The organism is Mesorhizobium sp. PL10, assembly GCF_053714315.1.
Genome location: NZ_JBSKBR010000004.1, coordinates 167,515 through 282,857 on the forward strand (window position 1 = coordinate 167,515; position 115,343 = coordinate 282,857).

The following is a 115,343-nucleotide window of genomic DNA, read 5'->3' on the forward strand; positions in this document are numbered from 1 at the left end:
AGACGCGCTCGGCCAGCAGCAGTTTCAGCACCGCCTGCAGGCCGGGGTAGGAGATGTGCGAGGTGCAGATCTCGTCGGCGAGTTTTCTGTATTCCGGATCCTGGCGTTCGAGCAGCGCCTTCATGTCCTTGTAGGACAGAAGCTGCGGCAGGTTGTTGCGGATCACTTCGGAGAGATGGGTGAGCAGCACCGACATGTTGTCGGCAAAAGTGTAGTTCTCGCGCTTCAGATCCTCGGCGAAGGTTTCCAGCACCGAGAAGGCTCGCATGCCGAAGGCCGGCTCGCGGATTTCCTCGCCGGGTACGTCGGGCAGGTCACGGGTGCCGAGCAGCACCATGATCTCGCCGACGCGCATCTGATATTCGGCGACAACGGTGCCGTGGACCTTGATCTGGTAGCTCTTCGGCGGGATGCCGAAATCGTCGGCGACCCGCACCTCCGGCACGACGAAACCGTATTGGGTGGCAAACTTCTTGCGCATCTTGGCCATGCGGAACACCAGTTCCTGATGCGACACCAGCAGCCGCGTCGACAGCTGCTTGCCAATCAGCAGTTCGATCTCGGCGGTGGTGAGCGAAGCCTTGACCGAGTTCTTTTCCTCCTCGACCTTGTTCGCCTTTTCCTGGTCCTTGAGCGCTTCGACGGCGGCAGCCTCACGGTTGGCGCGCATCGGGATGACGTAGCCGAGACCGGCCATGCCTGCGGCCAGCGTGAAGAACGGGAAGAAGGGCAGGCCGGGCATCAGCCCGAGCAGCACGAGCAGCGAGGCCGCGACATAGAGTGCGCGCGGATGGGCGCCGAGCTGCCCGAATACCGCCTGGTTGGTCGAGCCGCGTGTGCCGCCCTTGGACACCAGAAGGCCGGCGGCCAGCGAGACGATGAGCGCCGGGATCTGGGTGACGAGACCGTCGCCAACCGACAGCTTGATGAAGACATCGGCGGCTTCGCCCATGCCCATGCCATGCCTGATGTAACCGATGGCGATGCCGCCGACGATGTTGATGGCGGTGATGATGAGGCCGGCAATCGCATCGCCCCGCACGAATTTCGAGGCGCCGTCCATGGAGCCGAAGAAGGAGGATTCTTCCTCTAGTTCCCGGCGGCGCAATTGCGCCGTCTTGTCGTCGATCATGCCGGCGGACAGATCGGCGTCGATCGACATCTGCTTGCCGGGGATGGCGTCGAGGGTGAAGCGGGCGCCGACTTCAGCGATACGGGTGGCGCCCTTGGTGATGACGATGAAGTTCACCACGATGAGAATGAGGAAGACGATCAGGCCGATGACGAAGTCGCTGGCCATCACCAGCCGGGAGAAGCCGGCGATGACATAGCCGGCGGCGTGCGTACCCTCATTGCCGTGCGACAGGATCATGCGCGTGGTGGCGATGTTGAGGGACAGACGCAGCATCGTGGCGATGAGCAGCACGGTCGGGAAGGACGAGAAATCGAGCGGCCGCTGGATCCACAGCGCCACCATCAGGATCAGCACCGACAGCGCGATCGAGAAGGCGAGGCCGATGTCGATGAGGAAGGCCGGGATCGGCAGGAACAGCACGGCCAGGATGATGACGATGCCGATGGCGAAGAAGACATCGCGGCCATTCTTGGCCACTGTTCCCGTCGCTAAGCTTTCGCTGATCGCCATATCGTCCCCGAGCCATGGACTGCCCGAACTTGAGGGCAGCCCTTCGAGCCTAACCGGCCAAGCTTGCGCGAGGGTGGGAGACTGGCTACTGCCGAAAGGACAGAAGCTTTGAGGAGAGATCATGCTGGTGATCATCGGCACTATCCGCCTGCCGGCGGAACGGCTCGACGAAGCAAGGCCGGCCATGCAGCGCATGATCTCCGGCAGCCGCGCCGAGCCTGGCTGCCTAGACTATTCCTATGCGCAGGACGTGCTCGACGCCGGGCTCATCCACGTGACGGAGGTGTGGAACGACAGGGAAGCACTCGACGCGCATTTCCGCTCGCCGCACATCGCCGACTGGCGGGCGAGCTGGGCAGCGCTCGGCATCGGCAAGCGCAACCTCAAGCTTTATGAGGCCGGCGAGCCCAATCCGACTTGACCAGCAGCGGCCATCGGGTCGGGACAGACAACGCCAAAATGACGCCACAAGCGGTCGGCATTGCGGTTGCCTCGCAATGCCGCCGGGCGTATCAGCCAAGGCAGCTTTCAACCCTCGCACATCGGCGAGCTGCCTCGTGTCCGCCATAAGTCACCGCCAAGTCTATGCCCGCCGGCTGCGCGCGGTGCTGATCCGATCGATCCCGATGCTCGAGGCGCGCGGAATCGTCATCGTCCTGCTGGCGGGTGCGGTCGGGGTGATGGCGGGCGGACTGGTCACCGGCATGAGCGCGCTGGTGCAGGGCCTGCACTTCCTGCTCTTCGACGTTCAGCCGGGCGGCCGGCTTTCGGGAATGTTTTCCCTTGCCAATCCGATGCAGGCGATGTTTCCGGCAATCGGTGGCTTGGTGCTCGGCCTGTCGGTGATCTGGCTGCGCAGGTGGAAATTCCGCACCCCCGTCGATCCTATCGAGGCGAACGCGCTCTATGGCGGACGCATGTCGCTCACCGATACCTTCATCATCGTCGTCCAGACGATGATATCGAGTGGCTTCGGCGCCTCCGTCGGATTGGAAGCCGGCTACACGCAGATCGGCTCCGGCGTTGCATCACGGCTGGCGCGTGCCTTGCGGCTGCGCCGCAACGATGTCCGCATCCTGGTCGGCTGCGGCGCCGCGGGAGCTATCGCCGCCGCCTTCGACGCGCCGTTGACCGGCGCCTTTTACGGCTTTGAACTGATCATCGGAATCTATTCGGTCGCCAACGTCGCGCCGGTGATGACGGCCGCGATCTGCGCTTCGCTGACCGCCGAGACGTTCGGCGGCGTGCCGTTCCCGCTGGAATTGTCCGGCCTGCCTGAACTGACCGCCAGCCAGTATTTGCCGTTCCTGTTGCTCGGGCTGCTCGGCGGCGGCGCCTCGGTCGCCATCATGTATCTGGTAAGCATGGTCGAGCGCGGCTTTGCGCAGCTGAGGATCGATGCCTCGATCCGTCCGTTCATCGGCGGCATCTTCGTCGGACTGCTCGGGTTGATCACGCCGCAGGTGCTGTCCTCAGGCCATGGCGCACTGCATCGCGAATTCGCGATGAATTACGGGCTCGCCGTCGTTGCCAGCGTCTTCGTGCTCAAGCTCGCGGCGTCGGCGATCTCGCTCGGCTCGGGCTTTCGCGGCGGTCTGTTCTTTGCCTCCCTGTTTCTTGGCGCGCTACTCGGCAAGGTTTTCGCCGGCGTCATGGCCATCATCTCGCCGGCAACCGGCATCGACCCTTCCGTCGCCGCCGTCGTCGGCATGACGTCGCTTGCCGTCGGTGTCGTCGGCGGACCGCTGACGATGACCTTCCTGGCACTGGAATCGACTCGCGACCTGACGCTTACCGGCGTCGTGCTGGCGGCCTCGCTGATGGCGGCGATCCTGGTGCGCGAGACCTTCGGCTACTCCTTCTCGACCTGGCGCTTCCATCTGCGCGGCGAGACGATCCGCAGCGCCCATGACGTCGGCTGGATGCGCAATCTGACGGTCGGAAAAATGATGCGCCAGGATGTCCGCACCGTCGATGCCGCAAAGACGCTTGCCGCGTTTCGCAAAGACGTGCCGCTGGGTTCGGCGCAGCGCGTCATCGCCGTCGACGAAGACCAGCATTATGTCGGCGTGCTGATCGTCGCCGAACTGCACAGCGACCCCTCGGACGGCGAGACGCCGGTGCTGGCGCTGGCCAAATTCATGGACGCGGTGCTGGTGCCGACCATGAACGTCCAGTCCGCCGCTGAAACTTTCCAGCGCGCCGGCGCCGAGGAACTGGCGGTGGTCGAGGATTTCGACAATCGGGCCGTTGTCGGGCTTCTGACCGAGGGCCATCTGATGCGGCGCTACGCCGAGGAACTCGACAAGGCGCGGCGCGATCTGTCGGGCGAGGGCTGAGGGCTAGAGCAATTCCAGGAAAAGTGTGAGTGGTTTTCCGTCCGGAATTGCGTCAAAACAAGAAGATTGAGCGGTTCTCCGTTTCCATGAACCGTGAAACGCTCTAATTGGCGGTCTTCCGGCTTTGCTTGGCGACAACATTGGCTTTCCGCAGCAGAGTTGGGGCCGGGGCGAAGGGACTCAGCCTGAACTTTTCGACATTTTTGGCGCGGCCTTGCCTTGCGATGAGGTAGTTTGTCATCAGTCTCTCCTCAACGGGCTCCGACATAAAGAACCCTTGAGCGCCGTGGCAGTGTTCGTGGATCAGAAAGTCGAGTTGAGCTTCGTTCTCCACCCCCTCCGCGACAACGGTCAGACCTAGCGAATTGGCCAGCGCGATGATCCCTCGAACCACATTCTGTTTCCTGGTGGAGGAAGCCAGATCGGCCAGGAACGAGCGATCGATTTTCAGTTGGTTCAAGTTGAAATCGGCAAGATATCCGAAGCTCGCATAGCCGGACCCAAAATCGTCGAGTGCCAGGCTGACTCCGATTTCTCGAATTTTCCCGATAGTCTCCAGGGCATTGCGGCTGTCCTGGATAAATATACCTTCCGTGATCTCCAATTGCAGGCGCGATGGCGGCAATCCGGTCTGCTGCAGCATCTCGGTGAGGTGCGTCAGATAGGCATAGGCTTGGAGGCTTTTTCCAGAGACGTTGACTGAACAGATGAACTCCTCGGCGGAAATGGGCATCCATTTGGCGGCTTGCACGCAAGCCTTGCCCAGAACCACCTTGTCGAGTTCCAATATCAAATCACTCCGCTCCGCGATTGGAATGAACGATGCCGGCGGACGAACCGCCCCCGAGACAGGATCGCGCCAGCGGACCAGTGCCTCGGCGCCGGTCATGCGGCCGGTCGCCAGCTCGAACTGGGGTTGCCAAACCAGGAAGAACTCGTCGCAATTAAGCGCCCGTTTGATGGCTGCTTCTTCACCAAGCTGCATGTCGATCTGACTTAGGATTGAGGGCGAAAACGTCACGAAACCGGACCGCCCTTCGGCCTTCGCCTTGTAGAGAGCACTGTCTGCGTTGTGCAGCAACATGGAGATGTCGGAACCATGTTGGGGGAAACACGCCATGCCGATGCTGGCGCCAATGCGCACCTGGTGGCCCTCCAACTCGGCAAACCTGTTCAACTGCTCGCGCAGACGTTCTCCTAAATCGTCACCAACGTTCCACTCGGCAACAGCCATGATCGCAAATTCGTCTCCGCCCAATCGCACGGCGGCTATGTCGTCGGCCTGCTCGACCGACTCAAGGACTTCGGCAACCGCTTTCAGCAGCAGATCTCCGACGTGATGACCGAAGGTGTCGTTCACGCTCTTGAAGTGGTCGAGATCGATCAGCAGCAACTGAAGCTGTTTGCCGGTCTCCCTCGCCCGGTCCAGCATGGCGTCCCTGTTGGCTGCCATCCAGGCACGATTCTTCAACCCCGTCGTCGCGTCGCGCCAGGCAAGAAATTCCAGCTGCTTTATGGTTTCCCGGCGCCCGATGAACAGAACGGCCGTCCCTATCGCCAGCAGCGACAGGATCGTCAAGGCAAAGGCTATCTGATAGTTGAACCTCTTCAAGCTGACTTCCGATGAATAGAGATCGGCGTTAACTTCCTCACCGTATTTGTAGTACTCGTCGTTCATCCTGCCGACGATCTGCTCAAGCTCCAAACCCAGTTCCGTCAGCCTTTTTTGATCGAGCGGCAGCCCCGCCGCAATCACGGCATCAAGTCGCTTCACTGCATCGTCGACGCGCGGCACGATACCTGCATAAGCTGGAATTGCGCTGATCGTCTCTCTGCCGTCGATCCGATCGAAGCGAATGTAAACCAGGTCGTTTGCCGCCGACAGTTGATCGAGGCTCACTTGGGAATTGGGAGCGCCTTCGGCGAGTGAAATCATATCCCTCAGGTGGGTCACGTCGCGTATCGCGATGTGGAATTCGCGGATGGCGAAGAACCCGAACCTAGGCAGCGATGACTCGATCTTGCTGATACTGATAAACAGCATGACGATGAGGATCGCGGAACCGATCGCCGCCAGCCCTATGGCGCTGCCGTAGGTAAGCGGAATTTGCCAGCCTCTCAGTCGAGAACCTACCATTGAGGCCTACAGCCGATCAGTTGCCGGACTCGATCGTCTTGATCAGCCAGATCCATCGCGGCTTGCAGATCGGCGTGTCGAAGGCGGGGTGGTCCTTGAGAGGGTAGATCAGGCGGGTCGGTCCTTGCGTCCGTCGGGTGAGCAACTCCCCGTCCTGGCGGGTTGCGAGAAGCAGAGGCCCTTCCGTCCAATCTTCGTGCGGGATTACCTGCACGTATTCGTCCACTGCCCGTAGGGTAACCGAATCCCTATCTTCCAACCCCACGGATTTAAGCACGTCTCGGAACAGAACGCCTTGAAAGGTCAGTTGCCCGTTCTCGAAAGGACTTGTGGTGACGACCTTGTAGAGGCCGAGCTTTTCCAACTGCCGCAGCGTGATCGGGATCGACTTGCCGTCCTTCTGAACGTTGAAAGCCACAGTCTCCGGTGGCTCGGGAAAACTGGCCGGTTCTAGCGCCCAAACGGGCAACGCGCCGATCGCCAGGACAGCCAGCATCAGCAGGCTGCGCATAAGCATAAACTGGCCCTTCTTCAGCAAGGACAACATATCACTATCCTTCCCGCCGAGCGGAGCCGCTACGGATCTTGGCCGCAGGCTCTCGCTGGCTAACAGTCGATACTGCCGTTGAAAGCTTAATTTTTTGGTCGGTTTCGTTTCGAAACTGGCGGCGATCGCCGACACAGGCCACTAGAGCCATGTGTAGCCCGGCTCAGAAGAAATCAGTGCTCGATCGGGCCTTTCGCCATCACCAGCGCGGTGCCGGCGGTCGTCGGGCGCTCGATCAGGCGGCGCACGCGCGGTGGTTCGTCGCCGCTGTGCAGCGCCCGTATGCGCTCGCCGACGACGGCATCGGCATGGGTGGCGCGCCGGTTGTGGCGGATGTATTCCAGCCAGGTCGGCGTGTGGTAGTGCTCGATCCAGACGGATGGATTTTCAAGGTCGCGCGCGAGCGTCCAGTTGCGGGCGCCGTCGCGGCGGCGGATGCGCCCGCGCTCGGCCATGGTGGCGAGGAATTCGGGCACGTCCTCGTCGCGGATGACATACTCGATCATGATCGCGATCGGGCCGCTGCGCGGCTTGAGGTCGAGGCCGAGATGCGGCTCCTTGAAGCGGTTGAGCGGATCGAGGTTGAGCGCGGCCTGTTGCGGCAAGGGCAGGAGCAGGCCGATGGCGCCGCCGACAAGCATGGCGATGGCGGCCGCAATCAGCGCTGTTTCAGCGCCATGCGCGTCGGCAACCACGCCCCACACCCAGCTGCCCAGCGCAATGCCGCCGAAAGTCGCCGTCTGGTAGACCGAAAGCACCCGGCCGACGACCCAGCGCGGCGTCGACATCTGCACGGTGACGTTGAAGTGCGACAGCGCAATTACCCAGCAGGCGCCGCCGATGAGCAGGCCCGCCGCGGTCTGCCCGGCATTGTGGCTGATTGCGGCGTTGAAGGCGCAGACGGCGAAGCCGGCGAAGGCCATGCGCACCATCGTCTCGCTGGACAGCAATTGTCTGAGACGCACGCTGATCAGCGCGCCGCCGACGGCGCCGATGCCGAAGGCGCCGAGCATGATGCCGTAGGTCAAGGCATCGCCCTTGACGACGTCGCGCGCCACCAGCGGCAACAGCGCCAGCACCGCGCCGGCGCTGAAGCCGAAGGCCGAGCCCCTGACCAGCACCTTGCCGATGTTGGGCGACATGGCGACATAGCGCAGGCCGGCGCCCATGGCCGCACCCAGCGTCTCGCGCGGCAGCGTCGAGACCGGCAGCTCCGGCTTCCAGCGGAAGAGCACGATGATGAGGCCGATATAGCTCAGCGCATTGGCGGCAAAGGCAGCGGCCGCACCGGCGGCGGCAACTATGATGCCGCCGATCGCCGGGCCGACGCTGCGCGTCAGGTTGAAGCCGAGGGAATTCAGCGCAACGGCCGCCGGCAGCTTGTTGCGGGGCACCATGTCGCCGACCGACGCCTGCCAGGACGGGTTGTTGAGCGCCGTGCCGCTGTCGATCAGGAAGGTGAAGGCAAGCAGCGTCCACGGGGTCATCCAGCCGTTCCAGGTGAACAGCGTCAGAAGTGCGGAGATGACCAGCATGAAGACCTGGGCGATCAGCATCACCTTGCGCCGGTTAAAGCTGTCGGCGATGGCGCCGGCGACGAGTGCAAACAGCATGATCGGCAGAGTGGTCGAGGCCTGGACCAGCGCCACCTGATAGGGCGAGGTGGCGATGGTGGTCATCATCCAGGCGGCGCCGACGCCCTGGATCAGGCCACCGAAATTCGACACCAGGCTGGCCGACCAGACGGCGCGAAAAATACCATGCCGGAACGGCGCCAGCGCCGAGACGCGTTCGCTGTCCGGCTCGTCATCGATCATCAGACCTGTCCCACCTTCATGCGCTGGTTTCGTCCGCCGGGACGGCAATCATGGCATCCGTTTGAAATAGAGCACGACATCCAAAAGGGCGAACGCCTCTTTGAAAAAGATCATGGTCCAACAAGAGGGTAGCAAGGCGAAAATACGTCAGCCGGCAAGGGTTCGCTACCCAGGGCGATGTTCTCGTTGGTCCACCGCGCGGGGGTATCGGACGGGGGCAAAGTCAGCTTCTGTCGCGGGCGGCGGCATGCAGGGCCTCGGTCAACGTGCCGGTCGTCTCGCCGCCGGCGTGAAGGCGTAGGAAAAGCTCCATGCCGACAAGCCGCAGCCTGGACGGTTCCTCGCGCCGCGCGAGCTGGATCATGTCCTCCACGCTCGCGGCGGGCCACTTCATGGCATCGCGCAGGAAGCCGCCGCGCAGCAAAGTCTCGGTGCCGGCCGAGAATTCGGACGATATCTCGAAGCCGATCTTGCGCGCCTGGACGTTCTGACGCGGAATATGCTTTTCAGCGACCTTCCGCAAAAGCCATTTTCCTGTTTTGTCGCGGTATTTATGCCGCCTCGGCAAATGGATCGCGAAGTCGATCAGCCGGTTCTCCAGGAACGGAACCCTGAGTTCCACGGACGCCGCCATGCTCAGCCGGTCGTGCCGGTTGAGGATGTCCTGCAGATGCGAATAGAGGTCATAGAGGCAATGTCCGAGGAAGGCACGATCGGCAGGCGGAGCTACCGGCTGCAGGCGGTCGAAAATCTCGGTCTGGAGGAAATTCAGCTCGGGTGACAGGGCACGCAGGACCATGCCGCGCTCCATTTGCGAGTGGCTGCCAGCCGAGACCTTGTAGGGGCCACGGCGCTGCTGTTCGAATTTCCGGTCGAGCGAGCGCTTCGAATGCAACAGACGCCGGGGCCACGACCAGGAACGCCATTTCCTCATGCTCAAGGCCTGCAGGGGGTAACCGCCAAACAATTCGTCGGCGCCTTCCCCGGTGAGCAGCACCTTGATGCCATCGGCCCGGCATTGTTCGGCAAGCGCCAGCAGCCCGACATGGCTGGCGTGCCAGCCATCGCTTTCAATATGCCAGATTACCCTTGGCCAAAGTTCGAAAAACCGATCCCTGTCGACCGGCACACGGCGCAAGGGCACGCCGACATGGCGGCCGGTGCGTTCGGCGTCTTCGGCCTCGCTGCGGCCGAGCTGCGGGTCGACGACATAACCATGGACCTCCGGTCTGAACCGCTTCGCCAGTGCGGTGATCAGACCGGAATCGACGCCGCTGCTGCAGGCCGTAGCAACGCCGGTATCGGCGACGCAATGAAGCCCGACGCTGTCCTTCAGCAATGCCTCCAGCGTCGCCATGTGCTCCGCATCGGAGGATACGTCGCCGGTGATACGCGCGGTCTGCAGCACGTCCAGCACATGCCAGAAGCAGCGCTTCTCGATACCGCCATCGGTGATCTTCCACAGGCCGGCGGGCGGCAGCCGCTCGATGCGGTCGAACAGGCTGTAGCTGGAATCACGGCTCTGCCAGGCCAGCCGCAAGGTCATCTCGCGTCTGTCGATATCGCGCGGGAAACCGTCGCAGGCGAGGAGTGCCTTGTCCTCCGAGGCAAACGCGATCCGCTCCGGCATCTCCGCCACCGACATCGGCTTGATGCCGAGACGATCGCGGGCAAGCCACAGCGCACCGTTGCGGGCGTCGAAATAGGCGAAGGAAAACATGCCGTCGAACAGCGGCACGGCCTTTTCGGGACCCCAGTGATGCAAGGCTTCGAGCACCACTTCGGCATCGCAGATCGTTCGAAAGACGACGCCTTGCGCCTGCAGCGTCTCGCGCAGCGAGCGGTAATTGTAGACCTCGCCATTGTAGACGAGGACGCCCTGGCCGGATGCGGTCAGCATCGGTTCGCGGGCGGCGGATGAGGGGTCGATGATGGTCAGCCGGCGGTGCCCGAGGGCCAGCCGGTTGTCGCTCCAGCTGTCGTGATCGTCGGGGCCGCGATGCACCAGCGCCTGCATCATGCTGGCGACATCCGACAGGTCGTTGGCGTCGATCGGGTTTCGTTTGCGCCAGACGCCGGCTATTCCGCACATGGCCTGCCGGTGAGTTCTGCCTGAGTCATGGCCTGCAATCTAGCCGGAACAGGGCCGCCTGCAAGCGGTGCCTAGAACCCGTTTTCGATGCGCTCGAAGATGACGTTGGTGAAGGCCGAGATCTGGCTGCCGATGAACGGACCGGTCAGCGCCACGACCAGCATGATGGCGACGATCTTGGGCACGAAGGTCAGGGTGATTTCCTGGATCTGGGTCAGGGCCTGGATCAGCGCGATGCCGATGCCGACCGCCATGGCGACCAGCACCACCGGCGCGGAAGCGGTGAGCACCGTCCACACCGCGTACTGGACGATGTCGAGTGCGTCGGCCTCGTTCATGTGAGTGCGCCTCTGCGGAACCGGCCTAGCTGGCCGGCTTGATCGAAACGCCCGCGCCAACCGGCACTTCGGTGCCGTTCTGCAGTACCGCGATCAGGCCGTTGCTGGCAAGCTTGACGGAGGCCACGACGCCCGTCGTCTTGCCGTCGGCGGAAGTGATCGAACGGCCGATCAGGGCGTCCGCCTGCGACAGCGCCGAGGACTGCATGATCTGCTCGAGCTTGGTGTTGGTCTGCACCGATTGCTCGACCTGCGAGAAGGTGGCGAGCTGGGCGACATACTGCGTCGAATCCATCGGTTTCGTCGGATCCTGGTTCTTCATCTCGGCGACCAGCAGCTTCAGGAACGACTGGTAGTCGACCGCTGTCTTCGAAGTTTGCTGGGTGCCCTGGTTGGCGCCCGTCGGGATCGTCGTCGTCATGTCTACATTCATCAGTATCGTGCTCCCACGGCCTGCGGGCGCTGCGCACCCTGAACATCGTCATTGCCGCCAAGCGCGCGGCGTTCGAGCGGATAAAGCGCGCGGATCGCCTTAAGCGCTTCATAAATGTGGTCTTCACCGACCATGCGGTCGATCTGCTTCAGCGCGCTGTTGATCTGCTCGTCCTCGAAGCTTGCCAGCAGCAGGGGGAGTGAGCGGCGAAACATGGCGCGCGCCTCGACGGCGCCGGCCGGGTTCATCAGCATGACCTGCAGGATGAAGTAGAGCTGCTTCAGCGGTGTCGAGGCCTCGTCGGCCTGGATGACATGGTTCTCGAGCAAAAACTGCACATCGTTCATCAGCTCGACGGTGACCTTGCGGTCGACGCGAATGACGGCGCCGTTGATGTAGATCTTCTCGTTCGGCTTCAGCGATATCTTCAACGTGTTGGTCATTGAATGCCGTCCCGGATGATCTGGGACACTTCGATCAGGCCTTCGAAATTGTCGGTGCGGCCCTGGCGGATGTCCTCGGCCTCGCGCAGCAGCCACAGGCCGATGGAGATGAGGTTGGCGCGCAGTTCCTTGGGCAGGACATTGTCGCTGGAGCCGAGATCCTCGACGAAGGTGGTCCAGACCCGGTTGGTGAAGTGCAGCGCCTCGACCGCCTCCATCGAAGTGTGACCGACAGCCGCCGCTGCTGCCAGCATCTCGATCGAGCGGGTCAAAAGCTGCCGCTCGCGATCCTTCGCATCGGCAACGGAGTCGGTCTGAACGTCGGCGTAGGAGAATTGGTACATCGTTTGGCTCTACCGTTGCGGTTGAGATTGTCAGGTCAGGTAGTTCAGCAGGCTCATCTGCTGCAGGCGCGCGGTCAGCGCGAAGGACGTCTCGATATGCTGTGTCAGATCCGCGACGCGGGTGGCTGCCTCGGCCGGATCGACGTGTTCCAGATCGAGGATATGTCGTTCGAACAAGTCGACCTGCGTCTTCATCCGGTCGCTGGCGTCGGACACACGCTTCTCGGCAAGGCCGGTCTCGGCCTGTAGCTGGCCGAGTCCGCCCAGCGCCTCGCCGACCATCGCCTGGGCGCGGCCGACAACGGCGGTCTTCGCCGCCTGGCTGATGTTGCCGGAGAGCAGGCCGGTGACCATGGCGGAAGCCATCGCAAGTTTGCGGGTGCTGTCGTTATTGGCGCTGGCCGATGTCTGGGTGGTTTCGCCGAGCGAAATGCGGCTGACAATCTGCTGGTCGGTGGCGTTCGACCAGTTGGCCTGCCAGCCCGCGCCCATGAACTGCGGCACGACATTGCTGGTGATGAAGCTGTCCATCTGGGCGGCGGTGATGTTGGCGGCGAGCGGGTCGTTCTGCGTGAAGCCGAAATAAGATGAGAAGGAAGCGTCGAATGCCGCCTTGGCGGGTGAGCCGGTGGCGGTGAAATCGTCGATCGGCTTGACGTCGGTATTGGTGCCGGCAAAAAGGTATTCGCCGTTGACGCTGGCGTTGAGGATCGAGGTCATCTGCTGCACGGCGGCCTTGCCGGCTTGCTGTGTGATGGTGCTCGAGGAATTGCCGGCGGCGGTCAGCGCGGTCAGCAAATTCTGCGCCGTGTCGGAAAGCTGCCCAAGCGCATCCTGGGTCGAAGACAGCCGGGCGGTGACCAGCGAATTGGAATCGATGATGACGTTCAACCGGTCGAGATCGCGCGAGAAGGTCACCGCCTGCGAGGTGCGCGCGCCGAGCGCCAGGCCGACATCGGCGACGGTGCCGGTCGTCGATTCCTTGGTGGCTTTGACCAGTTCGGCCTGCATGCGCATCTGCTGGTAGCGCGCGGCGTTGGAAAGGGCGGCTGAAGAGACGGATGTGGCTTTCATGGCTTATCCCACGGCATCGAGCAGGGACGACAGCATGTCGTCGACGGTTTTCATCATGCGCGCCGAGGCCTGATAGGTGTGTTCGAGGTCGAGCAGCAGCGACATCTCCTGATCGACATTGACGCCGGTGTCGTTGGACAGCGCCTCGGCGGTGCGCGAGGCCAGCGCTTCCTTGGCGTCGGCATTGGTCGAGGCCTGCTGGCGCTGGCCTTCGAACCAGCCAATGGCGTTGGCGGCGTAGTCGGAGACGCTGGAGGTGACGGTGATGCCGGCCGAAGCGTCGAAAGGCATCGGCTTGTCGAGCTTGTCGCCATAGCCGATCAGCAACTGCGAATAGGAGGCGTTGGCGCCGGTGTTGGCGATATAGGCGGCGCCATTGGCACCGCCGTCACGCAGCAGAACCGGATTGCCACCGACGCTCGGATCCATCGCGGCGTTGACTTTGATCGAGCCGGCAAGGCCGTCGATCAGCGTACCTGCGGCCGGAATGGCGGGTGCGCCCGACCAGGTGAACAGGCCTGTCCGATCGGGCTGCGCAGGTGCGGTTTCGGCAAAGGCAGTGATCAGGCCACGCGCGACTTCGTCGAGCTGGCTCTGCATGGTCGCAGCGACGCCGTCGCGCAAGGTGATCAGTCCGGCGAGTTTGCCGTCGGCGCTGGTGTTGCCGCCGGTGCCGGCGCGGACCGGCACATTGTCGATATAGATGGTGTTGCCCGGCGTGCCGGCGGTGTAACCCGCCGACGGCGTGAAACTGACCGAGCGCGGAATGGTTTCGAACAGCGTCGTGCCGTCCTTGGTGGTGATGACCATGTCGTTGTCGCCGCGCGTGAAGGTCGATACCGGAACATAGTCCGCAATCTTCTTCAGCAGGGAGTCGCGCTGGTCGAGCGCGTCGGATGCGTCCGTACCCGAGCGGGTTGCGGAGATGACCGCCTTGTTGGCGTCCTGGAACTGGCTGAGCAGCGAGTTGAGATCGTCGACGGCCGTTGATATCTCGCCATCAGCCTGGGTGCGGAAATCCTGGATCGCGTTGGTGCCGTCGTTCAGCGCGCGCACCACCTGCTGTGCCGCGTCGATGACGCTGGAGCCGAGGTTCTGGTTGGATGGCGTGGCGGCGTAAAGCTGCAGCGCGTTCTGCAGATTGCCGATCGCGGTGGAAGCAGAGGAGGAATTGTCGACGCCGTTGACGGCAACGGCGAGGCGGTCAATGCCGCTGTAGAGCGTGCTCTGGCCGCTCCAGGCCGATTGCGCGCTGAGGTTCTGGCGAAACAGCAGGGCATTGGCCGCGCGCTGGATCTCCACCGAGCGGGCGCCCGGCGCGCTGCTGACGACGACCGCCGTGCGGCGGGCGTAGTCGGGATTGCTAGCGTCGGCAATGTTGCGGGAAAGGACGCTGGTCTGCTTCGACGTGGTCTGAAGCGACTGTTGGGCTATGGTCAATGCGGAAGTCAGCGACATGCGGGTCTTTCACGAGGCCAGTGGGAAGAGGATGACGTTTCTGCCCTGTCGTCGATGTCAGCGCTCGGAAACCTCCGATCCCAGACCACACCAGCCGGTTTGCCGGTGTAGCCTTGAATTCGAACTCCGCGCACCGCGCCGCTCTGGTTTGGGTTCATCCCACTAGCGCCCGTCATTTATCTCTTCAGGTTGACAAGGACATCCATGAGGTCGGAACCGGTTTGGAATACTTTCGAATTTGCGGTGTAGCTGCGCTGCGCAGCAATCATGTTGGTTAATTCCTCGGCGATATCGACGTTGGAATTTTCCAACGCGCCGGAGATGATGCTGCCGAGCTTGCCTTCATTGGCAAAGCCGATGCGCACGGTGCCGGAGTCGGTGCTCTGTGCATAGACGTTGCCGGGCAGCGCGGTGAGGTTGTCGGCGCTCTGGACGTCGGCCAGCGGAATCTTGAACAGCGGCTTGGTCGAACCGTCCTGATATTGAGCGTAGATGACGCCATCCTCACCGATCTGGATCTTTTCGATGGTGCTGGGGGCGTTGCCGTTGACCTTGGCCTCGGAGACGGTGAAGCCGGTGCCGAGCTGGGTCAACTTGGACAGATCGAGATCGAGCGACGCACCGCCCGGTACGGGGATCGTAATTGAGTCGACGGCGCCGGTGAGCTTACCGGTGGTGGTGTCGAATGTCAGGTTGGCCGAGGCCAGCGCACCGCCGGTATAGGGGAAGGACGTGCCGGGCGTCGCCTTGGACTGGTCGAACACCGAAACCGACCAGGTGCCGGTGCCGGTGTTGGTAAAGTAGACGTCGAGCAGCTTCTTGTTGCCGAGATTGTCGTAGGTGACCATCGAGGATTTCGACGTGTACTCTGCCGTCGCGCTGTTGGTGGACGGCAGCGGACCGGCGGGCGGGGTGGCGCCCGCGGGCAGATTGGCGTTGAAGTTTCCTGAGGTGCTGGGTGTCGCCGTCATTTCCTGGTCGGAGATCTCGACGGGCACCAGGCCTTCGAAGCCGTTGGCGGTGGCAGCAGGCGTGCCGTTGGCGTAGCTGTAGGCCATCAGCTGGTAGCCGGCGGCGTTGACCAGCCTGCCCTGGGCGTCGGGAACGAAAGCGCCGGCGCGGGTGAGGAAAGGCGTTCCGCTGGGGTCCTGGACGACGAAGAAACCGTTGCCGTTGACCGCAAGGTCGGAAACCGAGGTTGTGTACTGAAGCACGCCCTGGGCGCTGATCGCCGAGCGGATGGTGGTGTTGACGCCGCCGGAATTGTAGGCGCCGCCGACCTGCGGCATGATCAGCGTCGAAAACTCGGCGGAGGATCGCTTGTAGCCGGTGGTGTCGGAATTGGCGATGTTGTCGGCTGTCGCCGACAGGCGATTAGCCTGTGCATTCATGCCGGAAACGCCGGTCCGCATCATTCCGTAAAGGCTCATCGAAACGTCTCCCCAATGCCCATGTCTGTGGTCGCGAGGGTATGATCTCTGTCTTGCGCGAGGCTGGCGCAGACCGCCATCAGAACACCAGCCGGTAGCCGAGGAAGCGCTTGGAATCGATCGGGTCCTTGCCAAGCTTTTCGCGCAGCTTCTTGCGCAATTTGGAGATGTGGCTCTCGACCACGTTCTCCTCGACCTCTTCGTCGAAGATGCCGTAGATGGCGTTGAAGACCTGGGTCTTGGTGACGCGGCGTCCGCGGTTGCTCGCCAGATATTCGAGGATGCGGCGCTCGCGGCGCGGCAGAGGCAGCGGCTGGCCATCGATCTCGGGATCGCGGCCGTCCATGAAGATGCGCATGGCGCCGATCTCGGTGTAGCTGACGTCCTCATGGGCGCGGCGGCGGATGGCGGTGATGCGGGCCAGGATCTCTCTGATGTGGACCGGCTTGCGGATGACGTCGTCGACGCCGCTCTCGAACAGCCGCAGTGTATTCTCGAGCGAGTGCTGTTCGCTGAGCGCGATGACAGGAGCGCCGGTGCGATCCCGGATCTGGCGTGGCGAGATGGCGCCTTCGCGGCAATCGCCGATGAGGAAGGCGCGGACCGACTTCAAATCGGTGTCGGCAGCCGATGTCACCCACTCGCCGAATTCGCCTGGTGCGAAGCCCGCACAGGCGACGCCCTCACGATCGAAAAGTGAATTATACCCCTCAGTTACGAGCTCACGCTCGTCAACGACTACAATCATCGGCCCGCCCTTCCGAATCAGATCATCTGCCCCGTGGCAAAAGGCGTAACCGGTGCCGTGAATCCTGAAAAACCATCATTTCTTGTAACTATTTTCTTGGGAGTTATTTCGTGATCCGCAATAAAGCCGGCCGGTTGGTTGTATCGATGGCTGCGGATGCGGGGTGACGTGCCACGTCACTTTCCTTAGAAGGGCTCGTGGCCCCGCAAATGGCGCATGCAACTATGGGATGCAGAAGGCGCGGGCGTTCGGCGTCCATTTGCCGAAGCCGGTGGCGACCATGTTGGAGATGACGCGGCAGACATAAAACTTCTGCGCGGGATCGTTGTCGGGGCCGGCGTGATAGCGGGCGACGGCCATCGACCAGCTGACATGACGGGCATGCAGACTGGCCAGGAAGCGCGCCGCATAGTCGACATTCTGGCGCGGATCGAGCATATCATCGACGCTGCGGAAATGGGCGGCGTGATAGTGATGATTGATCTGCATGCAGCCGAGGTCGATGAGCGTCTTGCCCTCGCGCCGGGCTGCTTCGAAGGTAGCCAAGGCCTCGCTTCGGCTTCTCGGAAATACCGCCTTTCCCTCTATATTCAATGCATTAGGCTGTAGGCTACCCCTCTTGCCAGTTTCGGCAAGGCCGACTGCATAGAGGATCCCGGCCGGCACGCCATAGCGATCGGCGGCGCGCAGGATCTCGGGCTCGCAAGAGTTGGTGGCGGCGTTGGCGGGGCTGGCCGCGAGGCTAGATAAACATATCGTCGCCAGCGCGCTCGCGAGCAGGCGCACCGGGGCGGCCGAATTCCTGAGCATGGTCATTGCGGTTTCTTCCCGACTGCTGGCCGCCCGAACCCGAATTGTTGCCGCTCGAGTTTCCGGGTTGAAAAGCGGACTGGTCGCGGCCTTGCGGCATTGGCTGGGAGTTGCCTGCATCGCTGCGTGCCGGGGCGCGTGCTGCTATCGAGGGTTGCAGGATGGTGACCTTGTCCACATCGAAGCCGAGCCCGCGCAACGACTTCACGATGGCGTCGCTGTCGGTGGCGAGACGGCGATAGGCCTCATGGGTTTCGGGCTTCAATTCTATCGAAAGTTGTTCTCCGGCGAGCCTGAGACTGGCAGTGACCATACCCAGTTCGGCGGGGTGAAGCTCGATCTTCAGTATATGTGTCGGAACGGCAACAGAACCGGCCGTCTGGGCGGTCGTCGACGGCGTCGAAACCGCTTGCCGCAGGCCGTTGTCCGAGGCGAGTGCGTCGATCAAAGCTGAGGTCGTCTGATTTATCGGGCTTTGCGCTGGTGCCGGGAAACTTTGCTCGGCGACAATGTCGACGCGCCCGGCGGACGGTGCCTGTTTTCCGGATGCGGACGATGCGGTGGACTGCGCGGCTTCGACGCCCTTTGTCGACAAAGCTGACCGCTTTGCGGCGGGCGCGGAACTCTCGCTTGCCGGCTCGCCCGCCTGCAGAGCTGGGGTCGCGCCATCCGGGTTAGGCAGTTTGCTGGCCTCGGGTCCTATTGCGGCCAGCTTTTGCCCCTGATGCTGCCCGGAAACGTCAGCGCCGGCCCTGGCCCGTTCGGGCCGCGGCTCCGTGTCCAGGCTGTTGTCGGGGCCGGATGTCGCGCGGAATTTCTTCAACGACAGAGGCGGCGTCTGCGCAGAAACGGTCTCGCCGTCGCGCGACGGTTGTTCAGTCTGTTCATTCGTAGCGGCGGCGTTCCCGCTCGCCCTGGCCGCCGAGAAACGGCTGATGTCATGCAGCGCTATCAGCAAAGGCAACTGGTCCTGAAGTGGCGATGTGCCTGTGCCTTGTCCGGCCGCCTCGGCGTCGGCGGACCCTTTGTCCTGATCGCCGTCGACAGGGTCTTTTCTGGCTTTCCCGGCAACCGGTTTGGAGGCCGTCTTGCCCGTCTCTGCGTGTGCAGTCTCGCCCCTGGCGGGACCGGCTGCGCCGCGTCGGGTCCAGCGTGGCTCGTGCGGCGCGGCCTCGATTGCTCCCTGGCCTTTCTGCGTCGGCGGATTGTCCTCGCCGCGCACCAATTCACCGAAGCTTTTGTCGTCGCCCTTGGCGTTCGGCGCCGGCTGCTTCGATCCAGCGTGCACGGGCGCAAATCCCGGCAGGGCCTGGCCAAGATTGGTGGTCATTTCGGGGCTGCTCCAAGCATCTGGTCGATCAAATCGAGCTGGCGGCGCGTCTTGGCCATGGCGGCGTCGGTGGGATCGGCGGGTTCGGCGCCGGCTGCAGGTGCCGATGCCGGCACGATAGCGGCCGCATCACCCGGGGTGGCGACTGCAGGCGCTTCCGGCGCCTTTGTCCGAGGCGTGCTCAGTGCCTGCGCGGCTGGTTCGCCTGGCGCTTTCGGCCCGTCGGTTGCGGCCGGTCCGCCCGAAGCTGCAGCAGCTGGCTGTTCCGGCAGTGCGCCTTCGACCGGCGGCAGCTCGGGCTCATCGGGGTTTGTCGTTGCCGCGGTCTTGACCGGCTTCTGTTCGGCCGCCGCAGGCGCGGGCTTGCCGGCAGGCAGCGGCGCCGGCGGCGCGATCACTTCGCCGGCCACGGCCTGCGCGGCATCGAGCAAGTCGCGATCGCTTTGCGAAAGCTGGCTGCGATCGATCTTGTCCAGCTTGGCGCGGACCTCGTCGATGGTGCCAGACGTCACCGTGGACAGGCTGGAATAGAGTTGCGCACGCGGGTCGTCCTGATTGTGGATGCCGTCGCGACCCTGCTCGGCCCTGGCCGACGCAAAAGCGGAGAGATCGGCGAGGCCGTCGATCGCGGCACGGCGGGCAATGCGCAGGTAGATTACTTTCTCGCGCTCGGGATCCATCATTGTGGTGATGTCGGCGAGCTTGTCCTGGCTGATCGCCATATGCAGCGTGATGACGCCGGAGACGAAGGCGTCGGCAAACTGGCTGGCATAGGGCGAATAGAGATAGTCCTCGACATATTGGGTCGAGGCGAGCGCGAAGCGCGCGCCGTCGCCTTGCGCGGCGGCGATGCCGACCGAGCGGCGCAGCGCCGCTTCCTCGACCAGTGTGCCGGGGCTGAGCAGGCGCGCATCGTCGAGCAACGCCAGCGCGGCGACCGGCTCTTCGGTGGCAAGCAATGAGCCTTTGACCAACGCCAGGAAAGCACCGAGATCCGCGGGCAGTGTCATCGGATCGATCGGCTTCAGCGCTTCGATCGCGGCCGCCGGGCGGCCGTTCAGATAATCGACAATACCCTTGGCGATGGCCAGGCTTTGCTGGTCGGTCTTGGCGCGCGACACCGCCGCCTCGACGGTGACGGGATTGCCGCCGCTCATGCCATAGACCAGCAAGGCGCGAAAATTCTTCGGGTCGCTGAAATCGTCCGCGTCCGCCGCGCGCAACCTTGTGTCGGCCATTTCGAGCAGCTTGGCCTGCATCGGCAGCGCGGCATGGTCGCCGGCGGCGATGCGGTCCTGCACCAGCTGCAGCGAGCGCACCAGCTGATAGGGCTGCAGGCCGTCCTCGGCAAAAGCTGCCGGCGAGTGGACAGTGCTCAGCAGCAGCAGGCCGATGGCGCGGCCGATGATGGCGGAGCGCCTCATCCGTCGGTCGCCATCAGGATCTCGATGCGTCGATTGGCGGCGGCCATCGGATCGGCTGCAACCTTCGGCTCGCGGTCGGCGAAGCCGGCGACTTCGGTGATGCGGCGCTCGTCGACGCCGCCGCGCACCAGCATGTAGTAGGCGGAATGGGCGCGCGCCGTGGACAGCCGCCAATTGTCATAGGTGTCGCTGCGGAACGGTCGCGCATCGGTGTGGCCGTTGATGCTGATCGCGCCTTTCTGCTCATTGACGATGCGGCCGATCTTCTCCATTGCCAGCACTAGTTCACGCCGCGGCACCGCAGATCCGATCTCGAACATGCCGAAATCGAACTGGTCGGTAATCGAGATGACGACGCCCTTGTCGGTGGCCTCGACGGAGACGCCGTCGTGCAATTTGTCGCCTGGCTTGAAGGCCTCGGCCAGTTCCTGCTTGACCTGCGCCGCGGCCTTAATGGCGGCGGCGCTCGGCGCCTGTTCCGTTGCTTCGGGCTTGGGTGCGGGTTGTGCTTCGGCGGCTTCGGCCTTTGCAATTTCCGCCTTTTTCGCTTCGGCCTTTGCCTCTTCGACCTTTGCCGCTTCAGCCTTGGCCGCTGCCTTTGCTTCAGCCTTGGTCAGCGGCTTGTCGGATGCGGATTTCGCCAGCGGCTCGACCGGCGCTTCCGTCACGGGCGGAGCGGGCGGCACGGCCTTTACTTCCGCCACTTGCGTCTGTGCCGCCTTGTCGCCGGGCTTGAGCGGATCGCCTTCGATCTTGCTGCGTTCGGCGGTGGCTTCGGCGCCGGGTGCCGCCACCTGCTGCGACCAGAAATCCGGCGCGAAGGGGTCGCGGTAGGATTGGCCGCCCGATGCGCCGGTGGCCGGGCCGGACGCCTGCGCGCCGCCATCGCCCTTTTCGCTGACATTCTGCATGACGCCGGTGTCGGTGGCGATTTCCGACAGCACCGCATAGGGATCGGCAAACAGATGCTCGTCGGAAAGATCGGTCTTCGGCGCTGATTCCTTCGGCTGTTTCTTGTCGGAAGTGCCGGCGCCGCCGATGCCGTCCTGTCCGGCCTTCCTGGTCTTGTCCTTCGGGTCGTCAGCCGTCAGCCCGACCTTGCTCGGGCCATCGCCGAGGTCTTCGAGGCCCTTGCGGCTGGCGTTGCGGTCGACCAGCTTGACCGGGTTGAAATAGCTTGCGACGGCGGCCTTGGTCTGCTCGTTGGCGGCATTGATCAGCCACATGACGAGGAAGAAGCACATCATGGCGGTCATGAAATCGGCAAAGGCGATCTTCCAGACGCCGCCATGATGGGCGTCGTCGTGGTCGTCGTGGTTGCGCCGCACGATGATGATTTCGTGCCTGGGTTCTGCAGCGTCGGCAACGCTCATGACAAGTCCCCGTTCATGAGAGGGCCTCGGACAATGCAGAAGACCATTCGGCAATGCGGGTTTCGAATACCGCCTCGTCAATGGCGACGGTAAGGTCGAAGCCAGGCGCCTCGACGAAATCGAGATTGGCCGCGCGTGGGCCAAGCGAAACCTTCAGCGTCTCGAATAGCGACAGCGGCCCGCGCACGGCGATGCGCACCGCCTCGCTGTCGCCGACGGCTTCGCGGATCGTGCCGGCAAGGGCTTCCAGCGAGCGCTTCTGCAGATCGTTGCTGACGATGCCGCCAATGATGCGGGCAACGGTGGCGCCGACCAGCTCGCAGACCTTCGCCTCCATGGTGTCGATACGGGCAGTGACAGCTGCGCCAAGGTCACCGCCGAAGCCTTCCAGGAAGACCCTCGCTTCATCGGCGCTGGCCTGACGCTCTGCTTCGAGCGCTGCCTGGTGGGCGATGGCAAGGCGGGCTTCAACGGCGGCTTCAGCATCGATGACCGCTTCGGCGATCAGCGCGCCGATGTCGGCCTGTGGCGCCGGCGTCTCCGGCCTTGGCTCGGCCTTGGTCGCGAGCGGTGGCTGGCCGGCGCGCTGGGTGCGTGCGCCGAAATCCGGCAAAAGGTCGAAAAGCGCTGCCGAGGCCATGGTCTACACCGTTGCTTCCTGGGCGGCCCATTTGCGCAGGATCTGCGCGGTGCGCTCCTCGTTGAGATCGACCATGCGGGCAAGCCGTTCCTGCGGCGCGGGCCTGATCTTCTGGCGAAGATCGTCGAGCGGGGTCGGGCCAGGGCGGCTGTTGGGCAAGGCAGCGGGCGGGGGCTCTGCAGCGGCGGTGGTCTCGGGTGTCGGAAGCGAACGCTGGACGTCGTCGAAACTCGGTCCAGCCAGTGCCGGTGTCGGCCGTGCGGTCAGCGCGGTGGCCATTGGCCTCAGCCCGAAGAAGGCGACCAGGAACACCACGACGATGAAGGCGCCGGCATTGATCAGCGTGCCAGTATACGTGCCGATCGATGCCAGTATGCCCGGCTGCTCGATCGGCTCGCCGTCGAGCCCGTCGATGAACTCGACCGCCGAGACATCGATGACGTCGCCGCGCTTGTCGTCGAAGCCGGTGGCCGAAACCACCATCTTCTGGATGTCGGCAACCCGCTTGGCGATCTGCTCGGGCGTGGCGTCCTTGCCGAGGATGGTCATCAACCGCTGCTGGTTGACGACGACGGCGATCGACATTTTGGTGACGGAATAGCCGTTTGAGACGGTGGCGATCTTCTTGGAATTGATCTCGTAATTGGTGATCTCTTCCTTGCGATCGTTCGCCGACGATGTCTGCGGGCCGTCGGTGCTGGTCGCCTGGGTCTCCGGCAGGTTCTGCTCGACGCTGGCCGGTGTCGAGGCCTGCCTCTGGTTGCTGTTTTCGTTGGCGCGCACCGACTGCACCGAACGCTCGACGCGCGACTCCGGATCGAAGATCGTCTCCTCGGTCTGGCGGCTGTCGGTGTTGACATCGGCCTTGACCGACGCGCGGAAATTGTCGGGGCCGAGATAGGGGGTCAGCGCCCGGCGGATGTTGTCGCCGATCTGCGCCTCGACGGTCTGTTCGACGCCGAGCGTGCGGGCGGCACTTGTGTTGGAGGGGTCATCGCCGGCGGCGAGAAGGTTGCCGTTTGAATCGAGCACGGTGACCTTATCGGCCGACAGGCCGGGGACCGCGGCGGAAACGAGATGGCGGATCGACATGGCGCTCTTTTCGGCGTCGATGCCGGAATAGCGGATGACCACCGAGGCCGAGGGCTGCTGTTCGTCGCGGCGGAAGTTGGCGCGTTCCGACATGACGATGTGAACGCGCGCCGCCTTGATGCCTGATATCGACTGGATGGTGCGGGCGATCTCACCTTCCAGCGCGCGCACGCGGGTAATCTGCTGCATGAAGGATGTCAGGCCGAGCGAGCCGACATTGTCGAACAGTTCGTAGCCCGCATTGGCGCTGGTCGGCAGGCCCTTTTCGGCAAGCAGCATGCGCGCCTGTGCGGTGGTGCCGGCCGGCACCAGCACGGAAGTACCGTCGGAGCCGACGTCGAAGCCAATGCCGGCCTCGCCGAGCACCAGGCCGATCTGGTTCACGTCGGAACGATCGAGCCCGACATAGAGCGTCTCATAGGCGGGGCGGTTGAGATAGACCGAGCCGATGCCGATGACGGCCATGACCAGCGCGGCAATGCCGGCCAGCATAGCAAGGCGCCTGACGCCAAATGCCGTGAGATTCGAGATGATGCTCTGGATCTGTTGCGGCACGATTCAAGCGCTCCCAGCATGATATTCCGTGGGAACACTAGACCGCGAAGCTTGTGCGAAGATGATAATGCATGTCGCCCGGAAGTGTGCACGGGTCCAGGGGTCAACGACATGGATCAAAAAAGCAGCCACAAAGCGAAAGGGCCGCGCTGTTGGCGCGGCCCTTCAATTCGAAGGAAGAGAAAGCCGGGGCCGGTCTATTGCTTGAACAGCGCCAGGATCGACTGCGAGTTGCCGTTGGCAATCGAGAGCGACTGGATGCCGAGCTGCTGCTGGACCTGGAGGGCCTGCAAACGGGTCGATTCCTTGTTCATGTCGGCGTCGACCAGAGCGCCGACGCCCTTGTCAATGGAGTCCGACAGGTTCGACAGGAAGCTCTTCTGGGTGTCGATGCGCGACTTGGCGGCGCCGAGATAGGCGGCGCCCGTGGACAGTTTGGCAAGCGCCGTTTCAACGGCGCCGAGTGCGGTGTCGATGGCGGCAGCGGTAACCGCCGTGGTGCTAGGATCGAAGAAGGTCGTAGCAAGCAAACCGCCGGCAATGCCGCCCGTGCCGGCAATGTCCAGCACTTGGGTATCAGCAGCCTTGACGTCGATGGTGTCGATGGCGACCGTCGTGCCGGTGCGGTTGTAAGAGGCAACGATCTTCAAGTCGGAGGTCGCGGCGGCGTCATTCTGCAGCAGGTTCGACCCGGCATAGGAGGCGTTGGTGACCGATGACTTGATCTGGTCCTGAATTGCCTTGATTTCCGTCGCGATCTTTTGCTGGTTGTCCTGGCTCGCACCGCGGGCAGTCACCAGCTTGGCCTTGATCTGGTCGACCTGGTCCTTGATATCGGTGATGGCGGTGTAGGCGGTGTCGACCTTGCCGGCGCCGAGGCCGAGCGCGTCCTGGACGGCCGAAAGCGCCTTGTTGTCGGATTTCATCGTGGTCGCGATCGACCAGTAGGCGGCGTTGTCGGAAGCGGTGGCGACGCGGTAGCCGGTCGAAATGCGCGACTGCGTGGTTTCGAGCTGCTTGTTGGTGTTGTTCAGGCTCTGCAGCGCGGTCAGCGCCGAGGCGTTCGTCATGATGCTTGCCAAGATATTTACCCCTTCTCAAAAACTGGCGCGTCCTGCACACGCCGGGTCAACTTCATCAGGGGGTAGGCATAAGCCCATCGACCGTCTGGTCTGCCCGCCATGGTATGGTTAATCATGACTAGCGAGATATGGTTAATGGCCTGTTAAAACAGGCCAATCCGGGCACCGGCCAACAGCAAAAAATCGACCGCCATTCAAAGAGAAAATCAACAGCCACAAAAGAAATCGGGCCGCGCTGTTGGCGCGGCCCGATGGGATCTTGTTAGTCGTAAAGTCGAGAGATCAGCCGCGGAAGAGCGACAGGATCGACTGCGAGTTGCCGTTAGCGATCGACAGCGCCTGGATGCCGAGCTGCTGCTGGACCTGGAGGGCCTGCAGACGGGTCGATTCCTTGTTCATGTCGGCGTCGACGAGGGCGCCGACGCCCTTGTCGATGGAGTCCGACAGGTTCGACAGGAAGCTCTTCTGGGTGTCGATGCGCGACTTGGCTGCGCCGAGCGAGGCAGCGCCGGTCGACAGCTTGGCAAGCGCCGTTTCAACGGTGCCGAGCGCGGTATCGATAGCCGAGGCGGCAACCGCCGTGGTGCTCGGATCGAAGAAGGCCGTAGCCAGCAGGCCGCCGACGATGCCGCCCGTGCCGGCAATGTCGAGAACCTGCGTGTCGGCAGCCTTGACGTCGATGGTGTCGATGGTCACGGTCGCGCCGGTACGGTTGTAGGAAGCGACGATCTTCAGGTCGGAGGTGGCGGCGGCATCGTTCTGCAGCAGGTTCGAGCCGGCGAAGTTGGCGTTGGTTACCGACGACTTGATCTGCGCCTGGATGGCGGTGATTTCGGTCGCGATCTTCTGCTGGTCTTCCTTCGAGGCGCCGCGAGCGGTGACGAGCTTGGACTTGATCAGGTCGACCTGGTCCTTGATGTCGTTGATGGCGGTGTAGGCGGTGTCGACCTTGCCGGCGCCAAGGCCGAGCGAATCCTGAACCGACGAAAGCGCCTTGTTGTCGGACTTCATCGAGGTCGCGATCGACCAGTAGGCGGCGTTGTCGCTGGCGGTGGCGACGCGATAGCCCGTGGAAATACGGGCCTGAGTCATTTCGAGCTGCTTGTTGGTGCTGTTGAGGCTCTGCAGCGCGGTCAGCGCCGCGGCGTTGGTCATGATACTGGACATGGCTACTCGTACCTTGTTTTTTTACATGGTGTTTTTTGACATACCGGCTTTTCCGGTATGACGGAGCGGCATCATGCCAATGATCGTGAGACCCGATCACCCGCCATCTGCGAGCAATATGCGGGCGAGTCCCTACCAAAGGGCTAAACGGGACGGTTAACCGGAAATATATTGCATGGAATTTTGGCCACGCGCAGGTCGCGGGCGATCAGGTGAAGGATCGCACCAGGCTGCCGACAAGCAGGTTCCAGCCGTCGATGAGGACGAAGAACAGGATCTTGAAGGGCAGCGACACGACGGTCGGCGGCAGCATCATCATGCCCATGGCCATGGTGATGGTGGCGACGATCAGATCGATGACGAGGAACGGCAGCACGATCAGGAAACCGATCTCGAAGCCGCGGCGGATTTCGGAGATCATGAAGGCCGGCACCAGGATACGCAGGTCGACGGTTTCCTTGGCAACCACCTGGCCGCGCTCGCGGGCGAGGTCGGCGAACAGGTCGAAATCCTTGTCGCGGACATTGTGCAGCATGAAGGTGCGGAACGGGTCCGAGATCTTCTCGAACGCCTCGGTCTGGCTGATCTGGTTGTCCATCAGCGGCTTGACGCCGGTGTTCCAGGCCTGGTCGAAGGTCGGCGCCATGACATAGAAGGTCATGAACAGCGACAATGAGATCAGGATCAGATTGGCCGGCGTCGACTGCAGGCCGATGCCGGCGCGCAGGATCGAGAAGGCGATGACGAAGCGGGTGAAGCTCGTCACCATGATCAACAGGCCCGGCGCCACGGACAGCACCGTGAGCAGGCCGAACATCTGGATGATATAGCCGACTGTGGCGCCGTCGGCCTTGCCGATGCCACCGAGGTCGAGCTGCTGGGCAGCGGCGACAGAAGTGGCGGCGACGACGATCGCGGCGGCGAGAAGCAGTTTTCTCATTCGAGCAGCAATGTCCTGATCAGAATCTGTTTGGCATGGCCACCGCTGCGGATCGCGGCGCGCTCCTCGAGGTCGGCTTTCAAATGCTGGTAGCCGCTGGCGCCTTCGATCTGATGCATCTTCAGGGTCCGGACCATGGCCAGCAGGTCCTGGTGAATGCTCTCGGTGAGCTCCGGCGGCTGCGGCGCATCGTAGACCACCGAGGCTTCCAGCCTTATCCAGATATCGGCCGGCGCGGCCAGATTGGTGGTGATCGGCGCCAGCTGCACGAGCGTCGGCCCAGTGCCCGGCGCATGTTCGGTTGCCGTGCTCGGCTGCTCGGCATTGGACTGGTTCTCGGGTGCGGCCGGCACCGGCACCGGTCCGCCGACACCCTTCAGATAACCGCCGGAGATCCAGCCCATGCCGATCGCAGCGCCCGTCACCGCCAAAAGCATGGCGAGCTGGATGACAAGCGACGGACCCTTCTTGGGCTGGACCTGTTCGACATTTGCCACGGCGCCGTTCTCCTGATCCTAGAAGGGGAGGACTTGGTCGAGGATCTGCTGGCCGTAGGCAGGTTGCTGGATCTCTGCAATCCGGCCGCGGCCGCCATAGGAGATGCGCGCCTCGGCGATGCGTTCGTAGGAAATGGTGTTTTCGGCGCCGATATCTGAGGGACGCACCATGCCGGCAATGGTCAGCACCCTGAGCTCGTAGTTGACGCGCACTTCCTGCGAGCCGCGGATCATCAGATTGCCGTTGGGCAGGACTTCGGTGACGACAGCGGCGACGTTGAGCTCGAGGTTTTCCGAGCGCTTGATTTCGCCGTCCGCATTGGTTTCGGTGCTGGAGCTCAAGCCGGCGTCGCCCTTGCCGGTGGTGCTGGCATCCTCCCATCCGAGCTTGACGTCATAGCCGAGCTTGCGCGCGGCGGTGCGGCTGCGGTCGTTCTGGTTCTTGAAGTTGGCCTTGTCGTTGAGCTTGATCCTGACGGTCAGGATATCGCCATCGCGCAGCGCACGCGGATCGGTGAACAATCGGCTCTGGCGATCGTCCCACAGCGAGAATTTCTTCACCGGCGCCCGCGGCTCTTCCGGGTATGAGTAGGGCGCGTCGACGCTGCCGGTGATGCCGGTGCCGACCGGCGACAGCGCCGGCTCCCTGCCGATCTCCTTCGGGTCGACTGCGCAGCCGGACAGTGCTGCGGCGGCGACCAGGGTGAGCAACTGCAACTTCATGACGGATCTACCCTTCGGGCCGCGCTGGCCATGATGCCGGTGAGCGTGGCCGCCGCCGTCTGGTCCATTTCATTGAGAATGACGCCGGCCTTGCGCGAATCGAGTTTCATCAGGATGGCGGCGGCGAGATCAGGGGTGACCATGGCCAGGCGCTCGGCCGCGGCATCCGGTTTCATGCCGGCATAAATCTTGACGACGCCGTCCTCGGCGCGGGCCAGAAAAACTTCGCGCCGCTTCAGCCATTGCTCGTATTCGGCTCGCTTCTCGTCCAGCGCCTTCATACGCTGGTCGATGCCGGCCTGCAGCTGCTTCAGTTCCTCGGCCTGCAGCGCGTAGCGGCGGTCGCGGGCGGCGTCGGCGATGTTGGAGCAGAAGCGCTGGATTTCGCTTTCATCCGGCGCTTTCTCGCGAACCAGCTGCTGGGGTGCAGCGGGCGCCTGTGCGCCGGGCAAAACCTGCCGCACGGCTTCTTCGCCGCGAACCGGAATGACGGAGACGAGCGTGGCGATGGCGCAGGCCATCAGTGCTGCATTGCGGTGGTGCTTGTGGGAAAGACGAGCGATCATCGGCATGGCCTATTGGAGAACCAGATCGGCCTGCAAAGCCCCGGCCGACTTGATGCCTTGCAGGATGGCAATGATGCCGTCCGGCTTGACGCCGAGACGGTTGAGGCCCGACACCAGCGTTTCGAGGTTGGGTCCGTCGAGCACGGCGACACGCGCATCGGGCCGGGTTGCCTCGATGGTGGTGAAGGGTTCCTCAGCCGTCACGCCCTTGGAGAAGGGTTCGGGCTGGACGATCTTCGGCTGTTCGGTGATGCGCACGGTGAGCGTGCCGTGGCTGATCGCCACCCGCGAGATCTTGACCTCATTGCCGATGACGATGGTGCCGGTGCGCTCGTCGATGACGACGCGCGCCGGCGTGTCGGATTCGACGACAAGGTTTTCGATCTCGGCGTAGAAGCGCGCCGCCGAAACATTCTTCGGCCGTCTGATCTGCACGGTGCGCGCATCGCGCTCGGCCGCCACGCGCATGCCGAAGCGCTGCGAGGTGTAGCCGTTGATGGCGTCGGCGATGCGAACGGCGGTCGAGAAATCGGGATTGCGCAGCTGCAAGGTGAGCAGCGACTGGTCCTCGAACTCGGCGCGCACCGTGCGCTCGACAATGGCGCCGTTGGGCACGCGGCCGGCCGTCGGCACGCCTTGCGTCAGCTTTTCCGCGTCGCCCTGGGCGGTGAAGCCGGAAACGATCACCGAACCTTGTCCGACAGCATAGATTTCGCCGTCGGCCGCCTTCAGCGGCGTCATCACCAGCGTGCCGCCGGCAAGCGAGGTGGCGTCGCCCATGGAGGAGACGTCGATGTCGATGCGGGCGCCCGACTGGACATAGGGCGGCATGTTGGCGGTGACGATGACGGCGGCGACGTTCTTGGCCCGCGCGCTGCCGCCTTCGGTGGCGATGCCGAGATTTTCGAGCATGGCGCGGATCGACTGCTCGGTGAAGGGCGAATTGCGCAGGCTGTCGCCCGATCCGGCGAGGCCGATGACAAGGCCATAGCCGACGAGCTGGTTGTCGCGCGAGGCCTGCAGTTGCGCGATGTCCTTGATGCGCGACGCGACCTGGCCGGGCGGCAGCGAGCTTGGGCCGTTGGACACCCTGAACATGCGGCTGGTGGTGGCCGGGTCATATTCGGGATCGACGAAGACGCCGCCATTCTGGCCGGCAAGATCGCGCTTTTGCTTCGGTGTAAGACCATCGGCCAGCGCCGGCTGCAGGCCGAGAATGGCCGCAAGCAGAAGGGTAGGTACGCGCCTCATGAAGCGCTGACCCGGATGGTGCCGTCGGCCATCACCGTGCCGGAAAAGATCTTGCCGCTGTCGGCGTTCCGGACCTTGATCAGATCGCCCGCGGCCCCCGGCTGCAACGACACGGCCGTGGCCGAAATGGTGAGGTCGCCGGCGATGAAATAGACCTGTACGGCGGCACCCTGTTCGACCAGCCAGGCATCGCGGATGGCGGCGACCGGAATGTAGCGGCCGGGCAGCAGCGTGCGCTTGGCGACCTTGCCCTGGAGTTCCTCGGCCTGCGTGGCGACCGCGTCCGGCTTGTGCTTGCCGGGGAGCAGCGTCACCGGTTTCAAGGCGCCGGTGTCGATCATCTCGCCGGGGTAAATAACCCGATTGGGGATCAAAACGACTTCGCTGGCCGCCTGGTTGCTGGCGACCTGCGTGGTGGTTTGCTCCTGCGCAAAAGCCGGCACGCCGCCGGCCACCAGCGCGAGGATCAGCGCGGTGCGGCAAAGCGCGGAGCGGGAGGCCGGAGAGACCATCAAACCTTACCTGATGTTCTTGGACACGACCGAGGCCATGTCGTCGGCGGCCTGGATGACCTTGGAGTTCATCTCATAGGCGCGCTGCGCCGAGATCAACTCGGTGATTTCCTTGACCGGATCGACGTTGGACGCCTCGAGATAACCTTGCTCGACCGTGGCAAAGCCGGGATCGCCGGGCACGCCGACATTGGCCGGTCCGGAGGCCGGCGTTTCCTGGAACAAATTGTCGCCGAGCGGCGCCAGGCCGGCTTCGTTGGCGAAGTTGGCGAGCTGCAGCTGGCCGAGCAGCTGGAGATCGGTCTGGCCGTCGATGCGGGCAAAGACCTGGCCGGTCTTGTTGACGACGACTTCGATGGCATCGACCGGCACGGTGATGGCCGGGATGACATTGGCGCCGTCGACGGTCACCAGCTGGCCGGTGGCGTTGGTGTTGAAGGCGCCGGCGCGGCTGTAGAGCGTGCCGCCGTCGGCGCCCTCGATCTGGAACCAGCCGCGACCGGTCAGCGCCATGTCGAAACTGTTGCCAGTTGAGGTCAGTTCGCCCTGCGTGTGGACGTTGCGCACCGCGGTCGTCTTGACGCCGAGGCCGATCGAGACGCCTTCCGGCACCAGCGAGGAATTGGACCGGTTGGGCACGCCTTGCGTGCGGTCGACCTGGTAGAGCAGGTCGGAGAATTCGGCGCGCGCGCGCTTGTAGCCGGTGGTGTTGATGTTGGCGATGTTGTTGGCGATGACTTCCAGATTGGTCTGCTGGGCGTTCATGCCGGTCGCGGCAATGGCGAGTGCTTTCACGGCAAGTCTCCTCAGATGCCCATACGGCTGATTTCGAGATAGGCGGAGACGACCTTGTCGCGGATGGCGATCGTGGTCTGCAGGGCCTGTTGGGCGCTCATGACCGCGTCGACGACCTGGCGGGTATCGGCGTCGCCCTTGAGCGCCTGGATCGAAACCTGTTCGGCGTTCTGCAAGGTATTGACGGTCTTTGAAGCAGCCTGGCTCAGCGCCTCGGCGAAGGTGCCGGCGATTTCGCCGCCGGCCATTGGCGCCGTGGTGCCCTGAAACAGGTCGGTCGCGGCGTCGGCGCCGCCGATCTCCGGCTTGAGTGGAAGCGATCCGATACCGCCAATGCCGCTGATCATTACTGGTTCCTCATCAGGTCGATGGTCATGGAGATCAGATCACGCGCCTGCTTGATGACCTGAAGGTTGGCTTCGTAGGAGCGGTTGGCTTCGCTCATGTCGGCCATCTCGACCAGCACGTTGACGTTGGGCATCTTGACGTAGCCCTTGTCGTCGGCGGCCTCGTTGCCGGGCTGGAACTCGACGGGAAAGTCGCTGGGGTCGCGGTCGATGGAGTTGACCTCCACCATGGTGCCGCCCGAGGCACGGTCGAGCTCGGAAACGAAACTGATGGTCTTGCGGCGATAGGGTTCGGCGCCCGGCGTGTTGCCGGTCGACTGCGAGTTGGCGAGGTTTTCCGAGACGACGCGCAAGCGGTCCGACTGGGCGCCGAGGCCGGATGCGGCGATCTTGAGGGCTGCGGTGAGCGCGTCCATGGTCAGGTCTTGACCGCCATCATCATCATCGAATGGAAGGCCTTGACGATCGCCGTGTTGAGCTCGAAGGAGCGGCGGACTTCGCCGGCCTTCATCAGCTCGTTCTCGACCACCACGGTGTTCTTCGACGGCATGATGGCGCCGGTCGTTTCTTCGGGCTTGACCGTGAAGCCGGCATTGGTGGCGGCGGTGCCAAGATGCCCGGCCTGGGTCGCGGTCAACGACACTGCGGTGCGGTCGAGTACCTTCTCGAACGGCTCGACATCGCCGGCGGTGTAGCCCGGCGTGTTGACGTTGGCGATGTTGCCGGCAATGGCGGACTGACGCACGGACAGCCATTGCGACTGCTTGGCTGCAAGATCGAAAAGGTTGACGGGCTCCATGGGGATCTCCAGGCTGGTACGAACCAGACTAGGCCGCCAGTCTTGCGTGGACCTTACGCGGAGCCGGGGGTAAGCCCGCGTGTTCCGCTATTTGGAGAGTTCGATCACCTGGTCGGCGCTGGTGACCATCACCCATTTGCCGCCGCGCTGCTCGATCGACGAGACGGTGCTGGAGTCGGGCAGCTTCGAGCCGCGCTGGACGATCCACAGGCCGGCGTCGTCCTCGATCATGGCGCGGCCGTTGGCGACATGGACCATGCGGAATTTGGCATCGCCCGGAAAGGGCTGCTCGTCGGCGCCGGGAGGCTGGGACTTGTCCTCCGGATCCTGCAGCGTACCGGTGGCGAACAGGTCGACATCGGGAACATCGTTCGCGGTCAGCGGTTGGCCGGAATTTTCCATCTGCGAGCCGCCGCTGACGCGCCCGGCATTGGTGCCGCTGCCGCCGAACTTGATTGCCTGGACGCCGAACTGATCCTGATTGAAGAAGATATACCAGGGGAACAGCGCGCAGATCAGGCCGAGCGTGATGCCCAGCGCGGCAAAGACGATATCGCTGCGGCGGTCATCGTTCTTTTTCACCCTGGGAAACTGCGCCCTTGGCGGCTGCGGCCAGTCGACGTCGGGAAAGAGCCCATCGAGAAGCGAGTCACGGCTGGCCGCGATCGCCTCGTTGAGTTCGGCATGCGGAGCCTTGGGCTGTGGGGGCTTGGCGAAAGTCGGGGGCGCAGGTCTGGCCACCTGGGGGAAGGCAGGCTTGCTGACATCGCGCTGCGCAGTTTCGACTGTCCTGAGCGATGCGGGCACGGTGTCGCTGGTTGGAGCAGGCTTGGCCATTTTGCGCGAGGCGGACTTGGCCGCTTTGCGCGCCGCCAGCCTGGCTGCTTTGCGCGACGCGGCCTTGGACGCGTTGCTCGATATGAGTTTCACGCTTCGCGATGCAAGCTTGGACACGCCGCGCAAGGCAGCCTTGGGCGCACCGACCAAGGCACGCCTGAAGGCGCTGGGCGTGGATGGCTCACCCATGCCGGGCAAGGCCAGGTTGGTCACGCTCGGCAAGGCAGGCTCAGACGAGCCGAGCAAGGCCGGTTCGCGCACGCTGCGCAGCGCAGGCTGGACCAGTCTCGGCAAGGGTGGCTTGGCCGCCCTGGCCAATGCGGCCGCGGTTTTGGCTGCCTTGGCGCGATCAGCTTTCGCCTTGGCAACCCTTGCTTCGTCAGCCCTGGCTTCCTCGGCGGCGCTAGCCTCGGCCAGCATCTCGCGCAGGAGCCGCTCGGTGTATTGGCGCTCAGTCTCCGGCATCGACACTTTGCTTGCCTTTCAGATGACGGGCGAGGTCGGAGAATGCGTCGCTCGAGGCGCGGTCCTTCGGCGACTGCGTCAGCGCTTCATAGATCAGCGGCACCTGGCGCACCGCAATGTCGAGTTCGGCATCGGCTCCGCCCTGGTAGGCGCCGAGCAGGCGGATATCGCGCGTGTCCTCGAAGCGCGAGATCATCGACTTCAGCCTGGTCACCAGCATGCGCTGCTCGGGGCTCCATGCCTTGTCGGCGAGGCGCGAGATCGACGACAGCGGGTTGACGGGCGGATAACGGCCCTGTTCGGCTATGGCGCGGTCGAGCACGACGTGGCCGTCGAGAATACCGCGCACCGAGTCGGCGACCGGGTCGTTGTGGTCGTCGCCGTCGACCAGCACCGAGATGATGGCGGTGATCGACCCTTTTCCTTCAGCACCCGGCCCCGCGCGCTCAAGCAGTTTGGGCAGGTCGGTGAAAACCGAAGCGGGATAGCCGCGGGCGACCGGTGGTTCGCCGGTGCCGGTCGCCACTTCGCGCAACGCGTGGGCAAAGCGGGTGATCGAATCCAGCACCAGGAGCACACGGTGACCCTGGTCGCGAAAATGCTCGGCAACGCGCATGGCGGTATCGGGCGCGCGACGGCGCATCATGGCGCTCTCGTCGCTGGTGGCGACGACAGCGACGGTCTTGGCCATGCTTTGCGCGCCGATCGTGTCTTCGAGGAATTCGCGTACCTCGCGGCCGCGTTCGCCGATCAGCGCCACAACCACGGTGTCGAAGGCGTCGGCGCCGGCCAACATGGCGAGCAGCGTCGACTTGCCGACGCCGGATCCGGCAAAGACGCCGAGGCGCTGGCCGAAGCAGAGCGGCGTGAAGATGTCGATGACCTTGACCCCGGTCGTGAAGGCGGTGCCGACGCGCTGCCGCGACATGGCGCCGGGCGTAGCGCCGTCGCCGCTTGCCGCTTCGCCGTTCCTGATCAGCGGCGGCCCGCCGTCGATGGCGCGAGTCAGCGCGTCGATGGCGCGCCCGCGCCACGAGGCGTGCGGCGTCACCACCAGCGGACCACGCCGAAACACGGCGTCGCCGATTCCGGCATCTGCGCTGCGCTCGAAGGGCGCGATGACGACCTCGTCGCGGCCGATCCTTACGATCTCGCCGCGGCGCGTGCCGGCTTTGCCGCGCTGCTCGACGAGGTCACCCAGCCTGGCGATTTCGGACAGGCCGCGCACCTTGTAGTGCGTCGGCGAAACCTCGACGACGCGGCCGCCGCGCCGCAGCAGCGTTTCGGTATCGTCGAACCGACGCCAGATCCGTTCCAGCGCAGCCAGCCGGTTTTCCGGCGCTGCTTCCGGCTGCCGTTCAAGCGCACGTATCGATGATCGGCTGCTCGACATGCCGCTACGTCTTGGAGCCGAGCGTCTTGATGGCGTCGCCGGTCGAGGCGTCGGTCTGGCGCATCAGCGCCGCCGTGTTCTCGAAGGCACGCTGGACCATGATCAGGCGCGTCATCTCCAGCACCGGATTGACGTTGGATTCCTCGACAAAGCCTTGCGCGACACCCAGATCGGCGCGGTCGGTGACCGGCTCCGGCGTGCGCGAGGGAACGATGCCCGAATTGCCGTAGCGGACGAAGTTCGGGCCCGGGTCGAAATTGAACAGGCCGATGGCGCCGACAAGCTTGTCGCCCTGGCGCAGCGAGCCGTCGGCGCCGGCCTTGGGCGGGCCGTCGCGCGGGTCGAGCTGGATCGGCGCGCCGCCGGCATCGAGCACCGGATGGCCCTCGAGCGACATCAGCTCACCGTTCTCGTTCATCGAAAACCGCCCGTCACGCGTCATCACGGTGCCGGCCGGCGTATCGATGCCGAACCAGGCATCGCCCTGGACGGCGAAGTCGAACGGGTTGCCGGTCTCCGTCATCGCGCCGTGCGCGCCGGAAAGATAGGTCTTGCCCGAAGAGGCGAACGACACTGATTTGGGACCGCTGCCGGAGACCACATCCTCGAACTTCACGCCGGTGGCGCGAAAGCCGATGGTCGAGGCATTGGCGACATTGTCGGCGATGGTGTCGAGTCGGCGCTCGAGCGCGATCTGCGAGGAAAGGGCGACGTAGAGGCTGTCCTGCATGGGTGCTCTCAGAATTTCAGTTTCTGCATGGCCATCATCAGATCGGTCGAGATGCCAACGGTGGTCGGTTGGGCAAACAGCACACCAACCGAGGTCTGGGCTGTCGAGGTCGGGTGGTTGATTTCCCACAGGCTGGTGAAGCGGGTCAGGAATTTGTCGAGCTTGGCGGGGTCGGTGAAATCGGTGAGGTCGAGCTTTGCCTCGAAGGCCTGCGCCTGCTTGTCGATGTCGGCGGTGGCGAAAGAATCGGGCAGGCCGATCGCGGTGCGTACCACGCTGGCCAGGGCCGTATCGGCCAGCACGTCGTACCAGTTGGTGATCGTCGGCGCCTTTCGTTCGAAATAGAGCGCCAGCCGCACACCTTCATTGGTCTTGCCGGCATCTTCTTCCAGCGTCTGACGCATGTATTTGTCGACGACCGGCTGCTGTGAGGCGCTGCGGGTGGTCGCCGCTTCGCCATAAGCCTCGAAATTCAACGAGGTGGCGAGCCTGGCGAAGGCCTTGTTGTTGGCCTTGTTGGCGACGCTGTCCGGGTCACGGACGCCGCCTTCCAGCACCCTGCGGATCAGGTCCTTGCTGACGCTTGCCGGATCGATCCCGCTGGCCGACATCGCATAATTGTAGAGCCGGCTGTCGGCCATCAGATCGTCGATCGACTTCACCTTGGTGATGTTGGCGAGGTAGTAGCTGGTCTCGGCCTGGACAGCATCCGCATTCGGCTTGATGAGACCAAGACTGGACTCGGTCGTGTAAAGCTTCGGCGTGGTCTTCAGCACGGCGTCGCGCGTGGTCGTCTGATCGCCATATTGGGCAAAGTCGAAGGCGGCGACGAAGTTGGCGTAGCTCTTGTCGGTCAACAGGTTGGCGGGGCTGAACGGATCGGTGACGCCGCCGTTGACCATCGTGCGAATCTGCTTCGCCGTCTGGGTCGATGCGTCCAGCCCATAGGCAGCCATGGCCAAGGTCAGCAGGCGCTTGTCCTTCAGAAGGTCTTCGATCGACTTCACCTTGGAGATGTTTGCCGCGTAGTAGTCGGACTCGCCCTTGATGTATTGCGCGGTCGGCTTGACCAGCACCAGCCCGGTTCCGGCCATGATCGCCTTTGGAACCGCCTGCTGGACGGCGTCGCGTGCTGTCGCCTGGTCGCCATACTGGACGAAGTCGAAGGCGGCGACGAAAGCTGCATAGCCCTTGTTGGTCGACGTGTTCGCCGGGCTGTTCGGGTCGGTGACGCCGCCTTCCAGCATCGCCCGGACGGTCGCCGGCGCTTCGGCGTCGGCGTCGAGGCCGAAGGCGGCCATCGCATAGGTGAGCAGGCGGTCGTTGCCCATCAAATCGTCGATCGATTTGACGTTGGAGATGTTGCTAATGAAGTAGGACGTCTCGCCCTTGTAGTAGTCGAACCCGTTCTGCAAGGCGCCAAGCCCAATTTGGGCCGCATAGTTCTTGGTCACGCCCTGCTGCGCGGGATTGTAGCTGGTGGCATCCGCGCCCAACGCTGCGAAATTGAAGGCCGAGACGAACTCGGCATAGCGCTTGTCGGTCAATTTGTTGGCGAAGCTGTCGGGGTCGGAGACGCCCTCCCTCAGGGCTTTGACCATGAAGGCCTTGGCGTAGGCCATGTCGCCAAGGCCGAAGGCCTTCATGGCATAAGTGAACAGCCGGGTGTTCTTGACGAAATCGTCGATCGATTTCACGCTGCCGATGTTGGCCAGATAGTAGTCGGTGTCGCGCTTGGTGACCGGGTCCGCCTCGATGCGGTCGATCGCCTTGGGAATATCCCTGGCGATGAGCTGGTAGCTGGTAAAAGTGCTCAACACGACATGCCTCCGGTCGCAGCTTCAGAGTCAGAGTATGCGGACTTGCTTGCGCGAGGCTGAATCGGCCATGCGTGATTCAAGCCTCACACAAGGCACGGGGGCTATCGATTAGGCCTGACGTGATGTGGAAGGATCTGGCGTGGGCATTCTGATCGGACTGGTGGTGACGCTCGGCTGTGTTCTCGGCGGCTTCATGGCCATGGGCGGCCATCTGCATGTGCTGATGCAGCCCTGGGAAGCGGTGGTCATCTGCGGCGCCGCGCTCGGCACCTTCCTCGTCGCCAACCCGATGAAGACGGTCAAGGACACCGGCAAGGGCATTCTCGAAGCCTTCAAGCAGGCGGTGCCGAAGGAGCGCGACTATCTGGAGACGCTGGGCGTCCTGCACAGCCTGATGCGCGAACTGCGCTCAAAGTCCCGCAGCGAGGTCGAAGCGCATATCGACAACCCCGAGGAATCGGCGATCTTCCAGGCGTTCCCGACCGTGCTCAAGAACCACGATCTGACGCATTTCATCTGCGACTATTGCCGCATCATCATCATCGGCAATGCGCGCTCGCATGAGATCGAGGCGCTGATGGACGAGGAAATCCAGACCATCAAGACCGACAAGATGAAGGCCTATCACGCGCTGGTGGCGGTGGGCGACGGTTTGCCGGCGCTCGGCATCGTTGCCGCAGTGCTCGGCGTCGTCAAGGCGATGGGCGCGCTCGACCAGTCCCCGGAAATCCTCGGCGGCCTGATCGGCGCCGCCCTTGTCGGAACCTTTCTCGGCATCTTCCTGTCCTACGCCGTGGTCGGACCGGTCGCCACCAAGATCAAGACGGTGCGCGAGAAGAAGAACCGCCTCTACATCATCGTCAAGCAGACGCTGCTCGCCTACATGAACGGCGCCTTGCCGCAGGTGGCGATCGAGTTCGGCCGCAAGACCATCTCGTCCTATGAGCGGCCGACGATCGATGCCGTCGAGCAGAGCACGATGAACACCGCCTCCGCCGAGAAGAAAGCGGCCTGAGCCATGCATGACGACAGACAGGACCGCACGCCGTCATGACAAGTCCTGGCAGCCCCTCGCAAGCCCGCTCGCTGATCATCGAGCGTCTGGTCGGTGACAGCGGCGAGGCCGGTCATGTCATCGGCACCGGGCGATCGATGGGCGAGCGCGCCCTGCCGCTGCTGCAGAAGAGCCTGGCCGGCGGACTCGGCGCCCAAGTTACCGTCGACCTGCGCGCGGTCGAGGTCAGCCGCGTGCCTGATGCGCGCGTGCATGCCGGCGACAGCTTTGCCATGACCATCATTGCATCGCCGACTTCTTCCGATGCTATGACGCTGGTGATCGATGCGCCGGCCATCGCGGTGATGGTCTGCGCGCTGTTCGGCGGCGATCCGGATCAGCCCGTTGCGCCGATCGAGCGGGAGCTGTCGCAGATCGAGACGGATGTCGCGACGACGGTCTTCCAGGAGGTTGCGCAGGCGCTGAACGGATCGGGCCGCCGCTCGCTCGAGTTGCGGCTGCCTGTGCCGCGGGCGCTTTCGGGCAGCGAAGCCAGACGCCGGGTGCTGCGCGACGGCGCGGCGGTGCGCATCGTGTTCGGCATTTCGACGCCGACCGACAGCGGCACGGTCACGGTGATGATCCCGCAGCGCATCCTCTTGGCGACGCGCGGTATCGCCGATGTCCAGGACGGCGAAGGCACGACCTCCGACTGGCGGGCACGCTTTTCGGAAGAGGTGATGCGCTCGACGGTGACGCTCGAAGCGACCATGCCGCTGGCGCGCCTGACGCTCGGCGACCTCGCCGGCTTCGAGCCTGGCCAGGTGATCGAATTCGAGGAAACGGCGCAGTCGCACGCCAGGCTGAGCGCGCGCGACAAGACGCTGTTTGTGTGCGAGTTCGGTAAACTCGGGCAGAATTACACCGTCCGGATCAGGCATCCTTACGATGCCGGTCAGGATTTTATCGATGGGCTCATGCCGGGCTGACGCCGGGCAAACCCAAGCATTTGGAGACGACTTATGGCCAAGACCAAGGTGGAAGCCAATATCGACCAGCCGGACGAACAGCTCGACCGCGCCATCGAGGAATTGCGCGGCGTCCTCCAGGAGGAGGAAAAGCGGCCCGACGCTGCGTTGCGTGCCGCCATGTCCGGCACCAATTCGAACGTCATCATGAGCATCCCGGTCGACGTGCAGATCATCCTCGGCAGCACCGAAATGCCGGTGTCGGACCTGATGGCGCTGCAGAAGGGCTCGACGGTGGCGCTGAACCGGCGCATCGGTGAGCCGGTCGATGTCGTGGTCAATGGTCGCAAGATCGCGCGTGGCGAGATCACCGTGCTGGAAAGCGATCCGTCGCGCTTCGGCATCAGGCTGACCGAAATCATCGCTGCCACCAAGAGCGCCTGAGGGACAGACGACATGCGGTCTCAGCCACGATCGGAGCGGATGCCATGACGACGCAGGTGACGCTCACGCGCCCGCAAAAGGCTGCCGCCATCCTGGTAGCGATGGGCAAGCCATCGGCCAGCCGCCTTCTGAAGTTTTTCAAGCAGGAAGAACTGAAGGCGTTGATCGAGGGGGCGCGTCTGCTGCGCACCATTCCGCAGAGCGATCTCGAACGTATCGTCGCCGAATTCGAGGCCGAATTCACCGAAGGTGCCGGCCTGCTCGATTCCGCCGACCGGATGGACACCATCCTCAATGAATCGCTGTCGCCCGAAGAGATGAGCGCCATCATGGGCGACAAGCGCTTCGAGGTCGCGCCGGAAGGACCGCCGCCGATCTGGCCGGAGCTGGAAAAGCTCGAACCGACGCGTCTCGGTACATTCCTTGCCACCGAGCATCCGCAGACCGCAGCCATGGTGCTGTCGAAGCTTGCGCCGCAGGCCGCCGCCAACATCCTGCTGACCTTGGAAAAGCCGATGCGCAGCGAGATCATCAAGCGCATGGTGACGATGGCGACGATCCCCGACGCCGCCGCCAGGATCATCGAAAACCAGCTGCGCGCCAGCGTGCTGGCGCAGACCGCGACCAAGGACATATCGGCCGGACAGGCGCGCGTTGCCAGCGTGCTCAACGAAATGGACAAGCCGCAGCTGGAAGAGGTCATGCAGGACCTGGAAGAGGCCGGCACGCCGGATCTCGGCGGCGTCCGCTCCAGGCTGTTTGCCTTCGACGATCTGCCGCTTCTGACCCAGAAGGCGAGGGTGCTTCTGTTCGACGGGCTGTCGACTGAACTGATCACGCTGGCGCTGCGCGGTGCGGCGCCCGCATTGACAGAGTCGGTGCTGTCGGCAATCGGCGCCCGGTCGCGGCGCATGATCGAGTCCGAGCTCGGACAGGGTTCGGAAGGCATCCAGCTTGCCGACATCATGGCGGCGCGCAAGAACGTTGCGGTGGCGACGATCCGGCTTTCGCGCGAGGGGGCCTTCGAACTCCCCTCGTCGCAGCAGAGCGAGGCGGCGTAGAGCCGAGCGCTGACCCCAAATGGCTGAGGCGGCTGACAAAGACTCCAAAACCGAAGACGCGACAGAAAAGAAGATCCGCGACACCATCGAACAGGGCAAGCTGCCCCATTCGCGGGAAGCCGCACTCCTGGCGTCCTTCATTGCCATATTGGTGTTCACCGTCTTCTACGCCAAGGACGCGGTGGTCGATCTCGGCATGTTCCTGTCCATGTTCCTGGAGAAGCCGGAGGCGTGGCCGATGGACACCGAGACCGACGTCATCGCGCTCTACAAGACCGTGATGATGGAGATCGGCCGTGCCGTCTTCAGCCTGCTGGTGCTGCTGGTGGTGGCCGGCATCGGCGCTTCGGTGCTGCAGAACATGCCGCAATTCGTCGGCGAGCGGATCCGACCGCAACTGTCGCGAATCTCGATCAGCAAGGGATGGACCCGGCTGTTCGGCGTGGAGGGTTTCGTCGAATTCCTGAAGTCGCTTGGCAAGCTTGGCTTTGCCAGCATCGTGCTCTACTTCACGCTGTCGCAGGATTACCGCCAGCTCCTGGCCGGCATGATCACCAACCCGGTCGCTTTCGGCCTCGTTATCAAAAGCATCGCCGTCGACATTTTGGTGGCGACCGTCTTCGTCATGGGGCTGATCGCGTCTGTCGACATCGTCTGGTCGCGCTTCCACTGGAAGCAGGATCTGCGCATGACCAAGCAGGAGGTCAAGGACGAGTTCAAACAGTCCGAAGGCGACCCGATCATCAAGTCGCGGCTGCGCTCGCTGGCACGCGACCGGGCGCGTAAGCGGATGATGACGGCGGTGCCGCGCGCGACGCTGATCATCGCCAATCCGACGCACTTTTCCATCGCGCTCAAATATGTCCGCGACGAAGATTCAGCACCCATGGTGCTGGCCAAGGGACAGGACCTGGTGGCGCTCAAGATTCGCGAGATCGCCAAGGAGCACAACATCCCGATCTTCGAGGACGTTGCGCTCGCCCGCTCCATGTACAAGCAAGTTTCGGTTGATAGCGTGATCCCGTCGCAATTCTACCAGGCCGTCGCCGAACTGGTGCGGATCGTCTACTCGAAAAAGGCTGAGCGGAGACAAATTCAATGAACCGCCAACCGCACGCAAAATCCCGCGAACTCATCGTCGCCAAGGCCATCGAGCAGGTGGTGGATGAGTTGCGCCTGATCGATGTCGCCGACTACATCGCCTTCATCCGGCTCGAGCATTTCGCTTGCCTGTCGGACCTCGTGGATTCGGCTGTGGAACTGTTCTTCCTGCCCGGCACGCTGCGGCTCGGCCACGGCGGCGAAGCGCATGTCGACTGGAGCGGCAGCCCGCGGATTGTGCTCGATCTCGAGCTCAGGCCGCCCGGCGTGACCGTCTATTTCCAGCTGACGCTGAGCGAGGAGAGGTCTTCGGTCGCCGTCAACTATGTCTCGTTCGAGAAACCCGGCGAGGATCCCGAGCACAACACGGCCTTGCTGGAGACGGTGATCGAAGAGGCGCGCATCCGCAGAACCGAGCCGCTCGCCTATCGCTGATTTTTTTGCCCGCTATCTCAATCGTCTGAGTACGCCGGCCTGAAGGCAGGCAGGCGTTACTCGATCAACCCCAGCCGCAACGCCTTGGCCACCGCCTGGTTGCGGTTGACCGCGTTGAGCTTCTGGGTGGACTGGGTGAGATACTGGTTGGCGGTGTGGACCGACAGCTTCAACAGCCTGGCGATCTCTTCGCTGGTGTTGCCGTTGGCGGTCAGCTTCAGGCACTCCAGCTCCCGCTTGGAGATCGATCGCATCCGGCTGGAATCGTTGGGACGAATGCGGGCGACGGCGGCGAACAGCGAGAAACAGCGGGCGTGGATTTCGTAGAGCGTGTCTTCCGGCAGAGCGATCGTCGAGCCCAGGAACACCACCAGCCCGCAATGACCGCGATCGGCATGAACGGGAAAGGCGATGCCGTTGGTGCCCGGCGCCAGCGGCGCCGTGCGCTCCGTCCAGGCGAGGTTCTTGAAGACGGCATCCGAGCCGGCGATGCCGTCATCGGCCCACCAGCGCGGCGCCGTGGAAGTGCCGCTGTGGCGCACCATCTCCTCGCCATTGGCGCCGGCGATGAACTTGGTCGCGACAGCGGTAGCGGGATAGTCGGAATCGAAGCTCGGCACCAGGCGCGCGCGTTCCGGCGAAGGGCTGACGAAGTAGAGGCCGAAGGCTGACGCGTTGATGTCGACGGCGATCCAGCGGCAGCGCCGCACGGCGTCCGGGATGGTGACGGCGTTGTGCGTTTCGGAACCGATGGAGAAGGCGCCGAACGGATTGCGCTGCTCGTTGAAGAGGGCTTCGGCCGCCGCCTTGATGTCAGCGTGTTTCAAATGATGCCGCTCCTGATCGCCGTGGCGATGGCCATCGCGCGGTTCGAGGCCGCGAATTTCTGGATGGCGTGGGTGATGTAGCTGTTGACGGTGTTGGAGGAGACCCCGAGGATCACCGCGACCTCATCGGTGGTCTTGCCTTCCGACACCCAGAACAAGCATTCGCGCTCGCGGTCGGACAGCGGGTCCTGCATGGCGGCGGCGGCGACCAATTGCGGAATGGCGGAGAGCGCATAGCAGCACTTCAACTGCGCCTTCATCAGCGCCGGCTGGTCGATCTTGCCGGCCTCGGCCGCCGAGAACAAGGCAAACAGCCGCTGGCGGCCGACATTGAGCCGCAGCGAATAGACTTCGGCATGGCCAAGCACGTCGAGCAGGCGCGCTTCCTCGCCGGTGAGCAGCCTGCCGGCGTCGGGCGCTTCGGCGGCCACCAACGGCTTCGGGCGGATGCCCGGTGCCACGGTCAGCGGCCCCTGGGCAAGGCCGGCGATCAGCCGCTTGCCGATGAGTTCGATGGCGTCGAAGATCCAGTTGGAGGAGACGATGCGGGCGTCGTTGCGGTCCTGGTCGTGGACAATGGCGACGAGCATGTAGCTGTCGGCGCCGATCTCGGCGGCAAGCTGCATGAAGAACGAGGTGAGATCGCCGCGGGACGCGAGGCGCGAACCTGATGTGTCGGATTGCAGAAGCGCGGCGGAGCTGCTCATTGGATGCTTTGGTTGTATGTCATGGCCGGAATCTTTTCTTGAGCCCGGAGCCGGGGTCACCAGCGGCCGAACTTGAAGACGCATCACGTTTACGAAGCACTCACACGGCGCGGTGTCGCGCAGATCACCGAATCCATCAGGGAACGCGAAGCCGTCCGCGTCTGGTGCCGGTCAGAGGCCGGTACTTGAGACTTTGGGTGGTCGCCGCGCCCCCCAAGGACCGGCTGATTCGGGTCTAATCTACCCGCAGATGAATCCGACATCAAACGCGATTTGACAAAATCGATTTTTCTGGACTCAGGCGACTCGGGGGCGCCTTCCGTGGTTTTTTCCTGCCTCGAGCGACCTGAAACGCCGACACGAAAAAGCCAGAGGGTGTTGCGACACTGCCGTATCGAGGAACGATCGATTCCGATAGGTTCTCGGCGACCGGCAGGGGTGGGCATCCCTTCGGTCTTAAAAGGCGGATTTGGCGGCGCTTGCTTCGCAGCCATCAGCATTCGGGGGTAATGATGAAGCGGGTTTTCCTGGCGTTCACGGTGGTGCTTGCCGTTCTTGCCGGTGTGGTAGCTGGCAAGGCGGAGCCGATCGTCACCTATGCGCTCGACAACGGGCTGCAGGTGGTGCTGGTGCCGGACCATCGTGCGCCGAAGGTGGTGATGAACCTGCGCTATCGCGTCGGGTCGATGAATGAGCCCGCGGGACGCTCAGGCTTCGCGCATCTGTTCGAACATCTGATGTTTTCCGGCACGCCGGCCTGGCCGAACGTGTTCGGTGCACACGCCGCGCTCGGCAACGAGATCAATGCATGGACCACCGAAGACGGCACGGTCTATTACGTCGACGGGCTGTCGTCGTCGCTGCCGATGATCCTGTCGCTGGAAGCCGACCGCATGGCCAATCTCGGCCGGTCGGTAACGCAGGCCAAGCTCGATTTGCAGCGTTCGGTGGTCAAGAACGAAATGCGCCAGAACGTGCTTGACAAGGCCGGCGCGTCCGGTTGGGAAGCTTTCTGGTCCGGCCTGTTCCCGAAGCCGCATCCCTATAGCCGCATGGTCATCGGCTCGGTCGCTGACCTCGACGCGGCGACGCTCGACGATGTCAGAGGGTTCTTCAACAGCTACTATCTGCCCAACAATGCGGTGCTGGTGCTGGTCGGCGACCTCAAGGTCGACGACACCAAAGCGCTGATTGCCGATACGTTCGGCCGGGTGGCGCGCGGCTCCGACGTGGCGCGACCCGCCGTGCCGGAACCGGCGCAGGCCCGGCTGAAGCTGGTGCTGGAGGATCGTGTGCCGAGCCCCGTTGTCGTGGTCGGCTTCAGCGGCCCGGTGGCGCAGTCGCCGGACAATGGCGCGCTCAGCATTGGAGCCGAACTGCTCGGCAATGGCGAGTATGGATTTCTGCGCAACCGGCTGGTTTCGCAATTGGGCATTGCCACCTATGCCAGCGCGAACTGGACCGGCGGCCTGCTCGGCGGTCGCTTCACCTTCGAGGCGGGTGCGGCCGAAGGCGTAGCGCCGGAGGCGCTGGAAAGCGCGATGAAATCGGCGTTCGCCGATTTCCTCAAGACGCCGCTCGATCCGGCCGATGTCGAGCGCGCGCGCACCGGCCTGTTGCAGGCCGCGCGGCTCGGCAATGAAGGGCTGAAGGACCGCGCCGGCACTGTCTCCTACAATGCCGACGTGCTTGGCGATGCGCAAAGCGCGCTGGTCGACGATCCGCGCGTCAAGAACGCCAGCGCGGCGGACGTCGAAGCGACGATGAAGCGGCTGTTGAAATCGGAAGACGCCAGCGTGCTGGTGCTGAAGCCCGGCCCGCGCGGCAGCTATCCCGATGCGCTGATCGGTTCGTCCGGTACGCCGCTGCCGTTCACCGCGCCGGAGCGAGCAGCTATCGACATTCCGAAGCATGCGGCCGGGCAAGCGCCTTCGGCGACATTGCCGGCAAAAGAAACGGCGACGCTGTCCAATGGCATCAAGCTCGTCCACTACACCATGCCGGAAGCGCCGATGGTCTATGTGGCGGCCAGTGCCGCAGGCGGCTGGAACAGCGTGCCGGAAGGCAAGGAAGGGCTTCTGGAACTTGCTGCAAGCATGGCAACGCGCGGCGCGGGGACACGCGGCTCGGCCGACTTCGCCAAGGCGGCGAGCGACATCGGCGCCGGTGTCGGCTACCAGGCCGGCGCACTGACCACGACGATGACGCTTGGCGTGCCACCGGAAAAACTGGGCCAGGGTCTTGGCCTGCTTGCCGACGTGGTGCTGAAGCCGCGTTTCGACAAGACCGAATGGACGGTGCTGATGGCGCAGACGACCGACTGGCTGAACGGCCGCGAGGCGGACCTGCCGGGCGTTGCCGGCCGCGCGGCAAAGGCAGCCCTTATCCCGCAGGTGCCGGGCAAGGCGGCGGTCGACTGGTCGGCGACGGCGCTGGCCTCGATCTCGCTCGACGAAGCGCGGGATGCCTTCAAGACGGAGTTCACGCCGAAGGCCGTGACCTTCTACAGCGTCGGCCCGATGCCGGTCGCGACTGTTGCAGCCGGCCTCGAGAAAGCATTCGGCGCGTGGACAAGCGACGCCGCCGGCTATGCCGTCGAGCAAGCGCCGGCGGCGCATTTCGGTGGCGGCCAAAAGGTGCTGCTGGTGCCAGAACCCGGCGCCAGCCAGTCGGCGCTGTTCGTCGCGCGGCCGGCGCCCGGCACCGACGAAAGCGAGCGCGCCGAATCGACCGCGGTCTCCAATCTGCTCGGCGCCGATTTCTCCAGCCGGCTGAATTCGGTGATCCGCGAGGAAAAGGGCTATTCCTATGGCGTGTCGAGCTATCTCATGAGCCCGATGAAGGCCGGCTCGGGACTGGTCGTGGCAACAACCGTCGAGCGCGCCAACACCGGACCGGCGATCACCGAAATTCTCAAAGGGTTTGCCGGCCTGACCACCTTGCCGGTGGCGCAAGACGAGGTCGACCGCACGGTGACCGTCTATCGCCGGGCGCTCGCCGGATCGGCCGAGACCTCGGCCGGCCTGTTCTCCTCGCTGATTGGCGCGGTTGGCAGCGGTTCGACGCTTGAGGACCAGCAAGGCCGGATGACGGCGCGCACAAAGCTGACCCTCGATGCTGTGCAGAAACAGGCGCTGGCGCTATCGTCGCTCGATCCGTCACTGCTAGTGGTTGCGGGCGATCCTGACGTGGTGATGCCGCAGCTCGCCGCGATCGGCCTTAGAGATGTGCAGGTCGTCAACCGGGACGAGACGGAGGAGCAGACCGCGATGCGGGCGCTTGACCTTCTCGGCAACAAGAGGCAAGCGCCTCTGTCCGCATCGCCATGGCGGGTGGGTGATGGTGGCACGACGCGGGCGGTGCACGCCTGCGCCGGTGACAGGGATTGCGGCGCGCAGATTCACGCAGACTGATCAGTTCGACGCGCGGCCGCCGGCCGCGTTGAAATCTTGGGCAACTCTGTTTCGGGGGAAACGATGAGCGATTCATTTCGGGAAGTAACGTCCGTCTCGTGGTTCGGGCGGATCAAGCGCGCGGTCGGCGGGGTCATCTTCGGTCTCATCCTGATCGTGCTGATGGTGATCGGGCTGTTCTGGAACGAGGGCTGCGCCGTGCAGACGGCACGCTCGCTGGCCGAGGGGTCCGGAGCGGTCGTTTCGGTCGGCGCCGACAGCGTCGATGCAGCCAATGACGGCAAGCTGGTCCATGTGAGCGGCCCGGTGACGGCCGATAGCGGCCTGGCGGATCCGGATTTCGGCATTGCCGCGCAGGGGTTGCGGCTGTCGCGCAGCGTCGAGATGTATCAATGGAAGGAAGAGTCCAAGTCGGAGACGACGAAAAAGCTCGGCGGCGGCGAAGAGACGGTGACGACCTACAGCTATTCCAGAGTGTGGGACGACAGCCAGATCGACTCGTCCGATTTCAAGAAGCCGGACGGCCATCAGAATCCGTCAATGGCAATCCACAGCCGCACATTCCAGATCCCACAGGGCAAGCTTGTCGCCTTCGATCTGGATACGCCGGTGCTGGACCGCATCGAGGGAGACAAGGACTATTCGCTATCGGCCGATCAGTCGGCGGCGATAAAGGCCGCTTATACCGGGACGAAGCCGCTCAGCATCGTCGATGGCAAGATCTATCTCGGCGACGACAACACGACGCCTGCTTTGGGCGACTACCGCATCGGCTACGAACTGGCGCCGCTGGGCGTGGTCAGCATCGTCGCGCGCCAGGCCGGCAACCGGGTCGAACCCTACCAGACGCAAGCGGGCGATGCGCTGCTGATGGTCGATACCGGCAACGTGCCGGCCGAAAAGATGTTCGCCGACGCGGTCAGCGCCAACACGCTGATCACCTGGCTGTTGCGCGGCGCCGGCCTGTTTTTGCTGACCATCGGCTTTGCACTGTTCCTCAGCCCCATCGGTGTGATCCTCGATGTGATACCGTTCCTCGGCAGCATCGCGCGGATGGGCACTGGCATCATCGCCTTCGTCCTGGCGATCCTGGTTGGCACGACGACAATCGCGATTGCCTGGTTCTGGTACCGGCCAGTGCTGGCGGTCGCCATCCTGGCGGCAGGGGTGATCGCGGCGGTGGCGGTCTACTATATCGGCCGTTCACGCAAGGCAGCAGCACCGATGACCACACCAAGCACCGGCGCACCGGCCTAGGTCGCGGACCGATAGATTGGAAATGACCGAGATTGGCGGAGGTTTCTATCGGGTATGAACGATCAGGTCACACGAGCGTTGGCGCATCTGCGCGGAGGCCGCGAGCAAGGCGTAGGGGACGAATTCTATCCAGTCACGCTGAACTTTCATCCGGATATCGCAGTTGACGGCAATTTGGTTATCGATCTCCTCGCCCGGCACAGAACCTATCGTTCTCAATTCGAGACAGGCACAAGCAGTGGAGGTCGTTCAGCTCATCCGGGCGGTGATCGATGGAATTGGGAGAGCCGGATATTCGGGGGCGCGTATGACGTGGGTCACCCATCGCTCCGACCGAAATATGGAGCTCTGAACTATCGCCTTGATCCTGTTGGCGGATCACGTCGCTTTGGATCATGTCACCTTCGCCTGGCGCCGCACGTCCGTTCCCGCACTTCATTTTGCTACCCCGACAGCCATTTGGAGCCGTGCCATTTCGCAGTTGACGATGTCCGTCCGCTTGTCACACTTGCCTCGGAAAATGAACTCGCTCTCGACCCTTGGCTCGACAACTATATCGAAGCGCATATTCATGGCCCGCTGAGCACGGTGGACGATGTCGACGCTGTCGTTCTCGACCCGTCGTTTCGTGACACTTCCATAGAGAAAGCCGCTGGTTCACTCGGTTGCCGGGTGGAATGGCACGACGGTTTCCGGTTGCCGGAGGAGCGGATTGCCGATTACGAAATATACCGGGGTGCGGCCGCGGCGAGCGCGATCAGTAGGATTGCTGAGGACAAGGTGGTAACGCCCGCCATCCTCGGACATGCTCGCGATCGGCTGCTCGACTATCAGACGGCGAAATGGGTCTGGCACTGCATCGCCCGGTTTGGTCACGAGTAAGGAATCGGCAGCATTCGGAAACATCAAACAAGGCCCGAGCGTCTTAGAAGAGGTCGTTTGCCGACTGGCGGCTTCTATCTCCCGCCGGATCCTGATTCGGGCTAAACACGAGCCATTGTGGTATGGCCTAACGGACTTCGAATGCCGACACCGCCAACAAGCCGCGAGGCGTGCCGCGTGTCGAACGAGAGGGCGCGCCTGCAAACCGCCCCATATGTTTCCTACCGATCCTCGAATCCGGTCAGTACCCCGACGGCGTTGATGCCGATCTCCTCGACGGCATAGCCGCCTTCCATGACGAACAGCGTCGGCAGGCCGAGCCTGGCGATGCGATGGCCGATCTTCGGATAGTCCGGGCTTTTCAGCTTGAACTGGCTGATCGGATCCTTCTCGAATGTGTCGACGCCGAGCGAGACGATAACGATATCGGGCGCGTAGGCGGCGAGCCTGGCGCAGGCGTCTTCCAGTGAGGCGCTCCAGGCGTCCCAGTCGGTGCCGAAGGGCATGGGATAGTTGATGTTGAAGCCTTCGCCTTCGCCTTCGCCGCGCTCATCGGCATGGCCGAGGAAGAATGGGTACTCGACCATCGGATCGCCATGCAAATTGAGAACCTGCACGTCGGCGCGGTCATAGAAGATCTCCTGCGTGCCGTTGCCATGGTGGTAGTCGACGTCGAGGATCGAGACACGGCTAGCGCCCTGGTCGAGGAACCATTGGGCGGCAACGGCGGCGTTGTTGATGAAGCAATAGCCGCCCATGAAGCCAGCGCCGGCGTGATGGCCGGGCGGGCGGCAGAGCGCGAAGGCGGACCGCTCGCCGCCCTTGACCAAAACGGCTGCCGTCAGCGCCACGTCATAGGACGATTTGATCGCAGTCCAGGTGCCCTCGACGAAGGTGGCGCCGGCGTCGAACGAGTAATAACCGAGCAAGGCATCGACGCGCTGCGGCGGCACGTCGCCGCGCAGGCCGCGCGTCGGCCAGGTGAAGGGCATCGCCGTGCCCTTGTGGCCCTCAGCCGTCCAGCGCGGCCAGACCGTCGGCAGGAAGTCGATGTAGTCGGTCTTGTGAATGCGCTTGGCCGCAGCGAGATCATGCTCGACGGGTCCGATGATCGGCCCGAGCTTCTCGCTCTCGACCCGCGCCTTGATAAACTCGGCCCGCGACGGCTTTTCGAAACCCGGCACGATGGCTGATGTAACCAGCTCCATCTGGCCTGAATGGCCGGCATGGAACGGCGAATAGACAGTCTTCATGAAATTCCTCTCGAAGTGTGAAATCAGTCAAGATTGAGATAGGGGGTTACCAGAGCCAGCCACATTCTTTCCACATCGTCCTCGATGAGGTCGTATGTCTTGCGATCCCGTTTCAAACCTACGAGCCGGCAAGCGTGCCCGACATCCATCATCAGCACGCCGAGCCGGCTGGCGATCTTGTCTTCAAGCGCCGGGTTCACATGCTGCAGCCATGCGGCGTACAGCGCGATGATCTGCTCGTCATATTCGTCCTGGATGGGTCTCAGATCGGCATTGCCGGAGATGGCTTCGATCACCGGCATCAGGGTGGCGTTTTCGAGATAAATCCTGGAGGTATCGATGAATAGCTTGCGCACTTCCTGTCGGAACTCGTCGCGGTTGGTGGGCGGGGGGACCTCGATGCGCCTGGCGATCACCTCGGGAAAGGAGGACAGCCAGCGCCGGGCGAGGTCGAGAAGAATGGCTTCCTTGTTGGGGAAGTACTGGTAGAGCGACCCGACCGACAGGCCAGCGCGCCGCGCAATGGCGAGCGTCGTCGGAGTCTTGGTTCCTTGCTCCCGCGTCAGGGTCAGCGCCGCGTCGAGAATCCGGTCGACCACCTTGCTCGACCGCTCCTGCCGCGGCTGCTTGCGCGGTTCGAGCGCCATCCTGGTTTCGCGGCTGAGACTGCGCTTCACGGCTGATGTCCTCGTCGCCCGCTGGGTCTCAACACTGGCGCTGGGTGTTGTCCAAAATACATTCGAAATTCGGCACGTTGACAAACGCGAATAATTAGTCGCATTCTTTTATCCACGCTGTTTTCGGAGATCACAAGGGGAATTTCAAAACAGCGCACTGGCATCAGTTTTCGCCCGATAGCGCCGCGCCAGCGGAGTGAAGGTTGTCGGACAAGAGGGTTGCCGGTCTCAGTCAGTCGTCAAAAGCGCGGAGTCGCGATGTCTGTCACGGGTGCGGGTGCTGATCTGATCGTCATCAATGGTCGCGTACAGACCATGGACGATGACAATCCCGCCGCCGAGGCCATTGCCGTCAAGGACGGCGCCATCATCGCCATCGGCAGCCGCGCTGCAATCGAAGAACTCAAGGGACCAGCCACAAAGACCATCGACGCCATGGGCGGCTCGGTGATCCCAGGCTTCATCGAAGCCCACATGCATCTGTTTTCGGGTGGGGCCGAGCTCGCGCATCTTCAGCTTGGCGGCATCCACGGCTTCGAGGCGCTGCAGAAGGCGATCCGCGACTATGCGTCGACGCGGCCCGAGGCGAAGATGCTGGTCGGGCAGGGCGTCGATTATACCGTGCTCGGCGCCGAGCGAGTGACGCGCCATCATCTCGACGCCATTCTGCCGGACCGCCCTTTCTGCATGGCAGCGCCCGACCATCACACGATGTGGGCCAACACCAAAGCGCTGGAGATGGCCGGCATTCTGCAGGGGCGTACGCTCGGTCCGGGCAATGAGATCGTCATGGGCGAGGATGGCCTGGCCGCTGGTGAATTGCGCGAGGGGGAGGCGTTCGGTCCGGTGCTCGACCTGGCCGGCGAGAGCCGGGTGCGGCTGGGGCTGTCGACCGGCGGTGAGCCCGATCCGATGCCGTCGGCCGTCGAGCGCGCCGCCGACCGCGACATCATGCGGCGCGGGCTTGCCTGGTGCGCGCGCCAAGGCATCACCTCGATCCAGAACATGGACGGCAATCTCTACCAGCTCGAATTGCTTTCCGAGATCGAGGCCGAGGAAGGCTTGCCCTGCCGCGTCAAAATCCCGTTCCACTACAAGAATTTCATGACGCTCGACATGCTCGACAAGGCCTCCGTGATGGCTGAGCGCTACGACAGCGAGTGGCTGTCATCGGGCATGGTCAAAGTGTTTTATGACGGGGTGCTCGACTCCTGGACCGCGGTGATGGTCGAGCCCTATGCGGACCGTCCCGACTGGGTCGGCGAGCCGCTGTTCACGCCGCAGCAATTCATCGATCTCGCCGTGGCCGTCGACAAACGCGGGCTGCAGATCGCCGTGCACTCGATCGGCGATGGCGCGGTGCGCGCGGTGCTCGACGGTTACCAGGCGGCGCAGAAGGCCAACGGCAAACGCGACAGCCGGCACCGGGTCGAGCATATCGAGGTCACCACCGCCGCCGATGTGCCGCGTTTCGCCGAACTCGGCGTCATCGCCTCGATGCAGCCGCCGCATCCGCCCGGCGCCATGGATTTTCCGCTGGAGCCGACCGTATCGCGCATCGGGCCGGCCCGCTGGCCGCTGAGCTATGCCTGGCGCACGCTGAAGGATGCGGGCGCGCATGTCGTGTTCGCGTCGGACTGGCCGGTGGCGGTGATCGACCCGATCCTGGGCATCCAGGCGGCAATGCTGCGCAAACCGTGGGCAGAAACCGATCCGGACCAGAGCTTCTCGCTGCAGGAGGCGCTTGCCGCCTATACGGTCGAGGGCGCCTATGCTGAATTCGCCGAACACCGCAAAGGCGGGCTGAAGCCGGGCTATATGGCGGATCTGGTCGTTCTTTCGGCCGATATCGAGAAGACGGCGCCGGCGGACCTGCACAAGGTACGGCCGGTGACGACGGTCTGTGGAGGCAAGGTTACCTACCAGGCCTGAGAATGGCATGCGGCTTGCGAAGCTTGCAGCTTGCAGGGCGAATTGACTGACTGAACTGTGGTTCAAGGCCGGACTTGCCAACCTACCGGCCGTGTGGTCACATCGAACAGGGGAAAAACCCCGCCGAAAAGAGCGGGGTCAACAGTGAGGCGTATCGTGCCGGACAAACCGGATCGGAATGCAATTGAAGTCGTAAACGTCAGCAAAATTTTCGGATCAGGAGAAGGGCAGGTCGCTGCCCTCGACACGGTCTCGGTATCCATCCGCGAGAACGAGTTCTTCACTCTGCTGGGACCATCCGGCTGCGGCAAGACCACGTTGCTGAGGCTGATTGCCGGCTTCGACTTTCCAACCGCCGGCGAAATCCTGCTTTACGGCCAGGACATTGCGCCACTGCCGCCGTTCAAGCGGCCGGTCAACACCGTCTTCCAGTCCTACGCGCTGTTCCCGCACATGACCGTCGCCGACAATATCGGCTTTGGCCTCGAAATGCTGGGCAAGCCGAAGGCCGAGATCACGGCACGCGTCGGCGAGATGCTCAAGCTGGTGAAGATGGAGGCGCTGGCGGGTCGCCGCACCAGCCAGATCTCCGGCGGCCAGCAGCAGCGCGTGGCACTCGCCCGGGCGCTGGCGCCACAGCCCAAGGTGCTGTTGCTCGACGAGCCGCTCTCGGCGCTCGACTACAAGCTGCGCAAGGAAATGCAGATCGAGTTGAAGCGGCTGCAGCACGAGACCGGCATCACCTTCATCTTCGTCACCCATGACCAGGAAGAAGCGCTGACCATGTCGGACCGCATCGCCGTGATGTCGTCTGGCAAGATCCTGCAGGTCGGCTCGCCGCGCGACATCTACGACCGGCCGGCCGAGCGCTTCGTCGCCGATTTCATCGGTGAGTCGAATTTCCTCAAGGCGGACGTGGTCGGCGCGACTGGTGGCCGGGCGACGGTGAAGCTGTCCTCTGGCGTGGAAATCCCGGCCTCGCTGCCGGAAGGTTTCAGCCCCAGCGGTAAGGTCACGATCGTCGTGCGTCCCGAGCATGCGCAACTGGGGGCAGCCAGCCCGAGCGCTTCGCTGTCCGGCACTGTCGAGAACATCGTCTATCTCGGCACCGACACGCACTTTCACTTGCGCCTTGCCGGTGGCGAACCGTTCATCGTGCGGCGTCAGAACAGCCGCGGCGCCGGCGACGGCATCGTGCAGGGCGGCCACGTCGGCATCGCGATCGGCAACGACGCCGCGCAAGTACTGAAGGACTGATCATGGCGACCGCGGAAGAAGTCGCCAAGGCAGTGGAGCGGCGCGATGTGCGCGACCGCTGGCTGCTGTCAGCGCCGGCATTGCTGGTGATTTTTCTCGCCGCGACCGGCCCCTTGCTGATCGTGCTGGTCTACTCGTTCCTGACACCCGGCTCCTATGGCGATGTGAAGTGGCAGTTTTCGCCCGATGCATGGCTGTCGGTGTTCATGGAACGCGACATTTTCGACGACACGCTTTCGCTTGCGGCGGCGCATGTCACCATTTTCTGGCGTTCGATCAAGCTGGCGGTGGTGACGACCATCGCCACTTTGGCGCTCGGGTTTCCCACCGCCTATTTCATGGCGACGCGCAGTGAGAAGACCAGGGATCTCTGGCTGTTCCTGATCACCATTCCGTTCTGGACCAACCTTCTGATCCGCACCTTCGCCGTGCTGCAGATCATCCGCAACGAAGGCATCATCAACACCATCCTGCTCAAGCTCGGCATCGTCTCGGCCCCGGTGCAGATCCTCTACACCGACACCGCGATCCTGATCGGCATGGCCTATGTCTACCTGCCGCTGATGGTGCTGCCGATCTATGCCAGCATGGAGAAGCTCGATTTCCGGCTGGTCGAGGCGGGCTACGATCTCTACGCGACACGCTTCAAGGTGCTGCGCAAGATCATCTTCCCGCTGGTCAAACCCGGCGTCATCGCCGGTTCCATCCTGGTCTTCATTCCGGCGCTCGGCGCTTATGTGACGCCCAGCGTGCTTGGCGGCGGCAAGAACATGATGCTGTCCAACCTGATCGAATTGCAGTTCGGCCAAGGCCGCAACTGGCCGCTTGGCTCGGCATTGTCGATCACGGTGATGATCATCGTCATGGTGGCGCTGCTTGCCTATGTGCGCAATGCCGGCAAGTCGGGGGTGCGGCATGGCTAAGAACTTTTCCATCAAGCACCAGACCGGCTTCACGGCGATCGCCGCGACCTGTTTCATCGTGCTCTATCTGCCGATCATCGTGCTGGTCGCCTACGCCTTCAATGCGTCGAACTCGACATCCGAATGGGGCGGGTTCTCGATGAGGTGGTTCCTGTCGGCCTACCAGAATTCGCAAGTGATCGACGCCACCTTGCGCTCATTCCAGATCGGCGCCGTCGCAGCAGTGCTGTCGACGATCTTTGCCACCATGGCGGCACTGGCCACCACGCGCACGGCGCCTTATCCCGGCCTGACCTTCAAATATGCGGCGATCAACCAGCCGCTGATGGTGCCCGAGATCGTCACCGGCGTGGCGTTGCTGATCTTCTTCTCGCGCATCAAGATCTTCACCGGCTATTCCGGCCTCGGCTATCTGATCGCCGCGCACACGGCGTTCTGCATTCCCTTCGCCTATCTGCCGATCCGGGCGCGGCTTGAGAACATGGACCTGACGCTTGAGCGCGCCGCGGCCGATCTCTACGCCACGCCATGGAAGACCTTCCGCCGCATCACGCTGCCGCTTTTGTGGCCCGGCATCCTGGCCGGGCTGATGCTGGCCTTCGTTATCTCGCTCGACGACGTCGTCATCACCGAGTTCGTCAAGTCGGGCGGCCAGGACACGCTGCCCACCTACATGCTCGGGCAGATCCGCCGCGGCATCACACCCGAGATCAACGCGATATCGACCGCCTTCCTGCTGCTTTCGGTCGCGATCGTCACGTTGTTTTTCTTTGTCAGCAGGAAACAAGACTGAACCTACAATGGGAGTTAAAACCATGAACTGGAAAACAACGACAGCCGCCATGGGGTTGGCGCTGCTCGCAACGACGGGCCTCGCCCGCGCTGATGGCGAGCTGAACATCTACAATTGGGGCAACTACACCAGCCCCGACGTGATCAAGAAGTTCGAAGCCAAATACAACGTCAAGGTCACCATCACCGATTACGATTCCAACGACACCGCTTTGGCCAAGGTTCGCCAGGGCGGCACCGGTTTCGACATCGCCGTGCCGTCGCAGACCTACGTGCCGATCTGGATCAAGGAAGGCCTCGTCCAGGAGACCGATCCGGGCAAGATGGAGAACTTCAAGAACGTCGCGCCCGAATGGGCCAATCCCGACTTCGATCCCGGCCGCAAATATTCGGTGCCGTGGGCGCTGGGCACCGTCGGTGTCGTTGTCAACACCGACGTCTACAAGGGGCCGGCTGACTCGTGGGGCATCATCTTCAACACGCCGGACGAGCTCAAGGGCAAGACCAATGTCGTTCCCGAGATGAATGACGTCATTTTCGCGGCGATCAAATATGTCGGCGGCCAGCAATGCACCGACGACAAGGCGGTGCTGAAGAAGGTGCGCGATACGCTTGTCGCGGCCAAGCCGAACTGGATCGCAATGGAATACAACACCATCGAAAAGATGGGCGCCGGCGACTTCAAGGCAACCAGTGACTGGAACGGCTCGGCGCTGCGCCAGCGGCTGGCCAACCCGGCCATCCACTACAATTATCCGAAGGAAGGCTATGGCCTGTGGAGCGACAACGTCGTCGTTCTCAAGGAAGCCAAGAACGTCGAGAACGCAAAACTGTTCCAGAACTTCATCATGGATCCGGAAAACGCGGCCGGCCTCTCGGCTTTCCACCGCTACGCCAACGCTATCACCGGCTCGGACAAGTACATGCCGGCCGATATGAAGGACGCGCCGGAAGTCGTCATTCCGGAGGCCGCGAAGGCACAGGGCGAATTCCAGAAGATGTGCGCGCCGGAGATCCAGGACATCTACACCAAGATCTGGACCGAACTGCAGAAGTAACGGCAGTCTGACAGGCCCGGCGGCAGAGGCCGTCGGGCTTTTTCTTTGGAATGGCTTTCATGGACTCCTATCGCAACAGCGATCCGCGGCCACTGATCATGCAGGGCTCGCCGCCGCAATTGGTGCCGCCGAGGTTGGATTGGGACCGGCCGCCCTGGAACCGCTGGGCCTTCCAGCACATCCGCGAATTCCTTCCGACCATCGAGGTCTGGCGCGGCAATGGCCATCGCCACCGTTTCGAGCGCGCAGAGAGAGATCTCGACGCGCTGTCGGTGGAGGACAGCGAGGGCCGCCCGACAACGCTTGCCGGTCTGCTCGACGAAACCTATGCGGACGGCTTTCTCGTCCTGAAGAACGGCAAGGTCGCCTATGAGCGCTATTTCAACGGCATGGACGAGCGCACGCTGCACCTGTCGCAGTCGATGGCGAAGTCGATAACCGGCACAGTGTTCGGCATACTGGTAGGGCGTGGGCTGATCGATCCGGCCAAACCGGTGACCGCCTATCTGCCGGAGCTCGCCGAGACCGGCTGGGCCGGCGCCGGCGTGCAGCATGTGCTCGACATGACCACCGGTGTGTGCTTTTCCGAGGAATATACCGATCGCTATTCGGATATCGGCCAGGTCGATGTCGCCACCGGCTGGAAGCCGGTGCCGCCGGACAGCGATCCGGATTTCCAGTGGCCGTCGCATCTGTTCGAACTGATCCTGCGGCTGAAGGACAAGGTGCGGCCGCATGGCGCAGCGTTCGAGTACCGCTCGATCGAGACCGATGTGCTCGCCTTCATCATGGAACGGGCGACCGGCAAACGGCTGGCTCAGCTGGTGTCCGAGGAGCTGTGGCAGAAGCTCGGTGCCGACGAAAGCGCCTGCTTTACGGTCGACAGCGCCGGCTATGCGCTGGCCGATGGCGGCTTCAACGCGACGCTGCGCGACTACGCCCGCTTCGGCCAGCTGATCCTCGACAATGGCCGCGGCATCGTGCCGGCCGGGTGGATCGAGGCGACGCGCAATGGCAGGCATGGGCCGGATTTCAATCCGAGCCTGCCGGAAGGCAGCTACCGCAACCAGTTCTGGATAGAGGATCCGCGCTCGCGCGCGCTGATGTGCCGGGGCGTGTTCGGGCAGATGATCCATATCGACTGGGACACCAGCATGGTCGTGGTCAAGCTTTCGACCTATCCGGATTTCAGCAATGTTGCCTACTCCGTGGCGACGCTGAAGGCGGTGCACGCCATAGCCGAGGCGCTGGGCTGATCCCAAACAAACCATCCCTTGAGGAAACGTCCATGACCGGCAAGACCGCGTTCGAGACCCGCTACGGCTTTCGCCGCAACGAGGTGCTGCTTTCCAACTGGCGCGAAAATCCGTTCAACCGGTGGTCATTCCAGAACCTCGGCGAGATGGTGCCGATCGCCCCCATGGCGGCGACACCGGGAAGCGTCGAGGCACCGGCGCGGGATCTCGGCGAGCTGCTCGGTGAAAAGGTTTCGATTGCCGGCGCGCCGGAGACGGTGACCGAATTCCTGGCGCGTTCGAGCAGCGACGCGCTGACGGTGATGAAGGGCGGCAAGATCATCGGCGACTGGTTCGCGTCCAATATGGATTTCGGCGCCCGCCACATCGTCTTTTCAATCAGCAAGTCGATCACCGCCATCATCGCCGGCATACTGGAAGGCGAGGGCGTGTTCGATCCGCAAGCGCCGGTGACCCAGTATATCAAGGAAGCTGCCGGCTCGGCCTATGCCGATGCGAGCTGCCGGCATGTGCTCGACATGAGCGTCAGCCTCGATTTCGAGGAGGCCTATCTCGATCCCGAAAGCGCCTTTGCCCGTTATCGCCGGGCGACGCTGTGGAATCCGGGCGGCGGCACGGAAAGCCTGCGCGAATTCATCCTGACCTTGCAGCGGCTGGCCGAACCGCATGGCGAAACCTTCCGCTATCGCTCGCCCAATTCCGATCTCCTCGGCATCCTGCTCGAGCGCGCTTCGGGACAGCGTTTCCCCGACCTGATGCGCGAGAAACTGTGGCTGCCGCTCGGCGCCGTCAGCGAGGCCTCGATCGGCGTCGACATGGAAGGCACAGCACGCACCGCCGGCGGTATTTCGGTGACGCCGCGCGATCTCGCGCGGATCGGCGAGATGATGCGGCAGGGCGGAACGGCCAATGGCCGGCGCATCGTGCCGGAGGACTGGGTGCGCGACACAACTGTCACCGGCGGCAGTGCCAAGGCCTGGAAGCGCGGCACAATGGTGCCGTTGTTCCCGAAGGGACGTTACCGCAACAAATGGTACCAGACGGGTCACGAAAACGGCGCCTTCTGCGGCATCGGCATCCATGGCCAATGGCTCTACGTCAATCCGAAGGCGGAAGTGGTGATTGCAAAAATGGGGTCGCAGCCGGTGCCCGAGGACCAGGCACTCGAACGCGAGATCGTTGCCTTCTTTGAAGCGCTGAGCCGTATGGTCTGACCCGACGAAAGCATGGCGCTTTCCTGTGGACCTCGTTGACGCTTGAGAACGCTGCGGTTGGCGCGGCTGATATCAGCGCCTATGGTCGTCGCTCTTTTCGACAAGAGTGGTTGACGCAATTCCCGACCGAAAACCGTTTCACACTTTTCCTGGAATTGCCTGGAGCAGGAACGACATGGCATCAGACATCAAGCGCATCGCAGCCATCATCGCTGCCGAGATCGGCGCGCGGCCCGAACAGGCGGCTGCGGCGATCGGCCTGCTCGATGAGGGCGCGACCGTGCCGTTCGTGGCGCGTTACCGCAAGGAGGTCACCGGCGGGCTCGACGACACGCAATTGCGCGATCTTGCCGAGCGGCTGGCCTATCTGCGCGAGCTCGATGCGCGTCGCGACACCATCCTCGGTTCCATCCGCGACCAGGGCAAGCTGACCGAAGAGCTTGAAGCCAAGATCGTCGCCGCAACCACCAAGGCGGAGCTGGAAGACATCTATCTGCCCTATAAGCCCAAGCGCCGCACCAAGGCCGAGATCGCCCGGGAGCGCGGGCTGGGGCCGCTGGCCGAGGCGATCCTTGCCGACCGTTCGCTGGTGCCTGCCGAGGCGGCGCTTGCCTATGTCACCGAAGAGGTGGCCGACGCAAAGGCGGCACTCGACGGCGCGCGCGACATCCTGTCGGAACAGTTCGCCGAGAATGCCGATCTGGTCGGCAAGCTGCGCAGCTACATGAAGGAACGCGCCTTCATGCGCGCCCGCGTCGTCGACGGCAAGCAGGAAGCCGGCGCGAAATTCTCCGACTATTTCGACCATGTCGAGCGCTGGGCCAATGTGCCGAGTCATCGCGCGCTGGCGATGTTGCGCGGCCGCAACGAAGAGGTGCTCTCGCTCGACATCGAGGTCGACGCCGACGATCCGTCGCCGGTGAAGCCGGTCGAGCGGATGATCGCCAATGCCTATGCCATCGGAGGCAGCCTGCCGGGCGATCGCTGGCTGATGGAGGTTGCAGGCTGGACCTGGCGCATAAAACTGTCGCTGCACCTGACGCTCGATCTGATGCGCGACCTGCGCGAACGGGCGGAGGAAGAGGCAATCCACGTCTTTGCCCGCAATCTCAAGGACTTGCTGCTGGCAGCACCCGCCGGATCGCGGCCAACCATGGGGCTCGACCCGGGCATCCGCACCGGCGTCAAGGTCGCGGTGGTCGACGGCACCGGCAAGGTGCTGACGACGACGACGGTGTATCCGTTTCCGCCGAGGAACGATGTGCGCGGCACGCAGGCGGAACTGGCCAAGCTCATCCGCCTGCACAAGATCGAGCTGATCTCGATCGGCAACGGCACCGGCAGCCGCGAGACCGAGAAACTGGTCGCCGACATGCTGTCCGACATGCCTTCGGATGGCGGGCCGAAGCCGCTCAAGGTGATTGTCAGCGAAGCCGGCGCTTCGGTCTATTCGGCCTCGGCCACCGCGGCAGCGGAATTCCCGGGCCTCGACGTGTCGCTGCGCGGCGCGGTGTCGATCGCAAGGCGCCTGCAGGATCCACTCGCCGAACTGGTCAAGATCGAACCGAAGTCGATCGGCGTCGGCCAATACCAGCACGATGTCGACCAATACCGGCTGGGCCGCTCGCTGGAAGCGGTGGTCGAGGACGCTGTCAATGCGGTTGGCGTCGATCTCAACACCGCTTCGGCGCCGCTCTTGGCGCGCGTATCCGGCCTTGGCGCATCGCTCGCCGACGCCATCGTCGCGCATCGCGATGCGACCGGGCCGTTTGCCAGCCGCAAGGAGCTGCTCAAAGTGGCGCGGCTCGGACCGCGCGCGTTCGAACAATCCGCCGGCTTCCTGCGCATCGCCAATGGCAGCGAGCCGCTCGATGCCTCGTCGGTGCATCCGGAAGCCTATGGCGTGGCCAAGAAGATCGTCGCCGCTTGCGGCCGCGATGTGCGCGCGCTGATGGGCGACAGCGCCGCGCTCAAGGCACTCGACCCACGCGTCTTCGTCGATGAGCGTTTCGGTCCGCCGACGGTGCGCGACATCATTGCCGAGCTGGAAAAGCCCGGCCGCGATCCGCGTCCCGGTTTCAAGACGGCCACCTTCGCCGACGGCGTCGATGACATCAAGGATCTTAAGCCCGGCATGCTGCTCGAAGGCACCGTCACCAACGTCGCCGCCTTCGGCGCTTTCGTCGATATCGGCGTCCACCAGGACGGGCTGGTGCACGTCTCGCAACTGGCCGACCGTTTCGTCAAGGACGCGCATGAGGTGGTGAAGGCCGGCGACGTCGTGAAGGTGCGCGTCGTCGATGTCGACATCAAGCGCAAGCGCATTGCGCTGTCCATGCGCAAGGACGGCGGCGAGGGCGGTGCACCGAAAGGGCCGCGCGACAATGGCGGCGGCAGGCCGGCGGCACGTTCGCCGGCGCCGCAGCGTCAGCCGGAACGGCCGGCCCAGCAAGGCGCGTTCGGAGCAGCACTGGCCGATGCGCTGAAGCGGAAGTAGCTACCAGGCCAGAACAGCCGGCTCCTTCTCCACCTGGCCCAGCAGCCAGTCGCGAAAGCTGGCGACCGGCGGGTGACCGCGCTTGTCGTGCGGGACGACGAGATAGTAGGCGCTGCGGCTTTGCATCGGCTGTCCCGGTGTCGGCACGAGCTGACCGCGCTGCAGCTCGCCGGCAATGAGAACCTGCGGCAGCAGCGCGACGCCAAGCCCGGCCATGCAGGCCTGGGCGACGGTGGCGAATTGCTCGAACTGCATGCCGGGCCCGCTCGGCGCGCTGAGGCCTTGCGCTTCGAACCATTCGCTCCAGGCGCCGGGACGCGTCGTCATGTGCAGCAGCGGCAGGCGGCTGATATCGGCCGGCGTGGCGATGTCGCGGCTGGCCAGGAACTCGGGGGAAACCACGGGCATGACGGTTTCGCGCATCAGCAGCGTGGAGTCGGCGTCTGGCCAATCGGGCAGGCCGTGGTGGATGGCGGCGTCGAGGCGCTCGCGGGCGAAATCGAAACGGCCGATGCGGGTGACGAAATTGATGGTGATGTCTGGGTTTTCGGCGACGAAATCGGGGATCAGCGGCATCAGCCAGCGCGTGCCGAAGGTTGGCAGTATGGCAAGGTTCAGCATGCCGCTATGCCGATTGCTCATCAATCCAAGTGCGGCATCGCGCAATTGGCCGAGGGCCGAACGCACCGCTTCGGCATAGGTTTCGCCCGCAGGCGACAGCCTGACATTTCGGCTATCGCGTTCGAACAGCTTTCGGCCGAACTGCTCTTCCAGAAGCGCAATCTGCCTGCTGACCGCGCCCTGGGTCAAGTCGAGTTCCTGGGCGGCGGCGGTGAAGGAGCCGAGTCGGCCCACCGCCTCGAAGGCGGCAAGGGCGCTGGTGCTTGGCAAAAGGCGACGTTGGACGTTCATGATCCATTACTATCTCTCATTGATCGGGGATGCAATTTCGTTTGATTTTTTCGAGAGGGAGGCGGATAAGCCCGGGCGATCAAGATTTTTCTTTGCGCATGTCGTTGTCCCAAAACCGCTGAACACTTTTGGGCGACATGCATTTGGGAGAGACCGAGCCATGGCCGCCGACAAGAACGCGTTTGTCTGGGAAGACCCTTTCCTGATCGAGAACGAGCTCTCCGAGGATGAGCGCATGGTGCGGGATGGCGCGGCGGCGTTCGCCGCTGACAAGCTCGCACCGCGCATCGAGGAGGCTTATCTCGAGGAAAAGACCGATGCCGGCATTTTTCGCGAGATGGGCGAGGCGGGTCTGCTCGGCGTCACCATCCCGGAGGAATATGGCGGGCTCGGCGCCAACTACGTCACTTACGGTCTGGTGGCGCGCGAGGTCGAGCGGGTCGATTCGGGCTATCGCTCGATGATGTCGGTGCAATCGTCGCTGGTTATGTATCCGATCCATGCCTATGGCTCGGAGGCGCAGCGCAAGAAGTATCTGCCGAAACTGGCGTCGGGCGAATGGATCGGCTGCTTCGGCCTGACCGAGCCGGATGCCGGCTCCGATCCCGGCGGCATGAAGACGCGGGCCGAGAAGACCGCGAACGGCTACAAGATTTCCGGCTCGAAAATGTGGATTTCCAACGCCCCGATCGCCGATGTGTTCGTCGTCTGGGCGAAGTTGAAGGGCGAGAACGGCAAGGATGAAATCCGCGGCTTCGTGCTGGAAAAGGGCATGAAGGGGCTCTCGGCGCCGAAGATCGGCGGCAAGCTCAGCCTCAGAGCCTCGATCACCGGCGAGGTGGTGATGGAAGGCGTCGAGATTGGCGAAGACGCTTTGCTGCCCAATGCCAGGGGCCTCGGCGGTCCGTTCGGCTGCCTCAACCGCGCCCGCTACGGCATTTCCTGGGGCGCGATGGGCGCGGCCGAGGATTGCTGGCACCGGGCGCGTCAATATGGACTCGACCGCAAGCAGTTCGGGAGGCCGCTCGCCGGCACGCAGCTCTTCCAGAAGAAGCTCGCCGATATGCAGACCGAGATCGCGCTCGGCCTCCAGGGCTCGCTGCGCGTTGGCCGGCTGATGGACGAGGGCAAGATGGCGCCGGAGATGATCTCGATCGTCAAGCGCAACAATTGCGGCAAGGCGCTCGACATCGCCCGCCAGGCCCGCGACATGCATGGCGGCAATGGCATCCAGATCGGCTACCACGTCATGCGCCACGCGCAGAATCTGGAGACGGTCAACACCTATGAAGGCACGCATGACGTGCACGCACTGATCCTTGGACGGGCGCAGACGGGGATACAAGCCTTCTTCTGAGCCGGCTTCCGCTGCTTAAATTAGGTGCACCGCAACATCTGTGCTTGGAGATTGGCCAGCAGATGTGTCAGGGTTCGGCTGCTAAAACACCGAACTTCGAGGCCCCATGGCAATCCTGGCAGCCGTCTACCATCTGACACACTACAAATATGACCGGCCGGTGGTTCTCGGCCCACAGGTCATCAGGCTGCAGCCGGCGCCGCATTCCCGCACCAAGGTGCTGAGCCATTCGCTCAAGGTCGGACCAGCCAACCACTTCGTCAATCTGCAGCAGGATCCCTACGGGAATTTCCTCGCCCGCTTCGTCTTCCCGGAGCCGGTGACGGAATTGAAGATCGAGGTCGACCTCGTCGCCGACATGACGGTCTACAATCCGTTCGATTTCTTCGTCGAGCCGTCGGCCGAGGCATTCCCTTTCGAGTACCCCGAAGAAATCCGCGACGATCTCGCCATCTACAGGACGCCTGAACCGGCCGGGCCGCTGCTGTCGGCCTTCCTGGCAACCATCGACCGCAGTGCGCCCAACACCGTCAATTTCCTCGTCGATCTCAACGCGCAGCTGCAGCGCGAGATCGGCTATATCGTGCGCATGGAGACCGGCGTGTTCTCGCCGGAGGAGACGCTGGCCGCGAAAAAAGGCTCGTGCCGGGATTCGAGCTGGCTGCTGGTGCAAATCCTGAGGAACCTAGGCATCGCCGCGCGCTTCGTCTCCGGCTACCTGATCCAGCTGAAGCCCGATCTGGTGGCGCTCGATGGCCCGGCCGGGACTGCTGTCGACTTCACCGACCTACATGCGTGGTGCGAGGTCTATCTGCCAGGCGCCGGCTGGATCGGCTTCGACCCGACCTCGGGCCTGCTCACTGGCGAAAGCCATGTGCCGCTGGCGGCGACGCCGCATTTCCGCAATGCGGCTCCCATCTCGGGCATGGCGAGCTTTGCCAATGTCGAGTTCGGCTTCGACATGCGGGTCGACCGCATCGCCGAGCATCCGCGCATCACCAAGCCGTTCTCCGACGAGAGCTGGCAGGCGCTGGATGCGCTGGGCAACAAGGTCGACGCCGCGCTGCAGGCCGGCGACGTCAGGTTGACCATGGGTGGCGAACCGACCTTCGTGTCCATCGACGACTTCGAATCGGCGGAATGGAACACCGCCGCCGTCGGCCCGACCAAGCGCGAAAAGGCCGATGCGCTGATCCGAAAGCTGCGCGAGCGTTTCGCACCGGGCGGCTTCCTCCATTACGGCCAAGGCAAATGGTATCCGGGCGAAAGCCTGCCGCGCTGGACCTTCTCCCTCTACTGGCGCACCGACGGCCAGCCGGTGTGGAGCGATCCGTCGCTGATCGCGCGCGAGAAGAGCGACGCGAAGGTCGGACCGCAGCAGGCCGAAAGCCTGCTGACGGCAATCGCCGGCGAACTCGGCATCGATAAAGGCATGGTCAGCGAAGCCTATGAAGACCCGGCCGAATGGCTGCTCAAGGAGGGCAAGCTCCCCGACAATGTCGACCCGTCCAATTCCAAGCTGGAAGACCCGGAAGAGCGCAGCCGCATGACGAAAGTGTTCGAGCGCGGGCTGACCAAGCCGTCGGGCTATGTGCTGCCGGTGCAGCGCTGGAACAGCCAGGCTTCGGCTTCAGAGCCGCGTTGGCGTTCGGAGAAATGGAAGACAAGGCGCGGCCGGCTGTTCCTGGTGCCCGGCGATTCACCGGTTGGCTACCGCTTGCCGCTGGGCACGCTGCCCTATGTGCCGCCGGCGCAGTTCCCCTACATTGTGCCGGTCGATCCGTCACTGCCGCGCGGACCGCTGCCGGCGCGTGAAGCCATACTGCCAGAAACGGCTCCGGCAGAACTGGAAGGCGCCGACGAAATGGCGCGCCGCCAGCAGGCGATTTCGTTCACCGCGACGACCGGCCAGCAGGACCGGGTCGAGCAGGAGATCACCGAGATCGGCGGCGCGGTGCGCACCGCACTTTCGGTCGAGCCACGCGACGGGCGGCTCTGCGTGTTCATGCCGCCGGTCGAGGCGCTGGAAGATTATCTCGAACTGGTGGCAGCCGCCGAGAACGCGGCCAAGGCAATCGGCTTGCCCGTGCATATCGAAGGCTATGGGCCGCCGCACGATCCGCGCCTCAACGTCATCCGCGTGGCGCCCGATCCCGGTGTCATCGAGGTCAACATCCATCCGGCTTCGAATTGGCAAGACTGTGTGGCGACGACGACGGCGATCTACGAAGAGGCGCGGCAGACGCGGCTTGGCGCCGACAAGTTCATGATCGACGGTCGCCACACCGGCACCGGCGGCGGCAACCATGTCGTCGTCGGTGGCGCGACACCGAATGACAGCCCGTTCCTGCGCCGGCCCGATCTGCTGAAGAGCCTGGTGCTGCAATGGCAGCGGCGGCCGTCGCTGTCCTATTTGTTCTCCGGCCTGTTCATCGGCCCGACCAGCCAGGCGCCGCGCTTCGACGAGGCCCGCCACGACTCGCTCTACGAGCTCGAGATTGCGATGGCGCAGGTGCCGCACCCCGACCAGGGCAATGCACCCTTGCCATGGCTGGTCGACCGGCTGTTCCGCAATCTGCTCACCGACGTCACCGGGAATACCCACCGCTCGGAAATCTGCATCGACAAGCTTTTTTCGCCGGATGGCCCGACCGGCCGGCTCGGCCTGGTCGAGTTCCGCGGCTTCGAGATGCCGCCCAATGCGCGCATGTCGCTGGCGCAGCAGCTTCTGGTCCGCGCCATCATCGCCCGCGCGTGGAAGAACCCGCTCGACGGACGCTTCGTGCGCTGGGGGACCTCGCTGCATGACCGCTTCATGCTGCCGCATTATGTCTGGGCGGATTTCCTCGACGTGCTCGACGACCTCAAGCTCAACGGCTTCGAGTTCCGCCCCGAATGGTTCGACGCGCAGCTGGAATTCCGCTTTCCGTTCTGCGGCGAGGTGCAGCATGCCGGCATCAAGCTGGAACTGCGGCAGGCGCTGGAGCCGTGGCACGTGATGGGCGAGCAGGGCGCCATCGGCGGCACCGTGCGGTTCGTCGATTCCTCGGTCGAACGGCTGCAGGTCAGGACCGAAGGCCTAAACCCGGAACGTCATGCCATCGTCTGCAACGGCCGCGTCGTACCGATGAAGGTGACGGACAATCGCGAGGTCGCGGTGGCGGGCGTGCGCTTCAAGGCCTGGCAGCCGGCGTCGGGCCTGCATCCGGCGCTGCCGGTCAACACGCCGCTGGTCTTCGACATCTATGACCGCTGGTCGGGGCGGGCCGTAGGCGGCTGCGTCTACCATGTCGCGCATCCCGGCGGGCGCAGCTACGACACTTTCCCGGTCAACGGCAACGAGGCCGAGGCGCGGCGGCTCGCGCGCTTCGAGCCGCGCGGGCACACGCCGTCGGCCTATGTGCTGCGTAACGAAGAAGCCTCTGAAGACTTCCCGATGACCCTTGACCTCAGGCGGCCACCCAGACTCTGATCAGCGATGGCAAAGGGGAATCAGAAAAAGATACGCGGCAAGCCGCTGAGGCACAGTCTGCTGGAGCACTACCAGCCGATTGACGGTGTCGTTGACGAGATGGTCGATGCGTCGGGTCATCCGCGTCCAGCCTGGGCCGCTTTCATCGAGGCGCTGGAGGAACTGGGCCCGGAAAAGCTCGGCCAGCGCTTCGCCCGCGCCGACCAGTATCTGCGCGACGCCGGCGTCTATTACCGCGTCTACGACAAGGCCGGCGCCAATGAGCGCGAATGGCCGCTGGCGCATATTCCGCTGCTGATCGAAGACAGGGAATGGGCCGAGATCAGCGCCGGCCTCGTGCAGCGGGCCGATCTGTTCGAAGAGATCGTCGCCGACATTTACGGGCCGAACCGGCTTATCGAGAAGGGTATCCTGCCGGCCGGCCTGATTGCGGCGAGCCCTGAATATTTGCGGCCGATCGCCGGCACCCGGCCGGCCAGCGGGCATTTCCTGCATTTTTGCGCCTTCGAGCTCGGCCGCGGGCCGGATGGACGCTGGTGGGTTCTGGGCGACCGTACGCAGGCACCGTCGGGCGCCGGCTTTGCGCTGGAAAACCGCGTCGCCACCACGCGTGCGCTGTCGGACATCTATGGCGAGATGCATGTGCATCGCCTGGCCGGCTTCTTCCGCCGTTTTCGCGATGCGCTGATCGGCATGGCCAAGGAGAATGACGGCCGCGTCGCCATACTGACGCCGGGGCCGCTCAACGAGACTTATTACGAGCACGCCTATATCGCCCGCTATCTTGGCATCATGCTGCTTGAGGGCGAGGACCTGACCGTCTCCGGCGGCAAGTTGATGGTGCGCACGGTGTCCGGGCTGATGCCGATCAGCGTGCTGTGGCGACGACTCGATGCCGCCTTCGCCGATCCGCTGGAACTCAGGCCCGACTCGCAGATCGGCACGCCTGGGCTGGTCGAGGCGATCCGCCGCGGTGCCGTTTCGACCGTCAACGCGCTGGGCTCCGGCTTGATGGAGACGCGGGCGCTGCTCGCCTTCCTGCCGGAGATCTCGCGCGCATTGCGCGGCGAAGAGCTTTTGTTGCCGAGCGTCGCCACCTGGTGGTGCGGGCAGGACAGCGAACGCCGGCATGTGATTGCCAATCTCGACCGCATGGTGGTCGGCCCGGCGCTGTCGTCGCGGCTTGCCTTCGAGGACGATGATCAGACCAGGCTCGGTTCGGCGCTGACGCCTGAGGAACGCACTGCGCTGATTGGGCGGATCGAGAGCGACGGCGGCGGTTTCGTTGGCCAGGAAGCGGTGACGCTGTCGACGACGCCGGTCTGTGTCGGCGGCAGGCTGGAGCCTCGGCCGGCCAGCCTGCGCGTCTATCTGGCGCGCACGCCGGAGGGCTGGACCGTGATGCCGGGTGGTTTCGCCCGCGTTGGCCTCTCGCTCGACCCGACGGCCATCGCCATGCAGCGCGGCGGCCAGGCGGCCGACGTCTGGGTGGTCAGCGACAAGCCGGTCGAGCGCGAGACGCTGCTGCCGCAAGAGCATGACAGTTTTGCCCGCACCATGCCGGGCAGCCTGCCCAGCCGTGCGGCCGAAAACCTGACCTGGCTCGGCCGCTACATCGAGCGCTCGGAAGATACGGTGCGCATCCTGCGCGCCTATCATGTGCGGCTGGCCGAAACGTCCGATCCGGACATGCCGCTGCTCGCCGATGTCAGGGACTATCTCGAACCGTTCGGCATCGATCTCGAAGCGGCTATTCCGCCCGGATTGATCGGCACGCTGGACAGCGCCGTCTACAGCGCCGGACAGATTCGCGACCGGTTTTCGCCCGACGGCTGGCTGGCATTGAAGGACCTGTCGAAGACGATCCACCAATTCGCAACGACAGTGGCGCCGGGCGACGATGCGACGCGGGCGATGACGGTCATGCTGCGCAAGCTCGCCGGCTTTTCCGGCCTGCTGCATGAGAACATGTACCGTTTCACCGGCTGGCGTTTCCTCGAGATCGGTCGGCGCATCGAGCGCGGCATCCAGATCGCCCGCACGCTTGCCTGTCTCACCCGAGCCAGTGCGCCGGACGGCTCGCTCGACATGATGCTGGAGATCGGCGACAGCGTCATGACCCACCGCCGGCAGTATCCGGTGCGGGCCGGACGGCGCACGGTGATCGACCTGCTCGCGCTCGACCCGCTCAACCCACGCTCGATCCTATTCCAGCTTGAACGGCTGAAGACGGAAATCGGCCTCTTGCCGTCAGTCGGCCCGGAGGGGCATATGTCGGTGGCGGCCAAGGAAATCCTGCAGCTCAACACGGCAATTGCCGTCATGGAGCCATCGGAGATGTCGGCGGAGGTGCTGGACGATCTCGCCACCGAGATCGGCAACCTCTACAACAGCCTCGCCAAAGCGTATTTCGGCTAAGCAGGCTCCGCAAAAGTGTCGCGCGGTTTTGCGAGAAGAGCCTGCGCCAAACAAGAAAAGTAGGCATGCTGTACGACATCAGGCTTCATCTCAGCTACGACTATGACGCCGCGGCCGGCGGCAGCCGACATCAGGTGCGCGTGTTGCCGCCGACCATTGCGGGCGTGCAGCGTGTGGTCGCCGCCTCGCTTTCGTTTGTGCCGACCCCGTCGGAGCGCGCTGATTTTTCCGATTTCTTCGGCAACAATGTCACCGCCATCGCCTTTCGCGATGTCCATGACGGGCTTGACATCAGGATGAGTGCGCGCGTCTCGGTGTCGCGTGCGGAGCCCGGGCTCGACGTGTCGCCCGACTTGCAGCGCCTGAGGGAAGAACTCGGCGCGGTGCGGTCACTGGCGCCCGACGCACCGCATCACTTTCTCACGGCCAGCGATCATGCCGGCATCGATGCGGCGATCACCGCCTATGCACGCGGCAGCGCCAGCGGCTCGACGGTGGGCACGGCCATCGATCTGTGCAACCGCATCCATCGCGACTTCACCTATGACGGCAAGGCGACCACCGTGCATACCAGGGCAAGCGACGCCTTCCGCCTGAAGCGCGGCGTGTGCCAGGATTTCTCGCACATCATGATCGCCGGCTTGCGTGGCTTGGGCATCCCCGCCGGCTATGTGAGCGGCTTCCTGCGAACCATTCCGCCGAAGGGCAAGCCGCGGCTCGAAGGCGCCGATGCCATGCATGCCTGGGTCAAGGTGTGGTGCGGGCGCGATGCCGGCTGGCAGGAATTCGACCCGACCAACGGCATGCGGGCAAGCAACGACCATATCACCGTCGGCTACGGCCGCGACTATTCCGACGTGGCGCCGATCGTCGGCGTCTTGAAAACCACCGGTGGACAGGTCGGCGACCAGGCTGTCGACGTCATTCCGGTTGCGCTGGAGAAGGCCTGATTGCCTCAATTTGCCAGCCGCTTCGCCGCCGGCGATGCTGGTAAATACCACTTCTCAAACCGCATTGCCGCAGTTAGCTTGGTCCTGTTTTCAAGACGTTTTTTGTCGCCTGATCGCGAGATTTGCAATTGCGGGGTCTACCGTTGACACGGGTGAGCGTCGTCATTCCCGCCCACAATGCGGCGGAAACAATTCTGGAGACGCTGGCCTCGCTCAGCACGGAAGCCGCGATCATCGGCGAGATACTCATGGTCGATGATGCATCGACTGACGATACGGCGGGGGCGGCGCAGCGGATCGCGGCAAAACTTGCTCTCCCGTTGCGCGTGTTAGCCGCTAATTGCCGCGATGCTGGGGCTGCCCGAAATGTTGCCCTTGAGCAGGTGGCGTGCCCCTGGGTTTATCTGATCGACGCCGATGATCTGCATCTTGAAGGCGGTTTGCGCGCTTTGCTCCGTCGGGCGACAGGCCAGCCAAAGGCGGACATGGTCGCGGGCGCCTACAAACGTCTTGTCAACGGCCAGGACCGATCGTTCAAGGTGCCTGAAGGCTACAAGGCAGACTGTCTGGCCAACGCTGCCGCCTATCTGAAAGGCGATCTGCGGTCGGCGGCCGTGGGCAGCGTGCTGGCTTCACGCGAGCTGATAGGGGAGACGCGTTTTGCGGTCAGCCTTGCCTATGACGAGGATACGCTTTTCTGGGGGCGGCTGATGAGCCGCGCGGCAATGGCCATCATCCCCGACCCTGTTATGATCTACAAAGTTTCAAGCGAGCGGTCCGACGATCGCTTCGCGAGCAATCCGGTGCGGCGGTTCCTGGACTGGCGCAGGGAACTGCGCAAGCTCGCCGATTGCCACATCCCGCTCTCGGCGCTCAAGACCCGTGAGGGGCTTGTAAGCCTCAAGATCGCCCGTGTTCACTATGCTCGCGGCGACCTCGACAAAGCGTCGCGCTTTCTGGATGTGGCCGCAGCAGCGCCGAAGCGGTGGACGGACGCCTGGCGCGTCGTTCGCTACAGGGTCAAGATTGCTTCCAGGCGCATCTCGGCGTCGACGTCGCGAATGCAAAGCGCCGCATGACAGCCTCGCCGAGCCTGGCCGTCATCGTGATTGGGTTGCGGGCACCAGCAAAGCTGGTGGACGCTGTCAGGTCTCTGACGAGGCAGGATACGCCTTTGGAAATCGTGGTGGTCAATTCCGGCGGCGGTGACGCCAAGGCCTTGCTTTCGGGTGCTGGGCTCGATGTGCCGGTCATCGAGCTTTCTCATCAGGTGTTCGTTGGAGCCGCGCGCAACATTGGAATTGCGGCCACGAAAGCACCGTTCGTCGCTTTCCTTGCCGACGATTGTCTGGCTTGCCCCGGTTGGGCCGATGCTCGGATTCGCCATCACACCGCCGGTGCCGCAACCGTTGCCAGCGCAATTTCGAACAGTCATCCTGAAAGCCTGGTGGCCTGTGCGGCGTATCTGGCACTTTTTGCACGGCGGCTTCCTGGCCTTCCCGCCGAATTGGCGCTTCGATACGGCGTGTCATTCGACCGCAGTCTGTTCGACAGGTTCGGGCTCTTCGACGAAAACATCGCGTCGGCAGAGGACACGGATTTTCTCGGCAGACTGCCTTCAGAACTTACACCGGTCTGGGACTCGGCGATCAAAACCATCCATAGCAATGAAACGCGATTGGTCCGCCTGGTTGTCGACCAGTTCAAGCGAGGTTATCGCGGCGGAGCGTATCGCGCCACGACGACGACAACTCCACCGCTTCGATTGGCTCGTGGCACCTTCAGCGATCGACGGCAGATCAGGAAATTGGCACGCATAGGTCTTCACGGACCTGAACTGGACCTTGTAATTCGTTCCATGCCGCTAATGGTCCTGGCCGTTTTCGCCAAATCCGTCGGCGTCTATTTCGGTGCCCGGCATCACTGGAAGAAGGCTCGCCTGACCCGCAATGATCACTAGTCAACTGAAACCAGCACGTTGGCGACGTGGCCGAGTATTTTGGACCCGTCAAAGGACGATTGCAGTCTTCAGCTATCGATATGATGCGCATCTGGTTCCCGCCCTGCTTGCCAATCTGGATCCGATCGTCGACGGCTGGATAGGTTTCGATGACCGACAGGCCGAAGGCATTTTCAGCAGTGAAATCCAACGTCGCCAGCTATTGCTGAAGGCAGCTTATGATGCGCGCGCGGACTGGATCCTCGCAATAGATCCCGATGAAAGGTTGGAACACGGCGCTGCAGGGCAGATTGGAAGGCTGATAAGTCGCCGAGGGCGTGTAGCCTGGGGGTTTCATCTCCGGGAGATGTACTCGCCAAAAGATTACCGCATAGACGGAGTCTGGGGCTCGAAAATGCAACATCGGCTTTTTCGCGCCTATGATCCCTCGCGGTATCATTCAAAGGATTTGCATGGGCCATGGTATCCTCCCGACCTTGGCTTTCGGGAGAAAAACAGCGGTCTCAATCTCTATCACTTGAAAATGATCGAGCCGCGTCGTCGGTCTGGCCGTAGGGCACTCTACCAGCACCTCGATCCCAAAAACGCCATGCAGGACACGGGCTACGACTATCTGGCCGATGAGACTGGCGCCCGTTTTGAGACAATCGCACCCGGTCGCGACTACCATCCGCCCCATATCGACGATGGCGGGATCTGGATGGCCAGCCCGGGCGCCAACGGCAAAAACTGGCTTCCAGACGTTTGACCGGAACCCATTCGCCGCCTGACGCTTATCTCCTGGATCATCGATGGAGCAGGCATGCTGGGCAGGTGGGGTGAACTTTCGGTTGATGCTGCCGAGGGCAGCGGGAAAGGGCAGGCGCGCGGCCAAGTTTCCGCCGAACAGGCTTCGTTGACCTATGTCAGCGACAGCGAGCCCGGTATCCGCCGCCTGAAGGCGGGCGAGGGATTTTCCTACAGGAGCTCAAAAGGGCAGAAGGTCGGCGCGGCGGCAATCGCTCGCATCAAGGCGCTGGCCATTCCGCCGGCCTGGACGGATGTGTGGATTTCGCCCGATCCCGCCGGCCATATCCAGGCGACCGGCCGCGACCAGCGCGGGCGCAAGCAGTATCGTTACCATCCGCTATGGGCCGCCGAGCGTGACGGCGCCAAATATTCGAGCCTTGTCGCCTTTGCCGAAAGCCTGCCGGAATTGCGTCGCCGCATCGATGCCGATCTGCGCCGCCGCGGCCTGCCGGCCGAGCGCGTCGTGGCGGCAATCGTCTGGCTGCTCGACAACACGATGATCCGGGTCGGCAATGCCGCCTATGCGCGCGACAACAAGAGTTTTGGGCTGACCACGCTGCGCGACCGCCACGTCGACATCCAGGGGTCAAGCCTGCGCTTTGCCTTCAAGGGCAAATCCGGCAAGGAATGGAAACTGAAGCTTGTCGACCGCCGCATCGCGAAGGTTGTGCGCGGCGCGCAGGACATACCGGGGCAAAAGCTGTTCCAGTATCTGGGTGAGGACGGCGCCCGGCATCCGGTTCGCTCCGACGACGTCAACCGCTACATCCGCGACGCTGTACGAGAAGATTTCAGCTCCAAGCATTTCCGCACCTGGGGCGGCACGATCCATGCCGCGTCGCTGTTTGCGCAGACGGAGCTTCCCGAAAGCCAGGCCGGGGTGAAGCGGGTGATGAATATCGTCATCGACAAGGTGGCCGAGCGGCTGGGTAACACGCGAGCCGTCTGCCGCAAATGCTATATCCATCCGCAGGTGTTCGAAGCGTGGGCGCAAGGACGGCTGCTCAGCGAAATGACCGAGGCCAACAAGCGCAAGCGATCGATAGACGGTCTCGACGACGAGGAGGCGCTGGTGCTTAGGTGGCTGAAGGTTCGGGAAGGCTGACCAAATCGCCATAAATTTTTTGTCGACGCCGTGTCGGCATCGGTCCTACTGTTTCGTCCTTTGACAGAGAAAGGACTTGCCATGCTCTACGCTATCCTCTGCTACGCCTCCGAAGACGTCGTCTGCTCTTGGAGCAAGGAACAGGACGACGAGGTCATGACCAATCTTCTGGCAGTGCAGGAAAAGTATGCCGTGGCCGGCCGGCTTGGCCCGGTGGCGCGGCTGTTGCCGACCACCGCCGCGACGACGCTGCGCAAGGTCAAGGGCGAGCCCGTCGTCATCGACGGCCCGTTTGCAGAGACCAAGGAACAGTTCCTCGGCTTCTATACGCTCGAATGCGCCGATCTCGACGAGGCCGTCGATTTCGCGCGCGAGCTTTCCGAGGTCAATCCGAGCGGCGGTTCCTACGAGATACGTCCGGTTTCCATCTTCAATCCCGCCAGAGTGCCCGCATGACCGAACTTGCCTGGATCAGCAACGCGATCAGCACCGCCCGTCCGCAGGTGATGGGCGCGCTGCTGCGCTATTTCCGCGACCTCGACGCCGCGGAAGAGGCTTTCCAGGACGCGTGCCTCAGGGCGCTGAAGAACTGGCCGCAGAACGGGCCACCGCGCGATCCGGCGGCCTGGCTGATCTTTGTCGGCCGCAACAGCGGCATCGATGCGGTGCGCAAGCGCGCCAAGCAGGCGCCGATGCCGGAAGAGGACCAGATATCGGACCTCGAAGACGCCGAGAGCGATATCGCCGAGCGGCTGGACGGCGCGCATTACCGCGACGATATCCTGCGGCTCCTATTCATCTGCTGCCATCCGGACCTGCCGGCGACGCAGCAGATCGCGGTCGCCTTGCGCATCGTCTCCGGTCTCACCGTCAAGCAGATCGCGCGCGCCTTCCTGGTCGGCGAAAGCGCCATGGAGCAGCGCATCACCCGCGCCAAGGCGCGCATTGCCGACGCCGGCGTGCCCTTCGAGACACCGGGCGCGGTCGAACGGTCGGAGCGGCTCGCCGCGGTCGCCGCCATGGTCTACCTGATCTTCAACGAGGGCTATTCGACCAACAGCGGCGAAGCGCCGGCGCGTGCGCCGCTTTGCGAAGAGGCAATCCGGCTGGCGCGGCTATTGCTCAGGCTGTTCCAGACCGAGCCGGAGATCATGGGGCTGACAGCGCTGCTGTTGCTGCAGCATGCCCGTGCGCCGGCCCGTTTCGACGGCAATGGCGAGATCGTGCTGCTCGACGACCAGGATCGTTCACTGTGGAGCCGCAAGATGATCGACGAGGGCCTGGCGCTTGTCGACAAGGCGCTGCGCCACCAGAAGCCCGGACCCTATCAGGTGCAGGCGGCGATCGCCGCACTGCATGCGCGGGCGGCAACGCCCGAGGATACCGACTGGACCGAGATCGACCTGCTCTACAGCCTGCTGGAAGTGATGCAGCCATCGCCGGTGGTGACACTGAACCGCGCGGTCGCGGTCGCCAAGGTGCGCGGCCCGGAAGCCGCCCTTGCCATGATCGAACCGCTCGGCGAAAGGCTGTCCGGCTATTTCCACTTCTTCGGCCTCAAAGGCGGCCTGTTGATGCAGCTCGACCGCGGCGAGGAGGCGCGTGTCGCCTTCGACCGTGCCATTGCACTCGCCAATACGGCGGCAGAAGCCGCCCATATCCGCATGCATATCGATCGGCTGATGAGGGATGGCGCCGCAAAGGCCCCCGCGAAGACAGCTCACTGAAGCCTGTTCCCTTCTGGCTCAATCGTGCAATCCCGGCTTGGACCATGCCGGGGTGGCGATTTTCCCCTGAAACGAGTAATGCCACGCCATGACAGCGCCTGAGGTGCCTGCGGAACGCCGGCGACGTGGCGCGAAGGCTCGACCGCCGCCACATGATGGCGAGCGGATCTGAAAGGGATAAAAATGACGATAGCGAAGGAAACGGCTGAACTTCTGGCGAAACTGGGCGTGGCCAAGGATGCGCTTGCCGGCGGCGATCTCATCGTGCGCAGCCCGGTGACGGGCGAACAGATCGCGGCGCTGAAGACGATTTCACTGGCTGAGGCCGCCAGGACCATCGACGCCGCGCACACGGCGTTCCAGGCCTGGCGGATAGTACCGGGTCCCCGGCGCGGCGAACTGGTGCGGCTGCTCGGCGAGGAGCTGCGCGCGCACAAAGCCGAGCTGGGCCGTCTGGTGTCGATCGAGGTCGGCAAGATCCCGTCCGAAGGCCTCGGCGAAGTGCAGGAAATGATCGACATCTGCGATTTCGCGGTCGGGCTTTCCCGCCAGCTCTACGGCCTGACCATCGCCACCGAACGTCCGGGCCATCGGATGATGGAAACCTGGCATCCGCTCGGCGTCGTCGGTGTCATCTCGGCCTTCAACTTCCCGGTTGCGGTGTGGTCCTGGAATGCGGCACTCGCGCTGGTCTGCGGCGACGCAGTGGTGTGGAAGCCGTCGGAAAAGACGCCGCTGACGGCGCTCGCCTGCGAGGCGATTTTTGCCCGCGTGGTCAAGCGCTTCGGCGCTGACGCGCCGCAGGGGCTGGCGCCGGTGCTGATCGGTGATCGCACCGTCGGCGAGATCCTGGTCGACCATCCCAAGGTGCCGCTGGTCTCGGCCACTGGCTCGACGCGCATGGGCCGGGATGTCGGCCCAAGGCTGGCCAAGCGCTTTGCCCGCGCCGTGCTGGAACTCGGCGGCAATAATGCCGGCATCGTCTGCCCGTCCGCCGATCTCGACATGGCGCTGCGCGCCATTGCCTTCGGCGCCATGGGCACTGCCGGCCAGCGCTGCACGACGCTGCGGCGCCTGTTCGTGCATGACAGCGTCTATGATGCGCTGCTGCCCCGGTTGAAGAAAGCCTATGAGAGTGTTTCGGTGGGCAATCCGCTGGAGACTTCCTCGCTGGTCGGGCCGCTGATCGACAAGACGGCTTTCGACGCCATGCAGAAGGCGCTGAAGGAAGCCGGCGCCCATGGCGGCAAGGTGACCGGCGGCACGCGGGTCGAGAATGGCCATCCCGACGCCTACTACGTGCATCCGGCGCTGGTCGAAATGCCGAAGCAGGTTGCGCCGGTGACGGAAGAAACTTTCGCGCCGATCCTCTATGTAATGAAATATTCCGACTTCGACGCCGTGCTTGACGAGCACAATGCGGTCGGCGCCGGGCTGTCATCGTCGATCTTCACGCGTGACCTGCAGGAATCCGAGCGCTTCCTCGGCGTCGACGGCTCGGATTGCGGCATCGCCAACGTCAATATCGGCACATCGGGCGCCGAGATCGGTGGCGCGTTCGGCGGCGAGAAGGAAACCGGCGGCGGCCGCGAAAGCGGCTCGGATGCCTGGAAGGCCTATATGCGCCGCGCCACCAACACGGTGAACTATTCCAAGGCGTTGCCGCTGGCGCAGGGCGTTTCGTTCGACATCGATTGAGGTGGTGCGCCGGCTTCCCTGACCAGTTGATCCATCCCGATTCAGTCGGGATGGATCGCTATCGTTCTGCCTGGATCGTTCCGCTTGCCGGCAATGGAAACGATGCCGCGAAAGCGGCATCGATGACCGCAAGCTTGGCGGCCTGAACGGTCATGTATTCCTGGTAGAAGCTGTTCGAGACCCACATTACCGAATGCCCGCGCCGGCCCATCCAGCCGACGCTGCCGAGCTTTTCGGCCTCGCGCAATTTGCGCGCCAGATGAGTGCGGGAGAGTTTTAACCAACTAGCGAATTCGCCGATCGAAACCACGCTGGTCGGGATCTGGTCGAGGCCGGCATGATCAGGGTCGATGCCCGACATCAGCCGATCCATGACGATGCCGCCATTGTTGAGCCAGATGAACAGCGAGAAGGTCTGCTTTGGCTCGCGCACCGGGTTGGAGGAAAGCAGGCCTTCCGCCACCATCGGCTGCAACCTGGCGATCATGCCGTGATGCTCGAGAAACAGGGTGAGGCGGTTGCCGCCGTCGAGACCGTCGAGCGTGCGCAGATGCGCGATCACCCAGCCGTCGAATTCCTTCAGCGTCGCCGCCGTCACCTGAAAGGGGTGGGCCCGTCCGTCGCCGGTGTGCGGCAGGTATTCGATGATGTGATAGTGCAGCATCTCCTTGATGAAGGCCTCGGCCGTGTTGCGGCTGGCGACGGAATAGCGAAGCACGGCATCGATGAAGCGGGCGAGGGTAAGTTCCGTGCGGGGATCGCGCCGGTCGCGGGCGAAATGCAGGGCAAGGCCGGTGTGAGCCAGCAGCCAACGCTGTTGCGTGGCGAACACGGCGGCCAGGCGCGGGCTCGTTTCATAGATGTGCAGCAGCGCCTTCGACTGCGCCTGGACATAACGATGCAGCGCCGGATGGCCGGCAATATATTCGAAATTCAGCGCCATCCTCCTCGTCCTCCGGCCAGCCCCCGGCAGCGAAGACGCAATCACATTTCCAGCCTTAGACGCCCGTGTCCAGCCATGCCAACCCGGACAAAAGGCCTAGAGCCGTCAATCGTTCCACAGACACGTTGAAATCGCTCCATCTCTTTGATTTTGCGGCAATTGCGATGGCGAAGGCGCCACGCGCTTTTTCTGTTCTGCCTTGGGGATCCGACGGTGGTCGACCGGCAAACGTGGCATCCAATACCTGCTTCCGCAAGCCAACAATGCCGTCCGCGAATCCAGGCTTTGTTCGACCTACGTCGGGAGGACCGCGGTCCTCTTTGACCGGAGATCAGTCTGATCGGCTTGGTCACGTCTGACAAAACTGCGCCAGCCACCGTAGATGGAGATATCGGACGCGCCTGCGAGGCCGGCGGTTTCGACCAGGAACCCTTTGGCCGCGCTGCCATCCTCGAGTTCGATCGTTCCTACACCGAGCGGCGACGGGATGGCAGCGACGAAGCGCCCGAAGGCGTCTGGATCAAGCCGCCAGACTTCAACGTCTATCCGCACACCATCCTTGGAGACCCGGACGAGACCGGGCTTTGGCACGGATTGTCCGGCAAGTGCATAGAGCCGGTAAGCGGGCGATGTCCTCACTGCCTTCGAGAACCTGGCGCCGAGATCCCGCAGCTGACCGTTGAGCGGCATTCCCGAAAGGTGCGCGCCTACGACCACCAGATCTATCATCCCGTCCTGCGCATATTCGCCGAACGGCCCCTGGTCCGGCTGTGCCCAGCCGGTGGCGCCGAGTGGAAGCGCACTCGCGGCATGGAGTTCGCGGGCGAGTGCCGCCGTCAACCAGTCGTTGCCTGCGGCGGCCAGCAAGGTCACGCTCATCGGCAGCCCGTCGTCGCGCTTGCCGGTTGGCACGGCAATGCCGCACATGTCGAGCAGGTTGACGAAATTGGTGTAGGTGCCGAGCCGGCTGTTGGTGCCGATCGGATCGGCGAGCACGGCATCAAGCGTATAGTGGGTCGGGGCCGTCGGCACGCAGAACAGGTCGACGGAAGCGATGACCGGCGCAAGCTTTGCCTTGTAAGCCTGAAGCGAATACAGGCCCTTGAAGGCGTCGGCGGCCGAAAGGTTGCGCGCGCCGCCGATGATCTTGCGCGTCACCGGATGGATGGCCGCTTCGTTGGCGTCCATGAAGTCGCGGATGGCCGCGTAGCGTTCGGCCACCCAGGCACCTTCGTAGAGAAGGTTGGCGGTGGCGTAGAAATCACTGAACGGAATTTCGACCAGCCGGCAGCCGAGCATTTCCAGACAACCAAGAGCCGCCTCGAAGCCCGCCTGCATCGAAGTGTCGCCGAAGAATTCGAGATCCGCCTTCGCCGGGACACCGACACTCAGCACAGGCGGGCGCACGGCAAGGGCCGGCACTTTGATGGCCCGCGAATAGGCATCGGCCGGGTCCTTGGCGGCGGCCACGCCGAACACCGCATAGGCGTCGTCGACGGTCAACGCGAATACGGAGATGCAATCAAGCGTGCGGCAGGCAGGCACGACGCCGGCGGCCGAGAGCGCGCCGACCGTGGGTTTCAACCCGACGATGTTGTTGAGGCCGGCGGGAACACGGCCGGATCCTGCCGTGTCGGTGCCAAGCGCGAAAGAGACGATGCCGCGTGCCGTCGCCACGGCGGACCCCGACGAAGAGCCGCCCGGCACGAGGCGCGCATCGATGGCGTTCCTCGGGATCGGATACGGCGTGCGCACGCCGACAAGACCGGTCGCGAACTGGTCGAGATTGGTCTTGCCCACCACAAGCGCTCCGGCGGCCTTGAGCCGCGCCACCACTGTGGCGTCCATCTCCGGCGTATAGGCATATTCGGCGCAGGCCGCCGTGGTCGGCATGCCTTCGACGTCGATGTTGTCCTTGACGGCGAACGGGATGCCCCACAGCGGTTTCATCACCGGATCGAACGGCCCGAGCGCTTGAGCCTCGGCAAGCATCCGCGCCTTGCTGGCGACATGGATGAAGATGCCCGGATCGTCAGCAGCCGCGATGCGGGCGTGAACGGCATCGATCATGGCGGCAACGCTGAGGCCGTCCGCGTAGGCCTTGTGCAGACCGCCGATGTCGAAGCGGATATCGCTCATGTTGCCTCCCCCAGAATGATCACCGGCAGGTCCCATTGAATCAGCACGGTACAGCCGTCCTTCGTCCACACCGAATGCTCGGTTCCGACCGGATTCAGGACCACGCTGCCGGCCGGATAATCGCCATTCTCGTCGCTCTGCGTGCCATCGAGCACGACGATGGTTTCCAGCCCGACATGGCGGTGACGCGGCACGTCGGCGCCGGGCCGATAGTAGAGGATCGCGACCGATGGCTCGACCGGTCCGCCCTTGAGCAGCCAGTGGACCGTGATGCCCTCGCGAAAATGCTCGTATGTCAGATCGCGCCAGCCGCCGGCGGCGAGACCGGCAAAAGCCAGATTAGCCATTGGCAAGTCCCTGCAGCACCTGGTCGGTCGTCGCGGTCCAGCCGACGATCGCGCCCTGCGCGCGGATCATGGCGAGCGCTGCCGCCTTGAATTCGGGGAAATAGCTTTCGGTCGCATCCTCGGCCAGCAGGCACTCATAGCCCCGGTCATTGGCTTCGCGCATCGTCGTCTGCACGCAGACCTCGGTGGTAACGCCGGCAAAGACGAGTTGCTGCGCGCCGAGCCACTTGAGGTCGTTACCGAAGCTGGTCGCATAGAAGGCGCCCTTGCCCGGCTTCTCAATGACGATCTCGCCGGGCAGGGGGGCCAACTCATCGAGGATCGCCGTGCCCGGTTCGCCTGATATCAGCACGCGGCCCATCGGACCGATGTCGCCGATGCGGATCGACGGATTGCCACGGTTGCGCTTGGCCGGCGGCAGGTCGGAAAGGTCGGCTTTGTGGCACTCCATCGTATGGATCACCGGCAGGCCCGCGGCACGAAAGCCCTCGATCAGTTTCCTCACCGTCGGCACGATGGCCGTGACACGGCTGACATCGTTGCCGAGGCTGGCGCCGAAGCCGCCGGGCTCGGCGAAGTCGCGCTGCATGTCGATGACGATCAGTGCCATGGATTCCGGCTTGAAGACGAAGGGAAACGGCAGCGCATCGATTTCAGCCATCAGTGATGTCCCGCCATATGCTCGCCGATGGTCTGGACGCTCGCCTGCGCGATCGGCGTTTCATAGACCAGCGCGCCGTCCGACATGACGAAGATGCGATCGGACAGTTCCAGCAGTTCGTCGAGGTCTTCCGACATCAGAAGCACCGCTGCACCGGCATTGCGCGCCTTCATGATGCGGGCACGGATTTCGGCGACCGCCGAGAAATCGAGGCCGAAACACGGGTTGGAGACGATCAGCAGGTCGACCTCGCCAGTCAGTTCGCGGGCTAGTACGGCGCGCTGCACATTGCCGCCAGACAGCGAGGCGATGGGCGAGGACAGCGACGCGGTCTTGACCCTGAACTGCTCGACCAGCCTGGCGCTGAAGGCACGAATGGCACTGGTGCTGATCCAGTTCACAGGTCTGCCGTTGCCGTCGATGTCAAAGGTGCGGAAGGAGATGTTCTCGGCCACCGTCATTTTCGGCGCGCAGGCGTTCTTCAATGGCTCCTCGGGGATGAGACGGACTTTGAGCGCGCGGGCCTCGGCGCGGGTCGCCGCATAGGTGGTGCCGCGCACCAAGACCTCGCCCGCCTCGCGTGGGCGCTGACCGGCCAGCACTTCCAGAAACTCCTTCTGGCCATTGCCGGAAATGCCGGCGATGCCGACGATCTCGCCCGAGCGTACGCCGAGATCCTCGATGCGGATCGACTTCAGCCCGGTTCTGTCAGGCGCCTTCAGCGACCTGACCTTCAGCACCGTTTCGGCATCGGGTTTCGGCGCGGCGCGGCTGTCGAGGGCTGCGATCGGCTGGTCTCCGATCATCATCGCCGCCATCGCCTTGTGGTCGAGATCGGCGACGCGGCCGGTTCCGGTGAGCTTGCCCTTGCGCAGCACGCTGACATCGTCGGCGAAGGCCGTCACCTCGTGGAATTTGTGCGAGATCATCAGCACAGTGAGGTCGCCCGCCTTGGTCATGGCGCGCACCAGCCCCAGCACCTCCTGCGCCTCGCCGGGCGTCAGCACCGAGGTCGGCTCGTCGAGCACCAGGAAGGAGCGGCCGAGATAGAGCTGCTTGATGATTTCGAGCTTCTGTTTCTCGCCGGCCGCAAGCTCGGCGACCTTGACGTCGAGCGGCAGTTTGAACGGCATGCGTTCCATGAAGTCGGCGAGGTCGGCCCGTTCCTGATGCCAATCGATGATCCCTGGCACTTTCTCGCGCGAAATGACCAGGTTTTCGGCGCCGGTCAGCGACGGCACCAGCGTGAAATGCTGGTAGACCATGCCGAGCCCGAGTGCGGAAGCATCCCTGGGACCGGCAATGCTGACCTCGCGGCCGTCGACAAGGATGTCGCCTGCGGTCGGGTGGTAAAAACCCATCATGCATTTGACCAGCGTCGACTTGCCGGCGCCGTTCTCGCCCAGCAGCGCGTGGAACGACCCTGCCGGCGCCTTCACGGAAACGCTGTCCAGCGCCGTGAAGCCGCCGAAGCGCATGGTCATGCCGATGGTTTCGACGCCGACGGCCTTTCTGACACTGTCGCTCATCACGGCTCTCTTACGGCAGCTGCGCGACAAGCGCCGTCGAATTCGACACCGTGCCGAAGACGCCGCCCTGCATCTTGATCATCTTGATCGCCGCCAGATGATTGCCGTGGTCGGTCGCCCCGCAGCAATCCTCCAGCATCATGCATTCATAGCCGCGGTCATTGGCCTCGCGCATGGTGGTGTGCACGCAGACATCGGTGGTGATGCCGGTCAGCACGATGTTCTGGATGCCGCGCTGGTTGAGGATCAGCTCAAGGTCGGTGGCGCAGAACGACCCCTTGCCGGGTTTGTCGATGATCGGCTCGCCTTCGATTGGATAAAGGTCGGGGATGATGTCCCAGCCAGGCTCGCCGCGCACCAGGATGCGCCCGCACGGGCCGGCATCGCCAATGCCGGCATTGATGCGGCGCGAACGCCAGCGCTTGTTGGCCGGCAGGTCGGCGAGATCGGGCCGGTGCCCCTCTCGCGTATGGATGATGGTGTAGCCCTTGGCCCGCATTGCCGACAGCACCCACTTGATCGGCTCGATCGGCGCGCGCACCAGCGAAAGATCATAACCCATATGGTCGACATAGCCGCCAGGCCCGCAGAAATCTGTCTGCATGTCGATGATGATGAGCGCCGTGTTGTCGGGCCTGAGGTCGCCATTATAGGGCCATGGATACGGATCGGCGTCGATCGTACGCTGGATGATTTCGGCTCTGGCGTTCATCGGCAAGAAACTCCAGTCATTTGGTGCCAAGTCTCATTTGGTGATCGACAGTTCACCCGGCGCGCCTGTAAGCGAGCGCGTCGGCGACGAGGTAGCAATCATGATGATGAGGGTGAGGATGTAGGGAGCGGCATAGAACAGATAATAGCCCTGCGTGACGCCGACCGATTGCAGGGCGGGGCCGAGCGCGCCTGCCCCGCCGAACAGAAGGGCGGCGGCAAAGCAGCCGAGCGGATTCCAGCGCGCGAAGATGACCAGCGCCACCGCCATCAGGCCCTGGCCCGACGAAATGCGTTCGGTCCAGCTGCCGGGATAGTAGAGTGACAGGTAGGCGCCGCCGACGCCGGCCAGCGCGCCGCCGACGCCAGTGGCGAGTAGCCGCACCGTATCGGGGTTAAGGCCCATGGCGCGTGCGGCATCGGAGCTGTCGCCGACGACGCGCACGATCAGGCCGGCGCGGGTGTTGCGGAATGCCCACCACAGAACGACCGAAAGCACGGCTCCGATGAGGAACAGGACGTTGACGTCGAGCGCGGCCTGCACCTGTGGAATGTCGGACCAACCGCCGAAAGGAATGGCGGGCAAATTGGGCGCCTTCGGCTTGATGAACGGCTTGCCGAAGAAGAAGGCGAGGCCCGACCCGAACAGCATCAGGGCGATGCCGATGGCGATGTCATTGACCTTGGGGAATTTGCAGATCCAGCCGTGGAAGAGACCGAAACAGATGCCGGCAACGGCAGCGGCGAGCAGGCCAATCCAGGGCGAGTTGGTCATCACCGCAACCGCATAGGCGGTCATGGCGCCGAAGACGAGTGTGCCTTCCAGCCCAAGGTTGATGCGGCCGGAACGCTCGGTGATCGCCTCGCCCAGCGAGACGAAGATGAAGGGTGTGGAGACGCGAATGGCGCCCCCCAGAATGGCCAGTGGTACGCCCCAGAGGCCGATCTCGGTCCCGTCCATCAGGCGGCTCCCTTCCAGAGATCGGGGTTGAAGGCCTTGAGGCGGCCGTAGAAGGTTTCGCTGAACAGGATGACGATGAAGATCATGCCCTGCAACACCATCACGGTGGCGTCGGGCAGGTCCATGCGGCGCTGGATCAGCCCGCCCGAGGCGTCGATGCCGCCGAGCAGGACGGCGACCGGGATGATGGCCAGCGGGTTGTGGCGGGCAAGGAAGGCGACGAGTATGCCGGTGTAGCCATAGCCGGCGGCGAGCGAGGCATTCGCGCTGCCCTGAACTGCGGCGACTTCCAGCATGCCGGCAAGCCCGGCGAAGCCGCCGGCCAGCGCGGTAAAGCCAACGATGAGCGGCCCGACGGCCAGCCCCTGGACCTGCGCTGCCCGCACATTGCCCCCGGCGATGCGTGCGGCAAACCCCCAGCGGGTCTTTTCGATGAGCAACCAGGATATGATGCAGGCGACGACGCCGACGAGCAGCCCCCAATGCACGTCCATGCCGGGGATGTTGCCGATGCGGTAGATGTCCGCCAACGGCTGGGTCGAGGGCTTGTTGAGCGAGGCCGGATCGCGCAGCGGTCCTTCCACCAGCTGGTTCATCAGCGCGATGGCGATATAGGCCATCAGCAGGCTGGAGATGGTCTCGTTGACGGCGCGGTAATGGCGGAGCGCGCCGACGGCGCCTATCCAGATGCCGCCGGCGGCCATGCCCGCCACGCCCATGACGAGTATGACAATGAAGGAAGGCGTGCCGCTGAGCGTCACGCCGATGGCCGCAGCGGCAACGCCGCCGAGCACGATGGCACCCTCGCCACCGATGACGACGAGGCCAAGCCGCGCCGGCAGCGCCACGCACAGCGCCGCGAAGAGCAGCGGCGCGGCCCGCGACAGCGAGTTCTGGATCGAGAACCAGGAGCCGAAGCCACCCCGCCACATGGTCTCGTAGAGCAGGATCGGCGATTTGCCGACCAGCGCGATGAACAGGCTGAACAGCGCCATGCCGACAATCAGCGCCAACAAGGGAATGACGAAGGCTTCCGCCCGCCGTGCGACCCATTCCAGCGCCAGCGGATATCCCCTGGCGCCGAACAGCGCGGGCATTCCGGCTTCTGTCACCGTGTCCACCATCGCCCCGCTCCCTCGCTCAGGCGGTCGAGCCGACGACTCCGTCGACCAGATAGTCCATGCTTTCGAGCTCGATCGCCGTCTCCGGGAACGCCTGGCCCTCGGTGGCGACGACGGCGCCCTTGTTGTTCTTCAACGGTCCCTTGATGACGGCGAAGCCGCCCTTCATCATTTCGGCCAGCGTGGCGTCGAACTGTTTGCGCGCAGGCTCGCCGACGGCGGGACCAAGCGGGCTCATCTTGACGAAGCCGTCGGCCAGGCCGCCGCGCGTGAAGTTGGGCAGCGGCGTGCCCCCTGTCAGGTCGTCGACGAACATCTTGTAGACCTTGGCCCAGTTCCATTCGGCGCCGGTCAGGTATTTTTCCGGCGCCAGCGGGCTCTGGTTGGCGTGATAGCCGCAGACGAAGGCGCCGCGCCCGGCTGCCGTCTCGACGACAACTTTCGGGCTGTCGACATGGCAAGTGACGACATCGATGCCTTGGTCGACCAGCGCATTGGTGGCCTCCGCCTCCTTGACCGCCAGCGACCACTCGCCAGTGAAGATCACCTGGCAGGTGATGGTCGGGTCGACCGAGCGCGCGCCGAGCAGGAAGGAGTTGATGTTGAGCAGGACCTGCGGGATCGGCTTGGCGGCAACGAAGCCGAGCTTTTTCGACTTGCTGGTGTGGCCGGCGACGACGCCGTTCAGGTACTGGCCCATGCCGATATAGCCGAAATAGGAGCCGGCGTTCATCGGGTGCTTGTCCTTGTTCCACATGCCGCCGCAGTGGCGGAACTGGACGTCGGGGAATTTCGCGCACATGGCCAGCATGTGGGGGTCGAAATAGCCGAACGAGGTCGGGAAGATCAGTGAGGCACCGTCGAGATTGATCATGGACTCCATCGTCTTCTGGACATCGACCGTCTCAGGCACGTTCTCCTCCTCGACGACGGTGATACCCTCGATGCCCTTCAACGTCGCCGCACCTTCGGCATGCGCCTGGTTGTAGCCATAGTCGTCCTTTGGCCCGACATAGATGAAGCCGACCGTGGCGGTGGCGGCAAAGGCCCTCGAAATGGGAAAGGACGCCGAGGCAAAGCCGAGTGTCGCCCCGGCGGCGGTGGTCTTGAGCAACTGGCGGCGGCTAAGCATGAAACGGTCGGTCATGTTAATGCTCCTCTTTCAGGGCCCCTCAGGAAGCCGGTTAACGCCTCGATAACAAAGTGCATGCAATCACCGTGCCAGTTCAAAAATTCAAATTTATGCAATATAATCAGAGGCACAGCTTTCTCCTCCTGCACAATGCGGCGGCAACTGCATACACTTTTTGCCTTCAGAATGGACAATTTGACATGCAGATTAAAATATAGGCATAGAAGGTAACGGTGTGAGTCGTGACAGCGTGTTCGCTGCTCGATTTCATGGCCTGAAGAAGCGGGAGACGAGGCAGACGTGTCGGGAAAGCGCAGCTTGATCCGGTCCGGTACGACCGTCGATCAGATGGTGAGGGCGATCGGCGACCGCATCGTCACCGGCGTGCTGCGCCCCGGTGAAAAACTCGACGAGGCTTCGCTTGCCGCCCGCTTCGACGTGTCACGCACGCCGGTGCGCGAAGCCCTTGGCCAGCTCAGCGCCATGGGTCTTGTCGAAAGACGGCCCAATCGGGGCGCGATCGTCGCGGTGGTCACTCAGGAACATCTGGCTTCCATGTTCGAAAGCATGGCGGAGCTGGAGGGAATTTGCGCGCGCTTCTGCGCCGAGCGCATGACCGGGGGCGAGCGCCGCGCGCTGGAGATCGAGCACCAGGCCTCGGCGCGGCTGGTGCGGCTCGGCGCTGAGGAGGACTACGAACATTTCAACACCGAATTCCACAGCCGGCTCTATCGCGGCGCCCACAGCACGCACATTTACGAACTGACAGCAACGACGCGCAGCCGGCTGGCCCCCTTCCGCCGCGCGCAGTTCAGGCTTGCCGGCCGTCTGGCCAAATCCTGGCAGGAACATGACGCCATCGTCACCGCGATCCTGCGCGGCGATGGCGTCGCCGCAGGCGCCGCCGCAAAGGATCATGTTTCAATCGTAAGCGTGGCAAGCGCTGTCTTTGCCCTCGGCGAACGGCCGAAGGGCGCAAGTACGGCGCTGCCGGTCACCGCCAGCTGACAAAACAGAAGCACGCCTGGGACCGAACGACCGCCATCGCCATTCGAACCCCAGAAGCTGTCAGTCCGCTTCGGCCCAATCCAGACATTCGCCACGTATTGCCGGTTGCACCGACCGCAGCCAGCGCCAGGCCGCCGAGCATGACACCCTTCGTGATAAAACCGTCGGCAATCCCCCATGCCTTAAGCCTGACGGGCCATAGTTGAAAATATTTTGCCTCAAAGTGGAAAATGATGTGATTAGCCGAACGCAGACTGTCCGGTTTTGGAGTCTGATCGTGGGAAACTGCCGTTCTGGCAGACGATATCTTCATTCTCGTCGTGTTCTCACGGCCGAACCCGGATGATCGTCTTCCCCGCGCGTCGAAAGCTGCTCGGCAGAGAGCAGCTTCAGCCGTCCCCCGAAGGCTGATGACGGATAATGTTCGGGGCGCCTCACCTCGGCGGCGACGGGCTCGATGTCATACCGCGGGCTATTGACGCGGCGGGCGCCAACGGCCGTACGCGACTCTAAGTTCCCTTCACGATTCTCGGCTTGGGCGGTCGGCGGGATTGAGCCGCGCTTTCGAGGGTTAAGGCCAACCGCTTCTCGTCTTCTATGGCGCGATCGACAGCCTCAATTTCCTCTTGAAGCGCCTTCAGCTGGACTCCATAGCTAGAGCCATCGCTGTCTCCGATCTGAAAACCACTTGCCCGCATTGCGTCGCGAGTATGATGGACGTTGCGAACTCCTTCGCGTCGAGTCGCGACCAGGATTTCCCTGAACTCTCCAAGACGTTCAACGTGACTGCGACTCATTTGCGTTCTCCTATTTTGTCGTCATCGTCGCCGGAGGGGATTCAAAACCGGCTAAAACTTACGGCGCAGAAGGATTGAAAGACTATAGGAGATAACTCTCGACAAAGCATGAGTGCAGAAGCTCAAATTTGAACCTCTTGCTTAGGATCCAATCTATCGAGTGCTCGTCTTTTCGCCCAGCGCGCCTGCTGTTCGGCGCTCGTGCTGGTCCATATAGCTGTCGATCCAGGATCGTGAGGGTTCGTTTCTGAGTGCTCAGCGATGCTGGCCTCAATGATAGACATGCGGTCCAGAGCGGGTCGGCCTCCTATGGTAAGGAGCCCGGTGACACACCCGTGCCGGCGGACCATGTCTGCCGACTGCTGTTCCCATCTCCGATGACGTCGTCTCGACAAACCGGTCCTTATGGGGCTTCGTATAGTTCCAGCGGCAACCCATCTGGGTCGCTGAAAAACGCAAAACGTTGATCTGTATATGGGTCGATCCGGATTGGCTCAACGGCGACACCGGCGGCTTCCAGGCGGATAATTACCGGATCAAGATTCGCCACGGCAAACGCCAGATGTCTCAGGCCCGTCGCCTCTGGATGGGACGGCCGCATCACCGGCGCAGGGAAGGAGAACAATTCAACTTGGACAGACCCGATCCGCAGATCCGCCTTCCATGACTGCCGCTCCTTCCGATAGACCTCCCGGATTAGATCGAGGCCGAGGAGTTCGACGTAGAACCGTCGCGACCGGTCGTAGTCGGTGCAGATGAGCGCGACGTGGTGAATAGCATCCAGCATTCTACGAACTCTAGCCAAGCTGGGATTGGAGGCCAAGGCCACCAATCGGGTACGCGGCACTTTGTTGATGTTGCCGTTCGCGAGGGGCGCCTCGCCCTTGAGGATTTTGCCTTGCGCACGATGTTGCCGGCAGAGCGCAACCAAATCGGCATATCGGCTCTGGCCTCGCGATAGGTAGAGGCCGGCATCGGAGCTGCCCCCCGACTAAAATCTCAATACCCAGGCTTCCACTTTTCCCTTGCCTTTGACTTCGATAGCGCCGCGCGGCTCGAAGATGAATTGGTCCTTGAGCTGTTCGTAGACGGGGCGCGTCACCTGAACAGAGTCGGGAACTCCACCCGACTCCATGCGGCTCGCCAGGTTCACTGTGTCACCCCATAAATCATAGATGTACTTGCTCTTCCCGATGACGCCGGCGACCACTGGCCCGCTGTTGACGCCGACCCTGAGCTTCATCGAGACGTTGTGTTCCATCGCGTGCTCGCGGGTAATGTGGACCATGCGGATGGCCATGCGGACCATGCGCTCGGCGTGGTTGGCCACCGGCACGGGCAGGCCGCACACGGCCATATAGGAGTCGCCCACCGTCTTGATCTTCTCAATGCCGAGATCATTGGCGGCACCGTCGAAGCGCGTGAAGAGTCCGTTGAGAAACATCACGACATCGTGCGGCGGCATTTCCGATGTCAGTGCCGTGAACCCGACCAGGTCAGCGAAGGCAACGGTGACCTCGGCGAAGCCGTCGGCGATCCTCTCCTCGCCGGCGCGCAGCCGATTGGCGATCGGTGCCGGCAGGACGTTGAGCAGCAGCTGCTCGTTCTCGCGGTTCTTGTTCTCGATCACGACATTCTTCTGGCGCAGGTCCTCAACCATGCCATTGAAGGCCGAGCAGAGCTCGCCAATCTCGTCGCGCGTGCGGACCGGCACGCTGGTCGCATAGTCGCCGGCAGAGAAGCGTTTGACCCCGGCAGTGAGATCGCGGAGCGGTCCAAGCAGCGCGCGCGAAAGCCAGGCGGCGGTGGCGGCGACCACGGCCATCGCCAGTCCTCCGACGAGCAACAGATCCCGGCGGAGTTCGGCGATCGGTGCGAAGGCCTCGGCGCTGTCGATCTTGGCGACGAGAGCCCACTTGAGATCGGAAATCGCAAGCGGTCCCCATGAAGCGAGCGTCGGGACGCCACGGTATCCGATGATCTCGCCCGTGCCCTCGACACCGGCGAGCGCGGCACGGGAGGCCTCGGTGTCGATGCGCTGATGCAACACTGGTGTCCCGTAACGCTGAATGACCGCGATCTCCTCGTCCGAAGTGCCCACGGATTTTAGGTCGGCGAAGAAGTTGTCGCGGTTCTCGTAGAACGCCCGAGGGCCAGAGCGCACCAGATAATCAGGTCCGACGAGATAGGCCCCACCCGTGTCGCCGAACCCTTCCTGCCGCCAGCGGCGGTTACCGGTGACGACGTTGTCGATCTCGTCATTCGACAATTGGGCGACCAGCACGCCGATGACGACGCCTTGGGCAATCACAGGTGCTGCCATGAAGGCGATCGGTGCGCCGCCCGATGGCGCATAAGAGGCGAAATCTACGAGGCAGATGGCTGACGGGTCTGCGATTTGCGAGCAGCGGGCGACGGCGGCCGCGACGTTGGTGCGGCGGTACGGACCCAACTGAAGAGATGTGGTGAAATCCACCTGCTTCTCGACCGTATAGATCAGGCGACCCGACTTGGGGTCGGCAATCATGAAATCGAAAAAGCCGACCGTGGTAGCCGCAGCGCGCATCAATGGATGATATATGGCATGCAGCCTGGAGTATTCGCTTCCGTCGCCGGCGTCGTCGAGAAGCTTGCGCCGCTCCGCCGGGTTGGGATTTTCCACAATGTAGTGATACTGCAGATAGTAGGGGGCACCATCGACCGGCAGGTAGTCCGACAGGGCTGGTTCCCTCCCCAGGGTGCGCGTCATTCCGGGGATGAAGTTCTCGGCGTACCAATCGCCGACCCTCTGTCGTAGTTCAGGCGGAGCGCCTGCCCGGTCGAGTTGGTCGACCGCGGTCCGGAACTCGCGTGTAGCATCGACCACCATCTTGGACGTTGCAAGCAGGCGCAGTTCCGCCTCGATCGTGCGAAAGTAGGTTTCGACCTGGCGCGTCTTGGTCTGACGGGCGGCCGTGAGTTGGTCGAAGACTGCCTTTTCGAGAGCGTCGCGGGCGCGGAAGTAACCGAGCGCCCCGGTGACCATGACCGCGATCGCGCCAAGAAGGACGAGGGTTGTAAACAGCTTTGCAGCCAATCCCCAGCCCGCTGGGCTGGATGAGCCGGTCACATCTGAAGAAGACATGAGATCTTACTTTGCTTTGCATCAGGTCTTCGGAAACAGGAGCGTCGGCGTCGCATCGGACGCAAGCCAAGATTGTGTTTCATCTGCTACCCCTCCCCTCGCATATGCATACCAAATTTACTGCGAGACGTGTGCGGGAATGTGTTGTGGATTCGACATGCTGGATGCCATGTCGCCGGATCCCGACAGGAAACCCTTGGGAATCAACGGTAGCCAGTTGCTACATGACGTGACATACAAAGCAAGGAATGCGGCCACTTTGGCCCCACTCAAGCTTTTGATTTTGCTTATGAAAGCGATGGTAGCGGGAGAGCGCTACCGCCTTTCCCCCCACTCGGAAACCCTAAGATATTTCCTACGGTGCTGGGCATGACAGCGCCGATCTCAGGGCGACATGTCACTGGCCCGTTAAGTTACGTTCCGCTGTTGGGCTGCTCCGTTATTCTGTGGTGACCTGAGAAGCCGGACCCGCGCCGAATCAGCCGCGACAGACGGCCGTTATTCAACCGAGTTATGTTGCTGCCCCTAAATTCTGAATTGGACGGGTTTAGCCATCTCGGGAAGGGTACGCACGCAAAAGCAACGGCCGCAGTCTGCACACGTCCTACGGCAACGAGGCGCAAGGCGGAAGGACTTAAGTCCATTTGCAGTGGTCGACAGAACGCAAACAGAGGTCCGAAAATGATCACTCCCCGAAAAACGCTTGATCGCTTGTTCGGTGATACTGAAGGCTCTGCCCAGCGGCTGACCAGCAGCGACGCCGTCATTACTACCCGTCGCGCTTTTCTGGCCGCTGGCTGTTTTTGCCTGGCCTGCAGTTTCGCGACGCCTCTGTTCGCCGATGCGCCCATCGTGAAAAGCCAGGCGCCGGGGTTCTATCGCCTTGCAGTCGGTGATTTTGAGATAACTGCGCTATCCGATGGCACCAAGATGCTTCCTACGAAGTTGCTGCAGGGCGACGCTGCGCGGATCGAAGAGCTGCTCAAGCACGACTATTTCGGCGATCTCGTCGAGACCTCTCACAATTCATTTCTCGTCAATACCGGAGCCACGCTGGTCTTAATCGACGCCGGCGCGGGGGCACTGCTGGGGCCGACCACGGGTCAGCTGCTAAGCAATCTCAGCGCATCGGGTTATCGGCCGGAACAGGTCGACGAGCTCTATCTCACGCATCTGCACACTGATCATGTCGGCGGTCTCATGGCCGACGGCCAGAGAGCTTTTCCCAATGCGATTGTCCGTGTCGACAAGCAGGACACCGATTACTGGCTAAGCGAGGCAAACATGCGCGCCGCTCCCGCCGAAGCGAAACGATTCTTCGAGGCTGCCGCCGCATCGATCGCCCCCTACATGCAAGCCGGCAAGCTCGTCGTTTTCGACGGCAACACCGATCTCGTGCCTGGTGTGCGCGCGCAAACGGCCTATGGGCACACGCCCGGACACACCATGTACGTGGTCGAGAGCAGGGGCGAGAAGATAGTGCTGTGGGGCGATGTCGTGCATGTCGCGGCGGTGCAATTCAGGGATCCTTCAGTGACGATCCAGTACGACGAGAACGCATCGGAGGCCGAACGCGTGCACGAGCTGGCATTCGCGGATGCGGCGGAGAACGGCTACATCATCGGCGGCGCCCACATATCGTTTCCCGGGCTTGGCCGCGTGCGACGCGACGCCGAGAAGGTCTATACCTATGTGCCCCTGAACTACGGATAGGCAATCGCTTCCCCCGCGATGCGCATCTGTCCGCGCAAAGAGGCATCGTGGACGTCGCTCGTTCTCCGCAAGGCAAGGCTATGCTTGCCGTGTGGGGGCATCGTGTCCAGTCGGCGCGCCATCTAAGGGCGATCCGCAAACTTCTCCCACCAGCGATCGGAACCATTGGTGGGCGGGGTGAGTGTGCGATCTTTCGTGCCAGATCAGCTTGTAGAGCAGTTTTTCCGTTTCGAACGGCAGGTCGCGCACCACCAGATCGCGCTCATTCGCAATGGCACGCCACGGCCCGTTGAAGAAGCCAAGCGGCACGCAGGTGAGAAGATCGCTGCGTGAGACAATTTTCAGCGCGTCGGCAAAGTGATTGACGACGGCAGCGATTGCCCTCGTCCGCCCCGTAAGGCTCAGCCAGCCATCCACCAATCCCAGTTCCAGACCGGATGGCGTCACCAGAACGTGCGCCGCGGCGGTGAACTGATCAAGGGTCAGACTTTGCGACAGCGCATGCCCTCTGCGCATGACGCAGACATAGCGATCCGTCCGCAAGCTTTGCACATGCATTTCTCGCGGCAGCGAGGCAAACATGCCAACGGCGCAATCAAGCGTGCCGTGATCGATTCCTTCCAGCGAGCCTTGATGACTATGAACAGCAAAGGAAACCCGGGCGCGTGGGGATGCGGCCTGCAGCTTCAGCGTGATTGCGCAGACACCTTCCACCGCAAGACTGTCGGTGACGGCAATTCGAAAACTGGTCGCATCGGATGCTGGATCGAAGTCGTCGGGGGCGAAGGAGGCACGGATCGCCGTAAGCGAGCGATGAAGTTCGGGCCACATCGCGACCATGCGTGACGTCGGCTGGACCCCCGTCGCTGTCTTGAGGAAGAGCTGATCCTTCGTCAGCTTGCGGGCGCGACGCAAGGCGTTGCTCACCGCCGGCTGGCTCATCGCCAGGCTGGAGGCCGCGCGTGTTACGTTCCTTTCCAGCATGATGGCCTCAAGGACTGCAATCAGGTTCAGGTCGAGACGCACGTTATTCACCCAGGAAATGACAGTTGCCTCTAATTCTAAATTGGACGCATCGACGGCGGCAAGCAATTCTGTTGCGCAGACAGGCGGGTCCATGGGAGTGCCCTCGCAACCCGGCGACAAGAATTTCCTGCTGAACAGAGGATACAGCATGAATGATATGGCTTTCGCGGACGAACTGCCGAAACTCACCGGCAAGATCAGCGCCGATCGCATTCGATTGATGCGAACACCGCGTCCGCCCAAGGACCTGGTCGACGGCTTCAAGCGGATCGGCGACGCCACCAGCGTTATTTCGGATATTATGGATGAGCTCGGCATAACCGGCGCAATTGGCGCATCGCTTCTGAAGCCGACCTTGCCTTCGATATCGATCGTCGGTCCCGCGCTGACGGTGCGCAATATCGTGCAGCGCGAGCATGTCTACGAGACCGCGCGAAACCACGTCAACCGGATGGCGGAGTTCGAAGCCCACAATCTGGCATTGCCGGGCGACGTGGTGGTCATCGACGGCGTCGCCGGCGTTTCGAATATGGGCGGAATTTCGGCCCAGACGGGAAAGCGGCAAGGGGAGGCCGGAGCAATCGTGTCCGGAGGCATTCGCGACCTCGGTCATTCGCGGCGGGTCGAATACCCGCTTTGGGCGACCGAGATCACGCCTGTCACCGGCAAATGGCGGATCGAGACTGTGGAGATCAATGGCGATATCCAGATCGCCGGCGTGCGTGTCGCCCCGGGCGATATTGTCGTCGCGGACGAAACCGGCGTCTGCTTCATCCCGATCGCCCGGGCCTCCGAGGTCCTCGCAAAGGCGCTGAAAAAGTCAGCTTCTGAATGGGCGAAGTGTGAAGCAATCGACGCGGGCACCGCCGTCGCGGACCTGCCGGGCAATGCATAAGTGATGGATCATCCGGTGAAAAAACTGCGCATCGCCATCATCAATGACTACCAGGACGTGGTTCGCACGCTGGACTGCTTTTCCAGGCTGGACGGTCACGACGTCACCATCTGGACCGATATCGTTGAGGACGTCGACGTCCTGGCCGATCGCCTGCAGGAAGCGGATGTGCTGGTGCTGATGCGTGAGCGCACAAGGATCGACGAGAGCCTGCTCGGCCGTCTGCCCAATCTGAAGCTGATCAGCCAGAACGGCCACATCCCGCATATCGATCTGGCGGCTTGCGACAGGCATGGCGTCGTCGTTTCGTCCGCGATCACGTCGCGACCATCTTACTCGACGGTGGAATTTACCTGGGGCTTGATCCTGGCAGCGATGCGCAACATCCCGTTCGAGAGCGCCTCGCTGAGGCAAGGCCATTGGCAGACGACCATCGGGCTCGGCCTCAGGGGCCGTATTCTCGGCATCTATGGTTTCGGCCGGCTCGGCTCGATGGTCGCGCGGATCGGCGCGGCCTTCGGCATGGATGTGCTGGTCTGGGGGCGGCAGGGCTCGCTGGACCGCGCCAGGTCCGAGGGATTTGACACCGCCGCCAACAGGGACTCACTGTTCAGGCAGTCGGATGTGCTCAGTTTGCATCTGCGGCTGAATGCCGAGACCACCGGTGCGATCGGTCCCGACGAGCTGGCCTTGATGAAGCCAACCGCTCTGCTGGTGAATACCAGCCGTGCCGAGCTTGTTCAGCCGGGAGCTCTGGTGGCGGCGCTGAAGAGTGGCCGTCCCGGCAAGGCGGCAGTCGACGTGTTCGAACGCGAGCCGCTCACCAATCCGGATGACCCCTTGCTAAGGCTTCCCAACGCGCTGTGCACGCCACACCTCGGCTATGTCGAGCGCGACAATTACGAGTTCGCCTACGGCAACGCGTTCGACCAGATCGTAGCCTTCGCGGCGGGAAGCCCGATCAACGTGCACAACGCCGATGGCGCAAAGCAGGATCACTGAAATGAATCTCGAACTCGACGGCAAGATCGTCCTGATAACCGGCGGAAGCAAGGGAATAGGGCTGGCTTGCGCTCGCGCCTTTGGCAGGGAGGGGGCTCGCGTGGTGATCGTATCGCGCAGCCAGCAGAACCTGGACGCCGCGAAAGCAACGCTGGTCGCCGAGGGCCTGTCGGCAGAGAGCTTCGCCGCCGATCTGTCGGATGCGCTTGCCGCGAAGGAGATGGTGGCAGCCCTTGAGGACCGGGTGGGACCGATCGCGTCCCTGGTCAATTCGGCCGGCGGCGCCAGGAGAGTTCCTCCCGACGAACTGACGCCGGAAAAATGGCGCATTGCGATGGACGCGAAATTCTTCACCTACATGAACGTCATGGACTACGTCCTGCCGCTGATGGTGGCACGGCGCGCCGGCACCATCGTCAATATAGTCGGCACCGGCGGCAAGATCGCATCACCCATGCATTTGCCGGGAGGGGCCGCCAACGCGGCGCTGATGCTCGCCTCGGCCGGTCTGGCGGCTGCCTGGGGGCCGGCAGGCATAAGGGTCAACGTCCTCAACCCCGCCGCCACCATGACCGAGCGCCTGCAGATGTCGCTTGAAGTCGAATCCAGAATGACGGGCAAGACGACAGAAGAGCTGCTGCGGCTGAACGAGCAACGCATTCCGCTGCGGCGCTACGCAAAGCCCGAGGAGGTGGCCGACGCCGCGCTTTTCCTCGCCAGCGCAAGATCCTCCTACGTGACAGGGGCGTCGTTGACCATGGACGGAGGTCTCACGCCCTTGGTTGTCTAGCCGGTTCACAACGAGGGAAAACTACGGGAGGAAAAAATGTTCACTTGGTACAGAGAGTTGACGGCGCGAGAGCGGAACACCTTCTGGGGTTGCTTCGCCGGCTGGGCAGTCGATGCGATGGACGCGCAGCTCTTTAGCTTCGTGCTGCCAGTTCTCATTGCGGCATGGGGAATGACGACGGCGCAGGCAGGCTATCTGGCCACGGCGACGCTGCTTTCCGCGGCGATCGGAGGATGGGCCTGCGGATATCTCGCTGACCGTTTCGGCCGCGCCCGCATCATGCAGTTCACGATCCTATGGTTCTGCGTCTTCACCTTCCTTGCCGGCTTTGCCCAGGATTTCCAGCAGCTGATGGTGCTGCGCATCATGCAAGGGTTGGGCTTTGGCGGCGAGTGGGCCGCCGGCGCTGTTCTGATGGGCGAGATCATTCGCGCCGAACATCGCGGCAAGGCCGTGGGCACCGTCCAGAGCGGATTCGGCGTCGGTTGGAGCGCGGCCGCCATTCTGGCAGGCTTGGTTCTAGCACATTTTCCCCAGGATTATGGATGGCGCGTTCTGTTGATGATCGGTGTCCTCCCCGGCGTTCTGGTTCTCTATCTGCGCCGCAAGATCGAGGAGCCGGAGATTTTTGTCAGAACGCGCGACCTTGTCGAGAAATCCGGAATTCGTCCGGGATTGGGCGCGATATTCCAGCCGGAGACCTTGCGGATAACGGTGCTGTCCTCATTGCTTGCATTCGGCGTGATTGGTGTTGGTGGTGCGATCGTCAACTGGCTGCCCACCTTCATGAGGACCGTGCGCGAGCTGTCGCCGAGCGCTTCAGGGTACTACGTGTTCGTGGTGACCGGCGGTTCGTTCTTCGGATTTCTGGCGAGCGCATACCTGGCAGATCATCTGGGTCGGCGGCGGACGTTTCAGCTGTTTCTGCTGTGTTCCTGGCTGATTACCATTGCCTACATGTTTTTGCCGCTCTCCGGCTGGCCACTGATTGTCCTTGGCGCGCCGTTCGGGTTCTTCACGATCGGAAACTATGCGGCGCTGGGACCGTTCTTCACCGAGCTTTTCCCCTCCGCCATTCGCGCCAGCGGCCAGAGTTTCGCCTATAATTTCGGCAAAGCGGCAGGCGCGGCAGCTGTATCCAGTATCGGAATACTGGCGCAATACATCGGCCTGGCGGAGGCGATCGGCCTGGTGGCACTTTTGGGCTACAGCATCGCTTTTGCCGCGACCCTTATGCTGCCCGAGACGCGTGGAATGGAACTGACTTCCGGCTATGAGCCTACTGCGCCGCGCCCCGACACGGGCGGTTCTTCGCCGCCCGCCCGGGCGGCAGCTTTGCATGCGAGACGATAGCCGGCCCAGATTGCGCTTGTGTGCAACCAGATTCGCAGCCGGTCACCAAGCAGCTCGGAAAACGTCCCACGGACCAGGACTCGCCAAGGATCGACAGAACATGCGGAAGTTCCTTTCTAGACCAAGGAGAGATCAATGAAGTCAACTTTTCCATACTTTGTTTTTGCCATGACCCTAATGACACAAGGTGGCATGGCCCAAGCCCAAACCGCAGGTGGGCCAATGCAGATCATTGTTGCCACACCCCAGCAGCTTTCTGTCTCGGAGAGCGCATCGAAGACTGTCGGGGTGTCCCAGGTCCAGGGACAAAGCGCTAAGATGCTCTATGGCGATGCCGCGAAACCTGGACTTTACACGGTTTTATTGCTCCTCGAACCACACAAGCGCATCATGCCGCTATCACATCCCGACTCCCGGTTCGTGACAGTCCTGTCGGGAGCATTCTACGTTGGGTTTGGCGACACTTACGATGAGACCAAACTCAACGCGCTTCCGGCCGGAGGTATCTACACTGAACCCGCCAACACCAACCATTTTGGGGAGACGCGGGATGAGCCAGCCCTCGTTGCGATCACCGGATATGGGCCGAGCGGAACCACCTACGCAAATCCCGCCGATGCGCCAAATGCGGTCGAGAAATAGGTCCGGTTCCCGCCAGGAACTTTCGCCGAGGAAACGCGTACATGGGCGGTGTCCTGCATGCCACTCCAGATACCAAACAAGGCGACAAAGTGTACTTCGAGCGACGGATAGAGCACAGAAGTGATAGGATAGGAGAACAGATGTCTCGATCGCCAATGGCCAATCCGCCAGAAGTGGGCACGCAAGGAAAGATAGCCGCGAGCCGCCGTAAGAGCGTCACCGCCGAAGGGCTCGCCCACAAGCATCCGGTTCCCAATGCCTGCCGGATCGGCAACTTGGTGTTCTCTGGAGCGATTCACGGTGTCAATCCAACCACTCACGAGTTGCCGGCCGGGATGGCCGACCAGTCGGCCAATGTGTTTGCCAATATGCGTGCCATCATCGAGGCCGCAGGCGGCAGCGCCGAGGACATCATCAAGGTGGAGATCTATCTTCGCGACAGCGGTGACAGGAATGCCGTGAATGAAGAATGGCTGCGGATGTTTCCCGATCCGCAGTCGCGTCCGGCCCGGCACGTTCGGCCGTTGCCCCCGGACAGCCCTTCACTGGTACAATCCGAATTCATTGCAGTTCTGGAGGATGCTTCTGATCCCGGCACAAAGCCCTGGAGCTAAATGTGCTGTCGGCGGGTGGAGCCTCGTACCACACCGTCATTGCCTTTCGGCCGCGTCGCGGTGAGGCCGGTCTCGATGGACCTGAGAAGCGCCAGCGCATCGTCGAGCCTGCTGGCGTCGCCACCGGCGGCGGCAGAGACGGCGGCGCCCCACTCCTTGCGCACCAGGGCGTAGTTGTCGGCGCCGCGCCGCGTGCGGTAGACGCTGACGCCGCGGCGATCTTCCGGATCGACATGCCGCTCGATAAGCCCCTTTCCTTCCAGATCGCGCAGCACCGTGGAGAGGTTGGTGCGTTGTAGCCCGATCGCGACAGCGATCTGGCTGGGCGTGGCCGAGGCGAACGCCATTCTTGGCCAGCCTCCCCGGATCGGACGAAGCTGCGAACTATGAATACGCGATACCCCTCCAGACTACGCCCCCGCCTAGCACACCGCGCCGATCCTGGTCGCTCGCCTGTTGCTCCACCAAGCCCTTGGCCTCGAGCGTGCAGTGCCGCAGGGAGCTTGGTGCGCTAAGGCCCTGTCGCGGCAGCGAGCTCCGACGGCGCGACTGACCCCGAGCGGTGGAGCTGGCGCACCACCACCCCTCCTGCTGCGATAGGGCCACGGCGGTGCGGTCGTGATAGCCCGCCGCCTGGAGCCCGCGTGAGCGCGAGGCCGAGGTCGACCAGCTCGGCCCGAGCGTCAACTGTCTTCTCAGGCCTGGGCATCGGCGAGGTGGGCGGTGACGGGAGATTGCGGCGCGGGCATTGAAAAGAGATTCATACATATATATGTGTACATAACTATGTATGAATTATCAAGAAAGGCCCTACAATGAACACCTCACGACGAAACCTCTTGCGCGCAACGGTCACCGGCGGAACCGCACTAGCGGTGACCGCTCTGCTTCCCGGCTCTAGAGCCCGCGCCGCCTCCGCGCCAGTCGGCCCAACCCAGTACGTCAAGGGGGTCGACGTCCTGCCGGACACCTCCCATGCCACCGACGGACTGATGGAGCATGTCCGTGGCTACTTCCAGGCCAAGACCGACAAGAATCTCGACTGGCAGATGTCCTCCTTTTCCCGCGAGCAGTTCACCTACATCGACGGAATCTTGGGTTGGCACTGGTACAGCTGGGAGGCGATGCGCAAGGCGCTCGCCAGTTGGTTTCCCACCTGGCCAAAAAGCAGCATGTCCTATCCCACCCGGCTCCTGGGCGACACGACCAGCGCGATCCTGATTTTCACCGACACACCCGGGATGTTCGGCCCAGGCCAGGTTCGCAACTACGGTGCCGTCAACTTCGGCCGCGACGGTAAGATCGAGCGGTGGGTGGATTACTGGGACGCCCGCCAGTTCGGCGTAGCCGCCTGGAAGAAAGAGGAGAAGTCCCCTGGTGACTGGCCGACCAATTTCCGCGAGGACACAGTAGGCGAGACCGCCTCACCCTTGATGCGTGGCGTCGTCGCCAAGCTCCACAGCGCCTTGCGTGACGGTGATATCTCGGCCGCGATGCAGCTCTTTTCCTCCGACGCAGTCTATGAGGACGTAGCAGCGCACATCCAGATTGCAAGTCGATCCAGTATCCAGAAATACTTGGCCAAGGCCGCCGCCATCCTACCGTATGTCGGCCATGGCACCGGCGTGCGTCACGTGCTCGGCAACGACTTAGGCGGCGGTTACGAATGGACCGCGGCCGGCGGCCCAGTGCCTCGCGGCATCACGGCACTCGAACTAGACCCTTGGGGCAAGATCTGGCGATTCTCCGCAGTGTGGAACGGCGCCTACGCCGATGATGGCCTGCTCACTGCCTTCGCGGCCAAGGCAATCGAGTACTGAGCTTGGGGCGTGAATTTGCCCCGCTGTTCCGACGGGTCTGGTGATGGGGCGGTGCAGAACACACTCGGCGCTCTTGACGAACTCGGCCGGCTCGGGGTTGCGGCTGTCTGAGGCGCTTTCGGTCGTTGGCTTCGGCGATGAGCTCGGCTGCCTCTGGTGTGGTCAGGGGGATAACCACAATGCGCCTGCCGGTCTCCGAGCTTGCCGCCTCCTACTGGCTCTGGTTCCTGCATCAGCTTAAGGCCGAAGCGCCCGGCACGCCCTTCGCCGCGCTCTCGCCGCCGGAGTTGATGCTCCGCGACAGCGTCGAGCGGACCCCCGGGCTGACCACGCCCTATGTCATCTGTACCCGCCGATCCAGTCGAAGACGCTCTGAGTGGCGGCCGGCCCGATCAGCGTCCTTCGCGCCGCTGCTGAACGAGCGCGCAGACGAGATGCTGGAGGAGGTCGACTGCCGCGTGAGGGTCGGCTCGGTCAGGACTTTCGGCGCTGGCCAGCAGCTCCCCCCATTCGCGGCGAACCAAGGCGAAGTTGCTTTCGCCGCGTGCCGTGCGCCGCACCAGCACGCCGCGCCGGTCCTGGTCGCTCGCCTGTCGCTCCACCAGGCCCTTGGTCTCAAGCCCGCGCAGCGCCGCGGAGAGATTGGTGCGCTGCAACCCTGTCGCGGCGGCGAGCTCCGACGGTGCGACCGGCCCGGAGCGATGGAGCTGCCGCATCACCACCGCCTCCTGCTGTGACAGGGCTACCGCGGCGCGGTCGAGATATCCGGCCGCCTGGATCTCGCGCGCGAGCGCGAGGACGACGTCGGCGAGTTCGGCCCAGGATTCAACCGCCTCAGAAGACCGCGGGGGCGGAGAGGCGGGCTGGGGTGAAAGATCGGGATTAGCCATGACCTGACGATATAGCTCCGTTGCAGCGCGGGGGGTAGACACAAAAGAGATTCCTATATAGTGATTAAAACATCACTATATAGGAATCATCAGATGACCTCCTTCGATTTATCCGATCCAAGTCCTGCGCGTCTGTCTCCGACGCTCATGGCTCGCGCGGGTGGGCTGCATGACGTCGGCGTCTACACGCTTCTCGCCGGCGCCTTCCTGCCCATCGCCGACTTCTTCATCGTCAATGTGGCGCTACCGACGATCGCCACCTCGCTGAAGGCGACGCCGGCCGCACTGGAGCTGGTCGTTTCCGTCTACGGTGTGGCCTATGCCGCGGCACTTGTACTGGGCGGCAGGCTGGGCGATCGCTTCGGTCGTCACACACTGTTTCTGATCGGGCTTTCCGGCTTCATATTGGCCTCGCTGGCATGTGGCTTGGCGCCAACCATCGAGGTGCTGATTGCCGCCCGGCTGGTTCAGGGCGCCACTGCGGCAATGCTGGTGCCGCAGGTGCTCGCGACCTTCCAGGCCACGCTGGAAGGCGATCGCAAGACCCGGGCCATCGCGCTTTACGGCGCGACCTCGGGTGTTGCGGCAGTTGTCGGCCAGCTCGCCGGCGGGCTGCTGGTCAGCGCCAATTTGTTCGGCGCCTCCTGGCGTCCGATCTTCCTGATCAATATCCCGCTCGGCGTCATCGTGTTCTTCGCCTCGCGGCTTGTCGTGCCGGCCAACCGCTCGCCACACCCGGCCGGTATCGATCTGCCCGGCACCGTGCTGTTTGCGGCTACGCTGACGACCCTGCTGGTGCCGCTGACCGAAGGCCATTCGCTTGGCTGGCCTGTGTGGACCCGGGCGATGTTGGCGGCAGCCGCGGTACTGGCCATCGTTACCGTGATGGTCGAGCGGGCGACCGAGGCACGCGGAGAGGTGCCGCTGCTGCCGCCGTCGTTGCTCAAGCTGCGGTCGATGTCACGTGGTCTCGCAATGATCACGCTATTCAGCGTCGGCTTCGGGGCGTTCATGTTCGTCTTCGCGCTCACCGTCCAGAACGGGCTCGGCGCCAACGCATTCGAAAGCGGTCTCGCCATCCTGCCGATGGCGGTCATGTTTTTCATCGGCTCCATGGTCAGCACGCGCATGATCAATCAATTCGGCCGCGGCGCGCTGGCGGCGGGCGGCATCGTGCAAGCGCTTGGGCTGGCCTTGCTGGTAGGGATTACCGTTTTGGGCTGGCCGAAAGTGAACCTGATCGAACTGGCCCTGCCGCTCGTCCTGATCGGCGCCGGACAATCGATGCTGTTTTCCGGCCTGTTCCGAGCCGTTCTAGCCGATGTTCCAGCTCATCTCGCCGGCATCGGCAGCGGCGTCCTCATCACGCTGCAGCAGTCCGGTCTTGCGCTCGGAGTCGCAAGTCTTGGCACGCTCTATCTGGTACTGGAGCCGGCAAGCATTTCGAGAGCCTTCGGCATCGTCATCGCATGCCAGTTTGCGATCATCGTGATATTGGTGCTGTGCACGGGGCTGCTGCCTCGCTTCACCAGCCGCCAGACCAATGCGCAGCCGGTGGAGATGTGACACCCAACGAGGCCGGCCAGACGGATTTCTCGCCCAGAATAGACGCAGTTCTTTGGCGCGGCGGTGCCTCCGCCACTCGGGCGGCATGCGCCCAATTCCGGCGCAGCTCCGTTCGTGGAAGCTGTTGCGATCGCAGACCCAGACTCGATCGTCTTGCCCGGAAGAATATCTGGTTCGACACCGACGAATGAGGTCCACTCAAGGGGCGCTTCAACGTCGGCGAGAGTGCCCAATGTGGATGATGGTAGCGGTTACTTGCGTAACCGACTGATATCGTTGACCAAGTGGTAGCGGGAGAGCGCTACCGTCTTTCCCCCCACTCAGGAGACTTGCAATATTTTCTACAGTGTCGGGCGTGATGGACCTGTCCTGGCTGTAGAACCTAACCCGGAAGTTATCCACGACGCGAATGGCAGCTTTGCGCCGGTGGGTTCAACCGGTCATCGCAACACCTTCTGTAGCCTATCGGCCGGCGTTTCGAAGTCCAGGGTTTTTCGGGGTCGCTGATTGAGCCGCAGGGCGACGGCGTTGAGTTGGGCCTGCGAGACATGGGAGAGGTTAGTTTCTCTCGGGAAGTACTGCCTGAGCAGACCGTTGGTATTTTCGTTGCTGCCGCGCTGCCAGGGACTTCGCGGATCGCAGAAGTAGACCTGTAGATCGGTTGCAACGGTGAAGCTTTTGTGCCGAGCCATCTCCTTGCCTTGGTCCCACGTTAGCGAGCGCCGCAACTCTTCGGGCAATGTGCCGATCGTCTGGGCGAGGGCCGCCACGACGGTGGCCGAGTCCCTCCTCGCTACCCTTACAAGCATCGTGAACCGGCTGTGTCGCTCGACGAGGGTGGCGATGTGCGTGTCGTTCGCCCCGGTGAGCAGATCACCCTCCCAATGGCCTGGGATGGCGCGATCCTCAGCCTCGGCGGGGCGCTCGCGGATGGAGATCATATCGAGTATTTGTCCTTGCCCCGTCCGGCTCTGTGCGCCTTTGGCGAGCCGCATCTGTCGTTTGGTACGCAGGTGCGCTGTTAGTTCCTTCTTGAGCACCCCTCGCGACTGGATGAATAGACTGCGATAGATCACTTCATGAGATATCCGCATGCTTGGATCGCCTGGGTACTCTCGCCTCAGCCAGCCCGCTATCTGCTCCGGGGACCATTGCAACGCCAGCTTTTGCGCCACCCGCCATCGTAGCCGCCCAGAGCACGCCAGGCGACACTGCTTCGGGCGCAGCGCTCGCTCCCAAGCATGCTTGTCGGCCCGGGTTGCACGATACGCTTGTGCGCCGCCATTGCGCGAGATCTCGCGACATATTGTCGATGGGGATCGCCCGAGACTTCGTGCAATAGCGCGGATTGCAAGACCCGCCGCGATCCCGCGAGAGATCTCTTCGCGCTCCGCCAGCCCGAGCGTCAAGGCCGCTCTACGTCTAGCTGACGGAGCAATGCCGCCGTGTAAGGATACGATCCGCTGAACGCCGGTCTTGTTCCGGCGGTCAAGTGCCCGCGAGATCGACGAAATGCTCTGACCTCGCTTCCATCGCTCCCAAAGCTCGGCCTTCTGCGCTGACGTAAACCAGATCCGTGACGTCACCATGCAACACCTCCTCATCCTCTCAGATTAAAGCGTGTTGCGATGACCGGTTGAACCCACCGCCCAATAGCGGCCATTGAGGTGACTGTCGCCACTGCCTGAAAGCTGACGTCGCAGGCGACCGCGCTGGAGGTCGTGGCGCGCGCCAACAGCTGACTTTCGCTCGGTGTCGAAATGAGGCCAATATCGAACAGTCGGCAATTGTAGCTATTCTTTTACCTTGTTGACACAACCAAGTATTATCATTCCTGAATTTACCGCGCCTTAGGCGGAGAGACGTCATTGTACGATCGGCGTTTTTTCCAAGGAATGACAAATCTTGCTAGGTGCGGTTCTGCAGGTGCTGCCGGGTCGGTTCATGGATGTGCGCATGCGCGTATCCAACGGCTACGAAACGCGTGTCGTGGAGCGACCCGGGCTCTGGATGACGCCAGCAGAGCTGGAGCAGTTGAGCCAGGATTTGCGTCTGGTTGCGTCGAAAACCTTGAAGGCCGGCAGCCTGACCTATGGCGTGTTTTCCGGTGATCGCAGCCGGTTGGAACATTCTATCATCACCATCGTCTATAGGCGAAGCGACGGGCGGCCGATCGCCTTCAACGCGCTGGCGCTGATGGAGATTTCGCTGGCCGGCAAGCCTTATGAGGTGCTGCATCTCGGCCTGGTCATGGTCGATCCGGACGAGCGCAGCCGCGGACTGAGCTGGATCCTCTACGGCCTGACCTGTTTCCTAATGTTCCTGCGCAATCAGCTCAGGCCGATCTGGATCTCGAACGTCACCCAGGTGCCCGCCGTCGTCGGTATGGTCGCGGAGGCCTTCACCAATGTGTTTCCCGGCCCGCATGCCGGTGCGCGGCGCTCGCTGACCCATGTGCTTCTGGCGCGGCAGATCATGGCGCGCCACCGCCATGTCTTCGGTGTCGGTCCCGAGGCGGGTTTCGACGAAGAGCGCTTCGTAATCACCAATGCCTATACCGGCGGCTCTGACGATCTGAAGAAATCGTTCGACGAGGCGGCCAAGCATAGGGTCGCGACCTATAACGAGTTCTGCCAAAAGGAGCTCGACTACGGCCGCGGCGACGATGTGCTGCAGATCGGCCAGATGAATTTCCAGGCCGCGCGCACCTATCTCGCCGATGCGGTTCCGCGCGGATCGCTTGCCGCCCTTGCCCTGGCGGGAGCCGCCGCCACGCTGCAACGGCTGGTGCTGCCGGTGGTTTACTGGGCCGACTCCAGCCGCCAATGGAATGTGTTGAGACCATGGACGCATTAGCCTTCAATTATGAGGAGTTCACGACCCGCAACATCGGGTTCGTCAGCGAAGCCCAGCAGGCCAGGCTGCGGGACGCGACCGTATTCGTCTGCGGGACCGGGGGCATGGGTGGCGCCTGCATCATGGCGCTGGCGCGCATCGGGGTCGGCCGGCTCATCATCGCCGACCTCGACACCTTCGCCATCTCCAACCTCAACCGGCAGGTCTTCGCCTTCATGGGCACCGTCGGACGGCTAAAGGCGGAGGCGACGCGCGATCTCTGCCTGACGATCAACCCGCAGATGCAGATCGTGGTCTATGGCAAGGATTGGCCGGAGCACGCCACATCAGCGATCCGAGACAGCGCCATCGTCGTCAACGGAACCGACGATCTCGGTGCCTCGCTGCTGCTGTACCGCACCGCAAGGGGACTCGCCCGCACCGTCGTCGACGCCTATGCCTCGCCGCTGCCGTCTGTCTATGTGACCAGGCCCAGTGACCCGATGCCGGAGGAGCGTCTTGGTTATCCAACATCGGGGACGGCCTGGGATGCGCTCACGCCGGAGCAGCGCGCCACCGCTTTTCTGCACGAGGCCGAATATGTCGTTCTCAACTCCTCGTCACGCCACCATGTCGACCTCGCAATGGCCGGCGAGGTTGCGGCGGGAAAGCGCAGCCGCATGTCGTTTGCGCCGATGGTCGTCACCACGGGCATGCTGATGGCCTATGAGGTTACCGCCGGTATCCTCGGCAACGCGCATGGCGCCGACTGCCGCGGCTGGTTCTTCAATCCTTACAAGGGACGCGTCGAGCGGCCGCGCAATGTACTGGTCGCCGCGCTCCTGCGGCCCATCGTACGCCGTTTTATGCTCAAGTTGATGGCAGCGGACCGATGAGTTTCGACGGCACGGTCGTCGCCGACACCATCACCTCGCTGGCCGCGCTGGTCGGCCTGCTGATCGTGATCTCAGTCGTCGGCGGGCGCGACACCGGTGATCCGCTGTCCCGGTGCTTCCTATTCGGCCTCAGGGTGCTGGCAGTGCTGCTCGCTTGCCGCATCCTCGACTGGACGACCGGCCTTGCCATCTTCCGCTTCGTTACCATCGTGGCGGCGGGTCTGCTACCGCTGGCGGCGCTGCTGCTGACCGAAGGATTGCTGCGCCGGCATGCGCCGTTTGCGCTCAAATTCTTCGCCGCCGGAGGTGCTGCGCTGTTCTTCTTGCTGGCGCTGCTTCCAGAGCGCTTCGCCGAGCCATGGCGAATGGCCATGCTTCTGCTCTTCCAGTTCGGTGGCTTCCTGGCGATCGGCTGGCTGGTGATGACGCGCGATCGCGACAGTCTTTCGGCAGCCGAGAACCGCACGGTCGAGCGCATGGCGCTGTCGCTGCTTTTGATCATTCCGTTCATGATCACCGATTACCGGCCCGGCCTGTTCGAGGTTCCGGTGCGGCTCGGCGGCATCGCCATCCTGTTCCTGTGCTGGCTGACGATCGGCCTTGGACGCGCGAGCCTTGGCCATCGCGACACGATCGGCGCTTTCGCCGTCATCGCGCTGAGCTCGGTGTTTGCCGGGCTGGCGCTGGGTGGCATCGACGATCTCGGCTGGCGCGGCAGCGTGCAGGGCGTGGTGATCGTGCTTTCCGCGACGCTGCTGGCCGTCATCTACAATGACAGCGTCAGCCTGACCGCTGAAAAGCGCCGCGACTCCCTGCTGAGGCACATGGCCGAGGGCGACCTCACCGATTCGGCGCGCTTCCTGCGTGGCCTGCAGCATCATATCCTGGTCGACGGCGCGTTGATCCTGCCGGCCGCCGACCTTGGCGATTTCGACCTGAAGGTGCTGGCCCGGGCACTGGAGCAGGTTCCCGTTCTCTCGCTCGCCCATGTGCAGCCGGAGGCGCCGGTCGACCAGGATATACGCGAGCAGCTGGCCTGGCTGTTCGAGAAGTACGAGGCGACGCATGTGCTTCTGGCGACGCTCGAGCCGTTGACCGTGGTGGCACTCAACATGCCGGCGCTGGCATCATCGCCGGGCGTGGAGATGGAGCTTCGCGCCGTCCAGCGCATGGCCATGCTGATCTCGCAGCGGGAGGCGAAGGGTTGATCGCCATCGTCGAGCGCGACATGGCCGCGTTCTTTCGCGCGCCCTTCAACGCCTATGGCAGCGACACGCGCTACGTCTCGCCGATGCTGAGCGATCTGAAGCGGTTTCTTTCGGCAAGGACCAATCCGCTTTTCGCCAGCGATGAGGATTTCAGCTTTTTTGCCATCCTACGCGACGGCAGGCCGGTCGGGCGGATCACCGCGCATGTGCACCGGTCGTCGAACACGCTCTACCCGCTGAACCGCGCCTATTTCGGCTATTTCGATTGCGCCGACGATGCCGAGGCTGCCGCCGCCCTGCTTCGTGCTGCCGAGGGGTGGGCGCGCAAGCGCGGGTTTTCCGAGATCAACGGCAATTTCAACCTGACCGCCATGCAGCAGGCCGGCGTGGTGACGGACGGTTTCGAGCACCAGCCCTATACCGATCAGATCTGGGGCCCGCCGCATCTGCCGCGCCTGCTTGAGGCGAACGGCTATGCCGCGTCGTTTCCGATGACGACTTTCGAGCAGGACATTTCGACACTCGATGCCGGCCGGCTGACCACGCCGGAGCAGCGCGAGGCGCTGGCCGACCAAGGCTTCAGCTTCGCGCCGGTGACGCGGGCGACCTTGTCGGAGCGGCTGGAGGATGCTCGTACCATCCTCAACGACAGCTTTCGCGACAATCCGATGTTCGTGCCGGTGACGAAAGAGGAATTCGATTTCCAGGCCAAGGAGATGAAGTGGGTGATGGACCCGCGCATCTCCACCGTCATGCATCATCAGGGGCGGGCGATTGGCGCGGTCATCGTCATTCCGGACCTTAACCCGCTGGTGAGGGCGACCGGTGCGCGGATCGGCTGGTCGACGCCCTGGCACTATTTGAGATACCGCGTGGCGCGTCGACGCGCCGTCGTCATCTTCCAGGGCGTGCTGCCGGAATACCAGGGCAAGGGGCTCAATCCGCTGATGCTGGCGCACGCACTCGGCGCCATGCGTAGCGCCGGCTACCTCACAGTCGGCGGCACCTGGATTGCCGATGTCAACAAGGCATCGCTGCGCCAGGCCGAAAAGAGCGGTGCGCAGCCGCTGCACCGCCTGCATCTCTATTCCAAGGTTTTGTAGGATGGACAACGCCCTGCTTTCCCGTGTCGTCGCCAGCGCCAATCTGGCACCGTCCGTGCACAACACGCAGCCGACGCGCTGGCATGCACCGAGTGACGGTTCGATCCTGGTCATGGCCGAATTGGCGCGGAGGCTTTCGGTCGGCGATCCCTCCGGCCGCGACATGGGCGTTTCCTGCGGCACCGCCGTCGAAGGCACGGTGATGGCGCTCACTGATGTCGGCATCGGGGTGGCGGCCGTCGAGGATCTCTGGGCGGTGAATGACACCGTTGCCTTTCCCGGCTACCGGCTGGCGGCGCGGGTCGTCCCAGGTGGTGTGGCGCAACCCTCGCCGCTGAGCGGCCATGTCGCGAACCGCTTCACCTGGCGTTCGCATTTCAAGCCGGCAGCGATGGATGCCGCAAAGGCGCTGCAGGCATGGGCGCGAGAGGCGGAAGATGTGACGCTAGCCCATACGCCTGAAGAAATCGCCATGCTGGCGGCGCTGGCCGACGATGCCGGCATGATTTTTCTACGCGACCGCGCCTTTCGCCGCGAGCTGGTCGGCTGGATGCGGCTGGCGCGCTCGCATCCACGCTACGACGCCGACGGCCTCAATCTCGGCGCGCTGCGCATGAGCGCGCTGGAAGGATTCGGCGCAGGTGTGGTTTTGGGAACGGGCCTGTTCGAAGCGATCGATGCGCTGGGGTTGGGCAAGGTGCTGACGGGCGAAAAATCGAAGACGCAGTCGGCGGCGGCAATCGCGCTGTTCCACCGCCCGCGCGAGGAATCACCTGTGCAGTCGGGCCGTGCCTTCTACCGGCTCTGGCTCAATCTGACACGGCTCGGCTTCGCGACCTGGCCGATGGCGGCCGTGGCCGATCATGCGCCAAGTGCTGATACCTGCGATCGGCATTTCGCCATCCCGTCCGAGCGGCGGCTGATCAACGCGCTGCGGGTCGGGGTCGCCGCAGCGGTGCCGAAACGGGCCCGGCTGCCGATACAGGGGATCATCGTATAAACAGGCCGGCGTCTCGCGTGGGCATATTACCAGTCGGCTTGGACCGACAGATCTGGTTTGCGACGTTTCTGCTGCCCCAGCAATTCTATGGCGCCGATCAGTGTTACCGATTCCCACATCTATCGCGGTCGGCAAGGTCTTCCTCAAAAATCAGAATGTCGATGCGGTTCAATTCAAGCACAAATTTAAGATTCGAATGTGATCATGTTCTGGTTCTTGACAGACAAGCGAGGAGACTACCATTCATTTGAGATTTCTGCTCTTTGTCCTGGCGGCCCTTGCCTTGCTGTTTTGCATTGGCTGGCTGGTTCAGCCGGCGTTCACCTCGTTCTCGGCGACGTCCGATCGCTATCTGGCCCTTGAGCCCTCGCTCAAGACTGAGGCCGACCGAGGCATCGCATATTTTGCGGTGGGCGATTTCTCGGCGCTGACGTCAGACACGCTGCGCGTTTCCGCGTCACCGTGGAAATTGTCTGTTGCGGCGTTGGCCTTAAAGTCGGTCGACGGCAACCTTGACCGCCTGACCGATGTGGACCTCGCTGCACTTTTTCGGCAGTTTGGTTTCCACACGCCAAGAGCCATTGGAAACTGGCCTTCCCATCTTCCACCACTCAGCTTTGAAACGCCGATCGGCCAAAACGTAGGATTTGGTGGTCGCGCTTTCCTGCCCATCGGCGCGACGATCGGCAATATCGGCTGCCCCGCTTGCCATAGCAGCGTCATGTATGACGAGAGTGGCATTCCGGACACTAGCCGCATCTGGCTAGGCTCACCAAACGGATCGATCAATCTCGAAGCCTACACCGTCGCTCTTTATGACGCGTTTGGTGAGTTCGGAAAACAGCCAGACGTGCTAATGGAGGCAGTCGCGCGGCTTTACCCCGACACTGGGTGGCGCGAGAAAGCGACACTGCGCCATTTCATCATACCAGAACTGAGAAAGACCTTTGCCGAGCGCGAGGCATCGATTGGGCGCTTGCTGCCTTACCGCGCATCACTTGCTGGCGCGACGAACGGCCTCGATTCCCTCAAGAGCCGCCTTGGTCTTATCCCCGATGGCAAACCGGTGACCGAAAGCGTCTTCAACTCGATACCAGATCTCGGGGGGCGACTCTGGCGATCAAAATTCCTCAACAGCGGCAACTATGCAATTCCCGGACCTGATCACATGCAAAGCATGCAGTCCGCCGACATCACGCCAGAGCATAGGCGTGGGCTGGCTGCGATCATCTCGTATTTCACGGTACCCAGCATGGGTGTCACGCCGGAAGTCGCCGAGACATCAATCAGCCACGCTTTCGAGATCACCGCTTGGATGGAGTCCTACGCGCCGCAGCCCTTTCCTGGCCGCATCGATAGGTCACTGCTGCCGCGTGGGCAAGCGCTTTACGCGCAGACATGCGCATCATGCCACGGAAGCTACTCACCCAACCTCGAACGGCCTCAAATTGTCTCGTTCCCAAACTGGGAAGGTGACGTTGGCACGGATCCACAGCGGCATCGACTGCTCGACAAGACCGTCGCAGATGTAGTGAACGCTTCGCTCTATGGACACTATATCAACGTGCGTACCGTCTCCACCTACACCGCGCCGCCTCTGACCGGACTCTGGTCGAGCGCACCATACTTCCATAATGGCAGCGTGCCGACGCTTTGGCATTTCATGCATCCTGGCGAACGCCCGGTGCGTTTCACGGTCGGCGGGCACCGCCTTGATCTCGACAAGGTTGGCATCGCCGGCGTCGACGACGGCAAAGGTGGATGGGACCCGCCGCCCGATTACACGCCGTGGTCGATCCCAGCCGAAGTCGACACAAGGGCCTTCGGGCTAGGCAATGGCGGCCACGAGGCCGAACTCAATTCGTTGACGGAAGCTGATAAAGCCGCGCTACTCGAATATCTTAAGCTGCTGTGATCATCGCATCCGACCGTCGGTTTCTACGGAGACGAACACTATGACGCTGACCCTGCGCGAGCGCGACTTCGAATCTTTCTTCGCGGCCCCATTTGAAGCGTACGGGCCCGACACACTGTACGTGTCGCCGATGCGAGGCGACCTCAAGCGGTTTCTGTCCACGACCGAAAACCCGCTGTTCCAATCGGACGATGAGCTTACATATTTCACCGCCCATCGCGAAGGCAAGACGGTGGGACGCATCACCGCTCATGTGCATACAACGTCAAACGC

The 115,343-nt window shown here is 63.2% G+C and carries 103 protein-coding genes (2 of these 103 only partly in view); 47 read left to right on the plus strand and 56 right to left on the minus strand.

Going from position 1 to position 115,343, the window contains the following annotated elements; all coding sequences use genetic code 11:
• Window positions 1-1,645 carry the 5' portion of a flagellar biosynthesis protein FlhA gene (gene flhA / locus ACWGTO_RS09165; protein WP_454574538.1) on the minus strand. It extends 443 nt beyond the left edge of the window, so the window shows 1,645 of its 2,088 coding nt (coding positions 1-1,645); its start codon is at window positions 1,643-1,645; its stop codon lies off the left edge, out of view.
• Between the two features lie 121 nt (window positions 1,646-1,766).
• Between flhA and ACWGTO_RS09170 the strand changes: the two genes are divergently transcribed.
• Window positions 1,767-2,066: a putative quinol monooxygenase gene (locus ACWGTO_RS09170; protein ID WP_454574539.1), complete on the plus strand. Its 300-nt coding sequence runs from the start codon at window positions 1,767-1,769 to the stop codon at window positions 2,064-2,066.
• Between the two features lie 205 nt (window positions 2,067-2,271).
• A complete protein-coding gene (locus tag ACWGTO_RS09175; RefSeq protein ID WP_454574680.1) occupies window positions 2,272-3,984 on the plus strand; it encodes a chloride channel protein in 1,713 nt (570 codons plus the stop codon).
• Between the two features lie 103 nt (window positions 3,985-4,087).
• Here ACWGTO_RS09175 and ACWGTO_RS09180 read toward each other — a convergent pair whose 3' ends face one another.
• The 34 genes from ACWGTO_RS09180 to ACWGTO_RS09345 form a co-directional block, all read right to left on the minus strand.
• Window positions 4,088-6,121 carry a putative bifunctional diguanylate cyclase/phosphodiesterase gene (locus tag ACWGTO_RS09180; RefSeq protein WP_454574540.1) on the minus strand — a complete coding sequence of 678 codons (2,034 nt, stop codon included), beginning with the start codon at window positions 6,119-6,121 and terminating at the stop codon, window positions 4,088-4,090.
• A 16-nt stretch (window positions 6,122-6,137) separates the two neighbouring features.
• Window positions 6,138-6,668: a molybdopterin-dependent oxidoreductase gene (locus tag ACWGTO_RS09185; RefSeq protein ID WP_454574541.1), complete on the minus strand. Its 531-nt coding sequence runs from the start codon at window positions 6,666-6,668 to the stop codon at window positions 6,138-6,140.
• Between the two features lie 173 nt (window positions 6,669-6,841).
• Window positions 6,842-8,485, minus strand: a complete 1,644-nt coding sequence (locus tag ACWGTO_RS09190; protein ID WP_454574542.1) for an MFS transporter — start codon at window positions 8,483-8,485, stop codon at window positions 6,842-6,844.
• A 223-nt stretch (window positions 8,486-8,708) separates the two neighbouring features.
• Window positions 8,709-10,577, minus strand: a complete 1,869-nt coding sequence (gene asnB / locus ACWGTO_RS09195) for an asparagine synthase (glutamine-hydrolyzing) (RefSeq protein ID WP_454574543.1) — start codon at window positions 10,575-10,577, stop codon at window positions 8,709-8,711.
• Between the two features lie 71 nt (window positions 10,578-10,648).
• A complete protein-coding gene (fliQ, locus tag ACWGTO_RS09200) occupies window positions 10,649-10,915 on the minus strand; it encodes a flagellar biosynthesis protein FliQ (RefSeq protein WP_127853917.1) in 267 nt (88 codons plus the stop codon).
• A gap of 25 nt (window positions 10,916-10,940) precedes the next feature.
• Window positions 10,941-11,348: a flagellar hook assembly protein FlgD gene (gene flgD, locus ACWGTO_RS09205; protein WP_454574544.1), complete on the minus strand. Its 408-nt coding sequence runs from the start codon at window positions 11,346-11,348 to the stop codon at window positions 10,941-10,943.
• Window positions 11,348-11,791 carry a flagellar biosynthesis repressor FlbT gene (gene flbT, locus ACWGTO_RS09210; protein WP_454574545.1) on the minus strand — a complete coding sequence of 148 codons (444 nt, stop codon included), beginning with the start codon at window positions 11,789-11,791 and terminating at the stop codon, window positions 11,348-11,350. Before flbT ends, flgD begins: the two co-directional genes overlap by 1 nt.
• On the minus strand, window positions 11,788-12,135 hold the full coding sequence (gene flaF, locus ACWGTO_RS09215) for a flagellar biosynthesis regulator FlaF (protein WP_454574546.1): 348 nt from the start codon (window positions 12,133-12,135) through the stop codon (window positions 11,788-11,790). The genes flbT and flaF overlap by 4 nt, the downstream gene beginning before the upstream one ends.
• A gap of 30 nt (window positions 12,136-12,165) precedes the next feature.
• Entirely contained in the window at window positions 12,166-13,209 is a 1,044-nt protein-coding gene (locus tag ACWGTO_RS09220) for a flagellar hook-associated family protein (protein WP_454574547.1), read from the minus strand.
• Between the two features lie 3 nt (window positions 13,210-13,212).
• Window positions 13,213-14,667: a flagellar hook-associated protein FlgK gene (flgK, locus tag ACWGTO_RS09225; protein ID WP_454574548.1), complete on the minus strand. Its 1,455-nt coding sequence runs from the start codon at window positions 14,665-14,667 to the stop codon at window positions 13,213-13,215.
• A 176-nt stretch (window positions 14,668-14,843) separates the two neighbouring features.
• Window positions 14,844-16,097, minus strand: coding sequence for a flagellar hook protein FlgE (locus tag ACWGTO_RS09230; protein ID WP_454574549.1), 1,254 nt, complete (start codon window positions 16,095-16,097; stop codon window positions 14,844-14,846).
• A gap of 79 nt (window positions 16,098-16,176) precedes the next feature.
• Window positions 16,177-16,845, minus strand: a complete 669-nt coding sequence (locus ACWGTO_RS09235) for a response regulator transcription factor (RefSeq protein ID WP_454574550.1) — start codon at window positions 16,843-16,845, stop codon at window positions 16,177-16,179.
• A 222-nt stretch (window positions 16,846-17,067) separates the two neighbouring features.
• The gene (locus tag ACWGTO_RS09240) at window positions 17,068-17,655 is read right to left on the minus strand and encodes a transglycosylase SLT domain-containing protein (RefSeq protein ID WP_454574681.1); all 588 of its coding nucleotides are present in this window, start codon (window positions 17,653-17,655) and stop codon (window positions 17,068-17,070) included.
• Window positions 17,588-18,985 (minus strand): flagellar hook-length control protein FliK, encoded by a 1,398-nt coding sequence (fliK, locus tag ACWGTO_RS09245; protein WP_454574551.1) that lies wholly within the window; start codon window positions 18,983-18,985, stop codon window positions 17,588-17,590. Before fliK ends, ACWGTO_RS09240 begins: the two co-directional genes overlap by 68 nt.
• Window positions 18,982-20,409 carry a chemotaxis protein MotC gene (locus ACWGTO_RS09250; RefSeq protein ID WP_454574552.1) on the minus strand — a complete coding sequence of 476 codons (1,428 nt, stop codon included), beginning with the start codon at window positions 20,407-20,409 and terminating at the stop codon, window positions 18,982-18,984. Before ACWGTO_RS09250 ends, fliK begins: the two co-directional genes overlap by 4 nt.
• A complete protein-coding gene (locus tag ACWGTO_RS09255) occupies window positions 20,406-21,782 on the minus strand; it encodes a MotB family protein (RefSeq protein ID WP_454574553.1) in 1,377 nt (458 codons plus the stop codon). The genes ACWGTO_RS09250 and ACWGTO_RS09255 overlap by 4 nt, the downstream gene beginning before the upstream one ends.
• A gap of 13 nt (window positions 21,783-21,795) precedes the next feature.
• Window positions 21,796-22,422 (minus strand): hypothetical protein, encoded by a 627-nt coding sequence (locus tag ACWGTO_RS09260; protein ID WP_454574554.1) that lies wholly within the window; start codon window positions 22,420-22,422, stop codon window positions 21,796-21,798.
• Window positions 22,423-22,425: 3 nt separating this feature from the next.
• Entirely contained in the window at window positions 22,426-24,069 is a 1,644-nt protein-coding gene (fliF, locus tag ACWGTO_RS09265) for a flagellar basal-body MS-ring/collar protein FliF (protein WP_454574555.1), read from the minus strand.
• A 197-nt stretch (window positions 24,070-24,266) separates the two neighbouring features.
• The gene (locus tag ACWGTO_RS09270) at window positions 24,267-25,151 is read right to left on the minus strand and encodes a flagellin N-terminal helical domain-containing protein (RefSeq protein ID WP_454574556.1); all 885 of its coding nucleotides are present in this window, start codon (window positions 25,149-25,151) and stop codon (window positions 24,267-24,269) included.
• 282 nt (window positions 25,152-25,433) lie between these two features.
• Window positions 25,434-26,318, minus strand: coding sequence for a flagellin N-terminal helical domain-containing protein (locus ACWGTO_RS09275; RefSeq protein WP_454574557.1), 885 nt, complete (start codon window positions 26,316-26,318; stop codon window positions 25,434-25,436).
• 208 nt (window positions 26,319-26,526) lie between these two features.
• The gene (fliP, locus tag ACWGTO_RS09280; RefSeq protein ID WP_023828200.1) at window positions 26,527-27,258 is read right to left on the minus strand and encodes a flagellar type III secretion system pore protein FliP; all 732 of its coding nucleotides are present in this window, start codon (window positions 27,256-27,258) and stop codon (window positions 26,527-26,529) included.
• Complete coding sequence (locus ACWGTO_RS09285; protein WP_454574558.1) at window positions 27,255-27,755, minus strand: flagellar basal body-associated FliL family protein; 501 nt, start codon at window positions 27,753-27,755, stop codon at window positions 27,255-27,257. Before ACWGTO_RS09285 ends, fliP begins: the two co-directional genes overlap by 4 nt.
• Before the next feature lie 18 nt (window positions 27,756-27,773).
• Complete coding sequence (gene flgH / locus ACWGTO_RS09290; RefSeq protein WP_454574559.1) at window positions 27,774-28,478, minus strand: flagellar basal body L-ring protein FlgH; 705 nt, start codon at window positions 28,476-28,478, stop codon at window positions 27,774-27,776.
• Window positions 28,475-29,050 carry a MotE family protein gene (locus tag ACWGTO_RS09295; protein WP_454574560.1) on the minus strand — a complete coding sequence of 192 codons (576 nt, stop codon included), beginning with the start codon at window positions 29,048-29,050 and terminating at the stop codon, window positions 28,475-28,477. Before ACWGTO_RS09295 ends, flgH begins: the two co-directional genes overlap by 4 nt.
• Window positions 29,051-29,053: 3 nt before the next feature.
• A complete protein-coding gene (locus ACWGTO_RS09300) occupies window positions 29,054-30,295 on the minus strand; it encodes a flagellar basal body P-ring protein FlgI (protein ID WP_454574561.1) in 1,242 nt (413 codons plus the stop codon).
• The gene (gene flgA, locus ACWGTO_RS09305) at window positions 30,292-30,807 is read right to left on the minus strand and encodes a flagellar basal body P-ring formation chaperone FlgA (protein WP_454574562.1); all 516 of its coding nucleotides are present in this window, start codon (window positions 30,805-30,807) and stop codon (window positions 30,292-30,294) included. The genes ACWGTO_RS09300 and flgA overlap by 4 nt, the downstream gene beginning before the upstream one ends.
• 6 nt (window positions 30,808-30,813) lie before the next feature.
• On the minus strand, window positions 30,814-31,602 hold the full coding sequence (gene flgG / locus ACWGTO_RS09310) for a flagellar basal-body rod protein FlgG (protein ID WP_112559336.1): 789 nt from the start codon (window positions 31,600-31,602) through the stop codon (window positions 30,814-30,816).
• Between the two features lie 11 nt (window positions 31,603-31,613).
• Window positions 31,614-31,949 (minus strand): flagellar hook-basal body complex protein FliE, encoded by a 336-nt coding sequence (locus ACWGTO_RS09315; protein ID WP_142865958.1) that lies wholly within the window; start codon window positions 31,947-31,949, stop codon window positions 31,614-31,616.
• A complete protein-coding gene (gene flgC / locus ACWGTO_RS09320; RefSeq protein WP_454574563.1) occupies window positions 31,949-32,365 on the minus strand; it encodes a flagellar basal body rod protein FlgC in 417 nt (138 codons plus the stop codon). The genes ACWGTO_RS09315 and flgC overlap by 1 nt, the downstream gene beginning before the upstream one ends.
• Window positions 32,366-32,367: 2 nt before the next feature.
• A complete protein-coding gene (gene flgB / locus ACWGTO_RS09325) occupies window positions 32,368-32,748 on the minus strand; it encodes a flagellar basal body rod protein FlgB (protein WP_112559338.1) in 381 nt (126 codons plus the stop codon).
• A gap of 87 nt (window positions 32,749-32,835) precedes the next feature.
• Window positions 32,836-34,050 (minus strand): hypothetical protein, encoded by a 1,215-nt coding sequence (locus ACWGTO_RS09330; RefSeq protein ID WP_454574564.1) that lies wholly within the window; start codon window positions 34,048-34,050, stop codon window positions 32,836-32,838.
• A complete protein-coding gene (fliI, locus tag ACWGTO_RS09335) occupies window positions 34,037-35,443 on the minus strand; it encodes a flagellar protein export ATPase FliI (RefSeq protein WP_454574565.1) in 1,407 nt (468 codons plus the stop codon). Before fliI ends, ACWGTO_RS09330 begins: the two co-directional genes overlap by 14 nt.
• Before the next feature lie 4 nt (window positions 35,444-35,447).
• On the minus strand, window positions 35,448-36,173 hold the full coding sequence (flgF, locus tag ACWGTO_RS09340) for a flagellar basal-body rod protein FlgF (protein ID WP_454574566.1): 726 nt from the start codon (window positions 36,171-36,173) through the stop codon (window positions 35,448-35,450).
• Between the two features lie 8 nt (window positions 36,174-36,181).
• On the minus strand, window positions 36,182-37,993 hold the full coding sequence (locus ACWGTO_RS09345) for a DUF1217 domain-containing protein (RefSeq protein WP_454574567.1): 1,812 nt from the start codon (window positions 37,991-37,993) through the stop codon (window positions 36,182-36,184).
• Between the two features lie 139 nt (window positions 37,994-38,132).
• Here ACWGTO_RS09345 and motA point away from each other — a divergent pair, with 139 nt between their 5' ends.
• From motA to ACWGTO_RS09375, 6 genes are read left to right on the plus strand one after another with little or no spacing between them, the layout of a single operon-like run.
• Entirely contained in the window at window positions 38,133-39,008 is an 876-nt protein-coding gene (motA, locus tag ACWGTO_RS09350) for a flagellar motor stator protein MotA (protein WP_181057535.1), read from the plus strand.
• 35 nt (window positions 39,009-39,043) lie between these two features.
• Window positions 39,044-39,976, plus strand: a complete 933-nt coding sequence (locus tag ACWGTO_RS09355) for a FliM/FliN family flagellar motor switch protein (protein ID WP_454574568.1) — start codon at window positions 39,044-39,046, stop codon at window positions 39,974-39,976.
• A 33-nt stretch (window positions 39,977-40,009) separates the two neighbouring features.
• Window positions 40,010-40,399, plus strand: coding sequence for a flagellar motor switch protein FliN (fliN, locus tag ACWGTO_RS09360; RefSeq protein ID WP_454574569.1), 390 nt, complete (start codon window positions 40,010-40,012; stop codon window positions 40,397-40,399).
• A gap of 44 nt (window positions 40,400-40,443) precedes the next feature.
• Window positions 40,444-41,460, plus strand: coding sequence for a flagellar motor switch protein FliG (locus tag ACWGTO_RS09365; protein ID WP_454574570.1), 1,017 nt, complete (start codon window positions 40,444-40,446; stop codon window positions 41,458-41,460).
• A 19-nt stretch (window positions 41,461-41,479) separates the two neighbouring features.
• Window positions 41,480-42,562 (plus strand): flagellar biosynthesis protein FlhB, encoded by a 1,083-nt coding sequence (flhB, locus tag ACWGTO_RS09370; RefSeq protein ID WP_454574571.1) that lies wholly within the window; start codon window positions 41,480-41,482, stop codon window positions 42,560-42,562.
• A complete protein-coding gene (locus tag ACWGTO_RS09375) occupies window positions 42,559-42,996 on the plus strand; it encodes a hypothetical protein (RefSeq protein ID WP_023671756.1) in 438 nt (145 codons plus the stop codon). Before flhB ends, ACWGTO_RS09375 begins: the two co-directional genes overlap by 4 nt.
• 56 nt (window positions 42,997-43,052) lie before the next feature.
• On the opposite strand, the gene ACWGTO_RS09380 is transcribed toward ACWGTO_RS09375, so the two are convergent.
• Both ACWGTO_RS09380 and ACWGTO_RS09385 read right to left on the minus strand, forming a co-directional pair.
• Window positions 43,053-43,823, minus strand: a complete 771-nt coding sequence (locus tag ACWGTO_RS09380) for a response regulator transcription factor (RefSeq protein ID WP_454574572.1) — start codon at window positions 43,821-43,823, stop codon at window positions 43,053-43,055.
• Entirely contained in the window at window positions 43,820-44,530 is a 711-nt protein-coding gene (locus ACWGTO_RS09385) for a helix-turn-helix transcriptional regulator (RefSeq protein WP_454574573.1), read from the minus strand. Before ACWGTO_RS09385 ends, ACWGTO_RS09380 begins: the two co-directional genes overlap by 4 nt.
• A gap of 512 nt (window positions 44,531-45,042) precedes the next feature.
• On the opposite strand from ACWGTO_RS09385, the gene ACWGTO_RS09390 reads away from it, so the two are divergent.
• From ACWGTO_RS09390 to ACWGTO_RS09400, 3 genes are all read left to right on the plus strand, one after another.
• The gene (locus ACWGTO_RS09390; RefSeq protein ID WP_454574574.1) at window positions 45,043-47,943 is read left to right on the plus strand and encodes a M16 family metallopeptidase; all 2,901 of its coding nucleotides are present in this window, start codon (window positions 45,043-45,045) and stop codon (window positions 47,941-47,943) included.
• A gap of 63 nt (window positions 47,944-48,006) precedes the next feature.
• Window positions 48,007-49,200: a TMEM43 family protein gene (locus tag ACWGTO_RS09395; protein WP_454574575.1), complete on the plus strand. Its 1,194-nt coding sequence runs from the start codon at window positions 48,007-48,009 to the stop codon at window positions 49,198-49,200.
• 54 nt (window positions 49,201-49,254) lie between these two features.
• Window positions 49,255-50,082 carry a DUF3626 domain-containing protein gene (locus tag ACWGTO_RS09400; protein ID WP_454574576.1) on the plus strand — a complete coding sequence of 276 codons (828 nt, stop codon included), beginning with the start codon at window positions 49,255-49,257 and terminating at the stop codon, window positions 50,080-50,082.
• Window positions 50,083-50,303: 221 nt separating this feature from the next.
• On the opposite strand, the gene ACWGTO_RS09405 is transcribed toward ACWGTO_RS09400, so the two are convergent.
• Together ACWGTO_RS09405 and ACWGTO_RS09410 are read right to left on the minus strand one after the other, a co-directional pair.
• On the minus strand, window positions 50,304-51,335 hold the full coding sequence (locus ACWGTO_RS09405; RefSeq protein ID WP_454574577.1) for a histone deacetylase family protein: 1,032 nt from the start codon (window positions 51,333-51,335) through the stop codon (window positions 50,304-50,306).
• Between the two features lie 23 nt (window positions 51,336-51,358).
• Window positions 51,359-51,982, minus strand: coding sequence for a TetR/AcrR family transcriptional regulator (locus ACWGTO_RS09410; protein ID WP_454574578.1), 624 nt, complete (start codon window positions 51,980-51,982; stop codon window positions 51,359-51,361).
• 288 nt (window positions 51,983-52,270) lie between these two features.
• On the opposite strand from ACWGTO_RS09410, the gene ACWGTO_RS09415 reads away from it, so the two are divergent.
• The 8 genes from ACWGTO_RS09415 to ACWGTO_RS09450 all read left to right on the plus strand — a co-directional run bounded on the left by ACWGTO_RS09415 (window position 52,271) and on the right by ACWGTO_RS09450 (window position 62,941).
• Window positions 52,271-53,944, plus strand: coding sequence for an amidohydrolase (locus ACWGTO_RS09415; protein ID WP_454574579.1), 1,674 nt, complete (start codon window positions 52,271-52,273; stop codon window positions 53,942-53,944).
• A 156-nt stretch (window positions 53,945-54,100) separates the two neighbouring features.
• Complete coding sequence (locus ACWGTO_RS09420) at window positions 54,101-55,201, plus strand: ABC transporter ATP-binding protein (protein WP_454574580.1); 1,101 nt, start codon at window positions 54,101-54,103, stop codon at window positions 55,199-55,201.
• A 2-nt stretch (window positions 55,202-55,203) separates the two neighbouring features.
• Window positions 55,204-56,124, plus strand: coding sequence for an ABC transporter permease (locus tag ACWGTO_RS09425; RefSeq protein ID WP_454574581.1), 921 nt, complete (start codon window positions 55,204-55,206; stop codon window positions 56,122-56,124).
• On the plus strand, window positions 56,117-56,917 hold the full coding sequence (locus ACWGTO_RS09430; protein WP_454574582.1) for an ABC transporter permease: 801 nt from the start codon (window positions 56,117-56,119) through the stop codon (window positions 56,915-56,917). The genes ACWGTO_RS09425 and ACWGTO_RS09430 overlap by 8 nt, the downstream gene beginning before the upstream one ends.
• A 22-nt stretch (window positions 56,918-56,939) precedes the next feature.
• Entirely contained in the window at window positions 56,940-57,974 is a 1,035-nt protein-coding gene (locus ACWGTO_RS09435) for an ABC transporter substrate-binding protein (protein ID WP_454574583.1), read from the plus strand.
• A gap of 59 nt (window positions 57,975-58,033) precedes the next feature.
• Complete coding sequence (locus tag ACWGTO_RS09440) at window positions 58,034-59,230, plus strand: serine hydrolase domain-containing protein (RefSeq protein WP_454574584.1); 1,197 nt, start codon at window positions 58,034-58,036, stop codon at window positions 59,228-59,230.
• A 32-nt stretch (window positions 59,231-59,262) separates the two neighbouring features.
• Window positions 59,263-60,444, plus strand: a complete 1,182-nt coding sequence (locus ACWGTO_RS09445) for a serine hydrolase domain-containing protein (RefSeq protein ID WP_454574585.1) — start codon at window positions 59,263-59,265, stop codon at window positions 60,442-60,444.
• Window positions 60,445-60,619: 175 nt separating this feature from the next.
• Window positions 60,620-62,941: a Tex family protein gene (locus ACWGTO_RS09450; protein WP_454574586.1), complete on the plus strand. Its 2,322-nt coding sequence runs from the start codon at window positions 60,620-60,622 to the stop codon at window positions 62,939-62,941.
• On the opposite strand, the gene ACWGTO_RS09455 is transcribed toward ACWGTO_RS09450, so the two are convergent.
• Complete coding sequence (locus tag ACWGTO_RS09455) at window positions 62,942-63,853, minus strand: LysR family transcriptional regulator (protein WP_454574587.1); 912 nt, start codon at window positions 63,851-63,853, stop codon at window positions 62,942-62,944.
• Window positions 63,854-64,013: 160 nt separating this feature from the next.
• On the opposite strand from ACWGTO_RS09455, the gene ACWGTO_RS09460 reads away from it, so the two are divergent.
• From ACWGTO_RS09460 to amaB, 11 genes are all read left to right on the plus strand, one after another.
• Window positions 64,014-65,210 (plus strand): acyl-CoA dehydrogenase, encoded by a 1,197-nt coding sequence (locus ACWGTO_RS09460; RefSeq protein WP_454574588.1) that lies wholly within the window; start codon window positions 64,014-64,016, stop codon window positions 65,208-65,210.
• A gap of 106 nt (window positions 65,211-65,316) precedes the next feature.
• Complete coding sequence (locus tag ACWGTO_RS09465) at window positions 65,317-68,682, plus strand: transglutaminase family protein (protein ID WP_454574589.1); 3,366 nt, start codon at window positions 65,317-65,319, stop codon at window positions 68,680-68,682.
• Window positions 68,683-68,688: 6 nt separating this feature from the next.
• Window positions 68,689-71,100 (plus strand): circularly permuted type 2 ATP-grasp protein, encoded by a 2,412-nt coding sequence (locus ACWGTO_RS09470; protein ID WP_454574590.1) that lies wholly within the window; start codon window positions 68,689-68,691, stop codon window positions 71,098-71,100.
• A 65-nt stretch (window positions 71,101-71,165) separates the two neighbouring features.
• Complete coding sequence (locus ACWGTO_RS09475) at window positions 71,166-72,050, plus strand: transglutaminase family protein (protein WP_454574591.1); 885 nt, start codon at window positions 71,166-71,168, stop codon at window positions 72,048-72,050.
• A 152-nt stretch (window positions 72,051-72,202) separates the two neighbouring features.
• A complete protein-coding gene (locus ACWGTO_RS09480) occupies window positions 72,203-73,129 on the plus strand; it encodes a glycosyltransferase family 2 protein (protein WP_454574592.1) in 927 nt (308 codons plus the stop codon).
• Entirely contained in the window at window positions 73,126-74,010 is an 885-nt protein-coding gene (locus ACWGTO_RS09485) for a glycosyltransferase family 2 protein (RefSeq protein ID WP_454574593.1), read from the plus strand. Before ACWGTO_RS09480 ends, ACWGTO_RS09485 begins: the two co-directional genes overlap by 4 nt.
• Window positions 74,000-74,758, plus strand: a complete 759-nt coding sequence (locus tag ACWGTO_RS09490; RefSeq protein ID WP_454574594.1) for a hypothetical protein — start codon at window positions 74,000-74,002, stop codon at window positions 74,756-74,758. The genes ACWGTO_RS09485 and ACWGTO_RS09490 overlap by 11 nt, the downstream gene beginning before the upstream one ends.
• A gap of 54 nt (window positions 74,759-74,812) precedes the next feature.
• Entirely contained in the window at window positions 74,813-75,904 is a 1,092-nt protein-coding gene (locus ACWGTO_RS09495) for a DNA topoisomerase IB (protein ID WP_454574595.1), read from the plus strand.
• Window positions 75,905-75,985: 81 nt separating this feature from the next.
• On the plus strand, window positions 75,986-76,360 hold the full coding sequence (locus ACWGTO_RS09500) for a YciI family protein (RefSeq protein WP_454574596.1): 375 nt from the start codon (window positions 75,986-75,988) through the stop codon (window positions 76,358-76,360).
• The gene (locus tag ACWGTO_RS09505) at window positions 76,357-77,631 is read left to right on the plus strand and encodes an RNA polymerase sigma factor (RefSeq protein WP_454574597.1); all 1,275 of its coding nucleotides are present in this window, start codon (window positions 76,357-76,359) and stop codon (window positions 77,629-77,631) included. The genes ACWGTO_RS09500 and ACWGTO_RS09505 overlap by 4 nt, the downstream gene beginning before the upstream one ends.
• A gap of 183 nt (window positions 77,632-77,814) precedes the next feature.
• A complete protein-coding gene (gene amaB, locus ACWGTO_RS09510; protein ID WP_454574598.1) occupies window positions 77,815-79,329 on the plus strand; it encodes an L-piperidine-6-carboxylate dehydrogenase in 1,515 nt (504 codons plus the stop codon).
• 58 nt (window positions 79,330-79,387) lie between these two features.
• Here the strand turns inward: amaB and ACWGTO_RS09515 are convergent, their stop codons facing one another.
• The 9 genes from ACWGTO_RS09515 to ACWGTO_RS09555 all read right to left on the minus strand — a co-directional run bounded on the left by ACWGTO_RS09515 (window position 79,388) and on the right by ACWGTO_RS09555 (window position 88,888).
• Entirely contained in the window at window positions 79,388-80,272 is an 885-nt protein-coding gene (locus tag ACWGTO_RS09515) for a hypothetical protein (protein ID WP_454574599.1), read from the minus strand.
• 294 nt (window positions 80,273-80,566) lie between these two features.
• The gene (gene atzF, locus ACWGTO_RS09520) at window positions 80,567-82,411 is read right to left on the minus strand and encodes an allophanate hydrolase (protein ID WP_454574600.1); all 1,845 of its coding nucleotides are present in this window, start codon (window positions 82,409-82,411) and stop codon (window positions 80,567-80,569) included.
• Window positions 82,408-82,758, minus strand: coding sequence for a cupin domain-containing protein (locus tag ACWGTO_RS09525; protein WP_454574601.1), 351 nt, complete (start codon window positions 82,756-82,758; stop codon window positions 82,408-82,410). Before ACWGTO_RS09525 ends, atzF begins: the two co-directional genes overlap by 4 nt.
• Window positions 82,751-83,419 carry a cysteine hydrolase family protein gene (locus tag ACWGTO_RS09530; protein ID WP_454574602.1) on the minus strand — a complete coding sequence of 223 codons (669 nt, stop codon included), beginning with the start codon at window positions 83,417-83,419 and terminating at the stop codon, window positions 82,751-82,753. The genes ACWGTO_RS09525 and ACWGTO_RS09530 overlap by 8 nt, the downstream gene beginning before the upstream one ends.
• Window positions 83,419-84,948, minus strand: coding sequence for an ABC transporter ATP-binding protein (locus tag ACWGTO_RS09535; protein WP_454574603.1), 1,530 nt, complete (start codon window positions 84,946-84,948; stop codon window positions 83,419-83,421). The genes ACWGTO_RS09530 and ACWGTO_RS09535 overlap by 1 nt, the downstream gene beginning before the upstream one ends.
• Before the next feature lie 10 nt (window positions 84,949-84,958).
• Window positions 84,959-85,660 (minus strand): biuret amidohydrolase, encoded by a 702-nt coding sequence (gene biuH / locus ACWGTO_RS09540; RefSeq protein ID WP_454574604.1) that lies wholly within the window; start codon window positions 85,658-85,660, stop codon window positions 84,959-84,961.
• Between the two features lie 33 nt (window positions 85,661-85,693).
• Window positions 85,694-86,620 (minus strand): ABC transporter permease, encoded by a 927-nt coding sequence (locus ACWGTO_RS09545; RefSeq protein WP_454574605.1) that lies wholly within the window; start codon window positions 86,618-86,620, stop codon window positions 85,694-85,696.
• Complete coding sequence (locus tag ACWGTO_RS09550; protein WP_454574682.1) at window positions 86,620-87,717, minus strand: ABC transporter permease; 1,098 nt, start codon at window positions 87,715-87,717, stop codon at window positions 86,620-86,622. The genes ACWGTO_RS09545 and ACWGTO_RS09550 overlap by 1 nt, the downstream gene beginning before the upstream one ends.
• 43 nt (window positions 87,718-87,760) lie before the next feature.
• Window positions 87,761-88,888, minus strand: coding sequence for a BMP family ABC transporter substrate-binding protein (locus ACWGTO_RS09555; protein WP_454574606.1), 1,128 nt, complete (start codon window positions 88,886-88,888; stop codon window positions 87,761-87,763).
• 303 nt (window positions 88,889-89,191) lie between these two features.
• Between ACWGTO_RS09555 and ACWGTO_RS09560 the strand changes: the two genes are divergently transcribed.
• On the plus strand, window positions 89,192-89,881 hold the full coding sequence (locus ACWGTO_RS09560; RefSeq protein ID WP_454574607.1) for a GntR family transcriptional regulator: 690 nt from the start codon (window positions 89,192-89,194) through the stop codon (window positions 89,879-89,881).
• Window positions 89,882-90,390: 509 nt separating this feature from the next.
• On the opposite strand, the gene ACWGTO_RS09565 is transcribed toward ACWGTO_RS09560, so the two are convergent.
• From ACWGTO_RS09565 to ACWGTO_RS09575, 3 genes are all read right to left on the minus strand, one after another.
• The gene (locus tag ACWGTO_RS09565) at window positions 90,391-90,678 is read right to left on the minus strand and encodes a hypothetical protein (RefSeq protein WP_454574608.1); all 288 of its coding nucleotides are present in this window, start codon (window positions 90,676-90,678) and stop codon (window positions 90,391-90,393) included.
• Between the two features lie 403 nt (window positions 90,679-91,081).
• Window positions 91,082-91,465, minus strand: a complete 384-nt coding sequence (gloA2, locus tag ACWGTO_RS09570) for an SMU1112c/YaeR family gloxylase I-like metalloprotein (protein ID WP_454574609.1) — start codon at window positions 91,463-91,465, stop codon at window positions 91,082-91,084.
• A gap of 204 nt (window positions 91,466-91,669) precedes the next feature.
• A complete protein-coding gene (locus ACWGTO_RS09575; RefSeq protein ID WP_454574610.1) occupies window positions 91,670-93,802 on the minus strand; it encodes an adenylate/guanylate cyclase domain-containing protein in 2,133 nt (710 codons plus the stop codon).
• 681 nt (window positions 93,803-94,483) lie between these two features.
• On the opposite strand from ACWGTO_RS09575, the gene ACWGTO_RS09580 reads away from it, so the two are divergent.
• Window positions 94,484-95,515 carry an MBL fold metallo-hydrolase gene (locus ACWGTO_RS09580; protein ID WP_454574611.1) on the plus strand — a complete coding sequence of 344 codons (1,032 nt, stop codon included), beginning with the start codon at window positions 94,484-94,486 and terminating at the stop codon, window positions 95,513-95,515.
• 78 nt (window positions 95,516-95,593) lie between these two features.
• Here the strand turns inward: ACWGTO_RS09580 and ACWGTO_RS09585 are convergent, their stop codons facing one another.
• A complete protein-coding gene (locus ACWGTO_RS09585) occupies window positions 95,594-96,634 on the minus strand; it encodes a LysR family transcriptional regulator (RefSeq protein ID WP_454574612.1) in 1,041 nt (346 codons plus the stop codon).
• Window positions 96,635-96,689: 55 nt separating this feature from the next.
• Here ACWGTO_RS09585 and ACWGTO_RS09590 point away from each other — a divergent pair, with 55 nt between their 5' ends.
• The 6 genes from ACWGTO_RS09590 to ACWGTO_RS09615 all read left to right on the plus strand — a co-directional run bounded on the left by ACWGTO_RS09590 (window position 96,690) and on the right by ACWGTO_RS09615 (window position 101,837).
• On the plus strand, window positions 96,690-97,436 hold the full coding sequence (locus ACWGTO_RS09590; protein ID WP_454574613.1) for an RraA family protein: 747 nt from the start codon (window positions 96,690-96,692) through the stop codon (window positions 97,434-97,436).
• A gap of 15 nt (window positions 97,437-97,451) precedes the next feature.
• Entirely contained in the window at window positions 97,452-98,438 is a 987-nt protein-coding gene (locus ACWGTO_RS09595) for a D-2-hydroxyacid dehydrogenase family protein (protein WP_454574614.1), read from the plus strand.
• Between the two features lies 1 nt (window position 98,439).
• Window positions 98,440-99,228 carry an SDR family NAD(P)-dependent oxidoreductase gene (locus tag ACWGTO_RS09600; RefSeq protein WP_454574615.1) on the plus strand — a complete coding sequence of 263 codons (789 nt, stop codon included), beginning with the start codon at window positions 98,440-98,442 and terminating at the stop codon, window positions 99,226-99,228.
• 36 nt (window positions 99,229-99,264) lie between these two features.
• The gene (locus tag ACWGTO_RS09605; RefSeq protein WP_454574616.1) at window positions 99,265-100,581 is read left to right on the plus strand and encodes an MFS transporter; all 1,317 of its coding nucleotides are present in this window, start codon (window positions 99,265-99,267) and stop codon (window positions 100,579-100,581) included.
• 135 nt (window positions 100,582-100,716) lie between these two features.
• Window positions 100,717-101,223 carry a cupin domain-containing protein gene (locus ACWGTO_RS09610; RefSeq protein ID WP_454574617.1) on the plus strand — a complete coding sequence of 169 codons (507 nt, stop codon included), beginning with the start codon at window positions 100,717-100,719 and terminating at the stop codon, window positions 101,221-101,223.
• A gap of 41 nt (window positions 101,224-101,264) precedes the next feature.
• The gene (locus tag ACWGTO_RS09615) at window positions 101,265-101,837 is read left to right on the plus strand and encodes a RidA family protein (protein ID WP_454574618.1); all 573 of its coding nucleotides are present in this window, start codon (window positions 101,265-101,267) and stop codon (window positions 101,835-101,837) included.
• Here ACWGTO_RS09615 and ACWGTO_RS09620 read toward each other — a convergent pair.
• Window positions 101,834-102,184: a MarR family transcriptional regulator gene (locus ACWGTO_RS09620; protein WP_454574619.1), complete on the minus strand. Its 351-nt coding sequence runs from the start codon at window positions 102,182-102,184 to the stop codon at window positions 101,834-101,836. The two genes, ACWGTO_RS09615 and ACWGTO_RS09620, sit on opposite strands and share 4 nt — an antisense overlap.
• A 468-nt stretch (window positions 102,185-102,652) precedes the next feature.
• On the opposite strand from ACWGTO_RS09620, the gene ACWGTO_RS09625 reads away from it, so the two are divergent.
• Window positions 102,653-103,657 carry a hypothetical protein gene (locus ACWGTO_RS09625; RefSeq protein WP_454574620.1) on the plus strand — a complete coding sequence of 335 codons (1,005 nt, stop codon included), beginning with the start codon at window positions 102,653-102,655 and terminating at the stop codon, window positions 103,655-103,657.
• Between the two features lie 392 nt (window positions 103,658-104,049).
• Here the strand turns inward: ACWGTO_RS09625 and ACWGTO_RS09630 are convergent, their stop codons facing one another.
• Complete coding sequence (locus tag ACWGTO_RS09630; protein ID WP_454574621.1) at window positions 104,050-104,547, minus strand: MarR family winged helix-turn-helix transcriptional regulator; 498 nt, start codon at window positions 104,545-104,547, stop codon at window positions 104,050-104,052.
• A 147-nt stretch (window positions 104,548-104,694) separates the two neighbouring features.
• On the opposite strand from ACWGTO_RS09630, the gene ACWGTO_RS09635 reads away from it, so the two are divergent.
• Window positions 104,695-106,113 carry an MFS transporter gene (locus ACWGTO_RS09635; RefSeq protein ID WP_454574622.1) on the plus strand — a complete coding sequence of 473 codons (1,419 nt, stop codon included), beginning with the start codon at window positions 104,695-104,697 and terminating at the stop codon, window positions 106,111-106,113.
• 440 nt (window positions 106,114-106,553) lie between these two features.
• Here the strand turns inward: ACWGTO_RS09635 and ACWGTO_RS09640 are convergent, their stop codons facing one another.
• The gene (locus ACWGTO_RS09640; RefSeq protein WP_454574623.1) at window positions 106,554-107,702 is read right to left on the minus strand and encodes an IS30 family transposase; all 1,149 of its coding nucleotides are present in this window, start codon (window positions 107,700-107,702) and stop codon (window positions 106,554-106,556) included.
• Window positions 107,703-108,018: 316 nt separating this feature from the next.
• Between ACWGTO_RS09640 and ACWGTO_RS09645 the strand changes: the two genes are divergently transcribed.
• From ACWGTO_RS09645 to ACWGTO_RS09675, 7 genes are all read left to right on the plus strand, one after another.
• Entirely contained in the window at window positions 108,019-108,969 is a 951-nt protein-coding gene (locus ACWGTO_RS09645) for a hypothetical protein (RefSeq protein WP_454574624.1), read from the plus strand.
• Window positions 108,957-109,844, plus strand: a complete 888-nt coding sequence (locus tag ACWGTO_RS09650) for a HesA/MoeB/ThiF family protein (RefSeq protein ID WP_454574625.1) — start codon at window positions 108,957-108,959, stop codon at window positions 109,842-109,844. Before ACWGTO_RS09645 ends, ACWGTO_RS09650 begins: the two co-directional genes overlap by 13 nt.
• Complete coding sequence (locus ACWGTO_RS09655; protein ID WP_454574626.1) at window positions 109,841-111,052, plus strand: hypothetical protein; 1,212 nt, start codon at window positions 109,841-109,843, stop codon at window positions 111,050-111,052. The genes ACWGTO_RS09650 and ACWGTO_RS09655 overlap by 4 nt, the downstream gene beginning before the upstream one ends.
• Window positions 111,049-112,155, plus strand: coding sequence for a GNAT family N-acetyltransferase (locus tag ACWGTO_RS09660; RefSeq protein WP_454574627.1), 1,107 nt, complete (start codon window positions 111,049-111,051; stop codon window positions 112,153-112,155). The genes ACWGTO_RS09655 and ACWGTO_RS09660 overlap by 4 nt, the downstream gene beginning before the upstream one ends.
• A gap of 1 nt (window position 112,156) precedes the next feature.
• Window positions 112,157-113,155, plus strand: a complete 999-nt coding sequence (locus tag ACWGTO_RS09665) for a hypothetical protein (protein ID WP_454574628.1) — start codon at window positions 112,157-112,159, stop codon at window positions 113,153-113,155.
• Window positions 113,156-113,402: 247 nt separating this feature from the next.
• Window positions 113,403-115,070 (plus strand): c-type cytochrome, encoded by a 1,668-nt coding sequence (locus ACWGTO_RS09670; RefSeq protein WP_454574629.1) that lies wholly within the window; start codon window positions 113,403-113,405, stop codon window positions 115,068-115,070.
• Window positions 115,071-115,110: 40 nt separating this feature from the next.
• Window positions 115,111-115,343: the 5' portion of a GNAT family N-acetyltransferase gene (locus ACWGTO_RS09675; RefSeq protein WP_454574630.1), read on the plus strand. Its footprint extends 874 nt past the window's final position; only the first 233 of its 1,107 coding nucleotides appear in the window; its start codon is at window positions 115,111-115,113; its stop codon lies beyond the right edge, outside the window.

Bases quoted from the DNA above. Each gene is read 5' to 3' on its own strand.
- ACWGTO_RS09170 (WP_454574539.1), top strand. From the start codon at position 1,767: ATGCTGGTGATCATCGGCACTATCCGCCTGCCGGCGGAACGGCTCGAC.
- ACWGTO_RS09175 (WP_454574680.1), top strand. From the start codon at position 2,272: ATGCTCGAGGCGCGCGGAATCGTCATCGTCCTGCTGGCGGGTGCGGTC.
- ACWGTO_RS09180 (WP_454574540.1), bottom strand. From the start codon at position 6,121: ATGGTAGGTTCTCGACTGAGAGGCTGGCAAATTCCGCTTACCTACGGC.
- ACWGTO_RS09185 (WP_454574541.1), bottom strand. From the start codon at position 6,668: ATGTTGTCCTTGCTGAAGAAGGGCCAGTTTATGCTTATGCGCAGCCTG.
- ACWGTO_RS09190 (WP_454574542.1), bottom strand. From the start codon at position 8,485: ATGATCGATGACGAGCCGGACAGCGAACGCGTCTCGGCGCTGGCGCCG.
- asnB (WP_454574543.1), bottom strand. From the start codon at position 10,577: ATGTGCGGAATAGCCGGCGTCTGGCGCAAACGAAACCCGATCGACGCC.
- fliQ (WP_127853917.1), bottom strand. From the start codon at position 10,915: ATGAACGAGGCCGACGCACTCGACATCGTCCAGTACGCGGTGTGGACG.
- flgD (WP_454574544.1), bottom strand. From the start codon at position 11,348: ATGAATGTAGACATGACGACGACGATCCCGACGGGCGCCAACCAGGGC.
- flbT (WP_454574545.1), bottom strand. From the start codon at position 11,791: ATGACCAACACGTTGAAGATATCGCTGAAGCCGAACGAGAAGATCTAC.
- flaF (WP_454574546.1), bottom strand. From the start codon at position 12,135: ATGTACCAATTCTCCTACGCCGACGTTCAGACCGACTCCGTTGCCGAT.
- ACWGTO_RS09220 (WP_454574547.1), bottom strand. From the start codon at position 13,209: ATGAAAGCCACATCCGTCTCTTCAGCCGCCCTTTCCAACGCCGCGCGC.
- flgK (WP_454574548.1), bottom strand. From the start codon at position 14,667: ATGTCGCTGACTTCCGCATTGACCATAGCCCAACAGTCGCTTCAGACC.
- ACWGTO_RS09230 (WP_454574549.1), bottom strand. From the start codon at position 16,097: ATGAGCCTTTACGGAATGATGCGGACCGGCGTTTCCGGCATGAATGCA.
- ACWGTO_RS09235 (WP_454574550.1), bottom strand. From the start codon at position 16,845: ATGATTGTAGTCGTTGACGAGCGTGAGCTCGTAACTGAGGGGTATAAT.
- ACWGTO_RS09240 (WP_454574681.1), bottom strand. From the start codon at position 17,655: ATGCTCAGGAATTCGGCCGCCCCGGTGCGCCTGCTCGCGAGCGCGCTG.
- fliK (WP_454574551.1), bottom strand. From the start codon at position 18,985: ATGACCACCAATCTTGGCCAGGCCCTGCCGGGATTTGCGCCCGTGCAC.
- ACWGTO_RS09250 (WP_454574552.1), bottom strand. From the start codon at position 20,409: ATGAGGCGCTCCGCCATCATCGGCCGCGCCATCGGCCTGCTGCTGCTG.
- ACWGTO_RS09255 (WP_454574553.1), bottom strand. From the start codon at position 21,782: ATGAGCGTTGCCGACGCTGCAGAACCCAGGCACGAAATCATCATCGTG.
- ACWGTO_RS09260 (WP_454574554.1), bottom strand. From the start codon at position 22,422: ATGGCCTCGGCAGCGCTTTTCGACCTTTTGCCGGATTTCGGCGCACGC.
- ACWGTO_RS09275 (WP_454574557.1), bottom strand. From the start codon at position 26,318: ATGTCCAGTATCATGACCAACGCCGCGGCGCTGACCGCGCTGCAGAGC.
- fliP (WP_023828200.1), bottom strand. From the start codon at position 27,258: ATGAGAAAACTGCTTCTCGCCGCCGCGATCGTCGTCGCCGCCACTTCT.
- flgH (WP_454574559.1), bottom strand. From the start codon at position 28,478: ATGAAGTTGCAGTTGCTCACCCTGGTCGCCGCCGCAGCACTGTCCGGC.
- ACWGTO_RS09295 (WP_454574560.1), bottom strand. From the start codon at position 29,050: ATGCCGATGATCGCTCGTCTTTCCCACAAGCACCACCGCAATGCAGCA.
- ACWGTO_RS09300 (WP_454574561.1), bottom strand. From the start codon at position 30,295: ATGAGGCGCGTACCTACCCTTCTGCTTGCGGCCATTCTCGGCCTGCAG.
- flgA (WP_454574562.1), bottom strand. From the start codon at position 30,807: ATGGTCTCTCCGGCCTCCCGCTCCGCGCTTTGCCGCACCGCGCTGATC.
- ACWGTO_RS09315 (WP_142865958.1), bottom strand. From the start codon at position 31,949: ATGATCAGCGGCATTGGCGGTATCGGATCGCTTCCACTCAAGCCGGAG.
- flgC (WP_454574563.1), bottom strand. From the start codon at position 32,365: ATGGACGCGCTCACCGCAGCCCTCAAGATCGCCGCATCCGGCCTCGGC.
- flgB (WP_112559338.1), bottom strand. From the start codon at position 32,748: ATGGAGCCCGTCAACCTTTTCGATCTTGCAGCCAAGCAGTCGCAATGG.
- ACWGTO_RS09330 (WP_454574564.1), bottom strand. From the start codon at position 34,050: ATGCCGGAGACTGAGCGCCAATACACCGAGCGGCTCCTGCGCGAGATG.
- fliI (WP_454574565.1), bottom strand. From the start codon at position 35,443: ATGTCGAGCAGCCGATCATCGATACGTGCGCTTGAACGGCAGCCGGAA.
- flgF (WP_454574566.1), bottom strand. From the start codon at position 36,173: ATGCAGGACAGCCTCTACGTCGCCCTTTCCTCGCAGATCGCGCTCGAG.
- ACWGTO_RS09355 (WP_454574568.1), top strand. From the start codon at position 39,044: ATGACAAGTCCTGGCAGCCCCTCGCAAGCCCGCTCGCTGATCATCGAG.
- fliN (WP_454574569.1), top strand. From the start codon at position 40,010: ATGGCCAAGACCAAGGTGGAAGCCAATATCGACCAGCCGGACGAACAG.
- ACWGTO_RS09365 (WP_454574570.1), top strand. From the start codon at position 40,444: ATGACGACGCAGGTGACGCTCACGCGCCCGCAAAAGGCTGCCGCCATC.
- flhB (WP_454574571.1), top strand. From the start codon at position 41,480: ATGGCTGAGGCGGCTGACAAAGACTCCAAAACCGAAGACGCGACAGAA.
- ACWGTO_RS09375 (WP_023671756.1), top strand. From the start codon at position 42,559: ATGAACCGCCAACCGCACGCAAAATCCCGCGAACTCATCGTCGCCAAG.
- ACWGTO_RS09385 (WP_454574573.1), bottom strand. From the start codon at position 44,530: ATGAGCAGCTCCGCCGCGCTTCTGCAATCCGACACATCAGGTTCGCGC.
- ACWGTO_RS09390 (WP_454574574.1), top strand. From the start codon at position 45,043: ATGAAGCGGGTTTTCCTGGCGTTCACGGTGGTGCTTGCCGTTCTTGCC.
- ACWGTO_RS09395 (WP_454574575.1), top strand. From the start codon at position 48,007: ATGAGCGATTCATTTCGGGAAGTAACGTCCGTCTCGTGGTTCGGGCGG.
- ACWGTO_RS09400 (WP_454574576.1), top strand. From the start codon at position 49,255: ATGAACGATCAGGTCACACGAGCGTTGGCGCATCTGCGCGGAGGCCGC.
- ACWGTO_RS09405 (WP_454574577.1), bottom strand. From the start codon at position 51,335: ATGAAGACTGTCTATTCGCCGTTCCATGCCGGCCATTCAGGCCAGATG.
- ACWGTO_RS09410 (WP_454574578.1), bottom strand. From the start codon at position 51,982: ATGGCGCTCGAACCGCGCAAGCAGCCGCGGCAGGAGCGGTCGAGCAAG.
- ACWGTO_RS09415 (WP_454574579.1), top strand. From the start codon at position 52,271: ATGTCTGTCACGGGTGCGGGTGCTGATCTGATCGTCATCAATGGTCGC.
- ACWGTO_RS09425 (WP_454574581.1), top strand. From the start codon at position 55,204: ATGGCGACCGCGGAAGAAGTCGCCAAGGCAGTGGAGCGGCGCGATGTG.
- ACWGTO_RS09430 (WP_454574582.1), top strand. From the start codon at position 56,117: ATGGCTAAGAACTTTTCCATCAAGCACCAGACCGGCTTCACGGCGATC.
- ACWGTO_RS09435 (WP_454574583.1), top strand. From the start codon at position 56,940: ATGAACTGGAAAACAACGACAGCCGCCATGGGGTTGGCGCTGCTCGCA.
- ACWGTO_RS09440 (WP_454574584.1), top strand. From the start codon at position 58,034: ATGGACTCCTATCGCAACAGCGATCCGCGGCCACTGATCATGCAGGGC.
- ACWGTO_RS09445 (WP_454574585.1), top strand. From the start codon at position 59,263: ATGACCGGCAAGACCGCGTTCGAGACCCGCTACGGCTTTCGCCGCAAC.
- ACWGTO_RS09450 (WP_454574586.1), top strand. From the start codon at position 60,620: ATGGCATCAGACATCAAGCGCATCGCAGCCATCATCGCTGCCGAGATC.
- ACWGTO_RS09455 (WP_454574587.1), bottom strand. From the start codon at position 63,853: ATGAACGTCCAACGTCGCCTTTTGCCAAGCACCAGCGCCCTTGCCGCC.
- ACWGTO_RS09460 (WP_454574588.1), top strand. From the start codon at position 64,014: ATGGCCGCCGACAAGAACGCGTTTGTCTGGGAAGACCCTTTCCTGATC.
- ACWGTO_RS09465 (WP_454574589.1), top strand. From the start codon at position 65,317: ATGGCAATCCTGGCAGCCGTCTACCATCTGACACACTACAAATATGAC.
- ACWGTO_RS09470 (WP_454574590.1), top strand. From the start codon at position 68,689: ATGGCAAAGGGGAATCAGAAAAAGATACGCGGCAAGCCGCTGAGGCAC.
- ACWGTO_RS09475 (WP_454574591.1), top strand. From the start codon at position 71,166: ATGCTGTACGACATCAGGCTTCATCTCAGCTACGACTATGACGCCGCG.
- ACWGTO_RS09485 (WP_454574593.1), top strand. From the start codon at position 73,126: ATGACAGCCTCGCCGAGCCTGGCCGTCATCGTGATTGGGTTGCGGGCA.
- ACWGTO_RS09490 (WP_454574594.1), top strand. From the start codon at position 74,000: ATGATCACTAGTCAACTGAAACCAGCACGTTGGCGACGTGGCCGAGTA.
- ACWGTO_RS09495 (WP_454574595.1), top strand. From the start codon at position 74,813: ATGCTGGGCAGGTGGGGTGAACTTTCGGTTGATGCTGCCGAGGGCAGC.
- ACWGTO_RS09500 (WP_454574596.1), top strand. From the start codon at position 75,986: ATGCTCTACGCTATCCTCTGCTACGCCTCCGAAGACGTCGTCTGCTCT.
- ACWGTO_RS09505 (WP_454574597.1), top strand. From the start codon at position 76,357: ATGACCGAACTTGCCTGGATCAGCAACGCGATCAGCACCGCCCGTCCG.
- amaB (WP_454574598.1), top strand. From the start codon at position 77,815: ATGACGATAGCGAAGGAAACGGCTGAACTTCTGGCGAAACTGGGCGTG.
- ACWGTO_RS09515 (WP_454574599.1), bottom strand. From the start codon at position 80,272: ATGGCGCTGAATTTCGAATATATTGCCGGCCATCCGGCGCTGCATCGT.
- atzF (WP_454574600.1), bottom strand. From the start codon at position 82,411: ATGAGCGATATCCGCTTCGACATCGGCGGTCTGCACAAGGCCTACGCG.
- ACWGTO_RS09525 (WP_454574601.1), bottom strand. From the start codon at position 82,758: ATGGCTAATCTGGCTTTTGCCGGTCTCGCCGCCGGCGGCTGGCGCGAT.
- ACWGTO_RS09530 (WP_454574602.1), bottom strand. From the start codon at position 83,419: ATGGCTGAAATCGATGCGCTGCCGTTTCCCTTCGTCTTCAAGCCGGAA.
- ACWGTO_RS09535 (WP_454574603.1), bottom strand. From the start codon at position 84,948: ATGAGCGACAGTGTCAGAAAGGCCGTCGGCGTCGAAACCATCGGCATG.
- biuH (WP_454574604.1), bottom strand. From the start codon at position 85,660: ATGAACGCCAGAGCCGAAATCATCCAGCGTACGATCGACGCCGATCCG.
- ACWGTO_RS09545 (WP_454574605.1), bottom strand. From the start codon at position 86,620: ATGGACGGGACCGAGATCGGCCTCTGGGGCGTACCACTGGCCATTCTG.
- ACWGTO_RS09550 (WP_454574682.1), bottom strand. From the start codon at position 87,717: ATGCCCGCGCTGTTCGGCGCCAGGGGATATCCGCTGGCGCTGGAATGG.
- ACWGTO_RS09555 (WP_454574606.1), bottom strand. From the start codon at position 88,888: ATGACCGACCGTTTCATGCTTAGCCGCCGCCAGTTGCTCAAGACCACC.
- ACWGTO_RS09565 (WP_454574608.1), bottom strand. From the start codon at position 90,678: ATGAGTCGCAGTCACGTTGAACGTCTTGGAGAGTTCAGGGAAATCCTG.
- gloA2 (WP_454574609.1), bottom strand. From the start codon at position 91,465: ATGCTGGATGCTATTCACCACGTCGCGCTCATCTGCACCGACTACGAC.
- ACWGTO_RS09575 (WP_454574610.1), bottom strand. From the start codon at position 93,802: ATGTCTTCTTCAGATGTGACCGGCTCATCCAGCCCAGCGGGCTGGGGA.
- ACWGTO_RS09580 (WP_454574611.1), top strand. From the start codon at position 94,484: ATGATCACTCCCCGAAAAACGCTTGATCGCTTGTTCGGTGATACTGAA.
- ACWGTO_RS09585 (WP_454574612.1), bottom strand. From the start codon at position 96,634: ATGGACCCGCCTGTCTGCGCAACAGAATTGCTTGCCGCCGTCGATGCG.
- ACWGTO_RS09590 (WP_454574613.1), top strand. From the start codon at position 96,690: ATGAATGATATGGCTTTCGCGGACGAACTGCCGAAACTCACCGGCAAG.
- ACWGTO_RS09600 (WP_454574615.1), top strand. From the start codon at position 98,440: ATGAATCTCGAACTCGACGGCAAGATCGTCCTGATAACCGGCGGAAGC.
- ACWGTO_RS09605 (WP_454574616.1), top strand. From the start codon at position 99,265: ATGTTCACTTGGTACAGAGAGTTGACGGCGCGAGAGCGGAACACCTTC.
- ACWGTO_RS09610 (WP_454574617.1), top strand. From the start codon at position 100,717: ATGAAGTCAACTTTTCCATACTTTGTTTTTGCCATGACCCTAATGACA.
- ACWGTO_RS09615 (WP_454574618.1), top strand. From the start codon at position 101,265: ATGGGCGGTGTCCTGCATGCCACTCCAGATACCAAACAAGGCGACAAA.
- ACWGTO_RS09620 (WP_454574619.1), bottom strand. From the start codon at position 102,184: ATGGCGTTCGCCTCGGCCACGCCCAGCCAGATCGCTGTCGCGATCGGG.
- ACWGTO_RS09625 (WP_454574620.1), top strand. From the start codon at position 102,653: ATGAACACCTCACGACGAAACCTCTTGCGCGCAACGGTCACCGGCGGA.
- ACWGTO_RS09630 (WP_454574621.1), bottom strand. From the start codon at position 104,547: ATGGCTAATCCCGATCTTTCACCCCAGCCCGCCTCTCCGCCCCCGCGG.
- ACWGTO_RS09635 (WP_454574622.1), top strand. From the start codon at position 104,695: ATGGCTCGCGCGGGTGGGCTGCATGACGTCGGCGTCTACACGCTTCTC.
- ACWGTO_RS09640 (WP_454574623.1), bottom strand. From the start codon at position 107,702: ATGGTGACGTCACGGATCTGGTTTACGTCAGCGCAGAAGGCCGAGCTT.
- ACWGTO_RS09650 (WP_454574625.1), top strand. From the start codon at position 108,957: ATGGACGCATTAGCCTTCAATTATGAGGAGTTCACGACCCGCAACATC.
- ACWGTO_RS09655 (WP_454574626.1), top strand. From the start codon at position 109,841: ATGAGTTTCGACGGCACGGTCGTCGCCGACACCATCACCTCGCTGGCC.
- ACWGTO_RS09665 (WP_454574628.1), top strand. From the start codon at position 112,157: ATGGACAACGCCCTGCTTTCCCGTGTCGTCGCCAGCGCCAATCTGGCA.